Annotated in this window: 108 protein-coding genes, 1 tRNA gene and 1 pseudogene (1 of these 110 running past the window's edge); 35 read left to right on the forward strand and 75 right to left on the reverse strand. The window is 66.2% G+C overall.

The genetic code is table 11. The annotated features are described in order from the left end of the window. Positions 1-347: 347 nt before the first annotated feature. Positions 348-2,561 carry a TonB-dependent siderophore receptor gene (locus E4487_RS22095; protein ID WP_152487597.1) on the reverse strand — a complete coding sequence of 738 codons (2,214 nt, stop codon included), beginning with the start codon at positions 2,559-2,561 and terminating at the stop codon, positions 348-350. Between the two features lie 158 nt (positions 2,562-2,719). Between E4487_RS22095 and E4487_RS22100 the strand changes: the two genes are divergently transcribed. Further along, positions 2,720-3,688, forward strand: a complete 969-nt coding sequence (locus tag E4487_RS22100; RefSeq protein ID WP_175254409.1) for an AraC family transcriptional regulator — start codon at positions 2,720-2,722, stop codon at positions 3,686-3,688. A gap of 85 nt (positions 3,689-3,773) precedes the next feature. Here E4487_RS22100 and ppk1 read toward each other — a convergent pair whose 3' ends face one another. Both ppk1 and hemB read right to left on the reverse strand, forming a co-directional pair. Then, positions 3,774-5,960, reverse strand: a complete 2,187-nt coding sequence (ppk1, locus tag E4487_RS22105) for a polyphosphate kinase 1 (protein WP_175254410.1) — start codon at positions 5,958-5,960, stop codon at positions 3,774-3,776. A gap of 19 nt (positions 5,961-5,979) precedes the next feature. Further along, entirely contained in the window at positions 5,980-6,993 is a 1,014-nt protein-coding gene (hemB, locus tag E4487_RS22110) for a porphobilinogen synthase (RefSeq protein WP_037052854.1), read from the reverse strand. A 195-nt stretch (positions 6,994-7,188) separates the two neighbouring features. Here hemB and E4487_RS22115 point away from each other — a divergent pair, with 195 nt between their 5' ends. Beyond that, the gene (locus tag E4487_RS22115; RefSeq protein ID WP_037052851.1) at positions 7,189-7,743 is read left to right on the forward strand and encodes a DedA family protein; all 555 of its coding nucleotides are present in this window, start codon (positions 7,189-7,191) and stop codon (positions 7,741-7,743) included. On the opposite strand, the gene E4487_RS22120 is transcribed toward E4487_RS22115, so the two are convergent. Next, positions 7,711-8,955 carry a sterol desaturase family protein gene (locus E4487_RS22120; protein ID WP_175254411.1) on the reverse strand — a complete coding sequence of 415 codons (1,245 nt, stop codon included), beginning with the start codon at positions 8,953-8,955 and terminating at the stop codon, positions 7,711-7,713. The two genes, E4487_RS22115 and E4487_RS22120, sit on opposite strands and share 33 nt — an antisense overlap. 174 nt (positions 8,956-9,129) lie before the next feature. Between E4487_RS22120 and elbB the strand changes: the two genes are divergently transcribed. Both elbB and E4487_RS22130 read left to right on the forward strand, forming a co-directional pair. Then, a complete protein-coding gene (gene elbB, locus E4487_RS22125) occupies positions 9,130-9,789 on the forward strand; it encodes an isoprenoid biosynthesis glyoxalase ElbB (protein WP_037052845.1) in 660 nt (219 codons plus the stop codon). Positions 9,790-9,907: 118 nt separating this feature from the next. Beyond that, positions 9,908-10,375, forward strand: a complete 468-nt coding sequence (locus tag E4487_RS22130; protein WP_175254412.1) for a thioesterase family protein — start codon at positions 9,908-9,910, stop codon at positions 10,373-10,375. A gap of 43 nt (positions 10,376-10,418) precedes the next feature. On the opposite strand, the gene E4487_RS22135 is transcribed toward E4487_RS22130, so the two are convergent. The 6 genes from E4487_RS22135 to E4487_RS22160 form a co-directional block, all read right to left on the reverse strand. After that, positions 10,419-10,868, reverse strand: coding sequence for a YaiI/YqxD family protein (locus E4487_RS22135; protein ID WP_004373364.1), 450 nt, complete (start codon positions 10,866-10,868; stop codon positions 10,419-10,421). 52 nt (positions 10,869-10,920) lie between these two features. After that, entirely contained in the window at positions 10,921-11,256 is a 336-nt protein-coding gene (locus E4487_RS22140) for an enhanced serine sensitivity protein SseB C-terminal domain-containing protein (RefSeq protein WP_037052839.1), read from the reverse strand. A 122-nt stretch (positions 11,257-11,378) separates the two neighbouring features. Next, complete coding sequence (locus tag E4487_RS22145; RefSeq protein WP_175254413.1) at positions 11,379-13,268, reverse strand: cytochrome c/FTR1 family iron permease; 1,890 nt, start codon at positions 13,266-13,268, stop codon at positions 11,379-11,381. A 128-nt stretch (positions 13,269-13,396) separates the two neighbouring features. After that, a complete protein-coding gene (locus E4487_RS22150) occupies positions 13,397-14,029 on the reverse strand; it encodes a LysE family transporter (protein ID WP_037052835.1) in 633 nt (210 codons plus the stop codon). A 75-nt stretch (positions 14,030-14,104) separates the two neighbouring features. After that, positions 14,105-14,644: a mechanosensitive ion channel family protein gene (locus tag E4487_RS22155; protein ID WP_037052833.1), complete on the reverse strand. Its 540-nt coding sequence runs from the start codon at positions 14,642-14,644 to the stop codon at positions 14,105-14,107. After that, positions 14,644-16,554 (reverse strand): ATP-binding cassette domain-containing protein, encoded by a 1,911-nt coding sequence (locus tag E4487_RS22160; protein WP_175254414.1) that lies wholly within the window; start codon positions 16,552-16,554, stop codon positions 14,644-14,646. Before E4487_RS22160 ends, E4487_RS22155 begins: the two co-directional genes overlap by 1 nt. Positions 16,555-16,592: 38 nt before the next feature. Between E4487_RS22160 and E4487_RS22165 the strand changes: the two genes are divergently transcribed. Beyond that, entirely contained in the window at positions 16,593-17,036 is a 444-nt protein-coding gene (locus E4487_RS22165) for a TIGR02444 family protein (RefSeq protein ID WP_175254415.1), read from the forward strand. Here the strand turns inward: E4487_RS22165 and E4487_RS22170 are convergent. Beyond that, complete coding sequence (locus tag E4487_RS22170) at positions 17,033-18,028, reverse strand: AlgP family protein (RefSeq protein WP_175254416.1); 996 nt, start codon at positions 18,026-18,028, stop codon at positions 17,033-17,035. The two genes, E4487_RS22165 and E4487_RS22170, sit on opposite strands and share 4 nt — an antisense overlap. 184 nt (positions 18,029-18,212) lie before the next feature. Between E4487_RS22170 and E4487_RS22175 the strand changes: the two genes are divergently transcribed. Next, a complete protein-coding gene (locus E4487_RS22175; protein ID WP_150607549.1) occupies positions 18,213-18,860 on the forward strand; it encodes an FKBP-type peptidyl-prolyl cis-trans isomerase in 648 nt (215 codons plus the stop codon). Positions 18,861-18,908: 48 nt separating this feature from the next. Here the strand turns inward: E4487_RS22175 and E4487_RS22180 are convergent, their stop codons facing one another. From E4487_RS22180 to E4487_RS22220, 9 genes are all read right to left on the reverse strand, one after another. Further along, on the reverse strand, positions 18,909-19,382 hold the full coding sequence (locus tag E4487_RS22180) for an Rsd/AlgQ family anti-sigma factor (RefSeq protein WP_037052822.1): 474 nt from the start codon (positions 19,380-19,382) through the stop codon (positions 18,909-18,911). Positions 19,383-19,478: 96 nt separating this feature from the next. Next, positions 19,479-19,685 carry a hypothetical protein gene (locus E4487_RS22185; protein ID WP_134677865.1) on the reverse strand — a complete coding sequence of 69 codons (207 nt, stop codon included), beginning with the start codon at positions 19,683-19,685 and terminating at the stop codon, positions 19,479-19,481. Positions 19,686-19,687: 2 nt separating this feature from the next. Beyond that, positions 19,688-20,179, reverse strand: coding sequence for a disulfide bond formation protein B (locus E4487_RS22190; protein WP_037052820.1), 492 nt, complete (start codon positions 20,177-20,179; stop codon positions 19,688-19,690). Between the two features lie 151 nt (positions 20,180-20,330). Further along, complete coding sequence (locus tag E4487_RS22195) at positions 20,331-21,578, reverse strand: heme biosynthesis HemY N-terminal domain-containing protein (protein WP_037052818.1); 1,248 nt, start codon at positions 21,576-21,578, stop codon at positions 20,331-20,333. Continuing rightward, complete coding sequence (locus E4487_RS22200) at positions 21,575-22,705, reverse strand: uroporphyrinogen-III C-methyltransferase (RefSeq protein ID WP_037052816.1); 1,131 nt, start codon at positions 22,703-22,705, stop codon at positions 21,575-21,577. The genes E4487_RS22195 and E4487_RS22200 overlap by 4 nt, the downstream gene beginning before the upstream one ends. A gap of 12 nt (positions 22,706-22,717) precedes the next feature. Next, positions 22,718-23,491 carry a uroporphyrinogen-III synthase gene (locus tag E4487_RS22205; RefSeq protein ID WP_175254417.1) on the reverse strand — a complete coding sequence of 258 codons (774 nt, stop codon included), beginning with the start codon at positions 23,489-23,491 and terminating at the stop codon, positions 22,718-22,720. Next, complete coding sequence (gene hemC, locus E4487_RS22210) at positions 23,488-24,426, reverse strand: hydroxymethylbilane synthase (protein WP_037052811.1); 939 nt, start codon at positions 24,424-24,426, stop codon at positions 23,488-23,490. Before hemC ends, E4487_RS22205 begins: the two co-directional genes overlap by 4 nt. Before the next feature lie 93 nt (positions 24,427-24,519). Continuing rightward, complete coding sequence (locus E4487_RS22215) at positions 24,520-25,266, reverse strand: LytTR family DNA-binding domain-containing protein (RefSeq protein ID WP_037052808.1); 747 nt, start codon at positions 25,264-25,266, stop codon at positions 24,520-24,522. Beyond that, complete coding sequence (locus tag E4487_RS22220) at positions 25,263-26,345, reverse strand: sensor histidine kinase (RefSeq protein ID WP_037052805.1); 1,083 nt, start codon at positions 26,343-26,345, stop codon at positions 25,263-25,265. Before E4487_RS22220 ends, E4487_RS22215 begins: the two co-directional genes overlap by 4 nt. Before the next feature lie 233 nt (positions 26,346-26,578). Here E4487_RS22220 and argH point away from each other — a divergent pair, with 233 nt between their 5' ends. From argH to E4487_RS22265, 9 genes are all read left to right on the forward strand, one after another. Further along, positions 26,579-27,973 (forward strand): argininosuccinate lyase, encoded by a 1,395-nt coding sequence (gene argH / locus E4487_RS22225; protein WP_175254418.1) that lies wholly within the window; start codon positions 26,579-26,581, stop codon positions 27,971-27,973. A 27-nt stretch (positions 27,974-28,000) separates the two neighbouring features. Continuing rightward, entirely contained in the window at positions 28,001-28,243 is a 243-nt protein-coding gene (locus E4487_RS22230) for a hypothetical protein (protein ID WP_150607545.1), read from the forward strand. Positions 28,244-28,304: 61 nt separating this feature from the next. Beyond that, positions 28,305-28,832 (forward strand): shikimate kinase, encoded by a 528-nt coding sequence (locus tag E4487_RS22235; RefSeq protein WP_277699708.1) that lies wholly within the window; start codon positions 28,305-28,307, stop codon positions 28,830-28,832. 11 nt (positions 28,833-28,843) lie between these two features. Next, complete coding sequence (locus E4487_RS22240) at positions 28,844-29,323, forward strand: GNAT family N-acetyltransferase (protein ID WP_037052794.1); 480 nt, start codon at positions 28,844-28,846, stop codon at positions 29,321-29,323. Between the two features lie 73 nt (positions 29,324-29,396). After that, positions 29,397-30,149 (forward strand): endo alpha-1,4 polygalactosaminidase, encoded by a 753-nt coding sequence (locus E4487_RS22245; protein ID WP_206596757.1) that lies wholly within the window; start codon positions 29,397-29,399, stop codon positions 30,147-30,149. 27 nt (positions 30,150-30,176) lie between these two features. Beyond that, the gene (locus E4487_RS22250) at positions 30,177-30,452 is read left to right on the forward strand and encodes a hypothetical protein (RefSeq protein WP_037052791.1); all 276 of its coding nucleotides are present in this window, start codon (positions 30,177-30,179) and stop codon (positions 30,450-30,452) included. 98 nt (positions 30,453-30,550) lie between these two features. Further along, entirely contained in the window at positions 30,551-31,357 is an 807-nt protein-coding gene (locus tag E4487_RS22255; protein ID WP_244230067.1) for an ABC transporter substrate-binding protein, read from the forward strand. After that, positions 31,354-31,608: a TIGR02647 family protein gene (locus E4487_RS22260; protein ID WP_037052786.1), complete on the forward strand. Its 255-nt coding sequence runs from the start codon at positions 31,354-31,356 to the stop codon at positions 31,606-31,608. Before E4487_RS22255 ends, E4487_RS22260 begins: the two co-directional genes overlap by 4 nt. 175 nt (positions 31,609-31,783) lie before the next feature. After that, positions 31,784-34,642, forward strand: a complete 2,859-nt coding sequence (locus tag E4487_RS22265; protein WP_134677869.1) for a class I adenylate cyclase — start codon at positions 31,784-31,786, stop codon at positions 34,640-34,642. Here E4487_RS22265 and E4487_RS22270 read toward each other — a convergent pair. The 5 genes from E4487_RS22270 to E4487_RS22290 all read right to left on the reverse strand — a co-directional run bounded on the left by E4487_RS22270 (position 34,639) and on the right by E4487_RS22290 (position 37,649). After that, positions 34,639-35,439: a lipase family protein gene (locus E4487_RS22270; protein WP_175254420.1), complete on the reverse strand. Its 801-nt coding sequence runs from the start codon at positions 35,437-35,439 to the stop codon at positions 34,639-34,641. The two genes, E4487_RS22265 and E4487_RS22270, sit on opposite strands and share 4 nt — an antisense overlap. A gap of 58 nt (positions 35,440-35,497) precedes the next feature. Further along, a complete protein-coding gene (rnk, locus tag E4487_RS22275) occupies positions 35,498-35,905 on the reverse strand; it encodes a nucleoside diphosphate kinase regulator (RefSeq protein WP_037052780.1) in 408 nt (135 codons plus the stop codon). A gap of 119 nt (positions 35,906-36,024) precedes the next feature. After that, complete coding sequence (locus E4487_RS22280) at positions 36,025-36,222, reverse strand: DUF1289 domain-containing protein (protein ID WP_037052778.1); 198 nt, start codon at positions 36,220-36,222, stop codon at positions 36,025-36,027. Continuing rightward, positions 36,212-36,544, reverse strand: a complete 333-nt coding sequence (gene cyaY / locus E4487_RS22285) for an iron donor protein CyaY (RefSeq protein ID WP_037052776.1) — start codon at positions 36,542-36,544, stop codon at positions 36,212-36,214. The genes E4487_RS22280 and cyaY overlap by 11 nt, the downstream gene beginning before the upstream one ends. Before the next feature lie 67 nt (positions 36,545-36,611). Further along, positions 36,612-37,649, reverse strand: a complete 1,038-nt coding sequence (locus E4487_RS22290) for an AraC family transcriptional regulator (RefSeq protein ID WP_175254421.1) — start codon at positions 37,647-37,649, stop codon at positions 36,612-36,614. 181 nt (positions 37,650-37,830) lie between these two features. Here E4487_RS22290 and E4487_RS22295 point away from each other — a divergent pair, with 181 nt between their 5' ends. The 6 genes from E4487_RS22295 to E4487_RS22320 all read left to right on the forward strand — a co-directional run bounded on the left by E4487_RS22295 (position 37,831) and on the right by E4487_RS22320 (position 42,423). Then, positions 37,831-37,956, forward strand: coding sequence for a lipoprotein (locus E4487_RS22295; protein WP_017361215.1), 126 nt, complete (start codon positions 37,831-37,833; stop codon positions 37,954-37,956). Between the two features lie 12 nt (positions 37,957-37,968). Then, positions 37,969-39,216 carry a diaminopimelate decarboxylase gene (gene lysA, locus E4487_RS22300; protein ID WP_134677871.1) on the forward strand — a complete coding sequence of 416 codons (1,248 nt, stop codon included), beginning with the start codon at positions 37,969-37,971 and terminating at the stop codon, positions 39,214-39,216. Between the two features lie 10 nt (positions 39,217-39,226). Beyond that, entirely contained in the window at positions 39,227-40,057 is an 831-nt protein-coding gene (dapF, locus tag E4487_RS22305; protein WP_037052768.1) for a diaminopimelate epimerase, read from the forward strand. After that, positions 40,054-40,752, forward strand: coding sequence for a DUF484 family protein (locus E4487_RS22310; protein ID WP_037052764.1), 699 nt, complete (start codon positions 40,054-40,056; stop codon positions 40,750-40,752). Before dapF ends, E4487_RS22310 begins: the two co-directional genes overlap by 4 nt. A gap of 73 nt (positions 40,753-40,825) precedes the next feature. Further along, positions 40,826-41,728, forward strand: coding sequence for a tyrosine recombinase XerC (gene xerC, locus E4487_RS22315; RefSeq protein ID WP_152487578.1), 903 nt, complete (start codon positions 40,826-40,828; stop codon positions 41,726-41,728). Beyond that, complete coding sequence (locus E4487_RS22320; RefSeq protein WP_037052760.1) at positions 41,725-42,423, forward strand: HAD family hydrolase; 699 nt, start codon at positions 41,725-41,727, stop codon at positions 42,421-42,423. The genes xerC and E4487_RS22320 overlap by 4 nt, the downstream gene beginning before the upstream one ends. A gap of 52 nt (positions 42,424-42,475) precedes the next feature. On the opposite strand, the gene sutA is transcribed toward E4487_RS22320, so the two are convergent. The 4 genes from sutA to glnK all read right to left on the reverse strand — a co-directional run bounded on the left by sutA (position 42,476) and on the right by glnK (position 45,331). Next, positions 42,476-42,802, reverse strand: coding sequence for a transcriptional regulator SutA (gene sutA, locus E4487_RS22325; RefSeq protein ID WP_037052757.1), 327 nt, complete (start codon positions 42,800-42,802; stop codon positions 42,476-42,478). 77 nt (positions 42,803-42,879) lie between these two features. Next, on the reverse strand, positions 42,880-43,305 hold the full coding sequence (locus tag E4487_RS22330) for a secondary thiamine-phosphate synthase enzyme YjbQ (RefSeq protein ID WP_150607534.1): 426 nt from the start codon (positions 43,303-43,305) through the stop codon (positions 42,880-42,882). 98 nt (positions 43,306-43,403) lie between these two features. Beyond that, entirely contained in the window at positions 43,404-44,657 is a 1,254-nt protein-coding gene (locus tag E4487_RS22335) for an ammonium transporter (RefSeq protein WP_037052751.1), read from the reverse strand. Between the two features lie 335 nt (positions 44,658-44,992). Further along, positions 44,993-45,331: a P-II family nitrogen regulator gene (glnK, locus tag E4487_RS22340; RefSeq protein ID WP_003096476.1), complete on the reverse strand. Its 339-nt coding sequence runs from the start codon at positions 45,329-45,331 to the stop codon at positions 44,993-44,995. A 409-nt stretch (positions 45,332-45,740) separates the two neighbouring features. On the opposite strand from glnK, the gene E4487_RS22345 reads away from it, so the two are divergent. Next, entirely contained in the window at positions 45,741-46,001 is a 261-nt protein-coding gene (locus tag E4487_RS22345; RefSeq protein ID WP_037052746.1) for an accessory factor UbiK family protein, read from the forward strand. 70 nt (positions 46,002-46,071) lie between these two features. Then, positions 46,072-47,565, forward strand: coding sequence for a YifB family Mg chelatase-like AAA ATPase (locus E4487_RS22350; RefSeq protein ID WP_175254422.1), 1,494 nt, complete (start codon positions 46,072-46,074; stop codon positions 47,563-47,565). Positions 47,566-47,572: 7 nt separating this feature from the next. Here the strand turns inward: E4487_RS22350 and E4487_RS25020 are convergent, their stop codons facing one another. The 3 genes and pseudogenes from E4487_RS25020 to E4487_RS22360 all read right to left on the reverse strand — a co-directional run bounded on the left by E4487_RS25020 (position 47,573) and on the right by E4487_RS22360 (position 50,636). Continuing rightward, complete coding sequence (locus E4487_RS25020; RefSeq protein WP_373921563.1) at positions 47,573-48,433, reverse strand: methyl-accepting chemotaxis protein; 861 nt, start codon at positions 48,431-48,433, stop codon at positions 47,573-47,575. Continuing rightward, positions 48,431-49,549: pseudogene (locus E4487_RS25025) on the reverse strand (Cache 3/Cache 2 fusion domain-containing protein); the annotation flags it as partial. The gene E4487_RS25020 and the pseudogene E4487_RS25025, both read right to left, overlap by 3 nt. 166 nt (positions 49,550-49,715) lie before the next feature. Further along, the gene (locus E4487_RS22360; protein ID WP_037052738.1) at positions 49,716-50,636 is read right to left on the reverse strand and encodes a LysR substrate-binding domain-containing protein; all 921 of its coding nucleotides are present in this window, start codon (positions 50,634-50,636) and stop codon (positions 49,716-49,718) included. 139 nt (positions 50,637-50,775) lie between these two features. On the opposite strand from E4487_RS22360, the gene E4487_RS22365 reads away from it, so the two are divergent. Next, positions 50,776-52,173: a NorM family multidrug efflux MATE transporter gene (locus E4487_RS22365; RefSeq protein WP_175254423.1), complete on the forward strand. Its 1,398-nt coding sequence runs from the start codon at positions 50,776-50,778 to the stop codon at positions 52,171-52,173. Here the strand turns inward: E4487_RS22365 and E4487_RS22370 are convergent. After that, on the reverse strand, positions 52,170-53,843 hold the full coding sequence (locus E4487_RS22370) for a bifunctional diguanylate cyclase/phosphodiesterase (RefSeq protein WP_150607528.1): 1,674 nt from the start codon (positions 53,841-53,843) through the stop codon (positions 52,170-52,172). The genes E4487_RS22365 and E4487_RS22370 overlap by 4 nt on opposite strands. 271 nt (positions 53,844-54,114) lie before the next feature. Here E4487_RS22370 and rep point away from each other — a divergent pair, with 271 nt between their 5' ends. Together rep and E4487_RS22380 are read left to right on the forward strand one after the other, a co-directional pair. Then, positions 54,115-56,124, forward strand: a complete 2,010-nt coding sequence (gene rep, locus E4487_RS22375) for a DNA helicase Rep (RefSeq protein ID WP_047586067.1) — start codon at positions 54,115-54,117, stop codon at positions 56,122-56,124. Between the two features lie 143 nt (positions 56,125-56,267). Next, positions 56,268-56,840, forward strand: coding sequence for a xanthine phosphoribosyltransferase (locus tag E4487_RS22380; protein ID WP_037052729.1), 573 nt, complete (start codon positions 56,268-56,270; stop codon positions 56,838-56,840). On the opposite strand, the gene E4487_RS22385 is transcribed toward E4487_RS22380, so the two are convergent. The 6 genes from E4487_RS22385 to dadA all read right to left on the reverse strand — a co-directional run bounded on the left by E4487_RS22385 (position 56,837) and on the right by dadA (position 63,305). After that, positions 56,837-58,990 (reverse strand): acetyl-CoA hydrolase/transferase family protein, encoded by a 2,154-nt coding sequence (locus E4487_RS22385; RefSeq protein ID WP_175254424.1) that lies wholly within the window; start codon positions 58,988-58,990, stop codon positions 56,837-56,839. The two genes, E4487_RS22380 and E4487_RS22385, sit on opposite strands and share 4 nt — an antisense overlap. A gap of 126 nt (positions 58,991-59,116) precedes the next feature. Further along, positions 59,117-59,539, reverse strand: coding sequence for a cytochrome c5 family protein (locus E4487_RS22390; protein ID WP_037052724.1), 423 nt, complete (start codon positions 59,537-59,539; stop codon positions 59,117-59,119). Positions 59,540-59,652: 113 nt separating this feature from the next. Further along, positions 59,653-60,201, reverse strand: a complete 549-nt coding sequence (locus tag E4487_RS22395; protein ID WP_037052720.1) for a cupin domain-containing protein — start codon at positions 60,199-60,201, stop codon at positions 59,653-59,655. Between the two features lie 159 nt (positions 60,202-60,360). Further along, positions 60,361-61,434 (reverse strand): alanine racemase, encoded by a 1,074-nt coding sequence (alr, locus tag E4487_RS22400; RefSeq protein WP_175254425.1) that lies wholly within the window; start codon positions 61,432-61,434, stop codon positions 60,361-60,363. A 185-nt stretch (positions 61,435-61,619) separates the two neighbouring features. Continuing rightward, a complete protein-coding gene (locus E4487_RS22405) occupies positions 61,620-61,967 on the reverse strand; it encodes a RidA family protein (protein WP_017361197.1) in 348 nt (115 codons plus the stop codon). A gap of 39 nt (positions 61,968-62,006) precedes the next feature. Then, the gene (dadA, locus tag E4487_RS22410) at positions 62,007-63,305 is read right to left on the reverse strand and encodes a D-amino acid dehydrogenase (RefSeq protein ID WP_037052717.1); all 1,299 of its coding nucleotides are present in this window, start codon (positions 63,303-63,305) and stop codon (positions 62,007-62,009) included. Between the two features lie 157 nt (positions 63,306-63,462). On the opposite strand from dadA, the gene dadR reads away from it, so the two are divergent. Continuing rightward, positions 63,463-63,951, forward strand: coding sequence for a transcriptional regulator DadR (dadR, locus tag E4487_RS22415; protein ID WP_037052716.1), 489 nt, complete (start codon positions 63,463-63,465; stop codon positions 63,949-63,951). A 57-nt stretch (positions 63,952-64,008) separates the two neighbouring features. Here dadR and E4487_RS22420 read toward each other — a convergent pair whose 3' ends face one another. Continuing rightward, on the reverse strand, positions 64,009-64,608 hold the full coding sequence (locus E4487_RS22420) for a LysE family translocator (protein ID WP_175254426.1): 600 nt from the start codon (positions 64,606-64,608) through the stop codon (positions 64,009-64,011). 109 nt (positions 64,609-64,717) lie between these two features. Here E4487_RS22420 and gcvA point away from each other — a divergent pair, with 109 nt between their 5' ends. Further along, a complete protein-coding gene (gene gcvA / locus E4487_RS22425; RefSeq protein ID WP_175254427.1) occupies positions 64,718-65,635 on the forward strand; it encodes a transcriptional regulator GcvA in 918 nt (305 codons plus the stop codon). A gap of 194 nt (positions 65,636-65,829) precedes the next feature. Here the strand turns inward: gcvA and E4487_RS22430 are convergent, their stop codons facing one another. Further along, positions 65,830-66,183, reverse strand: a complete 354-nt coding sequence (locus E4487_RS22430) for a YkgJ family cysteine cluster protein (protein ID WP_047588342.1) — start codon at positions 66,181-66,183, stop codon at positions 65,830-65,832. 148 nt (positions 66,184-66,331) lie between these two features. On the opposite strand from E4487_RS22430, the gene E4487_RS22435 reads away from it, so the two are divergent. Beyond that, complete coding sequence (locus tag E4487_RS22435; RefSeq protein WP_175254428.1) at positions 66,332-67,645, forward strand: FAD-binding oxidoreductase; 1,314 nt, start codon at positions 66,332-66,334, stop codon at positions 67,643-67,645. A 32-nt stretch (positions 67,646-67,677) separates the two neighbouring features. Here the strand turns inward: E4487_RS22435 and E4487_RS22440 are convergent, their stop codons facing one another. Then, on the reverse strand, positions 67,678-67,902 hold the full coding sequence (locus E4487_RS22440) for a DUF1127 domain-containing protein (RefSeq protein ID WP_037052706.1): 225 nt from the start codon (positions 67,900-67,902) through the stop codon (positions 67,678-67,680). Between the two features lie 181 nt (positions 67,903-68,083). Here E4487_RS22440 and E4487_RS22445 point away from each other — a divergent pair, with 181 nt between their 5' ends. Then, positions 68,084-69,508 carry a PLP-dependent aminotransferase family protein gene (locus tag E4487_RS22445; protein ID WP_134677606.1) on the forward strand — a complete coding sequence of 475 codons (1,425 nt, stop codon included), beginning with the start codon at positions 68,084-68,086 and terminating at the stop codon, positions 69,506-69,508. A gap of 63 nt (positions 69,509-69,571) precedes the next feature. Here E4487_RS22445 and E4487_RS22450 read toward each other — a convergent pair whose 3' ends face one another. Both E4487_RS22450 and E4487_RS22455 read right to left on the reverse strand, forming a co-directional pair. Continuing rightward, entirely contained in the window at positions 69,572-70,723 is a 1,152-nt protein-coding gene (locus E4487_RS22450; protein WP_037052701.1) for an MFS transporter, read from the reverse strand. A 253-nt stretch (positions 70,724-70,976) separates the two neighbouring features. Further along, positions 70,977-72,470, reverse strand: a complete 1,494-nt coding sequence (locus E4487_RS22455) for an aldehyde dehydrogenase (RefSeq protein WP_037052700.1) — start codon at positions 72,468-72,470, stop codon at positions 70,977-70,979. Between the two features lie 255 nt (positions 72,471-72,725). On the opposite strand from E4487_RS22455, the gene E4487_RS22460 reads away from it, so the two are divergent. Then, positions 72,726-73,085 (forward strand): cupin domain-containing protein, encoded by a 360-nt coding sequence (locus tag E4487_RS22460; protein WP_037052698.1) that lies wholly within the window; start codon positions 72,726-72,728, stop codon positions 73,083-73,085. Positions 73,086-73,234: 149 nt separating this feature from the next. Here E4487_RS22460 and gabT read toward each other — a convergent pair whose 3' ends face one another. Together gabT and gabD are read right to left on the reverse strand one after the other, a co-directional pair. Beyond that, a complete protein-coding gene (gene gabT / locus E4487_RS22465) occupies positions 73,235-74,515 on the reverse strand; it encodes a 4-aminobutyrate--2-oxoglutarate transaminase (protein WP_037052697.1) in 1,281 nt (426 codons plus the stop codon). A 188-nt stretch (positions 74,516-74,703) separates the two neighbouring features. Next, positions 74,704-76,155 carry an NADP-dependent succinate-semialdehyde dehydrogenase gene (gene gabD / locus E4487_RS22470; protein ID WP_037052695.1) on the reverse strand — a complete coding sequence of 484 codons (1,452 nt, stop codon included), beginning with the start codon at positions 76,153-76,155 and terminating at the stop codon, positions 74,704-74,706. A gap of 339 nt (positions 76,156-76,494) precedes the next feature. Here gabD and E4487_RS22475 point away from each other — a divergent pair. Next, a tRNA-Arg gene (locus E4487_RS22475) sits at positions 76,495-76,571 on the forward strand. Positions 76,572-77,200: 629 nt separating this feature from the next. After that, positions 77,201-77,377, forward strand: a complete 177-nt coding sequence (locus tag E4487_RS22485; protein WP_167494373.1) for a hypothetical protein — start codon at positions 77,201-77,203, stop codon at positions 77,375-77,377. A 96-nt stretch (positions 77,378-77,473) separates the two neighbouring features. Here E4487_RS22485 and E4487_RS22490 read toward each other — a convergent pair whose 3' ends face one another. The 11 genes from E4487_RS22490 to E4487_RS22540 all read right to left on the reverse strand — a co-directional run bounded on the left by E4487_RS22490 (position 77,474) and on the right by E4487_RS22540 (position 93,361). Next, positions 77,474-77,749, reverse strand: coding sequence for a hypothetical protein (locus tag E4487_RS22490; protein WP_134677605.1), 276 nt, complete (start codon positions 77,747-77,749; stop codon positions 77,474-77,476). Next, positions 77,746-78,045, reverse strand: coding sequence for a YceK/YidQ family lipoprotein (locus tag E4487_RS22495; RefSeq protein WP_134677604.1), 300 nt, complete (start codon positions 78,043-78,045; stop codon positions 77,746-77,748). Before E4487_RS22495 ends, E4487_RS22490 begins: the two co-directional genes overlap by 4 nt. A gap of 255 nt (positions 78,046-78,300) precedes the next feature. Then, a complete protein-coding gene (locus tag E4487_RS22500) occupies positions 78,301-79,884 on the reverse strand; it encodes an aldehyde dehydrogenase (NADP(+)) (RefSeq protein ID WP_175254429.1) in 1,584 nt (527 codons plus the stop codon). A gap of 292 nt (positions 79,885-80,176) precedes the next feature. Further along, on the reverse strand, positions 80,177-81,547 hold the full coding sequence (pelG, locus tag E4487_RS22505) for an exopolysaccharide Pel transporter PelG (RefSeq protein ID WP_175254430.1): 1,371 nt from the start codon (positions 81,545-81,547) through the stop codon (positions 80,177-80,179). After that, positions 81,548-83,074, reverse strand: coding sequence for a GT4 family glycosyltransferase PelF (gene pelF / locus E4487_RS22510; RefSeq protein ID WP_051800661.1), 1,527 nt, complete (start codon positions 83,072-83,074; stop codon positions 81,548-81,550). Further along, a complete protein-coding gene (locus E4487_RS22515; RefSeq protein WP_037056857.1) occupies positions 83,071-84,060 on the reverse strand; it encodes a HEAT repeat domain-containing protein in 990 nt (329 codons plus the stop codon). Before E4487_RS22515 ends, pelF begins: the two co-directional genes overlap by 4 nt. After that, entirely contained in the window at positions 84,038-85,405 is a 1,368-nt protein-coding gene (locus E4487_RS22520; protein ID WP_175254431.1) for a PelD GGDEF domain-containing protein, read from the reverse strand. Before E4487_RS22520 ends, E4487_RS22515 begins: the two co-directional genes overlap by 23 nt. Positions 85,406-85,410: 5 nt before the next feature. After that, the gene (locus E4487_RS22525; RefSeq protein ID WP_037056873.1) at positions 85,411-85,929 is read right to left on the reverse strand and encodes a hypothetical protein; all 519 of its coding nucleotides are present in this window, start codon (positions 85,927-85,929) and stop codon (positions 85,411-85,413) included. Between the two features lie 27 nt (positions 85,930-85,956). Further along, positions 85,957-89,559, reverse strand: a complete 3,603-nt coding sequence (locus E4487_RS22530) for a tetratricopeptide repeat protein (protein WP_175254432.1) — start codon at positions 89,557-89,559, stop codon at positions 85,957-85,959. Further along, complete coding sequence (locus tag E4487_RS22535; RefSeq protein ID WP_175254433.1) at positions 89,537-92,308, reverse strand: bifunctional glycoside hydrolase 114/ polysaccharide deacetylase family protein; 2,772 nt, start codon at positions 92,306-92,308, stop codon at positions 89,537-89,539. Before E4487_RS22535 ends, E4487_RS22530 begins: the two co-directional genes overlap by 23 nt. Positions 92,309-92,755: 447 nt before the next feature. Further along, positions 92,756-93,361, reverse strand: coding sequence for a glutathione S-transferase (locus E4487_RS22540; RefSeq protein ID WP_134677599.1), 606 nt, complete (start codon positions 93,359-93,361; stop codon positions 92,756-92,758). An 80-nt stretch (positions 93,362-93,441) separates the two neighbouring features. Here E4487_RS22540 and E4487_RS22545 point away from each other — a divergent pair, with 80 nt between their 5' ends. Further along, entirely contained in the window at positions 93,442-93,909 is a 468-nt protein-coding gene (locus tag E4487_RS22545) for a MarR family winged helix-turn-helix transcriptional regulator (RefSeq protein ID WP_037056849.1), read from the forward strand. A gap of 6 nt (positions 93,910-93,915) precedes the next feature. Here the strand turns inward: E4487_RS22545 and E4487_RS22550 are convergent, their stop codons facing one another. Both E4487_RS22550 and E4487_RS22555 read right to left on the reverse strand, forming a co-directional pair. Beyond that, positions 93,916-94,932, reverse strand: a complete 1,017-nt coding sequence (locus tag E4487_RS22550; RefSeq protein WP_175254434.1) for a zinc-binding dehydrogenase — start codon at positions 94,930-94,932, stop codon at positions 93,916-93,918. Next, on the reverse strand, positions 94,929-95,381 hold the full coding sequence (locus E4487_RS22555; protein ID WP_037056845.1) for a PaaI family thioesterase: 453 nt from the start codon (positions 95,379-95,381) through the stop codon (positions 94,929-94,931). Before E4487_RS22555 ends, E4487_RS22550 begins: the two co-directional genes overlap by 4 nt. Positions 95,382-95,606: 225 nt before the next feature. Here E4487_RS22555 and E4487_RS22560 point away from each other — a divergent pair, with 225 nt between their 5' ends. Continuing rightward, positions 95,607-96,518, forward strand: coding sequence for a LysR substrate-binding domain-containing protein (locus E4487_RS22560; protein WP_037056840.1), 912 nt, complete (start codon positions 95,607-95,609; stop codon positions 96,516-96,518). Between the two features lie 79 nt (positions 96,519-96,597). Here the strand turns inward: E4487_RS22560 and madM are convergent, their stop codons facing one another. The 16 genes from madM to E4487_RS22640 form a co-directional block, all read right to left on the reverse strand. Further along, positions 96,598-97,362, reverse strand: a complete 765-nt coding sequence (gene madM, locus E4487_RS22565; RefSeq protein ID WP_037056837.1) for a malonate transporter subunit MadM — start codon at positions 97,360-97,362, stop codon at positions 96,598-96,600. Positions 97,363-97,367: 5 nt separating this feature from the next. Beyond that, entirely contained in the window at positions 97,368-97,769 is a 402-nt protein-coding gene (gene madL / locus E4487_RS22570) for a malonate transporter subunit MadL (RefSeq protein ID WP_175254435.1), read from the reverse strand. Between the two features lie 62 nt (positions 97,770-97,831). Further along, positions 97,832-98,758 carry a malonate decarboxylase subunit epsilon gene (gene mdcH, locus E4487_RS22575; RefSeq protein WP_175254436.1) on the reverse strand — a complete coding sequence of 309 codons (927 nt, stop codon included), beginning with the start codon at positions 98,756-98,758 and terminating at the stop codon, positions 97,832-97,834. Then, positions 98,755-99,390 carry a malonate decarboxylase holo-ACP synthase gene (locus E4487_RS22580; RefSeq protein ID WP_175254437.1) on the reverse strand — a complete coding sequence of 212 codons (636 nt, stop codon included), beginning with the start codon at positions 99,388-99,390 and terminating at the stop codon, positions 98,755-98,757. The genes mdcH and E4487_RS22580 overlap by 4 nt, the downstream gene beginning before the upstream one ends. Positions 99,391-99,467: 77 nt before the next feature. Next, on the reverse strand, positions 99,468-100,274 hold the full coding sequence (gene mdcE / locus E4487_RS22585; RefSeq protein WP_175254438.1) for a biotin-independent malonate decarboxylase subunit gamma: 807 nt from the start codon (positions 100,272-100,274) through the stop codon (positions 99,468-99,470). Between the two features lie 2 nt (positions 100,275-100,276). Further along, positions 100,277-101,128: a biotin-independent malonate decarboxylase subunit beta gene (locus tag E4487_RS22590; RefSeq protein WP_037056826.1), complete on the reverse strand. Its 852-nt coding sequence runs from the start codon at positions 101,126-101,128 to the stop codon at positions 100,277-100,279. Continuing rightward, the gene (locus E4487_RS22595) at positions 101,121-101,420 is read right to left on the reverse strand and encodes a malonate decarboxylase subunit delta (protein ID WP_037056823.1); all 300 of its coding nucleotides are present in this window, start codon (positions 101,418-101,420) and stop codon (positions 101,121-101,123) included. The genes E4487_RS22590 and E4487_RS22595 overlap by 8 nt, the downstream gene beginning before the upstream one ends. Position 101,421: 1 nt before the next feature. Beyond that, positions 101,422-102,306, reverse strand: coding sequence for a triphosphoribosyl-dephospho-CoA synthase (locus E4487_RS22600; protein ID WP_134677594.1), 885 nt, complete (start codon positions 102,304-102,306; stop codon positions 101,422-101,424). After that, positions 102,306-103,958 (reverse strand): malonate decarboxylase subunit alpha, encoded by a 1,653-nt coding sequence (mdcA, locus tag E4487_RS22605; RefSeq protein WP_037056819.1) that lies wholly within the window; start codon positions 103,956-103,958, stop codon positions 102,306-102,308. Before mdcA ends, E4487_RS22600 begins: the two co-directional genes overlap by 1 nt. Positions 103,959-104,063: 105 nt before the next feature. Continuing rightward, positions 104,064-105,035, reverse strand: coding sequence for a sensor domain-containing diguanylate cyclase (locus E4487_RS22610; RefSeq protein WP_175254439.1), 972 nt, complete (start codon positions 105,033-105,035; stop codon positions 104,064-104,066). Positions 105,036-105,113: 78 nt separating this feature from the next. After that, positions 105,114-105,896, reverse strand: coding sequence for a type IV pili methyl-accepting chemotaxis transducer N-terminal domain-containing protein (locus E4487_RS22615; RefSeq protein ID WP_134677592.1), 783 nt, complete (start codon positions 105,894-105,896; stop codon positions 105,114-105,116). 323 nt (positions 105,897-106,219) lie between these two features. Continuing rightward, on the reverse strand, positions 106,220-107,245 hold the full coding sequence (locus E4487_RS22620; protein ID WP_175254477.1) for a hypothetical protein: 1,026 nt from the start codon (positions 107,243-107,245) through the stop codon (positions 106,220-106,222). A gap of 15 nt (positions 107,246-107,260) precedes the next feature. Continuing rightward, positions 107,261-108,175 carry a flagellar hook-associated protein FlgL gene (gene flgL, locus E4487_RS22625; RefSeq protein ID WP_175254478.1) on the reverse strand — a complete coding sequence of 305 codons (915 nt, stop codon included), beginning with the start codon at positions 108,173-108,175 and terminating at the stop codon, positions 107,261-107,263. Between the two features lie 27 nt (positions 108,176-108,202). Beyond that, complete coding sequence (flgK, locus tag E4487_RS22630; RefSeq protein ID WP_175254440.1) at positions 108,203-109,570, reverse strand: flagellar hook-associated protein FlgK; 1,368 nt, start codon at positions 109,568-109,570, stop codon at positions 108,203-108,205. Positions 109,571-109,573: 3 nt separating this feature from the next. After that, on the reverse strand, positions 109,574-110,692 hold the full coding sequence (locus tag E4487_RS22635) for a lytic transglycosylase domain-containing protein (protein ID WP_175254441.1): 1,119 nt from the start codon (positions 110,690-110,692) through the stop codon (positions 109,574-109,576). A 3-nt stretch (positions 110,693-110,695) separates the two neighbouring features. Further along, positions 110,696-111,719 carry the 3' portion of a flagellar basal body P-ring protein FlgI gene (locus tag E4487_RS22640; RefSeq protein ID WP_037057087.1) on the reverse strand. Its footprint extends 71 nt past the window's final position, so the window shows 1,024 of its 1,095 coding nt (coding positions 72-1,095); its start codon lies off the right edge, out of view; its stop codon occupies positions 110,696-110,698.

The following is a 111,719-nucleotide window of genomic DNA, read 5'->3' on the forward strand; positions in this document are numbered from 1 at the left end:
CGTGTTGCAACCGTAGGGTGGATGACGCTCTTCTCATCCACCATCGCGTACAGCAAACGGTGGACGGGTGAAGCGTCGTCCACCCTACGTGAGACCACATGTTGCAACCGTAGGGGGGATGACGCCTCTTCTCATCCACCATCGCGTACAGCAAACGGTGGACGGGTGAAGCGTCGTCCACCCTACGTGAGACCGCGTGCTGCAGCCGTGGGGGGATGACGCTCTTTTCATCCACCACCGCGTATACCGAACGGTGGACGGGTGAAGCGTCGTCCACCCTACGTGAGACCACGTGTTGCAACCGTAGGGTGGATGACGCTCTTTTCATCCACCATTGGGCAAGGCTGTCAGAAGTTGGTGCTGAGGCTGGCGTAGAAGGTGCGCCCCGGCTCGTTGTAGGTGTATGCGCCGGCCTCGCGGCTGTTGCCCTCGCGGTACAGGCGCTTGTCGAACAGGTTGCTGACGCCCGCGCCGATGCTCCAGTTCTTGTCGATGGCATAGGTGCCGCCGACCCCGACCAGCGCATAGGGGGCGATCTCCCGCCGTGCATCGCCACTCAGCACGTTGCCCTGGTAGTCGTACTTGCCCGGCGTCTGCCGGCCGTACCAGGTCACCGTGGTCTGCAGCGACAGCGGGTCGGTCACCTGCCAGTCGAGGGTGGAGTTGACGGTGAACTCGGGGATGATCGACAACGGCTCGCCGGTCTCCTTGTTCTTCGATTGCAGCATCCAGGTGAAGTTGGTGTTCCAGCTCAGGCTGCTGGCCAGCGGCATCTTCAGGTTGCCCTCGAAGCCTTCGACCACCGCACGCGGAATGTTGGTCCACTGGAACACGTTGGCCACGCGCGTGCTGCTGCCCTGGGTGAAGTTGACCGAACCCACCGGTGTACGGCCCGCTTCGACCTTGTCGCGGTAATCGTTGCGGAACCAGGTCAGGCTGGCATGGTAGTCGGCGGATTCGAACTCGATGCCCAGCTCCTTGTTGACGCTGGTTTCCGCTTCGAGATTCTCGTTACCCACCAGGAAGCAGCCCGGCCCGCCTGTGACGAAGTCCCAGCAGCCAAGGCCGTTGCTGTACAGCGCGTAGGACGCGTTGCTCTGGTACAGGTTGGGCACCTTGTAGGCCCGTGCGATACCGGCCTTGAGGGTGAAGTGGTCGTCCAGGCGATGCGACAGGTTGAGCGACGGGCTCCAGTTGCCGCCGCTCAGGCTGTTGTGGTCGTAACGCAATCCGGGCGTGAGAACGGTGCCGGGACGCAACTCGATGTTGTCCTCGACGAACAGCGATGCGGTGCGCATGGCGATGTCGCCATCGAAGCGAGTCGGGTAACCGACGCTCTGGATCGCGGCGAGATCGGAGACGCCATCTTCCATGCGCTGCTCGTTCCACTCCGCCCCCAGCGTCACCACCTGCTCGAACACGGCCGAGATCGGCAGGCTCACTTCACTGTGCGCGGTCAGGCTCTCCAGCTCGATGGTGCCGAACTGGTCACTGTAGATCGCCCCCTCCGGCCCACCGGCCAGGCCTTCCTTGAGCCGGTTGTTGCGCGTGCGCTCGTACTGCAGGTAGTTCATCGTGGTACCGAAATCCCAGTCGCCGTGGTGCGTGACGCCGTAGGTGTTGCGGTACATGCGGTTGGTTTCGCGGCCGATCCAGGCGCTGCGGTAGTTGTCGACCACGGCACTGCTGGACAGGTTGTTCATGCTGTCGCCGGTGTAGATGTTGCCCTGGCGACTGAAGCCGGCCTGCAGCTCGAGGGTCTGCGACTCGTCGAGGCGCCAGGTCAGGGTGCCGTCCACGTCACGGTTGCGCACCCCTTCACGACCGGCCAGGGCAGCATTGGAGGCGCTGACGGCACGGCCTTCGTTGATGTCCTCGTCGTCAGAATCGGTCTTGTTCAGGTTGCCGTACACGCGATACGAGAGGGTATCGGTCAACGGGCCGCTGAGCCCGAAGTTGAGGCGGCGGGTGGCGCCCTCCTCGCTGTGCTCGGGCATGTTGGCGTACAGGCTGAGGTTGCCGTGGTGCTCCAGGCCGGCCTTCTTGGTGATGATGTTGACCACGCCACCGGCGGCGCCGCTGCCATAGCGCGCGGCGGCGGGGCCACGCAGCACTTCGATGCGCTCGATCTGCTCGGCCGGCACCCAGTTGGTGTCGCCGCGCGTGTCGCGGTCACCGCGCCAGCCATAACGCACGGCATTGCGCGAGCTGACCGGCTTGCCGTCGATCAGGATCAGGGTGTTCTCCGGGCCCATGCCACGGATATCGATCTGCCGATTGTTGCCGCGCGCACCCGAACCGCTGTTGCCGGTCAGGTTGACCCCCGGCTGCTTGCGGATGATCTCGGCGACATCGTTCATCGGCGGCGCCTTCTGGATGTCCTCGGCGGTGATCACCGACACCCCGAGCGCCTGCTTGAGTTCTTCCTGGGCCGTACCGAGCACCTCGGTAGGCTGCAGCTCAAGCGGCTCTTCGGCGGCCATGGCGAACCCTGGCAGCGCCAGCAGCACGGCGATGGCCAATGGATTGAACGAGTGTTCACGACACGATTGCAGGTACATAACCCCTCCCCGGCGTGCCACCCAATCGGGCGGCACAACAACTAATGCGAATGATTTGCATCAATAAATGGCGAGGCGTAGTCTGCCACCCTGTTTGCAGCAAGAGGTTTGCGCGCCGAGATTTGTTCTTTGCGCCAGAAGCACGCAGAGGTGCCCCGATGACCAGCAGTACCCCCATCGTCCGCGCCGGAGAGCTGGCCCAGTTGTCCGGTGACGCCATCCGCCTGGTCGGTGGCGAGAGCCGTGCCGACCGCCTGTTCCAGGGCCACCTGAGCTGGCGCCGTCTGCGCAGCGGGCTGTCGCTGCACTGCTCCGACTGCCTGGAACTGCAGGACTTCGCCACCCAGGCCGAGGCCCGTCCGCACCTGAACTTCATCCTCTTCCTGCAGGGGCGCAGCGAGGTCAGCTACGACGGCAAGCCATTCACCTTCGGCACCCCGCGCACGGGCTGCGAGGGAGTGACCATTGCCCTCAACGAACCGATGCTGTTCGCCCGCCGCGCGCGCCGTGGCCAGCACATCCGCAAGGTGTCGGTCAGCCTGACCCCGGAATGGTTCGAAGCGAGCGGTTTCGAGGCCCAGGCGGAGCTCAAGGCCTTGCTGCAGGGGGACTATCGGCCGCTCAACGTGCTGCGCTGGCAACCCTCGGCACGCCTGCTGACCCTGGCCGAGCAGGTGCTCCACCCGGGGTGCGGCAATCACCTGCTGGAGAACCTGTACCTGGAAAGCCGCGCCCTGGAGATCGCCGGCGAGGCCCTGAGCCTGCTGACAGGGCAGTCGGCCAGTGCACCGAGCAACCTGCGTCCGCACGAGCATCAACGCATTCGCCGCACCCTGGAACTGCTGCACAGCGGCACGGCCGATGGCTGGTCACTGGAAGACATCGCCCAGGAGGTAGGTTGCTGCGCCAGCACCCTGCAACGGCAGTTCCAGGCAGCCAAGGGTACGTCGCTGTTCGAGTATCAGCGCCAGCGCAAGCTGCAGCAGGCGCGTGAAGCGCTGGAACAGCAAGGGGTGAGCGTCAGTCAGGCGGCCTGGATCGCCGGCTACGGCAGCGCCGCCAACTTCTCCACGGCGTTCAAGCGCGCCTTCGGCATCAGCCCCAAGCAGGTCCGCGCGCGACTGTAGCGATCACCCGCCAAGCCGCGCCCGGCGCGGGCGAGAGGCCTACGCCCCTCCCGCAAGCGGGAGAGGGTGTTGCGCGCAGCCGCTGTTACCGGGCGCTGATCACGGGGGCGGTGAGCTTTTCCAGCAGGCCGGCCTGCGCATTGCGCGGGTTCTGGTTGCCGGTGGGCTGCTGGCGCACGTAGCGACCGTCGGACTGCAGCACCCAGGCCTGGGTGTTGTCGGTCAGGTAGCTTTCCAGCTCCTTCTTGACCCGGGTGATGAGCTTCTTGCCCTCGACCGGGAAGCAGGTCTCCACGCGCTTGTCGAGGTTGCGCTCCATCCAGTCGGCACTGGACAGGTAGATCAGCTCGTCGCCGCCGTTGAGGAAGTAGTACACGCGGGTGTGTTCGAGGAAGCGACCGATGATCGAGCGCACCTGGATGTTGTGCGACACGCCCGGCACGCCCGGACGCAGGCAGCACATGCCACGCACCACCAGGTCGATCTTCACCCCGGTCTGGCTGGCCTTGTACAGCGCGCGGATGACCTTCGGATCGGTCAGCGAGTTGAACTTGGCGATGATGTGCGCCGGCTTGCCCTCGGCCGCCGCCGCGGTTTCCTTGGCAATCAGGTCGAGCAGGGTCTTCTTCAGGGTGAAGGGCGCGTGCAGCAGCTTCTTCATGCGCAGGGTCTTGCCCATGCCGATCAGCTGACTGAACAGCTTGGAGACGTCCTCGCCGAGCGCCACGTCGGCGGTCAGCAGGCTGTAGTCGGTGTACAGACGAGCGTTGCCGGCATGGTAGTTGCCGGTACCCAGGTGCGCATAGCGACGAATCTCGCCGTTCTCGCGACGCAGGATCAGCATCATCTTGGAGTGGGTCTTGAAGCCGACCACCCCGTAGATCACCACCGCGCCAGCGGCCTGCAGACGGCTGGCGAGCTGCAGGTTGGACTCTTCGTCGAAACGCGCACGCAGCTCGATCACCGCCGTGACTTCCTTGCCGTTGCGCGCCGCCTCGACCAGTGCGTCGACGATCTCCGAATTGGCGCCGGAGCGGTACAGCGTCTGCTTGATGGCCAGCACGTGCGGGTCCTTGGCGGCCTGGCGCAGCAGGTCGACCACCGGGGTGAAGGACTCGAACGGGTGCAGCAGGAGGATGTCCTGCTTGCTGACCACGTTGAAGATGTTCTCCGAGTTCTGCAGCGGCTTGGGGATCACCGGGGTGAACGGTGCGTACTGCAGGTCCGGGTGGTTATCCAGGCCGGTGATGCTGAACAGGCGCGTCAGGTTGACCGGGCCGTTGACCTGGTACAGCTCGCCCTCGGTCAGGCCGAACTGCTTGAGCAGGTGATCGCGCAGGTGTTTCGGGCAGGTGTCGACCACCTCCAGGCGCACCGCATCGCCGTAACGACGGCTGAACAGCTCGCCGCGCAGGGCGCGGGCCAGATCTTCGACGTCCTCGGTGTCCACCGACAGGTCGGCGTTACGGGTCAGGCGGAACTGGTAGCAGCCCTTGACCTTCATGCCCTGGAACAGGTCGTCGGCATGGGCGTGGATCATCGACGAGAGGAACACGTAGTTGTCGCCGGGGCCACCGACCTCTTCCGGCACGCGGATGATCCGTGGCAGCAGGCGTGGCGCCGGGATGATGGCCAGACCGGAATCGCGACCGAAGGCATCGACGCCCTCCAGCTCGACGATGAAGTTCAGGCTCTTGTTCACCAGCAGCGGGAAGGGGTGCGTCGGGTCGAGCCCGATGGGCGTGATGATCGGCGCGATCTCGTCGCGGAAATAGCGGCGTACCCAGGTCTTGAGCTTGGCCGTCCAGTAGCGCCGACGAATGAAGTTGATGCCTTGCTTGGCCAGGGCCGGAAACAGCGTGTCGTTGAGGATCGCGTACTGACGCTCGACCTGCTCGTGCACCAGCTCGCTGATGCGCGACAGCGCCTGATGCGGCTGCAGGCCGTCGGCGCCGGCCTGTTCGCGGGCGAAGTTGATCTGCTTTTTCAGGCCGGCGACGCGAATCTCGAAGAACTCGTCGAGGTTGCTGGAGAAGATCAGCAGGAACTTCAGGCGTTCCAGCAAGGGATAGGACTCATCCAGGGCCTGCTCCAGCACGCGGATATTGAACTGCAACTGGGACAGTTCACGGTGGATGTACAGGCTGCTGTCATCCAGGCTGGGGGGCGGCGGTGGCGGTGTTTCCACCACCGGTTGCTCAGCCACCACCTCGACCTGGGGTTGCGGCTGGGAGCCTTCGAGCGCTTCGCTGGTGAGTCCTTCGGTGTTCATCGCTGGGTTCCTGGGGGCGTCATTGCCCCTGTTTTAGCAGTTCTGCCGCACGTACGGCGAAATAGGTGAGGATGCCATCGGCACCGGCGCGTTTGAATGCGGTGAGCGACTCCATCATCGCTGCCTCGGTCAGCCAGCCGTTCTGGATCGCCGCCATGTGCATGGCGTACTCACCGCTGACCTGGTAGACGAAGGTCGGCACCTTGAAGGTGTCCTTCACGCGCCACAGCACATCCAGGTACGGCATACCCGGCTTGACCATGACCATGTCGGCGCCCTCGGCGAGGTCGGCGGCGACTTCATGCAGCGCCTCGTCACCATTGGCCGGGTCCATCTGGTAGGTGAACTTGTTGCCCTTGCCCAGGTTGCCGGACGAGCCGATGGCATCGCGGAACGGCCCGTAGTAGGCGCTGGCGTACTTGGCCGAGTAGGCCATGATGCGGGTGTTGACGTGATCGCCCAGCTCCAGCGCCTCGCGGATCGCCTGCACCCGGCCGTCCATCATGTCCGACGGCGAGATGATGTGCGCGCCGGCCTCGGCGTGCGACAGCGACTGACGGACCAGCGCGTCGATGGTGATGTCGTTGAGCACGTAGCCATCGTCATCGATGATGCCGTCCTGGCCGTGCGTGGTGTAGGGGTCCAGCGCGACGTCGGTCATCACCCCGAGCTCCGGGAAGCGCTCGCGCAGCGCGCGGATGGCGCGCTGGATCAGCCCGTCCGGGTTCCACGCCTCGGCGGCGTCGAGCGACTTGCGCTCGGTCGGGATGTACGGGAACAGGTCGATCAGCGGAATACCCAGCTCCACCCAGCGTTCGGCCTCGACCAGCAGCTGATCGATCGACAGGCGCTCGACGCCCGGCATCGACGCGATCGCCTCGCGACGGTTCTCGCCGTCGAGAATGAATACCGGCAGGATCAGGTCATCGACGCTCAGGCGGTTCTCGCGTACCAGCCGACGGGAGAAATCGTCGCGACGGTTGCGGCGCAGGCGGGTGGCGGGGAACAGGCGGTTGGCGGGGGTAACGCTCACGGCAGACTCCAGAGCCCGCAAGAACGGGCCAGTGTGACGGTTATAAGCGACCATTATGACCAAATGATGACGGTCGCATTACTTCGTGCGACTGCGCGTCGCACAGGCAGTCGCACATTGTGGCACGGCCTGCCACCTTCCGGGCCTTTCGCGGTCGGAGTAGTCTTCACCCCCCATGATCCACGAGCGCAGCACATGCTCCAAGAGCTGATCCGCCAGTTCGGTTATCCGGCCCTGATTCTCGGTACCTTCCTCGAAGGCGAGGTGTCGCTGCTGCTGGCCGCCTACATGGCCGTGCGCGACGTGCTGCAGATCGAATGGGTGGCGCTGTGCGCCTTTCTCGGCACCTTCGCCAGCGACCAGCTGTGGTACTACCTCGGCCGTCGCCACGGCCGCGCCCTGCTGGCGCGCAAGCCGCGCTGGCAACCGCTGGGCGAGCGCGCCAGCGGGCTGATCAGGCGCTACCCGGATCTGTGGGTACTGTGCTTTCGCTTCCTCTACGGCCTGCGCACGGTGATGCCGCTGACCATCGGCCTGTCCGGCTATTCATGGCCGCGCTACCTGCTGCTCGACGCCATCGGCGCCGGCGTCTGGGCCGGAGGCATCAGCCTGCTGGCCTACAGCCTGGGCAACGCCATGGGCGGCCTGCTCGACGAGCTGCGCCACTACCAGATCCTGCTGCTCGCCGGCGTGGTGCTGCTGCTTGCGTTCGCCTGGCTATACCGGTGGAGTCAGCGCCGGCGCGGCTGAGCCACGCGCCAGCCAGATACCCAGCAGGCTGGCCAGGCTGTAGGCGACAAGCCAGCCCCAGGCGCCGCCATCCAGGCTCAGCGCACCCAGCGCACCCGCCAGCCACAAGGCCGGGACGTTGAGCAGCAGGCGCAGGTACTCGAGCCTGGCGGCGCCAGGGCGATTCTCCAGCCACAGGCCGATGCTGCACAGGCCCAGGGCGACCCACAGGCAGGCCAGCAGCAGCGCCGCCAGGGCCAGCGACTCACCTTGCGCGAGCAGCCAGACACCGGCCAGCAGGTAACAGACGAACTGCAGCAGGGCATAGCATTGCGCACCGCGCCCCAGGGCGACGTCGAACTTGCGGAAGTTGCCCAGGTCCGGCTTGGCCTGCGGATAGCGCGCCGCCACATCGGCCGGGCGCCAGCCGGTGGGCATGAACCAGATGCGCAGCCGATCCCACCAGGAGGCGGCCCGCCGCGCATCGTTCCACAACCCGGCATAGACCTGCAGGTTGGCCCACAGCGGGTTCCAGCTGGCGAGCGGTACGGTGACGCCGAAGATCACCGGCTCCTCATCCAGCTCTTCCTGGAAGGTGCCGAAAATTCGATCCCAGACGATGAACACACCGCCGTAATTGCGATCCATGTAGATAGGATTCTGTGCATGGTGCACCCGATGGTTGGAGGGCGTGATGAACAGCCACTCGAACCAGCCCAGCTTGGGAATGTGCCGGGTGTGCACCCAGAACTGATAGAGCAGGTTCAGCGCCGCCACCGTGAGAAACACCAGCGGCGGCACACCGGCGATGGCCATCGGCAGGTAGAAGATCCAGCCGAAGATGAAACCGGTGCTGGTCTGCCGTAACGCCGTGGAGAGATTGTAGTCTTCACTTTGATGGTGCACCGCATGCGCGGCCCAGAGCACGTTGCGCTCATGGCCCAGGCGGTGGTTCCAGTAGTAGCAGAAGTCATAGAAGACGAAGGCGCCCACCCACACCCAGAGGCTGCTTGCGGATAGTTCGAACAACGCCAGGTGCTCCCAGGCGAAGGTGTAAGTCAGCAGGCCCACCACCTTGGTCAGCAGGCCGGTGGCCTGCGACAGCACGCCGGCGCTGAGGCTGTTCAGGGCGTCGGCCAGGCGGTAGGTGCGCATGCCGCGCCAGCGGTCGGCGAGCAGTTCCAGGCCGATCAGCAGGAAGAAGAAGGGCACTGCATAGAGAACGTAATTCATGACTGCGCCATAGCGTTGTACTTGTGCCGGGATTGGGCTGATGTTCATCCTATGCGCAGCCTCGCCAGGCTTCGCGGCGGCAGATGACAGTCCAAGCGGCATATGGCGACAGACCAACGATTGCCAACACCCACGTCCGCGCTGCGGGCGTGTTTTCCTCACCAGGAGTCGAGCATGAACAAGAAAGTGGCTGTGATTCTGTCCGGCTGTGGCGTCTACGACGGTGCCGAGATCCATGAAAGCGTGATCACCCTGTTGCGCCTCGACCAGCGCGGCGCCGAGGTGCAGTGCTTCGCCCCCGACGTGGCGCAGTTGCACGTGGTGGATCACTACAGCGGCGACGAGATGAACGAGACGCGCAACGTGCTGGTGGAGTCCGCACGCATCGCCCGTGGCCAGATCAAGGACGTCAGGGCGCTGCACGCGGCGGACTTCGATGCGCTGATCATGCCGGGCGGCTTCGGTGTGGCGAAGAACCTGTCCGACTTCGCCACCAGTGGTGCGGGCTGCAGCGTGCAGCCGGACGTGCTGGCCGCGTGCAAGGCGTTCGCCGATGCCGGCAAGCCGGTCGGCATGATGTGCATCGCCCCGGCGCTGGCGGCCAAGATCTTCGGCGCCGGCGTGGCCTGCACCATCGGCACCGACCACGACACCGCCGCCGCCCTCACCCAGATGGGCGCCGAGCACCATGAGTGCGAGGTCAGCGAGATCATCGAGGACCGCCAGCGCAAGCTGGTGACCACCCCGGCCTACATGCTCGCCCAGTCCATCGCCGAAGCGGCCTCGGGCATCAACAAGATGGTCGACCGGGTGCTGGAGCTGGCCCACCACTGAGGGCCGGCGAGCGCCCATCGCAGGGCGCTTCGGTCATAGGCCAGGGCAGTCTGGCCGCCGCGCTGTTCAAGTCCATCGGGCTGCGGCAGCGTGGCGGCATGTCTTCATGGAGCGCCCCATGTCCCAGCCCTTCGTCCTCGACGCCGCCCTGCAGCAGGCGGTCGCCAGTTTCTTTCAACGCATCCCCTTCAACCAGGTGCTCGGCATCGAGCTGGATGAGCTGAGCCCCGAGCGGGTCACCATGCACCTGCCGATGAAGCCCGAGCTGATCGGCAACTTCGTCCACGGCATCCTGCATGGCGGGGTGATCTCGTCCCTGCTCGACGTCTGCGGCGGCGCCATGGCATTGATCGGCGCCTCCGCCAACCACCAGCACCTGCCAGCTGCCGAACGCATGAGCAAGCTGTCCAAGCTCGGCACCATCGACCTGCGCATCGACTACCTGCGCCCTGGCCGTGGCCAGCGCTTCAACGCCACCGCCACGCCGCTGCGCGCCGGCAACAAGGTCGCGGTGATCCGCATGGAGCTGCACAACGACGAAGGCGTACTGGTGGCAGTGGGCACCGGCACCTATCTGTGCGGCTAGGCCAGGAGAACCCTGGCTCGTAGCCGGGGGCAATCCGTGACGACTAGCGGCTCAAGCGCGTGAGAATCCGATCCAGCGCATTGGCGAACGCCTGGCGGTCCTTCTCCGAGTAGGGTGCCTGGCCACCGCCGACCTGGCCCTGTTCGCGCAGGTCGGTGAACAGGTTGCGCACCGCCAGGCGCTCGCCCATGTTGCGCTCGTCGAACTCTCGGCCACGCGGGTCGAGTGCCGCGACGCCCTTCTTCACCAGGCGGTCGGCCAGGGGCACGTCGCTGCAGATCACCAGTTCGCCAGGCACCGCGTGCTCGACCAGATGATCGTCGGCCGCGTCCGGGCCACTGGGCACCACGATCAGTTTCACGCAGGCGAAATTCGGCCGGGCGACGGCCTGGCCGGCCACCAGCACCACCTCGAAGCCTCGCTTGAGGGCGAACTTGACCACCTGATCCCGCGCCGCCCGAGGGCAGGCGTCGGCGTCGATCCATACACGCATGCAGCAACTTCCGCAGAGAAAACTGCGCCCAGTATGCCAGCAGGCGGGCGGCTCAGGTGTTGTAGAACGGCTCGCAGCGTTCGCGCACGGCACGCGACAGGTTGTCGTCCGCCAGTTCGATCAGATCCAGTTCGACCTCGTCCGGCAGCAACTCGGCGACCAGCGCCGCCAGGCGCCGCTGGCCACGGATATCGGCACCGGACACCGCCAGCAGCAGGCGCGGCTGCGGGCCGATGGCCGGATCGCGCAACGCCGCCAGGAAGGCTTCGCGCACGGCGAGCTGGGCACAGGCAGCGGACAGCGCCTGTTCCAGCGGGGGATGACGCAGCGCGGCCAGCGCCAGATCCGGGCTGTCGGCGTAATGGGTGGAATGGATCGAGGAGGACATGCGTGCACTCGGCAAAGGAATTGGAACCAGCCTAGGTGCACTGAGACTCGCTGTCGTGGCAGCGGTTCACGCTATGAGGCAAAGAGGGCGAGCAAAGCCGCCCTCGTTCACGCCGCGTCCGTTCAGGCCTGCTCGGCCGTGCGCCGACGCTCGCCGAGCAGGCTGCGCCCATACAGCAGGGCGATGCCGGCCAGCGCCAGCGCTTGTGCCGAGAGGCTCCAGGCATCGGGGTGAATGCCCAGCCAGTCGAACTCGAAGAACGCCACCGGGCGCGTGCCCAGCACCCCGGCCTCCTGCAGCGCCGCCACGCCATGGCCGGCGAACACCACGGAGAGAATGCACAGCAGCACCGCGTTGACGCCGAAGAAGGTCGCCAGTGGCAGCTTGCGCGAACCGCGCAGAATCACCCAGGCCAGGCCGAGCAGCACCACCAGGGCGGCACCGGCGCCGGCCAGCACGGCGCCATGTCCGGCCGGGCCGGCCTGCAGCCAGAGGGTTTCGTAGAACAGGATGACTTCGAACAGCTCGCGGTACACCGAGAAGAACGCCAGCACGGCGAAGCCGAAACGGCCACCGCCACCGACCAGGCTGCTCTTGATGTAGTCCTGCCATGCGGCGGCGTGACGACGGTCGTGCATCCACACGCCGACCCACAGCAGCACCACGCTGGCGAACAGTGCGGTCGCCCCTTCGAGCAGTTCGCGCTGGGCGCCACTGACGTCGATGACGTAGGCAGCCACCGCCCAGGTCGCGACGCCGGCGAGCAGGGCCAGGCCCCAGCCGACGTGCACGCTGCGCGCGGCCTGCTGCTGACCGGTGTTGTTGAGGAAGGCGAGGATCGCCGCCAGCACCAGAATCGCTTCCAGGCCTTCACGCAGCAGGATCAGCATGCTGGAGAAGAAGCTCAGCGAGGCGTTCATCGCACCGCCCTCGAGCAAGGCGGCCGACTTGTCCAGTTCGACCTTGGCCAGCTCCAGCGCCTGGGCGGCCTGGGCGACACTGGCGCCGTCCTGAACCGCCTGGCGGTAGGCCATCAGCGCCCTCTCGGTGGTCTTGCGCTGCACCGCATCGAGGTTGTCCAGCGCGCTCTCGACCAGCTCGAAACCCTCCAGGTAGGCACCCACCGAGAGGTCGTAGGCCTGTTCGACATGGCCATCGCGGTAGGCCTGCAGGCTGCGCTCCAGGGTACTGCGAGTATGCCCGATCAGCTGCTGCGGGCCGCGCTTCTCCACGGTCGGATGAGCACGCTGGGCGCGGAACGCGGCGCCATCGCCCCCCTCCGCGACGATCTCCGCAGGCGTGCGTCCGGCCAGGTCGGCCATGCGGAACTGCGCGCCACCCTGCGCCGGAGCGGCGCTGAAGCCGGCGATATAGCTGGCCAGGTCCCAGCGCTGGCGATCATCGAGCTGATCGGCGAAGGCCGGCATGTCGGTGCCCTCGATGCCCAGGCCGAGCGTGTTGTAGAGGTCGTAGAGGCTCAGCCGGTCCAGCCGCGCGGCATCGCGCAGATTGGCCGGTGGCGGCTCCAGGCCGATGCCCGCCGGGCCGTCGCCGGCGCCGGCATCGCCGTGGCAGACCGAGCAATGCTGCGCGTACAGCGGCGCACCGCGCTCGGGGTCGGGGGTGATGGCCGGAGTCTGCGCCACCTGATACAGCTCGGCCAGGCGGGCACTGAGCTGACGCGCCTGATGCGCAACGTCTGCACCGGGCTGACGCTGCTCGACGGCGTGCTTCAGCGCAGCGATGCCCTGTTCCAGTTCAGCGCGTTCGGCCTTGGCCGGCAGTGCGACCACCAGCCCCTGCAGGACCCCGATGAATTCCAGCTGCTCGCGGTACTCGCCCGCGTCGACCACCTGGCCGTCGGCCACCGTGGCCGGGTAGTCGGCGCCAATGTAGCCGAGCATGTGCAGGGCCTGGGCGGCGCCATCGAGTGGCTCGGCCAGGGCAGCGAGGCTGCCGAGTGCCAGCAGCGGCAGCATCAGCCAGGAGAACAGGGAACGATAACGACTCATCAATGCATTCCGAAACGCGAATGGATGGCATTAAATTGTTGCCGGCCTGCCCTGCGCAGACAAGGAAAATATGAAATATTTGGTAACAACCCGCCGAGTGGCCGCCCGCAGGCGGCCGGGCATGGGCTTCAGACGGCCGCGCGCTTGACCGTGGCCAGCAGGCCCGCCGCTGCGGCGAACAGGGCGGCGAAGCTGCGATTCATCACCCGCTGCTGGCGGGGCGTACGCAGCGCGCGCAGCACGCGCGAGGCCAGGCCGGTGTAACCGGCCATGACGATCAGGTCGACCACGATCATGGTCGCGCCCATGATCAGGTACTGGGCCAGCAGCGGCGCATGCGGGTCGAGGAACTGCGGCAGCACCGCCAGCATGAAGACGATGGCCTTGGGATTGCTGGCGTTGACCAGGAAACCACGCAGCACCAGGGTCAGCGGCCGGCCAATCGGCCGCTCGACGGCGCCGCTATCCAGGTCACTGGGCAGGGCCACCCATTGCTTGTAGGCGAGGAACACCAGGTAGGCGACGCCGAACCATTTGATCACGCTGAAGGCCAGGGCTGAGGCGGCCAGAATGGCACCGACCCCGGCGGCGACGATGGCGATCTGCATCGCCAGGCCGAGCTGCAGGCCCAGCGCGTTCCAGTAGCCACGCCAGAAGCCATACTGCAGGCCAGCGGACATCGAGGCCACGGCGCCGGCACCTGGCGACAGGCTGATCACCCAGCAGGCAACGAAGAAGGCGAGCCAGGTTTCCAGTGCCATGATGCGTACCTCGAAAAGCTGAAATCAGGAGAAGGGGCTACAGCCTACTCCTGCGCCAGCGCCCAGACCAGCGGGTCAGCGCCAGCGGCGCACCGACTTCTGGAAGAACAGGCTGTTGGGCACCTGCAACAGGGCACCGGCGGCATCCTCGCTGAGGTCCTGCAGGGTGGTGTAGAACAGGTTGATGGCGATGACCCGGCCCTTGACGCCCGGCTTGTCGGCGCTCTCGATGACCTCCACGGTGTCGCCCATGCGAAACGGGCCCATGGTGAAGATCAGCAGTGCGCAGAACATGTTCGACAGCACGCTCCAGATGGCGAAGAAGGCCACTGCGGCAACGGCGGTGAAGCCGGTCAGCGCCGTCCACAGTACCGTCGCCGACACGCCCAGGCGCTCCAGCACCATAAGCAGGGCACTGCCCATGATCACCCAGCGCACCAGGCCTCGCAGGGGCTGCAACACCTCCGGCGGCAGCAGGCTGTAGCGTGCGCCGAGACGGCTGATGGCGCGGGTCAGAATGCGCTGGGCGAGCCAGGCCAGCAGGATGATCAGCAACACCTGACCGGCACGCAGCAAGGGCTCGCGCCACGCCATCAGCAGTTCCAGCTGCTCCATCACTCCGCCTCCTCCAGTTGCTGTTGCAGGGCCTCCAGGGTTTCCAGCGCCAGCAACCAGGCCTCTTCCAGCTCCGCCTCGCGGGCCTTGAGCCGGGCCTGCTCGGCCAGGCGCTCGCGCAACTCGTCCTTGCGCGCCGCTTCGTACAGCGTGCTATCGCCCAGTTGCTGCTCCACCCCGGCAAGCTGCCCCTGCACCTTGCCCAGCTCCTGCTCGAGCTTGTCGGCCTGCTTCTTGTGCGGCGCCAGTTGCTGGCGCAACGCGGCGGCGGCCTGGCGCTGGGCGCGCTTGTCGGTCTTCTCGCCGCCTGCCAGCGGTGCCCCCACTGGCAACTGGCGCGCGCGGAAGTCGACCAGCCAGCGCGCGTAGTCGTCGAGATCGCCCTCGAAGGGCTGAATGCGCCCGTCGGCCACCAGCAGGAACTCGTCGGTGGTGCTCTTCAGCAGGTGACGATCGTGGGACACCACCAGGACAGCACCGGCGAAGTCCTGCAGGGCCATGGTCAGCGCCAGGCGCATTTCCAGGTCGAGGTGGTTGGTCGGTTCGTCGAGCAACAGCAGGTTGGGCTTCTGCCAGGCGATCAGCGCCAGGGCCAGGCGCGCCTTCTCGCCACCGGAGAAATTGATCACCACTTCGTCGCAACGCTCGCCACGGAAGTCGAAACCGCCGAGGAAATCGCGCAGGCTCTGCTCGCGCTCGCCCGGGGCGATGCGCTGCAGGTGCAGCAGCGGGCTGGCCTTGGCATCCAGCGAATCGAGCTGGTGCTGGGCGAAGTAACCGATGGCCAGGTTCTCGCCACGCGCCAGCTCACCGCCGAGCACGGCGAGATCACCGGCCAGGGTCTTGATCAGGGTCGACTTGCCCGCGCCATTGGGGCCGAGCAGGCCGATGCGCGCACCGGGCGCCAGGCTCAGCTTGACCTTCTCCAGCACCACCTTGTCGCCATAACCCAGGCGCACCTCGGACAGGTTGAGCAGCGGGCTGGACACCTTGTCCGCCTCGCGGAAGGCGAAGTCGAAGGGCGAGTCGACATGCGCCGGTGCCAGTTCTTCCAGGCGCTCCAGCGCCTTGATGCGGCTCTGTGCCTGGCGCGCCTTGCTGGCCTTGGCCTTGAAGCGACGGATGAAGTCTTCCATGTGCGCACGCTGCGTCTGCTGCTTCTCGTACGCCTGCTGCTGCTGGGCCAGACGTTCGGCACGGGTGCGTTCGAAGGCCGAGTAGCCGCCCCGGTAGAGGGTCAGCTTCTGCTGCTCCAGGTGCGCCACGTGATCGACCACGGCATCGAGGAAATCGCGGTCGTGAGAGATCAGCAGCAGGGTGCCCGGGTAGCCCTTGAGCCACTCCTCCAGCCAGAGGATGGCATCGAGGTCGAGGTGGTTGGTCGGCTCGTCGAGCAGCAGCAACTCGGACGGGCACATCAGCGCCTGGGCCAGGTTCAGGCGCATGCGCCAGCCGCCGGAAAAGTCGCCGACGCGCTTGTCCATCTGCTCGCCGGTGAAACCCAGCCCCGCCAGCAGCTTGCGGGCGCGAGCATCGGCGGTGTAGCCCTGGGCGTTGTCCAGTTCGGTGTGCAGACGGGCGATGGCGGCGCCGTCATGCGCCTGCTCGGCACGCGCCAGTTCGGCCTGGATCGCCCGCAGGTGCAGGTCGCCATCGAGCACGTAGTCCACCGCCAGGCGTTCGAGGTTGTCGACCTCCTGGCGCATGTGGGCGATGCGCCAGTCGGCGGGCAAGCGGCAGTCCCCGGCATCGGGGCCGAGTTCGCCGCGCAGCAGCGCGAACAGGCTGGACTTGCCGGCGCCATTGGCACCGATCAGACCGACCTTCTGGCCGGCGTGCAGGGTCAGTTCCGCACCTTCGAGAAGGCGTTGCGGACCGCGCTGTAGAGTGAGGCTCTGGAGTCGGATCATAATGGCCGCGGAGTCTACCAAATCGCCCCGGAGGCCGCGTGCAGGATCTGTGGAATTTCGCGCTTGAACTCTACGCCAGACCCGGCGTGGAACACGCCTGCCTGGAGTTGCAGGAGGCAGGCTGCGATGTCTGCCTGCTCCTGACTGGTGCCTGGCTGCAAAGCCGTGGCGTGCGCTGCCTGGATGAACGCCTTTGTGCCCTGCGGGACGTGGCGGAGCCCTGGCAATGCGAGGTGGTCTCGCCCTTGCGCCAGCTACGCCGCGACTGGCGCAGCGCCGCCGGCCAGGATACAGCGCTGGCGAGCTTGCGCGAACAGGTCAAGCAACTGGAATTGCACAGCGAGCGCGTGCTGCTCGAGCGCTTGCAGGCACTTGCCGAACCCTGGCCGAGCGAAGCCGGCGACCATGACTGGCTGACGCACCTGGGAAGGCAGGACAGCGCCGCGCTGCATGTGCTGCGCGGCGCTATGGCTCAGCCTTAGGACGCGCTCGGCGTCTCTGCGGCACTGGCCCCAGTGCTCGCCGCTGGAGCGGCGGGCGCAACGGGTGCCGTCGGCGCTGCGGGCTTGGCGGCGGCCGGCTTGGCCGGAGCCTTCTTCACGGGCGCCTTGGCAGCTGCCGGCTTCTTCGCGACCGCAGGCTTGCTGACGGGCTTGGCTGCTGCTGGTTTGGCGGCCGGTTTCGCTGCGGCGGGCTTGGCTGCTGGCTTGGCTGCCGCCGGTTTGCTGGCCGCGGCAGGCTTGGCCGGGGCCTTGGCTGCGAGCGGCTTGGCAGCCGGTTTGGCAGCCGGTTTGGCGGCGGGCTTGGCTGCAGCGGGCTTGGCAGCCGCTTTCGGCGCTGCCGGCTTGGCTGCTGCAGGCTTGCGAGCGGTGGGCTTGGCCGCTGGCTTGCTGGCCGCTGCAGGTTTCGCTGCCGGCTTGCTGGCTGCCGCAGGCTTGGCAACGGGCTTGCTCACCGGTTTGGCGGCAGCCGCTTTGGCCGGAGCCTTCTTCACCGGTGCCTTGGCAACAGCGGGTTTCTTCGCCGCCGCCGGTTTGCTGGCCGGCTTGGCGGCCGGCGCGGCAGCCTTGGCGTCGCGCACGTCGAGCGCCTTGCCCGCGGCTTCTTTCACCTTGCCTACGCCCTGGGCCAGTTTCAGGCTCTCCTGAGCGTCACGCTTGAGCTGGCCGATGTAGTTGCGGGTTTCGCTCTGCCGGGTCTTGAGCGAGTCGAGCAGCTCTTCCAGCTCGGCCACCGCGTCCTTGGCCTTGGCCTGAGCCTTGGCTTTTCCAGCGACGGCGGCGTCCTGCAGCTTGCTGCGCGCCTTGTGCAGTTTTTCCTGGGCCTTGCCGCGCTGTTTCTCCAGCTTGGCGAGGAGTTTCTCGGCATCGATCAGTGCTTGCGAGCAGGCATTTTCCAGGTGCTCGAGCAGACTGGCAGACAACTGGTGAAGCAGGTGCAACGGAGTGGTTACGGACTTCTTCTTGGCCGACATGGCACGCCTCCTGGCGGATGTGGATCCGCCCATACTAGACGCACGAGCGAGGCGTCGCCATAGGCCTTTCGGCGAGCACAGCAGATACACGCAGGCACTGGCATAATCGCCGGGATCCTGTGTCGCCTCCGCGCGAGCCACAGGAAATGCACACCAGCCCGCATCCTGATCCGGAGACATCGCCATGCGCCGCGCCGCACTCGCCACCCTTGCGCTCTGCTGCAGCCTGACCGTACAGGCCGACCAGCACCAGCAAGACCTGGCCTACAGCCTCGGAGCAAGGCTCGGCGAGCGACTGCATGCAGAGGTACCGGACCTGCCTCTGGACGCGCTGGTCGAGGGTTTGCGCCAGGCCTACGACGGCAAGCCGCTGCGCCTGGACAGCGCCCGTATCGAACAGCTGCTCGATGAGCACGAAGCGCGCATCGCGGCCTCGCCGCAACGCCATGCCAAGGCTATCGAAGCAGAACAGCGCTTTCTCGCCGAGCAGCGCCAGCGCCCCGGCACCCGGGTGCTGGAGAACGGCGTGCTGGTGAGCGAGCTGGGCAGCGGCAGTGGCCCGACGCCCTCGGCACGTAGCCGGGTGCAGGTGAGCTATCGCGGTTCGCTGGCAGACGGCAGTGTCTTCGACGAGAGTGAGACGCCACAGTGGTTTCGCCTGGACAGCCTGATCGCCGGCTGGCGCAGCGCACTGCTGCAGATGCCCAAGGGCGCGCACTGGCGCCTGGTGATTCCGTCGAGTCAGGCCTATGGCGAGGAAGGTGCGGGTGATCTGATCCCCCCCTACGCGCCGCTGGTGTTCGACCTGCGCCTGCTCGACGTCGCCGACTGAGCGGCAACGTGCGGCCCGGAATCTCCGGGCGCTATCGGCACCCGAGGTTCAGAGCGCTTCGGCGGCCTGTTCCTGGTGGGCGGTGTGCAGCACCTCGATCAGGCAGTCTTCCAGCTCGAAGCGCTCATGCAGCAGCTGACCCAGACGCTCGAGCTCTGCCACCAGCGAGGCGCTGTCGCGGCAGTCACCGTTGTCACAGCGATCATTGAAGGCCAGCGCCACGGCGGTGATCGCCTCGAGACGCGGGTAGATGCGCTTGGCCAGCTCCAGGCCGCGCTGATCGTTGAAGGCCTTGGCCTCGCTGGTCAGCTGTTCGTAGACCTCGAAATGGCCTGCCGACACATAGTCCACCAGCAGCTCGCAGAAGCCCTGCAGAGACTCACCATTGATGGCCGGCGCCTGCGGTGCCTTGGTCAGGGCAGCGTAGGCCTGCACCAGTTCGCGCCGCTCACCCAGCCAGCGATCGATCAGCTGGTGAACCCCGCCCCAACGTTCCTGTGCGTTCCGACAACTCTCAAGCATGATGAACCTCGCTTCCCTTATCGATAAGGCCTGTTATACGTCCACTCCGGGACGTTCTTATGACCTGCGACCCTGGCGGCCACCCTTCGGGCGTCGCTACGCGACGTTGAAAATCATTCCCGACGATTTTTTGTCAATCGGTGCTTGTTCTTGGGAAGGCAACCGCAGAATGGCGTTTTTCCGACGATGCGTGCGAGCCAGATTATGCTCGTGGGCAGACACCATCAAGGCACTGCCACGAGAAATTTCATACGAGCGTTTGAGCAGCAAGCCACAGGCCTCGCGGCCTGCAGCAATACGCATTCTCAATCGCGACGCAGAAGCTGCAGCAGGCAGAAACCGATCATGCCGATGAAGCCGAGCAGGCTCCACTCGGGAATGCTCATGCCGAACAGCGTCCAGTTCACTTCGGCGCAATCGGCACTGCCCTGGAACACCAGGCGCACGATGTCCTGCAGCGGCAGCGCTTCCATCATGAACTCGAGGCTCGGCAGGCAGGCTTCGAGCTGGTCGGCCGGCACGCTCTGCAGCCAGATCTGCCGACCTGCGGTGGCGGCACCGGCGACGGCGAACAGCAGCGCCAGCACGGCATAGACACGCCGACCCAGGCGGCCCGGACCATGGAGCGAGGCGATCAGGCAGACCACACCGAACAGCACCACGCAGATACGTTGCAGGATGCACATCGGGCAGGGCTCGAGGCCGACGACATGTTCCAGATAGAGCGCAGCCGCCATCAGCAGTACGCAGCCGATGAATGCCAGGAAAAACAGGGGACGCGGACTGGCCAAGTGCATGGTGGCTCCGGGAAGGAAATCGAGGGCAGTACGGTAGAGGAAAGCGAGGGCGCCTTTCAAGGCGCCCGGCAACACGCGGCAGGCTATTCATCGCGCGGAAACGCCCCTCCGTCAGGGCGGCGCGCCTGCCGCGGCAATCGGCCGCAGCCGATCAGGCATTGGCCCCCTGCGGTTGCGGCAGCGGCGGCAGGCCCTGATGCAACAGGCCGAGACTTTCCAGCAACAGCTGATTGCTGCGCTCCAGCTCACCCAGTTGTGCCAGCAGGCGCGCCAGTTCGGCGCAGGTTTCCGGGTGCCGCTCCAGCTTCAGGCTGCTCTCGAAATAATCGCGGGCCTTGCCCCAGAGCTGGTTCTGCAGACACAGCCGGCCCAGGGTCAGCAGCAGGGCCGGATCCTGCGGATGCTGCTTGAGCCAGAGTTCGGCCGTCTGCAGCTGACGCGCCGGATCAGCGCCACGCAGCACGCCATAGAAACGCGCCAGACGGCTGTCGTAGCCACGTTTGAGGGCACTGCGCAGGACTTCTTCGGCCTCTTCCTGAGCGCCGAGACGACGCAGTTGCTCGACGTAGGCGGCAATCAGCTCAGGCTCCTGGCGCAACGGTGCAGACAGCTGCTGCCAGGCCTGGGTCAGCGGTTGCAGCGCCGTTTCGCCCTGCCCCTGCCCGGCAAGCCCGGCTTCGCCCAGGCGCCCGCGCCAGGTTTCGCGCTCCAGTTCATCCAGCTCGGCGGCCGGCAGGGCTTTCTCCTTGCGCAGCTCCGGCAGCAGACCGAGCAGCGCCGACCAGTCCTGACGCTGCAGGTACAGACGCTGCAACTGGCGCAACACCAGGTGATGCCCCGGGTGACGCTCGTGCATCGCCTGCAGCGTGTCCAGCGCAGCGTCCATGTCGCCACGGCTGCGCTGCAGCTCGGCGTGGGTCAGGGCGATGGCCAGCTCGGCCTGCGGCTGCCGGTTCAGGGCCTGCTCGAGCAGCGCATCGCTCTGTTCGTGCTGGCCGAGCTTGTTCGCCGCTCGCGCGGCGCCGAGGTAGAACATCAGCGGCTGGCTGTCGGCCTCGGCGGCGCGGGTCAGCTGACGTTGCGCACGCGCCCAGCGACCCTCCGCCAGGTCGAGCATGCCCTGCTCGGAAGCCAGGCGTACGCGCCGGTTGCGATGCAGGCGCGACCAGGGGTTGGCCAGGCGCGTCGAGCTGAGCAGCAGACGCAGCAGCCATTTGCCCAGGTAGTAGACCAGCACCACGGCCAGCAGCAGGCCGAGAAACGCCCACAGGCCGGACTGGTAGCGGAACCCCTTGTAGGCGAACAGCACGTAGCCGCGGTCGGCCTCGATGGCCAGACTCAGCAGGTACAGCCCCACCGCGACGGCCAGCAACAGCAGGAGCCAGATCAGGCGTTTCATTGCGCCTCCCCGGCCGCTGCGGCCCCCTGCCGACGCTGCGCGTGCTTGCGCTGCAAGTAGGCTTGCAGGGCGTCGAGCGACTCGCTCAGGTCGGGCACCTTGACCTCGACGCGGGCATCGGCCAGTTCGCTGAAACGCTGGCGCAGCGCGCGGCTGTCGGGGTTATCCAGGTTGAAGTGCGCGTCAAGGATGTCCTCTGCCTGCTTCAGCGACTGCCGGTACACGCCGGCCTGGCCATGCAGGGCCGCCCATTGCGCCTGCTCCAGTGCCAGCGAGAGGCTCAGGCGTACCTGCGACAGGCTTTGCCCCGAGAGCAGTGGCCGCACGTTGCGGTCCGCGTCGAACTCGATACGGAAGTACTGCGACAGGTCTTTCAGCCAGTCACTCCACCAGGCGCTGCCGTCGTTCTCGGCAGCCAGTTCGGAGAGCACGTCGCCCTGCCCGTCGAGGCTTGGCGCCAGTGGGTTGAGCGTGGCCGCCTGCTCACGCAGGGCGCCCAGCTGCAGGAACAGGCCGACACGATCGGGGCGCTCGGTGGTACGCAGGGCTTCCAGGCTGCGACTGAGCTGTTCGCGGGCACCGAAGGCCGCGGGGTCATCCTGATCGCGGAGAATCTCGTCGGCGGTCTGCACCAGCGCTTCGGCGCTGGCGACATCCTGCAGGGCGGACAGACGCAGGGTGGCAAGGCGCAGCAGGTGCTCGGCCTCGTCCAGGCGCCAGTCCTGCCGGGTGCCGTCGAGCACCGACTCCAGGCGCTGGCTCATGCGCTGCTGATCGGACTGCACATTGGCCAGAAGACGGCGACGCTCATCCAGTTCGGCCGCGCTGGGCAGGGCCGACAGGCGCGAGTCGAGGCGCTGGGCGAGCTCGTCGACCTTCTTCGCGCTGTCGTCTCGGGTGCGCTGCAGGTCCGCGGATTGCTGCTGTTCCCGGCCCTGTATCTGTTGCAGCTGCCAGAGGCTCCAGCCGCCGGCACCGGCGCCAGCCAGGCCGACCAGCAGGGCGAAGGCCGCGAGGCCGGTGCCACCGCCTTTGCCTGGGGTCTTCGCGGGGGGAGTGGCTGTGCTGTTCACGGCTGCGCTGGCCGGTTTTTCTTCTGGCGTATTCGGGGTGGATGCTTCGCTCACGTATCCGTCCTTTTAGAGGGCGGCAGCCGGAAACTGCTCCAGAGCTGCCTGCAAGGCCGCGGCACTGGCGCCACGACAGTCCACAACGATCTCCGCGCCCGCACGGCGTGCCTGCTCGGCGACACGCGGGCTGGGTACGAACAAGGGTAGCCGAGCCAAGCTCGGCCAGTCACCGCCGGCCAGCTGCAGCAGATGCTCGAACCCCTGCCCACTGCTGACCACCAGGCCGTTCAGGCGTTCCGCCCGCACCCTGCGGCCCAGCTCATCCGGCGCGTACTGCGGCAACGCGCGGCGGTACAGTGGCAGATAGTCGACTGTCACACCTTGGCCGCGCAAGCATTCGGCAAGAAATTCTCGGCCACCCTCGCCACGCAGGATAAGCACGCGCGGCGTGGCGGCGGCGGCGATGGCCTGCTGCAGCGCCGGCAACGCGAGCAGCGCCTCGCTGTCGTCGCCGGCCGGCGGGTAATGGCTGTCCAGGCCCGCTTCAACGAGCAGCGCGGCGGTCGCGGCGCCCACGGCGAACCAGGATTGCGCCGGCGCAGGCTGCGGCCCATGCCGCTGCAGCAGGGCCAGGCCCAGGCGCGCCGCCGGCTTGCTGACCACGATCACCGCGCAGTAGCGCTGCAGATCGCGGAAGGTCTGTTGCTGCTCGACGCTCTCGGCCAGCGCCTCGATCGTCAGCAACGGCATGCAATGCCCGTACACGCCATGCGCTGCAAGCGTCCGCGCCAACGCGGCACAGTCATCGGCCGGACGCGTCAGCAGCAGGCGCCAGGCGCTCACGGGTGGCCGGCCTCACCGTACACGGCCTTGAGAATCGCATCGGCGCCCTGTGCCAGCAGGGCCTCGGCGACGCGCACGCCCAGCGCCTCGGCATCGCTGCTGGCGGCGCGCTCCTCGGCACGCAGCAGCAGACCGCCATCGGGCTGGCCGACCAGGCCACGCAGCCACAGCTGGTCACCTTCCAGCAGCGCATAACAGGCGATCGGCACCTGGCAACCGCCATTGAGGTGCTTGTTCAGCGCCCGCTCGGCCGTCACGCGCAGCGCCGTTTCAGGGTGATGCAGCGGTGCCAGCAGGGCATGCAGGTCGCTGTCGGCCGTGCGGCACTCGATGCCGACAGCGCCCTGGCCACCGGCGGGCAGGCTGTCTTCGGCACTGAGCGAACTGCGGATACGGGCTTCGAAACCCAGGCGGATCAGGCCGGCTGCGGCGAGGATGATGGCGTCGTACTCGCCGGCATCGAGCTTGGCCAGGCGGGTATTGACGTTGCCGCGCAGGAACTGGATCTTCAGATCGGGACGCCGCGCCAGCAGCTGGGCCTGGCGCCGCAGGCTGGAGGTGCCGACCACGCTGCCGGCGGGCAGCGCATCGAGGCTCGCGTAGGTGTTGGAGACGAAGGCGTCACGCGGGTCTTCCCGCTCGCAGATGCAGTACAGGCCCAGACCTGCCGGGAAGTCCATCGGCACGTCCTTCATCGAGTGCACGGCGATATCGGCCTCGTTCTCCAGCAGCGCGGTTTCCAGTTCCTTGACGAACAGCCCCTTGCCGCCGATCTTCGCCAGTGGTGCGTCGAGCAGCTTGTCGCCACGACTGACCATCGGCACCAGGCTGACCTTGAGGCCGGGGTGGGCCTGCTCCAGGCGGGCTTTGACATATTCGGCCTGCCACAGGGCCAGGGCGCTCTTACGGGTGGCGATGCGAATTTCGCGGGACATGGGGGCAATTCCAGAAAACGGATTGCCGCGAATCATAACAGGCTCGCCCAGTGCCGGCTGGAGGAGGCGGCCATCGGCCGCAGCCGGCGCCCGCTACAGCGACTGCATCAGCTTGCGCACACCGGCCACGTGGCGGCGACTGACCACCAGCGAATCACCGTCGAGCCCCTTGAGGTAGAGCTGGAAGTGTCCCAGCGGGGTGCGCTGCAGGCGCTCGATGCGCTCGCGGGCAACCAGTGCATTGCGGTGGATGCGCACGAAGCGGTCACCGAATTCGTCTTCCAGCGCCTTGAGCGGCTCGTCCAGCAGCACCTCGCCGCCCTCGTGGCGCAGCGTCACGTACTTGTGATCGGCGATGAAATAGACCACGTCATCCAGCGGGATCAGCTCGATGCCTTTGCGTGTGCGGGCACTGATATGGGTGCGCGGGCCGCCACCGGTTTCTGCCGCTGGGCGGGTCAGCGCCGCCAGTTGCACGCGGTTGGGCCGCTCCGCCTTCTTCAAGGCTTCGCTGAGATTCTCGGCGCGCACCGGTTTCACCAGGTAGCCGACGGCACTGACCTGGAACGCCTCCAGGGCGAACTCGTCATGGGCCGTGCAGAAGATCACCGCTGGCGGCGCTTCGCGCTCGCACAGCCTGGCGGCCACCTGCAGGCCATCGAGGCCGGGCATGCGGATATCGAGCAGGACCACGTCCGGCTTCAGGCTATCGATCAGGGTCAGGGCTTCCTCACCGTTGCTCGCGGTGGGCTCCAGGACCCGATAACCCTCGAGCTCACCGACCATGCGGCTGAGGCGCTCGCGGGCAAGGGGTTCGTCATCGACGATCAGGACATTCATATTGCTCTGGCTTCCTGCGTGAGTCTCGCACAAGGATAGCGTAGACAGCTGTAATGACGGCCGTCACGGCGCTCCACGCTGAGACTCGCGCGCGACCCAAAAAGTGCCGCTAGACGCGCATCGATATTGCTCAGCGCCTGATGCGTTCCCCGTGACGGTTGCTGCTCGCCCCGCTCTTCATACGGATTGCTGACACACAAGCTGAACACACCATCCTGGTAATCCGCCTCGACCCGCACCAGCCCGCCTTCGATTCGTGGCTGGATGCCATAGATCAGCGCATTCTCCAACAGAGGCTGCAGGGTCAGCTGGGGAATCGGCAGATCCTCCGGCACGCCTTCGACCTCCCACTGCAACTGTAGACGCTCGCCGAGCCGATAGTGCTCGATCGACAGATATCGTTTTGCCAGTTCCAGTTCCTCCTTCCACGACACCAGGCTGCCGGGCTTGGCCAGACTGGCGCGAAACAGATCGGACAGATCCAGCACCGCCTGCTCGGCCTTGTGCGGATCGAGCGTGACCAGGCTGGCGATGCTGTTGAGGCTGTTGAACAGGAAGTGCGGACGGATCCGCGCCTGCAAGGACTCGATGCGGGCACGCAACTCGGCCTGTTCCTGACGACGCCATTGGCTCTGCAGATAGAAATAGCGTAGCAGCAGTGCGGACATGATCAGGCTGATCAGGGCATGACGCAGGTACAGGTTCACCTCGCCATTGCGTGGCAGCGGTCCGCCCAGGTCGTAATAGTCGGCGACCGCCGTGCAGCTGAGGGTCAGCAGCACCACCAGCATGCAGCACAGGCTGCCCGCCAGCGCCGGGCGCAGGCGCGCCAGCAGCGGCCGCAGGCGGCACATGACGGCGGCCGACAGCAGGACGATCCACTGCACGAACAGCGAGGTCAGCGCCAGGCGTACCCAGTCGAAGCCCGGCGTCATGGGTTCGGCCAGCACCAGGACCAGTACCAGCAGCTCGGCCAGCAGCACCATGCTCAGCAGCGCTTCCGGCTGGCACAGTTCGGGGACGAAGAAGTCGTCGACCGTGGCGTTGTGATTGTTCTTGGCAAACGATTGAGTGTGCATCGACGCAGTTTCCGTGTCGCCTCGCGGGCCGGCAAGACGGGCGGCTCCAGCCGGGCAAAATAAAGCACCGAAATGCCGTCTTCGGAACAAATTTGTGAAGCAGCCGACACCGCCGCTTCCTCGCCAAAGACGAACGTGGCCCGGCGAAACGCGCGCCGACCCTGTTATTATCGACGGACTTTGTCCGCCATGCTGGCCGTCGAAAGCGGCTTGCCCGATCCAGAGCCCGAACCATGAGCAGCGAAAAAACCAACCAATCCTGGGGCGGCCGCTTCAGCGAGCCCGTCGACGCCTTCGTCGCCCGTTTCACCGCCTCGGTCGAATTCGACAAGCGCCTCTATCGCCACGACATCATGGGCTCCGTTGCCCACGCCACAATGCTGGCCAAGGTCGGCGTGCTCAGCGCCGACGAGCGTGACGCCATCATCGACGGCCTCAAGCAGATCCAGGCCGAGATCGAAGCGGGTCAGTTCGACTGGCGCGTCGACCTGGAAGACGTGCACATGAACATCGAGGCGCGCCTGACCGATCGCATCGGCGTGACCGGCAAGAAGCTGCACACCGGCCGTTCGCGCAACGATCAGGTGGCCACCGACATCCGCCTGTGGCTGCGTGACGAAATCGACAGCATCCTGGCCGAGATCACCCGCCTGCAGCAGGGCCTGCTGGGCCTGGCCGAAGCCGAAGCGGACACCATCATGCCCGGGTTCACCCACCTACAGACCGCCCAGCCGGTAACCTTCGGCCACCATCTGCTGGCCTGGTTCGAGATGCTTTCGCGCGACTACGAGCGCCTGGTCGACTGCCGCAAGCGCACCAACCGCATGCCGCTGGGCAGCGCCGCACTGGCCGGCACCACCTACCCGATCGCCCGCGAGATCACCGCCGAGCTGCTGGGCTTCGACGCCGTGGGCGGCAACTCGCTGGACGGCGTATCCGATCGCGACTTCGCCATCGAATTCTGCGCCGCCGCGTCGCTGGCGATGATGCACCTGTCGCGCTTCTCCGAAGAGCTGGTGCTGTGGACCTCCGCGCAATTCCAGTTCATCGACCTGCCGGATCGCTTCTGCACCGGTTCCTCGATCATGCCGCAGAAGAAGAACCCGGACGTCCCCGAGCTGGTGCGCGGCAAGACCGGCCGCGTGTTCGGTGCCCTGACCGGCCTGCTGACCCTGATGAAGGGCCAGCCGCTGGCTTACAACAAGGACAACCAGGAAGACAAGGAACCGCTGTTCGACGCCGCCGACACGCTGCGTGACAGCCTGCGCGCCTTCGCCGACATGGTCCCGGCGATCAAGCCGAAGAAGGACATGATGCGCGAAGCGGCGCTGCGCGGTTTCTCCACCGCCACCGACCTGGCCGACTACCTGGTACGCAAGGGCCTGCCGTTCCGTGACTGCCACGAGATCGTCGGCCACGCCGTGAAATACGGTGTGCAGACCGGCAAGGACCTGGCCGAAATGAGCCTGGACGAGCTGCGCCAGTTCAGCGACCAGATTGGCGACGACGTATTCGCCGTCCTGACTCTGGAAGGCTCGGTCGGCGCCCGCGACCATATTGGCGGCACCGCACCGAACCAGGTACACGCTGCCGTGGTACGTGGCCGGGAACTGCTGGCGAACCGCTAGACGTTTCCCAGGGAAAAGGACTTCCCCATGATCGAGCTGCTGCTACGCGGCCTGCAGGTGTTGGTCGAGCTGATAGCCGAAGTCATTGTCGACTACGTCCTCTATGGCACCGGCTGGCTGGTCCTGCGATTACTGACCCTGGGCCGCTACCCCGATCTACCGCTGCGTGTGGCCGACCCGATGGGCTCACGCAGCGCCTGGATCGCGGCGTTCGGTTTCCTCTGCCTGGTGGGCGCAGCGCTTGCCTGGCTGACACTCAGCCATGGTTGACCCCGTGCCACCGACTACCTGCCCGACAGGGCCTATCGCACCCGGTCGCCGAATCTCGGTGGTGGGTTGTTCGGGCGCCGGGAAGACCACGCTTTCCCGGCGCCTGGCTCGGCACCTGGGCTATCGCCACGTCGAACTCGACGCGCTGTACCACCAGCCCGACTGGCAGCCGCTCCCCGACGAGGAATTTCAGCGGGCCACGCACAAGGCGCTGCAAGGTGACGGCTGGGTGGTCGAAGGCAACTACTCGCTTGTGCGCCCGCAGGTGCTCGAACGCTCGGACATGGTGATCTGGCTGGACCTGCCCCGGCGCAAGGTGATGCGCCAGGTGATCTGGCGTACCCTGCGCCGCCTGGCAACGCGAGAAACGCTGTGGAATGGCAACCGCGAGCGCTGGAGCAACCTGTTCAAGCTGAACCCGCGCGCCTCCATCCTGGCCTGGGCCTGGACCCGCCATCCCGTCTACCGCCAGCGCTATGCCGAGGAAATGCGCAACGCACCGCCGTCGTGTCAGTATCTGCGCCTGGACTCCCGCCAGGCCATCAACCGCTTCCTGGCGAGTCTGCCGCCAGCCGAAGACCGCCCCTGAGAGTATTCGCCATGCCCCTGACCATCCGCCCCGCCACCCCTGACGACGCCGAGCTGATCCTGCGTTTCATCACCGACCTGGCCATCTACGAGAAGGCCGAGCAGGAGGTGAAGACCGATGCCGCCGGCATCCGCGACAGCCTGTTCGCCGAGGGCAGCACCGCCCATGGTCTGATCTGCGAGAACGCTGGCCAGCCGATCGGCTATGCCGTGTACTTCTTCAACTACTCCACCTGGCTGGGCAAGCACGGCCTGTACCTGGAAGACCTCTACGTCAGCCCCGAGGCCCGTGGCCTGGGCGCCGGCAAGGCCTTGCTGCGCCACCTCGCGCAACTGGCCGTGGCACGCGACTGCGGTCGTTTCGAATGGTCGGTGCTGGACTGGAACACCCCGGCCATCGATTTCTACGAATCCTTCGGCGCCCGTCCGCAGAGCGAATGGACCACTTATCGCCTGACCGGCCAGGCCCTGCTGGATTTCGCTGCCGGCTGACGGCAGCCCGCTGGCCGCGTCCCGCCCCCTGACCTATGGTGATTACATCTTCCGCCACCGAGTGCAGAGCATCATGCGTACCCTACTCGCTCTGATCAGCGTCCTCGCCCCTGCACTGTCCCCGGCGAGCCCCATTCCCATTCCGGCCGATGCATCCTGGCACATGCAGCTCGACGGCAAGCTGCAGACGCCGGATCGGCAGGTCTATGACATCGACCTGTACGACACGCCGACGCAGACCATCACCGCACTCAAGGGTGGTGGTCGCATCGTGATCTGCTACTTCAGCGCCGGCACCTGGGAAGACTGGCGCAGCGATGCCGCCAGCTATCCGCAGGAAGCCCTCGGCAACGAGCTGGCGGACTGGCCGGGCGAACGCTGGCTGGACCATCGCCGCGACGACGTGCGCCAGTTGCTGGCCAAGCGCCTGGACCTGGCCGCGGCCAAGGGCTGCGACGGCGTCGACCCGGACAACGTGGATGGCTACAGCAACGATAACGGTCTCGACCTGACCGAAGAGCAGCAGATCGACTTCAATCGCTGGCTGGCCGAGCAGGCGCGCAGTCGCAACATGAACGTCGGGCTGAAGAATGCCGTGGAGCTGCTTCCCGTGCTCGGCGAGCATTTCGACTTCGCCATCAACGAGAGCTGCTACCGCTACAAGGAGTGCGACGGCTACGACCACATGCGCAGCCAGGGCAAGGCCATCTTCATCGCCGAGTACCGCACCTTCAACGACAACCTTTGCAGCAAGGCCGCCACCTCGGGTTTCCGCCTGCAATACTTCAAGCGCAGCCTCAAGACCGTCGGCATACCCTGCGACTGAGCCTGCCCACCCACACCAAGAGGCACCATGAGCGACAACATCGAGCAAGAAGACGAAGCCTTCGCCGAGGCCACGCTGGTCCAGGCCATCGAGAACCAGCTGGAGAACGGTGAGCCGGCGGCCGCCCAGGCGGTCTACAACAAGCTGACCCTGGTCGGCTACGAGCGCGAGGAGATTCTCGAGCTCATGGCCCTGGTGCTCGCCCATGAAGTCGACGCCATGCTGCGTGACGACCGCCCCTTCGATGGCGCCTGGTACGAGCAGGCCCTGCGCGCCCTGCCGACGCTGCCGGAAGAAAACTGAAGGCGGATTGATCCAGGCCACTGGTCGGGTTGGCAGGTAGATTGCTACTTTCACAGCCATTCCCGACCAGAAAGGCGCGCCCCGCGATGGTCTGCTCCTTGCCACGACTCGTCACCCTGCTTGTCCTGTCGCTCTGGCTGAGCGCCAGCGGCATCGCGCGCGCCGAAGTGGTGCGTATCGGCGCCGAAGATGACTGGTACCCCTACACCGCCTGGCGCGACGGCAAGATCGAGGGCATGTCCGCTGACATCGTCCGCGCCGCGTTCGCGGTCAGCGAGACGCCCATCGAACTGATGCCCTACCCCTACTCGCGCTGCATGGAGCTGACCCGCACCGGCGCCCTGCCCGCCTGCTTCAACACCACGCCGGACCCCGGCATCCGCGCCGCCTACCTGCTGCCACAGCAGGCGCTGTTCAGCGACAACATCCTGCTCTGGGGCCCCGTCGGAGAGGCGCCCGTCGAGGACCTGTCGGCGCTGGTCGGCAAGCGCGTGGCCGTCACCATCGGCTACACCTACGGCGAGCACTTCGACAGTTACCCGGGCATCCGCCGCATCGCGGTGCGACGCGACATCAATGGCTTCCTGATGCTGCAGCGTGGCCGGGTGGACTATGTCATCGCCTTTCGCGGCACCACCCAGGCACTGCTGCGAGAGCGTCCGGAACTGGCCGGGCAGTTCGCGGCCCTGGCGACCGTCCATCGCCCGCAGCTGTACCTGACCTTCTCGCGCCACAACGCCCAGGCCGCCAGCCTGCTGCAGCGATTCGACGAGGGCATGCTGCGCATCAGGCAGGACGGCACCTACCAGCGCATCCTGGAGAAATGGCAACTGGCCGACGGGCAGACCGGGCCGCAGGGCTCTACACTGCACGAACGCCATAACAACAAGACGGAGTCACCATGAAGTCATTCGACGCTGACCTGATCGACGAGCTGGAAATCCTTGCCCTGTACAACCTGGACAATCACCAGGAAGGGCTCAAGGTGCACAACAATGCTTCATTCAAGGCGCAGGGGGCGATCACCCGCCTGCATGAGAAAGGCCTGGTCAGCCAGGCCGATGGCGGCTACCTGACCAGCCTCGGCATCGACGCCGCCGAACACGCCCAAGCCCTGCTCACCATCCTCGCGAAGCGCCAGACGACCGCGGCCTGAGACGCACCCCGGCAGTCTCGCGGGTAGCCTGCTGCGCCCCACGACACGCCCCTCAGCTGGACCTGCCCGCCGGCCGCCCTCAAGAGGCATGCCCGGCGGGCGATATAGCGTCACAGGCACTGCACTGGCGAGCACGCCGCTGATAGGCTTGCACCATCTCCAGTAGAGTTCGAGCATGACGCGCACGCAGGAAATCCGCCCCGACATCGACGATGGCATCGACCGCAAGGTGCTGGCACAGCTGCGCGCGCGCTTCCTGCGGATCAACCAGGGCCGCCTGCAGCGCGCCATGGAGGCCCTGTCGACGCGCCAGCAACTGGTGCTCAAGCTGCTGCCGCTGCTGCTGCACGTCAATCACCCGCTGTTACCCGGCTATGTCTCGGCCAGCACGCCTGCCGGCCTGAGCGGCTTCGAGCCGGATGACGGCAGCCTGGCCGAAGTCCAGCGCCTGACCCGCTCCTTCGTCTACAAGCCACGCCGTGGCCAGGGCTCAGCGCCGCTGCATGGCCTGTTCCTGATGGGCAGCCTGGGCACCGTGGCGCAGGCCGAACAGAGCGACATGGACCTGTGGCTGTGTCACGCGCCGAACCTGACGGCGCAGCAGCTGCAGGAACTGCGCAGGAAATGCGACCAGCTGGAGAGCTGGGCCGCCACCCAGGGCGCCGAGGTGCATGTCTTTCTGGTCGACCCGCAGCGCTTCACCCAGGGCGACCGCGAAGCGCAGCTGACCTCCGACGACTGCGGCACCACGCAGCATTACCTGCTGCTCGACGAGTTCTACCGCACGGCGATCTGGCTCGGTGGGCGCACGCCGATCTGGTGGCTGGTGCCGGTGTACGAGGAAGCGCGCTACCACGACTACTGCCGCACGCTGCTGAACAAGCGCTTCGTCCGCGCCGAGGACGTGCTCGACCTCGGCCACCTGGCGCGCATCCCGCCGGAGGAGTTCATCGGCGCTGGCATGTGGCAGCTGTTCAAGGGCATCGAGTCGCCGTACAAGTCCGCGCTCAAGCTGTTGCTCACCGAGGTCTACGCCAGCGAGCACCCGCAGGTCGAATGCCTGGCGCTGCGTTTCAAGCAGGCGGTCTTCGAAGGACGCCTGGACCTGGACGAGCTCGACCCGTACATCGTCGTCTATCGCCGCCTGGAGGAATACCTGATCGCCCGGGCCGATCAGGAGCGCCTCGAACTGATCCGCCGCTGCCTGTACCTCAAGGTGAACAAGAAGATCAGCCGCCCGCCCACCCGTGGCCGCGCCAAGAGCTGGCAACGCCTGCTGCTCGAACGCCTCACCGGCGAATGGGGCTGGCAGACGCGCCAGCTCGCGGTGCTCGACAGTCGCAGCCAGTGGAAGGTGCGCCAGGTCGCCGCCGAGCGCCGCGTCCTGGTCAACGAGCTGACCTACAGCTATCGCTTCCTCTCGCAGTTCGCGCGCAGCGCGCAGGCGGGCAGCTCACTCAACAACCGCGACCTCAACGTGCTGGGGCGGCGCCTCTACGCTGCCTTCGAACGCAAGGCCGGCAAGGTCGAGTTCATCAACCCCGGCATCGCCCCGGACCTGGCAGAAGACACCCTGACGCTGGTGCAGCATTCCACGGCCGAGGCGCCGAACGAGCATCAGTGGGCGCTGTTCCCCGGCAGCCTGAACGCTCAGGAGTGGCCCGACTTCGCCCCGCTGAAGCGCTCCCGTGAGCTGATCGAACTGCTCGCCTGGTGCCATCGCAACAGTGTGATCGACAGCAGCACACGGCTGTCCCTGCACCCGGGCAGCAGCGACCTGAGCGACTTCGAGCTGTCCAACCTGATCGGCAGCCTGCAGCAGGCCTTCCCTCTGCCCCTGCCTGGCGTCGAGGAGCTGGCCCTGCTGCGCGCCAGCGTGCCCAGCCAGGTCCTGCTGCTGGTCAACGTCGGCGTCGACCCCTTGCCCCAGCACAGCCAGATGAACGTGCACATGACCTCAGGCCGCACCGACGCACTGGGCTACTCCGGAGTGCGCGAGAACCTGGTGCTGACCCTCGATCAGGTGGTGCTCAACAGCTGGAACGAACTGCAGGTCAGCCGCTATGACGGCAGCGACGCCCTGCTCGACTGCCTGCGCGACCTGCTCAACAGCCTGCCCACGGGCGGCCCGCAGCCCAGGGTGCAGGTGCGCTGCTACTGCCGCAACCGTGCGCCGGCGATTGCCGAACGCGTCGAAGAGCTGCTCAACGACCTGCTCGCCACCTACGCCGAAGGCCGCCAGTCGCGCTATCTGGTACAGATTCGCCAGCACTATCACGTGCTCCAGCTGACCCCCGGACAGGTCAGCCATGCCGCGCTGGGCGACCTGCCGGCGCTGCTGGACCACCTGGGCAGCGAGCAGGCGCGCTACAGCCCCCTGCACCTGGACCGCCACGCCCTCGACGGCGACGACCTGGCGCTGATCCTGCCAATGGGACGGCCGCAGTGCATCCAGCTGTTCTACCGCCTGCACGAAAGCAACGGCGAAGCCGAGCTGACCCTGCTCGACGAGCACAACGCGCTATGGCGCAGGCGCCTGCCGTTCCGCGACGAACAGAGCCTGCTGACGCCCCTGCAACGCTTCCTGCAGTCGTTGCTGTATCGGCGCAACGCCATGCTGCCGCTGGATGGCAGCGACAACCCGGCGCCGCTGGAGATGCTCTACTACGAGCTGCTGCCGGCGGCGCCGCTGCGCGCCCAGCGCCTCGAGCGCCGGACGGCCCCCGAGTCGCAGGTCAGCCACCCGTTCTACGACGTGCAGGCCATCGTCGAGCCCGGTGACGGGCGCCAGCACCACGTCACGCTGTACTGCAACCACCGCGAGTTCTCCGAGCTGGAGTACGGGCGCGAGCTGTACCGCGCCGTCGCCCAGCACATCCTCGCGCAACGCGCCGGTGGCGAGCGCTACCCCTGCTACATCACCGACCTCGACCTGTCCGCCGTGCTGGCCGGCCAGCAGGCGCAGACCGTGCATTACCTGCGCTACAAGAGCGAGCTGGAAGACGCCCTGAACGCCGCCCTGCAGCAGGCCTAGTCGCGCATCGGCGCCTGTGGGTGGTTCAAGGCGTAGAGGTAGCAGCCAGCCATGCTGTGATTGTCGGCGACCCCGTCATAGCTGGCGGTAAAGGTCACCGGCAGACCGAGGTGCTGGTACAGCCAGCGGTCGCTGTCCGCCGGCGGCACCTCGGGGACCAGGTCACTGTCGTTGACCAGGCGATAGGTCGGCACCCCCAGCGCGTTGTAGTAGCTGGCGAAGGCTGGGGACGCCAGGCGCGGGCTGGCGAAGTTGTAGTGCTGCAACGGTCGCGACGGCCAGCGTTCGCGCAGGTCCGCCACGGCCAGACTGCTCAGGGCGCAGCCCAGGCTGTGCCCGCACACCCAGAGCGGCCCCTGTGGCTGCAGATCATCCAGCGCCAGCAGAGCCTGATCACGCAGCGACGCATAGAGTTTGAGGAAACCGTCGTGAACCAGCCCAGCGCCGGCCTGCCAGGGGTAGTCGCGCTGGTCCAGGTCGAGGTCGTCGAGCCAGTCCTGCACCGACTCGGTACCGCGAAACACCAGGTAACAATCACCCTGCGGATCACGCGCGGCAAAACCGAACGGCTCCGATTCGTTGAACAGGTGCCACTCGCTGAGCACACTCCAGATCGGCGCTGACAGCGTCCAGCCCTCGAGTTGCGGCGCCTGCCAGTGAAAGTGCTGCGGCTTGCGCGGGCGCTGCTGCGCCAGCCACTGCTCGTACTGATCGTAGGCAGTCATCACCAGCTCGGCGCAGAGCAGGGCGCGCGAGAGCTGGTAGGTAGGCGGAAAATACAGGGGCAGGCTGGACATGGCGGGGCCTCCTTGCCGTTAGCGGGAAACCTCACTCTAGACCAGCCAGGGCGGAGCGTCAGCGATCGTATTCGCCAGCCGCTTCGGGTTGATACTCGACCGCCAGCAGGGTCAGCTTGAGTACCTTGCCACCCGGCGCCGGCCAGTCGATGTGCTGACCGGCGGACAAGCCGAGCAACGCGCTGCCAACGGGCGCGAGAATGCTGACCTTGCCCTCGCCGCCGGCATCCTCCGGGTAGACCAGGGTCAGGTGATAGTCCTTGCCGCTGCTCTCCTCGCGGCAATGCACCCGCGAATTCATGGTCACCACGCCTGCCGGCACTTCGTCGTGCCCCACCACTTCGGCACGATCCAGCTCGGCCTGCAACGCAGCAGCGCCAGGCCCGAACTCATCCAGACTGTCGAGCAAACGCTCCAGACGCTGCAGATCGAGGCGGGTAACGGTGATGGTAGGTGTGCTGTTCATGATGCCGGGCGGTCTCCTTACGTAGGCCATAAAAAAGCAAAACCCCGCCCGAAGGCGGGGTTTAAGCTGACTGTCTGGTCGACCCTAACACAGCCGGGCAAATAAACAAGAGTGCCGGGTCAACGGGCCTGTCGACGCTGTTGCAGGCGTTGTTCGGCTGCCTGGCAGATCAGCCTGCGCCTGGCATTGTCGGCCGTTCCCCAGTCGAGAATTTCCTGCAGGGTGCGGCCACAGCCCAGGCACTGGTCATGCTCGTCGAGGCAGCACTGGCGCCGACACGGCGACTGCGGCGGCCTTTCCGTGGGCTCAGAGCTCATCGAACTCCAGCTCGGTGCCCGACTGCTCGAGCGTGATGCGTACCAGCATCTCGCCGAGCTGCTCGTCGCTGGTGTCGCAGATCCAGCGCCCGTCGGCCTCGTCGTAGTCGAAGTGGAAACCACCGGAACGCGCCGCCAGCCACAGCTGACGAATCGGCTCCTGGCGACTGAAGATCAGCTGGCTACCGTTATCGAAGCGCACGGTCAGCACGCCGCCGCTGTTCTCCAGATCGACGTCCAGGCCGCTGTCGTCGAAGATGTCTTCCACCGCCTGCTGGGTGGCATCGACCAGGTCGTGAAAGCGGGCTTCGCTCAGGCTCATCGGGGTATCCTCACAAGGTGCAGCACGTGCAAAAAATAGGCGAAAACCTCAGGCCGCAACAGCCAGCCTAGGCGCAAAGGTGGCGACGGTACTCGCCCGGACTCTGTCCCGTCCAGCGGCGAAACGCTCGCGCCAGCGAACCCGGCTCGCTGAAGCCGACCAGAAAGGCGACCTCGGCCAGCTCCAGCGCCGGATCTCGCAGGTAGTGCAGCACCAGCTGCTGCCGCGTCTCGTCGACCAGCTGGCTGAACGATAGCCCGCCTTCGCGCAGGCGCCGCTGCAGGGTCCTCGGGCTCAGCGCCAGGGCAGCGGCGATGCCCTCGAGATCCGGCCCGCGTTCGGGCAACTGACGCGCCAGTTCGACCCGCGCGCGGTCGAGCACGCTGTTGCCCTGGTTGAGTTCGCTCAGCAGGCGATCGGCATAGGCGTCGAGCATCCCGCGCACCTGCGCGTCGGCCTGGCCCAGGGGCACGGCGAGCAGGCGCTTGGGAAAGACCAGCGCGTTGTCGGCCTGATCGAACAGCACCGGGCAACGAAAGATGCGCTCATGCTCGCGGGTATCGGCCGGCGCCGAATGCTGGAAACGGACCTCGGTCGGGGCGATGTCCAGACCGCTGATCCAGCGCCCGAAGCTGACCCAGCCGGCCAGGGTCTCCTCGCTCAGCTGACGCTGCTGTTGCGCCAGCAGGGGCTGCCAGCTGTGTGCGACCAGCGGTTCGCAGCCCGCTCGCGGCGGCTCGTCCTCGAGCAGCACCAGGCCCAGGTTACCCACCAGCGAGGCGTAGCGCGCCTGCCGGTGCAGGGCATCGGCAAGGGTCGCGCAGCTCATGATCAGGTAGCCGAGCACGCCGTAGTAGCCGGGGCGCACCGACTCCCCCAGATGCAGGCCCAGGCAGGGGTCATCGCTCAGCCGCATGCCCTCGCCCAGCAGGGTGAGATAGGCGCTGGCGGCGATACGCTGATCGCGCTGGTTGAGCGCCTCCGGACCGAGCTGGGCATACGCGAGCAGCACCTCGGGGGCGATGCCCAGGCGCTGCAGGTGTTCGACCAGACCTTGCAGGTAGGCCACGGAGACCGAGCCGGCCAGAATTGCGGGATTGTCCATCGAGCCTCCTCGTTACTTGGCGCATGCTAACCCACGCGGCCGCGAAAGCCCTCCAGACCGGCGTCAGGCGGGCAGGCCGATTGGGCCAGCGCCCCGCCAGGCGGGCGCCTGGCGCATAGGCAAGGTGGCGGGGGGTCGGTATACTCCGGCGCAATTCACGCTTATTTTCAAGGACTGCCCCATGAAGCGACTGACCCTCGCGCTCCTCGCCGCCGTTTGCCTGCTGGCCGGCTGCGGTCAGAAAGGCCCGCTGTACCTGCCGGGCGACGACAACGCCGGTAACAGCCGAGACCGTTTCGAACTCTGACAGGAGCCTGCCATGGAAGCCTTCAACTACCGCGACGGTGAGCTGTTCGCGGAAGGCGTCGCCTTGTCCGCGCTGGCCCAGCGCTTCGGCACGCCCACCTACGTCTACTCGCGCGCCCATATCGAAGGGCAGTACCGCGCCTATGCCGACGCCCTGAGCGGCATGCCGCACCTGGTCTGCTTTGCGGTCAAGGCCAACTCCAACATCGGCGTGCTGAACGTGCTGGCCCGCCTTGGCGCCGGCTTCGACATCGTCTCCAGCGGCGAGCTGGAGCGTGTACTGGCCGCCGGTGGCGACCCCAGCCGCATCGTCTTCTCCGGCGTCGGCAAGAGCCGTGACGACATGCGTCGCGCCCTGGAAGTCGGCGTGCACTGCTTCAACGTCGAGTCCAGCGTCGAGCTGGAGCGCCTGCAGAAGGTCGCCGCCGAGCTGGACGTCAAGGCGCCGGTTTCGCTGCGGGTCAACCCGGACGTGGACGCCGGTACCCACCCGTACATTTCCACCGGCCTCAAGGAAAACAAGTTCGGCATCGACATCGAGCAGGCCGAGGCGGTCTACGCCCGTGCTGCCGAGCTGCCGAACCTGGAAGTGATCGGCGTCGATTGCCACATCGGCTCGCAGCTGACCACCCTCGAACCCTTCCTCGACGCCCTGGACCGTCTGCTGCTGCTGGTCGACAGGCTGGCCGCACGCGGCATCACCATCAGGCACCTGGATCTCGGGGGCGGCCTCGGCGTGCAGTATCGCGACGAACAGCCACCGCTGGCCGGCGACTACATCGCCGCCGTGCGCAAGCGCCTGACAGGGCGTGACCTGTCGCTGGTGTTCGAGCCGGGCCGCTTCATCGTGGCCAACGCCGGCGTGCTGCTGACCCAGGTCGAGTACCTCAAGCACACCGAGCACAAGGACTTCGCGATCATCGACGCGGCGATGAACGACCTGATCCGCCCGGCGCTGTACCAGGCCTGGATGGATGTCTCGGCAGTGCAGCCACGCGCAGGCGAGGCGCGCAACTACGACCTGGTCGGGCCGATCTGCGAGACCGGCGACTTCCTCGCCAAGGACCGCCAGCTGGTGCTGGCCGAGGGCGACCTGCTGGCCGTGCGCTCGGCAGGTGCCTATGGCTTCGTCATGAGCTCCAACTACAACACCCGCGGCCGTGCCGCCGAGGTGCTGGTGGATGGCGAGCAGGCATTCGAAGTGCGCCGCCGCGAAACCGTCCAAGAGCTCTACGCCGGCGAAAGCCTGCTGCCGGCCTGAGGGCGACGCCATGCTATTGCGCTTTACCAAGATGCACGGTCTGGGCAATGACTTCATGGTCCTCGACCTGATCAGCCAGCACGCCCACGTGCAACCCAAGCATGCCAAGCAGTGGGGCGATCGCCACACCGGCGTCGGTTTCGATCAGCTGCTGATCGTCGAGCCGCCGAGTCATCCGGACGTCGACTTCCGCTACCGCATCTTCAACGCCGACGGCTCCGAGGTGGAGCAGTGCGGCAACGGTGCGCGCTGCTTCGCCCGCTTCGTGCTGGACAAGCGCCTGACCACCAAGAAGGTCATTCGCGTCGAGACCAAGAGCGGCGTGATCGAGCTGCGCGTGCAGAACGACGGCCAGGTCTGCGTGAACATGGGCGCACCGCGCCTGCAGCCCGAGCAGGTGCCCTTCCAGGCCGAGCAGGCCGCGCTCAGCTATCGCGTCGATGTCGACGGCCAGAGCGTCGAGCTGGCAGCCCTGTCGATGGGCAACCCGCACGCCGTGCTGCGCGTCGACAGCGTCGACGATGCCCCGGTGCACGCACTCGGGCCGAAGCTGGAACACCATGCGCGCTTCCCGCAGCGGGTCAACGTCGGCTTCCTGCAGGTGCAGAACCGCAGGCAGGCGCGCCTGCGCGTGTGGGAGCGCGGCGCGGGTGAGACCCAGGCCTGCGGCACCGGCGCCTGCGCCGCAGCGGTCGCGGCCATTCGCCAGGGCTGGATGGATTCGCCCGTGCAACTGGAACTGCCAGGCGGCAAACTGTCCATCGAATGGGCAGGCGAAGGTCAGCCGGTTATGATGACCGGACCCGCTGCCCGCGTATACGAAGGACAGGTTCGCCTATGACCGACCAGCAGGATTCGCCCAAACCGCTCGACTCGGAAACGGTCGCCGCCTACCTGCGCCTGCACCCGGAGTTCTTCATCGACCATGAAGAACTGATTCCCGAACTGCGCATTCCGCACCAGCCCGGCAACGCCGTGTCGCTGGTGGAGCGCCAGGTCAAGCTGCTGCGCGAGCGCAACATCGAGATGCGCCACCGCCTCGGCCAGCTGATGGACGTGGCCCGCGACAACGATCGTCTGTTCGACAAGACCCGCCGTCTGGTGCTCGACCTGCTCGACGCCGGCAGCCTGGAAGAAGTGGTCGGCATCGTCGAGGACAGCCTGCGCCACGAGTTCCAGGTGCCGTTCGTGGGCCTGATCCTGTTCAGCGACAACAAGCTGCCGGTGGGCCGCTCGGTCAGCTCGGCCGAGGCCCATCAGCAGATCGGCGGCCTGCTCAGCGGCGGCAAGACCATCTGCGGCGTGCTGCGCCCGCATGAACTGGAGTTCCTCTTCGGCAAGGAGGACGCTGCCCAGGTCGGCTCCGCCGCCGTGGTCGGCCTCACCCACCAGGGCCTGCATGGCGTATTGGCCATCGGCAGTGTCGATCCACAGCACTACAAGAGCTCGCTGGGCACCCTGTTCCTGGGCTACATCGCCGAAGTCCTGGCGCGCGTGCTGCCCAGCTTCTCGACGCCGCTGCGCTCGGTCCGCTAGAAGCAGCCATAAGCCGCACGCTTCAAGCTGCACGAGACAGGCAGACCGAACGCTTTCACTTGGAGCTTGCAGCTTGAAGCTTGAAGCCCACCTCGACGCCTACCTCGAACACCTGCGCCGCGAGCGCCAGGTGTCGGCGCACACCCTCGACGGCTATCGTCGCGACCTCGGCAAGCTGCAGGCCTTCTGTGAAGCCGAAGGCCTGCACGCCTGGAGCGAGCTGGACACGCGCAACCTGCGTCGCCTGATCGCCCGCCTGCATCAGCAGGGGCTCTCCAGCCGCAGCCTGGCGCGCCTGCTCTCGGCCACGCGCGGCCTCTATCAATACCTGCTGCGCGAAGGCCTGTGTCGCCATGACCCGGCCACCGGCCTGAGCCCGCCCAAGCGCGAACGGCGCCTGCCACGCACCCTGGATGCCGACCGCAGTGCACAGCTGCTCGACGGCGCGGTGGAGGACGATTTCATCGCCCGCCGCGACCAGGCGATGCTCGAACTGTTCTATTCCTCCGGCCTGCGCCTGTCCGAGCTGGTCGGCCTCGATCTCGACGGCCTCGACCTGAACGCCGGCCTGGTGCGCGTACGCGGCAAGGGCAACAAGGTGCGCGAGCTGCCAGTGGGCAGCCTGGCACGCCAGGCACTGGAGCAGTGGCTGGCACTGCGCGCGCTGGCCAGGCCGAGCGACGGCGCGGTCTTCATCAGCCAGCAGGGGCGTCGTCTCGGCGCGCGCGCGGTGCAGCTGCGGGTCCGCCAGGCCGGCGTCCGCGAGCTGGGCCAGCACCTGCACCCGCATATGCTGCGTCACAGCTTCGCCAGCCACATGCTGGAGTCCTCGCAGGACCTGCGAGCGGTGCAGGAGCTGCTGGGCCATGCCGACATCGCCACCACGCAGATCTACACCCATCTGGACTTCCAGCACCTGGCCAGCGTCTACGACCAGGCCCATCCACGCGCCAAGCGCAAAGGCGGTTGCGAATGAGCATTGAACTGATCACTTTCGACCTCGACGACACCCTGTGGGACGTCACGCCGGTCATGCAGGACGCCGAGGCGGCCCTGCGCAACTGGCTGGCCCTGCACGCGCCACGCCTCGGCGCGGTGCCAGTCGAACACCTGTGGGCGGTGCGCAGCCGCCTGCTCGATGCCGAGCCGATGCTCAGGCACCGCCTCAGCGAGCTGCGCCGGCGCATCCTGTTCCACGCGCTGGAGGATGCCGGCTACGCTCACGGCGAGGCGCAGACGCTGGCCGAGGCCGGCTTTCAGGTCTTTCTCAGTGCGCGTCACCAGGTCGAGCTGTTCACCGATGTGCATCCGACCCTGGAGGCACTGGCCGAGCGCTTCCGTCTCGCGGTGATCACCAACGGCAATGCCGACGTGCGCCGCCTCGGCCTGTCCGAGTACTTCCAGTTCGCGCTCTGCGCCGAGGAGCTGGGGGTCGGCAAGCCCGACCCGAAACCCTTCCTCGAAGCCCTCGGGCGGGCCGGCGTGGCTGCCGAGCGCGCGGTGCACATCGGCGATCACCCGAGCGACGATATCGCCGGGGCCAAGGCCGCCGGCCTGCGCGCCATCTGGTTCAACCCGCAGGGGCGGGCGTGGGAGGGCGAAACCACGCCGGACGCACAGATCGCCAGCCTGGCCGAACTGCCGGCGCTGCTGGGCAGCTGGACGCGCTAGACGCCGGGCACAAAAAACCGCCACGAGGGCGGTTTCTTGTTACGCAGCGTCGTCAGATAGGACGGCTACCGTACTTGCTGTCGGGCTTCTTGGGCGGATCGGCGACCACATTGGGCTCGACTTCCTGCACCTTGCCGCCACGCGCCAGGAATTCCTCCATGGCCTGGGCCAGCGCGTCGCGCTCTTTCTGCTTGGCCTCGACGCTGGGCATTTCGTCGACTTCAACGGCTTTGGCCTTGCTCTTCTTGCTGCTGCTGGCTACGACCTCGCCGTCGCCATCATCGCCGCTGTCACCGTCATCGGCCGCAGCAGCCAGCTCCTCACCGTCGTCCTCGTCAGCCCCGTCCAGATCGTCTTGTTCCAGGTCTTCGTCGCTCATGTTCAACCTCATGACTTGCGAAAAGCAGGTTAGTTATAGCCCAGTCGTGCGGCGCGTACCGCCCGACCGGAAAAAATTCAAATGACCTCGCCGTGCAGGGTCGCCACCAGTCGCCGAGCCCCACCATGATCGCGATGCTCGCCCAGGTAGATGCCCTGCCAGGTCCCCAGCGCCAGCTGTCCATCCTGTATCGGCAGCTGGAGCTGAAAGCCCAGCAGACTGCCCTTGAAGTGCGCCGGCAGATCATCCGGCCCTTCGTAATCGTGCTCGTAGCCCGTCTCGCCCTGCGGCACCAGACGGTTGAAGAAACGCTCGAAATCGCGGCGCACCGCGGGGTCGGCGTTCTCGTTGACCGTCAGAGAAGCCGAGGTGTGCTGCAGCCACAGGTGCAACAGACCGACACGCATCCGCGCCAGTTCCGGCAGTGCCGCCAGTACGTCTTCCGTCACCAGATGAAAACCGCGCTCACGCGGACGCAGGCTGATGATGCGTTGCTGCCACATGCCGTTCTCGCTCTCGATGGCTCCAGCGCGCGCATTCTAGCGTGCTGCCAGAAAAAACAAAGGGCGCCAAAAGGCGCCCTTGTCATTTCCACCGACGCTTACTTCTTGCCGGTGAACTCTGGGTAGGCTTCCATACCGCACTCGGCGATATCCACACCCTCGTACTCTTCTTCTTCGCTGACGCGCAGGCCGATCACCGCCTTGATGACGCCCCAGACGATCAGGCTGGCGATGAACACCCAGGCGAAGATGCTGGCGATACCCAGCAGCTGCGCACCCAGGGAAGCGTCGCTGTTGGTCAGGCAGACGGCCAGCAGGCCCCAGATGCCGACCACGCCGTGCACGGAGATGGCACCGACCGGATCGTCGATCTTGATCTTGTCCAGGCCGAGGATGGAGAACACCACCAGCACGCCACCGACGCCGCCGATCAGGGTGGCCTGCAGGGCGCTCGGGGTCAGCGGTTCAGCGGTGATGGCAACCAGGCCAGCCAGGGCACCGTTCAGCGCCATGGTCAGGTCGGCCTTGCCGAACAGGATGCGGGCGACGATCAGTGCGGCGATCAGACCACCGGCGGCGGCCATGTTGGTGTTGGTGAAAACCTGGGCAACGGCGTTGGCGTCTTCGATGGTGCTCATCTTCAGCTGCGAGCCGCCGTTGAAGCCGAACCAGCCCATCCACAGGATGAAGGTACCCAGGGTCGCCAGCGGCAGGTTGCAGCCCGGAATGGCGTTGACCTGGCCATTGGCGCCGTACTTGCCCTTGCGAGCACCCAGCAGCAGCACGCCAGCCAGAGCAGCGGCAGCACCGGCCATGTGCACGACACCGGAACCGGCGAAGTCCAGGAAGCCGGCTTCGTTGAGGAAGCCCGAACCCCATTTCCAGAAGCCCTGTACCGGGTAGATGAAGCCGGTCATGACCACGGCGAAGGCCAGGAAGGCCCACAGCTTCATGCGCTCGGCAACGGCACCGGAGACGATCGACATGCAGGTCGCGGCGAACACCACCTGGAAGAAGAAGTCCGAACGGGCCGAGTAGTACGGCGCGTCGTCGCCACCCGCGAGAACGGCTTCGGCGGTGTTCTCGTCACCGATCAGGAAGCCCAGGCTCGGGAAGATGCCGCCTTCCGGGCTGGAGTACATGATGTGGTAACCGATCACCAGGTACATGACGCTGGCAACGGCATACAGGGCGACGTTCTTGGTCAGGATCTCGGTGGTGTTCTTGGCGCGGACCAGGCCGGATTCGAGCATGGCGAAACCAGCCGCCATCCACATCACCAGGGCACCACAGATCAGAAAGTAGAAGGTATCGAAGCCGTACTGCAATGCAGTCAATGCTGTGTTATCCATGTTTCACCTCTTGCCGGCGCTTTCGTTGTGCGCTGTTCGGTTAGAACGTCCAGGTTGGCGCCGGACGCGTTCCGTATGCTTTACAAGTCTTTGTCACGCTTGCCCTGGATGACCGGGCCCCCTTGCACCGCAAGGCGATCAGGCATTCCCATCACTAGGCAGCGCGCAAGACCCGAGAGGGTCTGGCACGGCAGAGCGGCGAGGACCTCGCCAGCTCCGGCATTCGCCCTCGAAATCGGCGCAAGAGCAGAATTCGAGGACAAAAGGGCTCCTAGCCCTGCGAAAGTTCGCAGAGTCATGGGTTTCACTCCTGGGGCGTGGGGTTCGGAGGCGGTTTAGATCGCGTCGGTATCGGTTTCGCCGGTACGGATGCGAATCGCCTGTTCCAGGTTGACTACGAAAATCTTGCCGTCACCGATCTTGCCGGTGTTGGCCGCCTTGGTGATGGCTTCGATCACGCGGTCCAGCTGGTCGTCAGCGATGGCCACGTCGATCTTCACCTTGGGCAGGAAGTCGACCACGTACTCGGCACCGCGATACAGCTCGGTATGGCCTTTCTGGCGGCCGAAGCCCTTGACCTCGGTGACGGTAATGCCCTGCACGCCGATCTCCGACAGCGACTCGCGCACGTCGTCGAGCTTGAACGGCTTGATGATGGCAGTGACTAGCTTCATGAAACTCTCTCCCGTGTAAGGTGGACTTGCCCCAGGAATTACGAACCCGGTTCAAGTCTAAGCGCAGTGTCTGGCTTTTGTAATGCATCGACCGCCCCAGCCTGGCGTGGTCGATACCCACCAACCGCTCCCGACGAAACACTCCCCCGCTTCGTCCGACACACCGGTACTGCATCGGTGCATGCGTCGCTGGGGTCTAAGCAGAAAGCTTGCCATCTCCATAAAATCGCCATCTTTCAGGGCCTTACCGTCACCTTGGGGCCACGAGCCATGACCCAGGCGGAAGCGGACGCACAAAATTGGTGCAGAGACGCGCCTGGCGGCGCTCTCAAATCGTGCAGCCGCTCGCCAAACGCCCTGCCAGCACCTGCGTGGTACACTGCCGGCCAACTGCACCCGGAACCTGACCATGCTGCCGCCCAAAGCCCTGCTCGACACTCTCAGTAGCCACGCCTCGCGCCTGTTCAGCGGCGACAGCCCGCTGCCGCGCGCAGAACTGGAAGCGCAGTTCAAGGCCCTGCTGCAAAGCGGCTTCAGCAAGCTGGAACTGGTCAGCCGGGAAGAGTTCGATAGCCAGATGGTGGTTCTGGCCCGCACCCGCGCACGCCTGGAGGCGCTGGAAGCCAAGGTCGCCGAGCTGGAAGCCAAGCTGAACCCACCCGCCGATTGAGCCGCCGGGCAGCGAAGACGCAGGTCGTTTTCAATGCCCCTGCCAGGTGGGTCCTGATCAAGGAGAGATCATGTCCCTGGCCATCGTTCATAGCCGTGCCCAGATCGGCGTCGAAGCGCCCGCCGTGACCATCGAGGCCCATCTGGCCAATGGTCTGCCCGCCCTGACTCTGGTCGGCCTGCCGGAAGCCGCGGTCAAGGAAAGCAAGGACCGCGTGCGCAGCGCCATTCTCAACTCGGCCTTCGACTACCCGAACAGGCGCATCACCCTCAACCTGGCACCCGCCGACCTGCCGAAGGATGGCGGTCGCTTCGACCTGGCCATCGCGCTGGGCATTCTCGCCGCCAGCGGCCAGGTACCCTGCGCGTCCGTCGCCGACTACGAATGCCTCGGCGAGCTGGCGCTGTCCGGCGCCGTGCGCCCCGTCCAGGGCGTGCTGCCTGCGGCGCTGGCCGCGCGCGACGCCGGGCGCACCCTGCTGGTGCCACAGGCCAACGCCGAAGAGGCCAGCCTGGCGTCGGGCCTCAAGGTGATTGCCGTCGAGCACCTGCTGCAGGTCGCCGCGCACCTGAATGGCAGCGCCCCGCTGCAACCCTACGTGGCGCAGGGCCTGCTGCGGCAGACCCTGCCCTACCCGGACCTGGCGGAGGTCCAGGGCCAGCTGGCTGCCAAGCGCGCCCTGCTGGTGGCGGCAGCCGGCTCGCACAACCTGCTGCTCAGCGGCCCGCCCGGTACCGGCAAGACCCTGCTGGCCAGCCGCCTACCCGGGCTGCTGCCCCCGCTGGACGAAAGCGAAGCGCTGCAGGTCGCCGCGATCCATTCGGTGGCCAGCCATGCGCCGCTGCAGCACTGGCCGCAGCGCCCCTTCCGCACCCCGCACCACAGCGCTTCCGCGCCGGCGCTGGTGGGCGGTGGCAGTCGCCCGCAACCGGGCGAGATCACCCTGGCGCACATGGGCGTGCTGTTCCTCGATGAATTGCCGGAGTTCGACAGGAAGGTGCTCGAAGTCCTGCGCGAGCCGCTGGAGAGTGGCCATATCGTCATCGCCCGGGCGCGGGACAAGGTGCGCTTCCCCGCACGTTTCCAGCTCGTCGCCGCCATGAACCCGTGCCCCTGTGGCTATCTCGGCGACCCGAGCAACCGTTGCCGCTGCACCCCGGAACAGATTCAGCGCTATCGCGGCAGGCTCTCCGGGCCGCTGCTGGACCGCATCGACCTGCACCTCACGGTCGCCCGTGAAAGCACCGCGCTGGAGGTGGCCCCGCAGGACGGCGAGAGCACGGCGCAGGCTGCCGCCAAGGTGGCCATGGCCCGTGACCGGCAACTGCAGCGCCAGGGCGTGGCCAACGCCTTTCTCGATCTGCCGGGCCTGCGCCAGCACTGCGCGCTGCAGGCAACGGACCGCCAGTGGCTGGAAAACGCCTGCGAGCGCCTGGGCCTGTCCCTGCGCGCGGCCCACCGCGTGCTGAAGGTGGCCCGCACCCTGGCCGACCTGGCCCAGGAACCGCAGATCAGCCGCGCCCACCTGGCCGAAGCGCTGCAGTATCGGCCCGGCGTCGGCTAGCTAACGGTCAGCGAAAGCGCTCGACTTCCTGGCGCAGCTGCGCTGCCAGGCGGTCCAGCTCGCGCGCGGTGTCCGCCAGGTTGGCGACCACTTCGCGCTGCTCGCCGTTGGCCTGGGCGATGCTCTGCAGGTTGCTGCTGAGCACGTTGGCGGTGCTGCTCTGCTCGCTGGTCGCCGTGGTGATGGCGGCGAACTGCTCACCCGCCGCCTCGCTCTGCTCGCTGATCTGCGCCAACGCCGCCGCTACCTTGGCATTGCGCTCGAGACCGTCCTGCATCAACTGGCGGCCCTGCTCCATGGTGGCGATGGCGCTGTTGGTCTCGCTCTGGATGCTGCCGATCATCGTCGAGATTTCATTGGTCGCTTCGCGGGTACGTCCGGCCAGGCTGCGCACCTCGTCGGCGACCACGGCGAAGCCCCGCCCCTGCTCGCCGGCGCGGGCCGCCTCGATGGCGGCGTTGAGCGCCAGCAGGTTGGTCTGGTCGGCAATCGCGGTGATCACGCTGACGATGCCGCCGATCTCCTGCGAACGCTGGCCAAGGCCGTTGATGACCGTCGAGGTCTGCTCCAGGGCTTCGGCGATCTGCACCAGCGCTTCCGATGCCTGATCCATCGAGGTGCGACCGATACGCGTCTGTTGCGCATTCTCGCTGGCCAGACGCTCGGTGTTGCGCATGTTATCGGCGATGTTCTGCGAGGTGGCGCTGAACTCCTCGACCGCACCGGCCATGCTGCTGATCTCGCCGGATTGCTGATCGATCCCCTGGTAGGCGTCGCGCGAGAGCGTCGACAGCGCCTGGGAACGCGAACTGACGTCCTGAGCCGCGACGCGGATACCCGCCACCATGGTCGCCAGTGCCTCGCCCATGCGGTTGAAGCTGCGCGCCAGCTCGCCGATTTCGTCCTCGCTGGACTGCGTCATCCGCGCACCGAGGTCGCCGGCACCGAGGGCCTGGGCCTGCTGGACCAGGTCGCCGAGCGGGCGCAGCTTGCGCCGCAGCAACAGGACCACGGCAATCACCGCCAGCAGCAGGGTGAGCGCGCTGCCGATGGCCAGCTGCGTGCCGACACGCCAGGTCACGGCCTGGATCTCCTCGCGCGGCATGCTCGCCAGCACCGTCCAGGGTCCCCCAGCGAACGGCATCGCGACGCTGTAGAACTCGTCCTGGCCGTCACTCCAGAAACCACCCGTACCGGTGTTGGCAACGCGCTCGCTGAGCCCTGCCGGCAGGCTGCTCATGGCCGCGGCACCGGCGGGCGCCACCAGCCACTTGCCCTGCTCGTCGAGAATCGCCAGCGAGCCGGTGCTGCCGATACGGAAGTCGGTGAGGTTGCGCATCTGCAGCTTCTGCGCATCGGTGTAGTCGAAGCCGACGAAGAGCACCGCGATGACCCGCCCGCCGGCATCGCGAACCGGGGTGTACTGGGTCATGTAGAAACGGTCGAACAGCAACGCACGTCCGACATAGCCCTGGCCGGCCAGCAGCTTCTGGTAGGCCGGATGCTGATGGTCGAGCACGGTGCCCAGCGCCCGCGTACCGTCCTGCTTGGTGAGGGAGGTGGTGATGCGCACGAACTCATCGCCATCACGCACGAATACCGTCGCCACACCGGCGGTCATGCGGGTGAAGTCATCGACCTCGGTGAACTCGTTGTTGAGCCGGGTCGCGCCGAGATAGAGCGCTGGCGCCTGCAGGCTGCCGACCGTCACGCGCTCGTCGCTGCGCAGTTGCACACCGCCGCTGAAACGCTGCTCGAACAGACCGGCAAGGCGTTGCGTGCTGTCACGCAGGCTGCCGTGAAAGGTGGCCAGCTGATCCGCCAGCAGGCGGGCTTCACTGCCCAGGTGCTCGGCGCGGGTGACCAGGTTGGCGTTGTCCAGCGAACGCAGCGCGAACACCGTGCTGAGGCTGATCAACAGGACCAGCATCGACGCCAGGGCGACGGCCAACTGCAGTGCGATACGAGAGCGTGGAGGGGTCATGGAGGCCTCTCTGAGCCTGGCGCGAGGTGGCAGGCGACAAGAAATGAACAGGCAAGGTCATCGTACGACCTCGTGGAGGGCGCAGGAGCATACCCGAGTATTATGCTTGGTCAATCGACAGGTTGCCGAATGGCCATCATTTGTTATCAAAACCCTGTATCGGCCGCTAAAGCATTCTCTCCACCTGCGGCAGCTGCATCGCCGCCACCTCCGCCAGCAGGTAGTCGCGCAAGCGCTGCAAACGCGCCTGGGCGCGATGCTCACGCGGCCACACCAGATAATAGCTGTCGCCACTGAACACCGCCGTCGGCCAGGGCAAGCCGAGGCGCCCCGCGTTGACGTCTTCGGCCACCATCAGCAGGTCACCGATGGAGACGCCATAGCCGCGTGCCGCCGCGACGATGCCCAGTTCGAGCATGTCGAACAGCTGGCCGGTCTTCAGCGGCACCTGCTCGCCGAGGCCGGTGGCCTGCAGCCAGCGCCGCCAGTCGCGGCGGTCCGGTGTCGGGTGCAGCTGCTCGGCCGCCTGCAGGCGCGCCAGCGGCCAGCCGCCGGCCTCGCTGTCCGCAGCGGCGCAGACCGGGATCAGCCACTCCTCGAACAGCAGGACGCTGTCCCACTCCTCGGGGAACTGGCCGTCGGACAGCAGCACGGCGCAGTCGAAGGGCTCATGGCGGAAATCGACCTTGTCGACATCCATCCAGGCACTGGTCAGTTGCACCTCACTGTCCGGGTTGGCCAGGCGAAAGTGCGACAGCCGCGCCAGCAGCCAGCGCATGGTCAGGGTCGACGGCGCCTTCAGGCGCAGTACCTGGTCATCGACGCGCAAGGCGCCACTGGCACGCTCCAGGGCATCGAAGCCCTCGCTCAGGCCGGGTAGCAGGGCTCGCGCAGGGTCGGTCAGCTGCAGGCTGCGCCCGCGCCGCTCGAACAGCCGACAGCTGAAGTAGCCCTCGAGCGTACGGATATGACGGCTCACCGCGCTCTGGGTGATGGCCAGTTCCTCGGCGGCGCGGGTGAAGGAGGCGTGACGCGCAGCGGCCTCGAAGGCACGCAGCGCATAGAGCGGAGGCAGGCGCCGGCTCACGGTATCGATCCATGAGTTTGAGTCATGTCATTCATGGCTATTTTCCTTTTGCTGGCCATGGGGCGAAACCACAGAATAGCTGTCATTGCGACTCTCCAGACAGCCTGGAGGGGCTTATCCTGCCGAAGTTTTACTCATCATGAAGAATGTTCTTGGCCATGAGCTGGGCGCCCTGCTGCGCCTGGCCGGCCCACTGGTCTCCGCCCAACTGGCACACGCGCTGATGATCTTCACCGACACGCTGATGATGGCGATGCTCGGCCCTCAGCAACTGGCCGGCGGTGCGCTGGGCGCCACCTGCTATTTCATTTTCTCGATCTTCTGCACCGGGGTGGTCGCCGCCGTCGGCAGCCTGGTCGCCATTCGCCATGGCGCAGGTGATCCCGAGGGCGTCACCCGCCTGACCCAGAACGGCCTGTGGCTGGCCGTGGCCCTGGCCGTCGCCAGCGCGCTGTGCCTGAATGCACTGGGGCCGCTGCTGCCCCACCTGGGCCAGGACCCCGCCGCCGCCAGCCAGGCCATGGCCTTTCTCCACCCGCTGTCGCTGGCCCTGCCCAGCTACCTGTGCTTCATGGTCCTGCGCGGTTTCACCAGCGCCATCGGCCATCCCGGCCCGGTGATGACCATCAGCGTGATCGGCACGGCAGCCAACTTCGTCATCAACTATGCGCTGATCAAGGGCTGGTTCGGCTTGCCCGACCTCGGCCTGGGCGGCATCGGCATGACCACCGCGCTGGTCAGCAGCGGCATGGCGCTGGCCCTGGCGCTGTACATCAAGCTCGCCCCGACTTACCGCCCCTACCCGCTACGCGCCGGCCTCGGCCGCCCGCAGCGCGGGGAGATGCGTGCCCTGCTGCGCCTGGGCCTGCCCATTGGCGGCACCTACGCCGCCGAGCAAGGGCTGTTCACCTTCGCCACGCTGTGCATGGGTGCCCTTGGCAGCGTGCAACTGGCGGCCCACCAGATCGCCATGCAGACGGTGGCGCTGGCTTTCATCGTGCCGCAGGGGCTGTCCTACGCAGTGACCTTCCGCGTCGGCCTGCACTACGGCGCCGAACGCCTGCACCTGTCACGCCTGAGCGGCCATCTGGGCATGGCCCTCGGCGCCGTGCTGATGCTGATGTTCGCCCTGCTGTTCTGGTTCTTGCCGGAATGGATCATCGGCCTGTTCCTCGATCGCCACGACCCGGCGTTCGCCGAGATCGTCACCCTGGCCGTGAGCCTGCTGGCGATCGCCGCCTGGTTCGAACTGTTCGACGGCCTGCAGAGCATCGCCATGGGCGCGATACGCGGGCTGAACGACGGCAGGACCACGCTGCTGATCGGCCTGGCCGGTTACTGGTGCGTGGGCGCACCGCTGGCCTGGCTGCTCGCCTTCCCGCTGGGTTGGGGGGCATCCGGGGTCTGGTGGGGGCTGGCGGCAGGCCTGGCGGTCACGGCGAGCGGTCTGGTGCTGGGCTTCCAGTGGAAAACGGCGCGGCTGCAGCGACCCTGCACGGTTGGCGGCGAAGCCTGCCTTAGCGCGACGCGGGGCTAGGCGCCCCCGCCGCCGAGCAACGGCTGGCGCATACCGAACACGAGAAAGCGCGCCAGTTCGGCCAGCGGTACCGCCTTGCTGATCAGATAGCCCTGCACCTGGTCGCAGCCGAACTGGCGCAGCATGTCGAGCTGCTCGATGTTCTCCACCCCTTCGGCGACCACTTCGAGATTGAGGTTGTGCGCCAGGTTGATCATCGCCCGCACCAGCTGGCGGTTCTCGGCACGCTCGCCCATGCCGGCGACGAAGCTGCGGTCGATCTTCAGCAGGGTGATCGGCAGGTTGTTGAGGTGGACGAAGGAGGAGAACCCGGTGCCGAAGTCATCCAGGGAGAAGCGCACGCCCAGGCGTCCCAGTTCCAGCATGGTCTGCTGCACCTGATCGCTGCGGCGCATCACCGCCGTTTCGGTCAGCTCGAATTCGAGCCACTGCGCTTCGACGCCACGCTCCTCGATCAGGCGGCTCAGGGTCGCCAGCAACTGGCTGTCCTGGAACTGACGGAACGACAGGTTGACCGCCATGTGCAACGACGGCAGGCCGCGCCCGCGCAACCACTGCATGTCGCGTAGCGCGCGGGAGATCACCCAGTAGCCCAGCGGCACGATCAGCCCGGTTTCCTCGGCCAGAGGCACGAACTCGTTGGGCGAGAGCAGGCCGCGTTCGCTGTGCTGCCAGCGCACCAGCGCCTCGAGCCCGACGATGCGCCCGCTCTTCAGGCAGAGGCGCGGCTGGTAATGCAGTTCCAGCTCATCGCGGCGCAGGGCGCGGCGCAATTCGCTTTCGAGATCCGCCTGGCTGCGCGCACTGCGGTTCAGGCGCTCGTCATAGACGTGGAACACGCAGCCCTGCTGGTTCTTCGCCTGCTGCATGGCGATATGTGCGTGCCACAGCAGCGGGTCGGCGCCCTCCCCGGCACGGGCATGCGCGAGGCCGAGGCTGCAGCCGATCAGCAGGCTCTCGCCATCGACCCAGTAGGGTTCACCGAGCACCTCGGTGACGCGCTCGGCCAGTCGCTCGACGCGCTGCGGGTCGCGCCGCACATCGAGCAGCAGGGCGAACTCGTCGCTGCCCAGCCGAGCCAGCTGGTCGCAGGGCTGCAGCAGGCCCTTCAGACGCGCCACCACCTGCAGGATCAGGCGGTCGCCGGCCTGGTAGCCAAGGGCATCGTTGGCGTGGCGGAAGTTGTCCAGATCGAGATGCCCCAGCACCAGGCCACGCCCGTTGCATTCACTGAGGCGCGCCGCGAGCAGCGTCTGGAAACCCTGGCGATTGGCGATACCGGTCAGCGGGTCCTGCTCGGCCAGGCGTTGCAGGGTCTGCTTGAGACTGCCCTGCTCGCGCACGTAGCGCAGGCAGCGACGCAGCACATCGAGGCTGAGCGTACCGCGCACCAGCCAGTCGCTGACGCCGGATGGCTCCTCTACGGGTTCCTCTTCGAGCAGCAGGACGATCGGCAAGGGGCATTGATGAGCGGCTGGCAGACGCTCGGGGGTGGCCAGCACCAGGCCACTGGCATGGTCGTCGAACAGGCTGCTGGCAGCGTCCCAGGAGGGCGCGGTAATAAGCGGGGAAGCACTCCCGAGAGCGCCCAACTGCTCGCGCAACAATTCCGCCCAGTCTGGCGATTCCGACAGCAGAACCAACCGCAAGGGTTCGACGAGCGTGGACAAGCAACCTCCCCCAATGACACAAAGATGATGGCGAATTGCATCGCCTGAACGCGCCGTTATCGACGTCTAATCAATCACATCCGTGCGAAAGGTGGTGCACATCCTGAGGTATAGCTAATAAACCGGCAAGTGAAACGAGAGTACTGCAATCCACCGATTAACCAAGCGCGCCGTCAGTCAATTCCGTGCTCCAGAGCACAGTTCCGGACGGTCGCGGCAGAACGCGCCAGGCCTGTTAAAATGCGCGGCCATTTTTCCTGCGAACGATCCCATGTCCCGACTGAATCCCCGGCAACAAGAGGCCGTGAACTATGTCGGCGGCCCACTATTGGTGCTCGCCGGTGCAGGTTCCGGCAAGACCAGCGTGATCACCCGCAAGATCGCCCACCTGGTGCAGAACTGCGGCATCCGTGCCCAGCACATCGTCGCCATGACCTTCACCAACAAGGCCGCGCGCGAGATGAAGGAGCGCGTCGGCACCCTGCTCAAGGGCAGCGAGGCGCGCGGCCTGACCGTGTCCACCTTCCACAACCTGGGCATGAACATCATCCGCAAGGAATACGCGCGCCTGGGCTACAAGCCCGGCTTCTCGATCTTCGACGACGGCGACATCAAGGCGCTGCTCACCGACATCATGCAGAAGGAGTATGCCGGCGACGACGGTGCCGACGAGATCAAGAACCTCATCGACAGCTGGAAGAACGACCTGATCCTGCCCGACGAGGCGCTGGCCAACGCGCGCGGGCCCAAGGAGCAGACCGCCGCCATCGTCTACCTGCACTACCAGCGCACGCTCAAGGCGTACAACGCGGTGGACTTCAACGACCTGATCCTGCTGCCGGTGACGCTGTTCCAGGAGCACGCCGACATCCTCGAGAAGTGGCAGAACCGCATCCGCTACCTGCTGGTCGACGAATACCAGGACACCAACGCCAGCCAGTACCTGCTGGTGAAGATGCTGGTGGGCATGCGCAACCAGTTCACCGTGGTCGGCGACGATGACCAGTCGATCTACGCCTGGCGCGGCGCGCGCCCGGAAAACCTGATGCTGCTGAAAGAGGACTACCCGTCGCTGAAAGTGGTGATGCTGGAGCAGAACTACCGCTCCACCAGCCGTATCCTCAAGTGCGCCAACATCCTCATCGCCAACAACCCGCACGTGTTCGAGAAGCAGCTGTGGTCGGAGATGGGCCATGGCGACGAGATCCGCGTGATCCGCACGCGCAACGAGGATGCCGAGTGCGAGCGGGTGGCCCTGGAGATCCTCACCGAGCACCTGCGCACCCAGCGCCCGTACAGCGACTTCGCCATCCTCTACCGGGGCAACTACCAGGCCAAGCTGATGGAGCTGAAGCTGCAGCACCACCAGATTCCCTATCGCCTCTCCGGTGGCACCAGCTTCTTCGCCCGCCAGGAGGTGAAGGACCTGATGAGCTACTTCCGCCTGCTGGTCAACCCGGATGACGACAACGCCTTCCTGCGGGTGATCAACGTGCCGCGCCGCGAGATCGGCTCGACCACCCTGGAGAAGCTCGGCAACTACGCCAGCCAGCGCAACATTTCGATGTACGCCGCCAGCGACGAGATCGGCCTCGGCGAACACCTGGACAGCCGCTTCACCGAGCGCCTGGCACGCTTCAAGCGCTGGATGGACGGCGTGCGCCAGCAATGCGCGCAGAACGACCCGATCGCCGCGATCCGCAGCATGGTGATGGACATCGACTACGAGAACTGGCTGCGGCAGAACGCCTCCAGCGACAAGGTGGCCGATGCGCGCATGGGCAACGTGTGGTTCCTCGTCGATGCGCTGAAGAACACCCTGGAGAAGGACGAGGACGGCGACATGACCGTCGAGGACGCCATCGGCAAGCTGGTGCTGCGCGACATGCTCGAGCGCCAGCAGGAAGAGGAAGAAGGCGCCGAGGGTGTGCAGATGATGACCATGCACGCCTCCAAGGGCCTGGAATTCCCCTCGGTGTACATCATCGGCTTCGAGGAGGAGATTCTCCCCCACCGCTCCAGCATCGAGGCCGACACCATCGAGGAAGAGCGGCGCCTGGCCTATGTCGGCATCACCCGCGCCAAGCGCAACCTGGCACTGACCTTCGCCGCCAAGCGCAAGCAGTACGGCGAGATCATCGACTGCACGCCAAGCCGCTTCCTCGACGAACTGCCCCCGGAGGACCTGGTCTGGGAAGGCCAGGAAGAAGCCCCCGTGGAAGCCAAGGCCGCGCGCGGCAACGATGCCCTAGCCAACATGCGCGCGATGCTGAAAAAATAGCCGGGAGCTAGTTTCACCATCGCGCAGCGATGGCCCGCCGATTCCGGCAGGCGACAAAAAACAGGTTTATTCCGTAGCCCGGATGCAATCCGGGGACATCGTTCCGATTGCATCCGGGCTACGTTCATCTGAGAGGAAACCGCGTGGAAGCGCTGAAACAGAAGATTCGCGAAGAAGGCATCGTACTGTCGGAGCAGGTGCTCAAGGTCGATGCCTTTCTCAACCACCAGATCGACCCGCTGCTGATGAAGCAGGTCGGCCACGAGTTCGCCGAGCGCTTCAAGGGCCAGGGCATCACCAAGATCGTCACCATCGAGGCGTCGGGGATCGCCCCGGCGGTGATGGCCGGCCTGGAGCTGGGCATCCCGGTGATCTTCGCTCGCAAGTTCCAGTCGCTGACGCTCAAGGACGACCTGCTGATCTCCAAGGTGTTTTCCTTCACCAAGCAGACCGAGAGCACCATCGCCATTTCCGCACGTCACCTGACCGCGGCCGACAAGGTGCTGGTGATCGACGACTTCCTCGCCAACGGCCACGCCGCCAAGGCGCTGATCGACCTGATCCAGCAGGCCGGCGCCCAGGTCGCGGGCATCGGCATCGTCATCGAGAAGTCCTTCCAGGAAGGCCGCAACCTGCTGCAGAGCGAAGGCTATCGCGTCGAGTCGCTGGCCCGCGTCGCCGCGCTGGAGAACGGCCAGGTGCGCTTCCTCGACTAGGTCGAACGCGGCCCGGCCTCGCCGGCGCCGCTCGCCTGCAGGCCCGCCAGCAGCAAACGCTGATACAGGGCCTCGCGCACGCCATCCGGCGCCTCCAGCCCCATGCGCCGCAGGTGCTCGGGGTAGGCCTCCGGCTCCGGCGCATCGAGCGTCGCCTTACCCAGCTCCAGCACCTCGCTCAGGCGCAGTGTGCGCTTGAGCCAGTTCAGGGCGCGCAGCAGGTCCTGCTCCACCTCGCTGAAGTCGCTGCCCAGCGGGTATTCGGCGAACAGCGCGGCGTGCTGCTCGCGGAGCGCCTCCAGGCGCTCGGGCAGGTTGCGGGTGAAACGCTCGTCCAGGCGAAAGTCCTCGGGCAGCTTGCCGGCCTGCTGCGCCTGCTCGATCAACTGCGGCTGGAAGCGTGAGTCGCTGATCTTCAGCAGTGCCTCGATCACCTGGGAGTCGGTCTTGCCGCGCAGGTCGGCGATGCCGTACTCGGTCACCACCATGTCGCGCAGGTGCCGGGGGATGGTGGCATGGCCATATTCCCAGACCAGATTGGAGCTGAGTTCGCCACCCGACTCGCGCCAGCTGCGCAGCAGCAGGATCGAGCGCGCGTCTTCCAGCGCATGTGCCTGGGCGACGAAGTTGTATTGCCCGCCCACGCCACTGAGCACTCGGCCATCCTCCAGCTGGTCGGCGACGCCGGCACCCAGCAGGGTCATGGTGAACACCGTGTTGATGAAGCGCGCATCGCGGCGCTGCAGGCGCTTCAGCGCCTCCTGACCGTACAGTTCGTTGATGTAGCGAATGCCGGTCATGGCGAAGCGTTGCCGCCCGACGTCGTCCAGCTCGCGCAGGCGCCGGTAGAAGCTGCCGGGGCCGAGAAAGAAGCCGCCATGCAGCACCACGCCGCCGCTGGCACGGCCCAGATAGGGGTGCAGGCAAGCGCGGGTGTGCGGATCGTCCAGGTCGGCCGCCACCCAGCTGCCGTCGGGCAGGTGCAGGCGCCCGGCCTGCCAACGCACCTCGCCCTGCAGCAGACCGCAGGCGAGCAGCCAGTCCAGATCGGCCGCGCCCAGCTGCGCCGGCAGCCCGCCAGCGAGCAGCGCCTGGACACTGTGCGGGCGGCCCTGCTCGTCCAGCGCGGCGTTGTCGGCGAGACGCTGCAGGCGCAGATCCGGGTAGACCGGACGCCTGACCAGGCCGGCTTCGGCCAGCGCCAGCAGGCCGTTGACGAACATTTCGCTGCAGCCGTAGAGGCCCTGCTCGAGCGGCTCCAGGCCGCCGTTGGCGGCGATCTCCGCCGCCCACGTAGCGCCGCCCAGCGCCTGCAGCAGCGCCCGGTAGCCGGCGTTGTCGTCCTGCCGCGTCATCAGCGCCGCCGTCAGGGCATCGCCCATCGAGCCGATGCCGATCTGCAGGGTGCCGCCATCGCGCACCAGGCTGCTGGCCAGCAGCCCGATGCAGTGATCCTGCAGCGATACCGGCATGTTCGGCGTGGAGAACAGCGTCGTGCGCTCGTCTTCGGCGACATGGATGTCGAAGGTGTCACGCGGCACCAGGGCGTCACCGCTCATGAACGGCAGGTCGACATGCACTTGGGCCACGCTGAGCACCGTCTCGCCAGCGGCGCGGCGCCGCTCTAGCAGCGGCAGCAGGTCGAGGGTCACGTCCGGGTTGCAGCTCAGGCTGAAGTGCTCGGGCTGCCCGGCGTCGGCGGCGACCAGCTGGGCGACCACGTTCAGCCCCTTGGCATTGAGGTCACGGGCGACGTGGCTGTAGTTGCTGCTGATGTAGTCCTGCTGCGCCGGCTCGCATTCGAGCAGGCTGCCCGGCTGGAAGAAGAACTGCTCGACCCTGACATTGGCGGGCAGGCTGCCGCCGTGCAGGTCGGCCAGGAACTCCAGCTCGGGATAGTCGCCGAAGACCCGCGCCACGAACGGCTCGAGAAAGCGCTGCTGCAACGCCTGCCCGGCACGCGGGCGCGCCAGACACAGTGCGGTGTAGATGGTCAGCTGGCGCTCGGGCATCTGCCGCACCCGCGCATAGAGTGCATTGACCCAGCGATTGGGCTTGCCCAGCCCCAGCGGCAGGCCGAGATGGATGGGGCCATCGATCGCGTTCAGTACACGGTCGACGGCTTGCTCGAGGGTACAGCTGTGCGGCATCTGGCGCTCCTCACGACATCCATGGCGAATGCAGCTTGGACTCTGTCGTCGCCGGCATGGTTGCATCGCGCCGGCAGAAACGAAAAAACCGCCCTGAAGGCGGTTTTTTCATGGAAGAAGCGAGTCTTACAGACCGGACATCTTCTGGATCGCAGCACGCAGCTCGTCGTCCGAGCAGTCGGCGCAGGTGCCCTTCGGCGGCATGGCGTTGATGCCGGAAATGGCCTTGGCCAGGATGCCGTCGAGACCACCCTGGTGGTCGGCACGCTCTTTCCAGGCAGCGCTATCGCCGATCTTCGGCGCGCCCAGCACGCCAGTGCCATGGCAGGCATTGCAGTGCTTGGCGATGATGTCGTCAGCAGTGCGCGCACCACCGCCGGCGGAGGCCGCCACGGTTTCGACGCCCTTGCACTCTTCACCCATGATGCACACTTCGCCCACCGGCTTCAGGCGCTCGGCGATAGCTTCATCGGTCGTGGCCTGAGCAGTCACTGCCCACAGGGCCAATACGGCAGCCGGTACTGCCAGCATTTTCTTCATCAGATTCACGGTACACCCTCTTCGTGGCTAGTCACGCCCGCGGCCACGGTTTCGCGAGCGGGCGACAGTATAACGGCAAGCAGCCCAGGCCGAAACAACCCAGATTGTCGCAGTGTCGTCGATCAGAAGTTCGCCGGGGACGTGGCGCTGATCAGCCGTGCCGGCTGGTCGAACGGGTTGCGGAAGCGATGCGGCTTGCTGCTTTCGAAGTAATAGCTGTCACCGGCTTCGAGCACGAACACCTCGTTGCCGACGGTCAGTTCCAGCTTGCCCTCTACCAGCATGCCGGCCTCTTCACCCTCGTGGGCGTACATCTCGTCACCGGTGTCGGTGCCCGCCGGGTAGGTTTCGTCCAGGAAGGCGATGGCGCGGCCGGGGTGGGCCTTGCCGATCAGCTTCATGGTGATGGCGCCGCTGCAGATGTCGGTCAGCTCGGATGCCCGGTAGACCACCTGGGTCTGGTTCTCCTGCTCGAGGTCGAGCGAGAAGAACTCCACGAGCGACATGGGAATGCCGCCAAGCACCTTCTTCAGCGAGCTGATGGAAGGGCTCACACTGTTCTTCTCGATCATCGAGATGGTGCTGTTGGTGACCCCCGCCCGCTTGGCGAGTTCACGCTGGGAAAGGCCTTTGAGCTTACGAATCGATTGCAGTCGAACGCCGACGTCCAATGCTGGAGTCCCCCCTTGGGTATGGTGCGAAAAAGTGTCCGTATCATGGCATAGCGTTCGGAATTTACAACACTTGCGTTCATCCTCGCCCACACCACTCATCCGCACTCGCCCCGAGGCCCATCAGCCAGCGCCTTGCTCGGGCGCGGCGCCTGCCGCTCAGCGCCCGCTGTAGAGCAGGGGAACCCGTCGCAGGTTGCAGAAGATCTGGTAGGGAATGCTGTCCGCCGCCAGCGCCACGTCGCTGGCCAGCACCTGCTTGCCCCACAGTTCGACGCGGCTGCCCAGGCCGGCCTGAGGCAGGTCGGTGAGGTCCACGGTCAGCATGTCCATCGACACGCGCCCGATCAGGCGCGTCAGCTGGCCGTCCACCGCCACCGGCGTACCGCTCGGCGCATGGCGCGGGTAGCCGTCGGCATAGCCCATGGCGACCACACCGACGCGCGTCGGCCGCTCGGCGACGAAGCGCGCACCGTAGCCCACCGGCTCGCCGGCCGGCAGTTCGCGCACGCTGATGACCTTCGACTCCAGGGTCATCACCGGCTGCAACCGCGCCGCCTGCTCCTGGGCGTCCTCGAACGGCGTCGCGCCGTACAGCATGATGCCCGGACGCACCCAGTCGCTTGGCACCTGCGGCCAGCCGAGCACGGCCGGCGAGTTGCGCAGGCTGACTTCCGCCGCGAGACCTTCGCGGGCCTGCTGGAAGGTTGCCAGCTGCTCGGTCGTGCGCGGGCACGCCGGCTCGTCGGCACGGGCGAAGTGGCTCATCAGCACGATCTTGCTGACCTTGCCGCTGGCCAGCAGGCGACGGTAGGCGGCCTGGTACTCGGCCGGGTGCAGGCCGACGCGGTGCATGCCGCTGTCGAGCTTGAGCCAGACGGTCAGCGGCTGGCTCAGGCGCGCCTGCTCGATGGCTTCGAGCTGCCATTGCGCGTGGACGACGCACCACAGCTGATGCTGATCGATCAGCGCCAGCTCGTCGGCCTCGAAGAAGCCTTCGAGCAGCAGGATCGGCGCACGCACGCCGGCTTCGCGCAGCACCAGCGCCTCCTCGATGCAGGCCACGGCAAAGCCGTCGGCCAGATCCCCCAGCGCTTCAGCGCAACGCACCGCGCCATGCCCGTAGGCATCGGCCTTGACCACGGCAAGGGCCTGGGCGCCACTCAACTCACGGGCCAGTTGGTAGTTGTGACGCAGGGCGTCGAGGTCGATCAGGGCACGGGCAGGGCGCATGGTTGCTTGTCTCTCAGTCGTTCGCCGAGGCGATAGGGGACGCGCAGCCCCGGCAATGCGAGGCGCGCATCGTCATTCAACGCGACCGGGAGCGTCGTTGCTCTCGCCGCGCCGGTCGCAAAAAAAACCCGGCAGGGGAGCCGGGTGAAAAGCCAACACAAATCGGGGTCCGCAGAGCGGCTGCCTCAGACGGCAGCCACCACGCACATTTCCACCAGCACTTCGGGCTTGTACATCTTCGCCTCGACGCAGGCGCGCGCCGGCGCGTGGCCGTCCGCGACCCAGGCGTCGTACTCGGCGTTGAGGCCGTCATAGTCGGCCATGTCCTTGATGAAGATGGTCAGCGAGAGGATCTTGCTCTTGTCGCTGCCACCCTCGGCCAGCATCTTGTCGATGTTGGCCAGGGTCTGCCGGGTCTGCTCGCGGATGTCGCCATCGAAGTCGTCAGCCAGTTGGCCAGCGAGGTAGATGGTGCCGTTGTGGATCACCACTTCGCTGTAGCGTTTGGCCACGTGCAGGCGCTGGATCGACATAAGGGTAGAACTCCTTGGATTGCAAAAACGCAGAGGCTATCAGGTCCGCAGCGGCTGCGGCTCACCGTGCACTTCGCGGGCCTTGCGCGAATAACGCGAGATATCCAGGCCGTCGGCGCTGATCTGCGGGCGCTTGTTGGCCATCAGGTCGGCGAGCAGGCGACCGGAGCCGCAGGCCATGGTCCAGCCCAGGGTGCCGTGCCCGGTGTTGAGGAACAGGTTGCGGTAGGCCGTGGCCCCGACGATGGGCGTGCCGTCCGGGGTCGCCGGGCGCAGGCCGGTCCAGAAGTCGGCACGCTGCAGGTCGCCGCCTTCCGGGTACAGATCGGCGGTGATCATCTCCAGGGTTTCACGGCGACGCGGGTTGAGCGACAGGTCAAAGCCGGCGATCTCGGCCATGCCGCCGACACGGATACGGTTGTCGAAACGGGTGATGGCGACCTTGTAGGTCTCGTCAAGAATGGTCGACTTCGGCGCCATGTCCGCGTTGACGATCGGCACGGTCAGCGAATAGCCCTTGAGCGGGTAGACCGGCGCACGCACGCCCAGCGGCTTGAGCAGCTGCGGGCTGTAGCTGCCGAGAGCCAGCACGTAGCGGTCGGCGGTTTCCAGCTTGCCGTCGATCCATACGCCGTTGATGCGGTCGCCCACGGCGTCCAGGCGCTGGATGTTCTGGCCGAAGCGGAACTCGACGCCGAGCGCCTTGGCCATGTCCGCCAGTTTGTTGGTGAACATCTGGCAGTCGCCGGTCTGGTCGTTGGGCAGGCGCAGGGCACCGGCCAGCTTGTGCTTGACGCCAGCCAGCGCCGGTTCGACGCGAGCGATGGCATCACGGTCGAGCAGTTCGTAAGGCACGCCGGAGGCTTCCAGCACGGCGATGTCCTTGGCGGCGGCATCGACCTGGGCCTGGGTGCGGAACAGCTGGGTGGTGCCGAACTGACGGCCTTCGTAGGCGATGCCGGTCTCGGCACGCAGCTCGTCGAGGCAGTCGCGGCTGTACTCGGACAGACGCACCATGCGCTCCTTGTTCACCGCATAGCGGCTGGCGGTGCAGTTGCGCAGCATCTGCGCCATCCACAGGTACTGGTCGACGTCGCCGGTGGCCTTGATCGCCAGCGGCGCGTGTTTCTGCAGCAGCCACTTGATGGCTTTCAGCGGTACGCCCGGGGCCGCCCAGGGCGAGGCATAGCCGGGAGACACCTGGCCAGCGTTGGCGAAGCTGGTCTCCAGCGCCGGGCCGTCCTGGCGATCGACCACTACCACCTCGAAGCCCTGACGGGCCAGGTAGTATGCACTGGCGGTACCAATCACACCGCTGCCGAGAACCAGAACACGCATGCTTTTCTCCCCGCCGCACCTTGAGATACGGACGTAACGGACCAGAGTTGTCGATGGGCGCAGTATAGGAAGAGCCGTGCAGTGCTTTTCACCATATACACAGCTATATTTGGCGAGAATTCTTGGCAAAAAGCCGTTTTACAGAGGCGGATTCCCCATGAGAACCCAGCATCAAAGCCGTCGTGAACTGGACAAGATCGACCGCAACATCCTGCGCATCCTGCAGGAGGATGGGCGCATCAGTTTCACCGAACTGGGCGAGCGCGTGGGGCTGTCGACCACTCCCTGCACCGAGCGCGTACGCCGCCTGGAGCGCGAAGGCATCATCATGGGCTACCACGCCCGCCTCAACCCGCAGAACCTCAAGGCCAGCCTGCTGGTATTCGTCGAGATCAGCCTGGACTACAAGTCCGGCGACACCTTCGAGGAGTTCCGCCGCGCGGTGCTCAAGCTGCCGCACGTGCTGGAGTGCCACCTGGTTTCCGGCGACTTCGACTACCTGGTGAAGGCACGCATCAACGAGATGGCCAGCTACCGCAAGCTGCTCGGCGACATCCTGCTCAAGTTGCCGCACGTGCGCGAATCGAAGAGCTATATCGTCATGGAAGAGGTGAAAGAGTCGCTGCAGCTGCCCGTACCGGAATAGCCCTGCGGGACAGGGCCCCGCAGGCGACGGGAGCGACGCTGAACGGCCAGGCGTCGCTCAGACCCAGAGCATATGCACCGCCACCGCGACCATCAGGCCGCCGAAGACCCGCCCCTGTATCCTTAATGCCTGGTCCGAGGTGAAGCGCCCCAGAATCAGTTGCCCACCGTAGATCCACGGGAAGTGGCAGACGATGCCCACCAGCAGAAAGGCGCCCGTCAGCAGCAGCACCTGAGGCGCCAGTGCCCGATCCGGCTGCAGGAACTGGGCGAACATGACCGCCACCATCGAGTGGATCTTGACGTTCAGCAGCACGGCGACGATGCCGCTGACCAGCCCCATGCGCTCCACCGTCTGGGGCTTGGCGCCAGGTGCTGCGGAACGGAAGAAGCCCCAGGCCAGATACAGCACGTAGGCCGCCCCCGCCCACAGCATCAGCGTATGGCTCTGCGGGTACTCCAGGAGCAGGGCTCCGAAACCCAGGCCGTAGAGCAGGCACAGCAGCACATTGCCGATCTCGAACCCCAACCAGAACAGCCCGGTACCCCGCACCCCGAAACGAGCACCGGACAGGGCCAGCACCGTGTTCCCCGGCCCCGGACTGATGACCATCGGTACCGCAAACCCGAGAAACACCGCAACCAGCTCAAGTGCCATGACACCCTCTCATTTATCGAACGATTTCAGAGAGTTAACCGGCGTTTTCAGCGGCGGGGAAATGATCTAATCTCGGCCATTGGATAAATACAGCTAATGGAAGAGGCTCATGCGCCGTCTGCCGCCGCTGGGAGCAGTCCGCGCATTCGAAGCTGCCGCCCGCCACCTGCATTTCACCCGTGCCGCCGATGAACTGGCGGTGACCCAGGCCGCCATCAGCCATCAGGTACGCCTGCTGGAGGAATGGTTGGGCCAACCCCTGTTCGAACGGCGAGGCCGGGTGCTGGCCCTGACTCCTACAGGGGCCGCCTACCTGAACGACCTGACGCCGGCGCTGGACCGTATCGCCGCTGCCAGCGCCACGGCCCGGCGCCCAGCCAATGGCCCGGTGCGGATGAGCGTACTGCCGTCGCTGGCCTCACGCTGGCTGATGCCGCACCTTCCGGCGCTCCAGGCCGCCCACCCGGAGATCGACCTGCAACTGACCACCACCGCCGAGCTGTGGGATGGCAAGGACAACCGTTTCGACCTCGGTTTGAGGTCAGGCCCCGGCGGTTGGGCCGGCCTGAACAGTGCCTTGCTGGCCACGGAAACCCTGAGCCCGGTGTGCAGCCCGGCCCAGCGGCAGGCCCTGCCAACGCCCTGCACCCCCGCCGACCTGCTGGGTCATCGCCTGCTGCACGACACCCCGAAAGGAAACTGGAGCCGCTGGTTCAGCGCTGCCGGTCACCCTGACCTGGCGGTGCCCGCCGGATTAAACCTGAGCGATTCCGCCCTCGCCCTCCAGGCTGCCGCCGACGGACAGGGCATCGCGCTGGGGCGCCTGTTTCTGGCGGCGGGCGACTTGCGCGCCGGGCGTCTGCTCATGCCCTGCCCGCAGCTACGGATTCCCAACGACTACGCCTACTGGCTGGTCTGGCCAGCGCGCCATGACGCGAACCCGGCCATCACCGCGGTGAGGGAGTGGATATGCGCCACTGCGCAGGCGGAACGCGCAGCCCTGGAACAGGTTCTGGCCGAGCATTAACTGCCAGCGCCAGCGTACGCCAGGGAGCTGGCCTGGCGAGCCAGGCTTTGCACGAAAATGATGCTGCGTTGAGACGCGCTCAGAATGCTCGTTCACAGCACGCAGACTGCGCTTCCTCGGGCAATTGCGCGGGGCCGCCATCGCGATTGCCTGACTTTAGCTCGACGACTTTTCGCCCCGAGCCCAAGTGTTCCCTACAGCAGTCGCTGCCGCGTGCTGGCGATCAGGCGGTGTACCTGCTGCTCCATGGCCGGCTCGATGGGCTGCTCGGGGGCACGCCCATGCGGGCACGGCAGGTTCGGCGTGGTGCCGAACAGACGGCAGATCAGCGGGCGCTGGTCATACACTTCACAGCCATTGGGCCCCAGGTGTACGCAGTTGTACTCGGCCAGCGCCGCCTCATGTTCGGCATCGCTCTTCACCGGCAGGCGCGCCAGCTCCTGCGACGATGCGGTGACCGGCCCGCAGCAGTCGTGACAGCCCGGCACGCAGTCGAAGCGCGGAATCTGTCGGCGCAGGTAGTCTATCTTGCGGTCAGTGCAGCTCATGCCTGGGCATCCGGGGAACGAAGGGCACAGTCTACAGCGCCCGGCCCGCCGATAAATCCTGCTTTTTTCCGCTTGCCTCTTGGCGTCGGGCGGATCACGCGCTTATCCTGCGTTAAATTTTCCACACACCAAAATCAGGATTTCGCACATGAACGCCCGCGTTCAACAGCCCGTCCACAGCCCACAGCATGCCGCTTCCTACTACGCCGCCAGCGTCAATCGCCAGCAGGCCTACCCGCCCCTGGGCGGTGAGCTGCAGGTAGATGTGTGCATCGTCGGCGGCGGCTTCAGCGGCCTGAACACCGCCATCGAGCTGGCCCAGAAAGGCCTGTCGGTGGCACTGCTGGAGGCACGCAGGATCGGCTGGGGCGCCAGCGGGCGCAACGGCGGGCAACTGATTCGCGGCGTGGGCCATGACGTCGAGCAGTTCGAGTCGGTGGTGGGCAAGGAAGGCGTGCGCCAGTTCAAGCTGATGGGCCTGGAGGCGGTGGAGATCGTGCGCGAGCGTGTCGAGCGCTTCCAGATCGACTGCGACCTGACCTGGGGCTACTGCGACCTGGCCAACAAGCCGGCCCATCTCGACGGTTTCGCCGAGGACAAGGCCGAGCTGGAAAGCCTCGGCTACCGCCACGAGCTGCGCCTGGTCGCGCCGGAGCGCATCCATGAGGTGGTCGGCTCCCGCAACTACCACGGCGCCATGATCGACATGGGTTCAGGCCACCTGCACCCGCTCAACCTGGCGCTCGGCGAAGCCGCCGCGGCGCAGTCGCTGGGCGTGCAGCTGTTCGAGGAGTCGCCGGTCACCCGCATCGACTATGGCAACGAGGTGCGCGTGCACACCGCGCAGGGCCAGGTTCGCGCACGCTTCCTGGTGCTGGCCTGCAACGCCTACATCAACGGACTCAACCCGAGCCTCAGCGGCAAGGTGCTGCCGGCCGGCAGCTACATCATCGCCACCGAGCAGCTGTCCGAGGAGCAGGCCCGTGAGCTGATTCCGCAGAACATGGCGCTGTGCGACCAGCGCGTGACCGTGGACTACTACCGTCTCTCGGCCGACCGCCGCCTGCTGTTCGGTGGCGCCTGCCACTACTCCGGACGCGACCCGGCGGACATCGCCGGCTACATGCGGCCGAAGATGCTCAAGGTGTTCCCGCAACTGGCCAACGTGCGCATCGACTATCAGTGGGGCGGCATGATCGGCATCGGCGCCAATCGCCTGCCGCAGGTCGGTCGCCTCAAGGATCAGCCCAACGTGTTCCATGCTCAGGCCTATGCCGGCCACGGCGTCAACGCCACGCACCTGGCCGGCAAGCTGCTCGCCGAAGCCATCGCCGGCCAAGCCAGCCAGGGCTTCGACCTGTTCGCCCAGGTACCGCACATGACCTTCCCGGGTGGCAAGCATCTGCGTTCGCCACTCCTGGCCCTGGGCATGGCCTGGCACCGCCTGAAAGAGCTGCTGTAGGCACGGCGGCAGCCGCGCCTGCAGCGGTCGGGCTACAGCTTCCAGAACGGCAGGCAGACCTCGCGCTCGGCCTGCGCGCGAGTGAGGCCGATGTCGCGCAGTTGCTGGTCGTTGAGCTTGCGCAGCATGCCGCGGGTGTTCAGACGACGCCAGAAGGCCGGCCAGTTGCGCCCGAAGTAGCGGGTCGCGCGCGGCTCGGCCGCACTGCGAACGGGCCCGCTCGCAGCTGCGAGGTCTGTCTTGCTGAAACTGGTCATCGTCATGCTCCCGTTGCCTTCTGTCATGGGAGATCAGGATGCCGCTGTCAGAAAATACATGACAGATTCAAAAAACTCTTATTAACTCCATACAGATTCCGCTCGATTCCGGCTGAATTGGATTTTCTGCGCGAATCTGTACTGGTCAAACCACACAGTCTGAGTTTTCCGGGTAACTGTCATGACGCTGTACATGAACCTGGCCCAACTGCTGGGCACACGCATCGAACAGGGCCTCTACCGCCCCGGTGACCGCCTGCCCTCGGTGCGCAGCCTGAGCCAGGAACACGGCGTCAGCCTCAGCACGGTGCAGCAGGCCTACCGCCACCTGGAAGACATGGGCCTGGCCGCGCCACGGCCGAAGTCCGGTTATTTCGTGCCGCTGGAACGCCAGGTGCCGGCGCTGCCACAGATCATCCGTGCGGCGCAGCGGCCGGTGGAGGTCTCGCAGTGGGACCACGTGCTGGAGCTGATCAGCAGCTCCCCGCAGCACGACATCCTGCAGCTCGGTCGCGGCCGGCCCGACATCAGCAGCCCGACACTGAAACCGCTACTGCGCAACCTGTCCCGCCAGGCCCGTCGCCAGGACCCGGACATCCTCACCTACGGCGGCATACGCGGTGACAACCGCCTGCGTGAGCAGGTCGCCCGGCTGATGCTCGACTCCGGCTGCCAGGTGGCGGCGGAGGACCTGGTGATCACCACCGGCTGCCATGAAGCGCTCTCGGCGGCGGTGCGTGCCATCTGCCAGCCCGGCGATATCGTCGCCGTCGACTCGCCGAGCTTCCACGGCGTGATGCAGGCCCTCAAGGGCTTCGGCATGAAGGCGCTGGAGCTGCCCACCGACCCGCTGACCGGGATCAACCTGGAAGCTCTGGAAATGGCGCTCGAGCAGTGGCCGATCAAGGCCATCCAGCTCACGCCGAACTGCAACAACCCGCTCGGCTACATCATGCCCGAGGCCAACAAGCGTGCCCTGGTCGCCCTGGCGCAACGCTTCGACGTGGCCATCATCGAGGACGATGTCTACGCCGACCTCGCTTACAGTTATCCGCGCCCGCGCAGCATCAAGTCCTACGACGAGGACGGCCGCGTGCTGTTCTGCAGTTCCTTCTCCAAGACCCTGGCACCCGGCCTGCGGGTCGGCTGGATCGCCCCGGGACGCTACCTGGAGCAGGTGGTGCACATGAAGTATCTGGGCACCGGCAGCACCGCCCAGCTGCCGCAGGTGGCCGTCGCCGAGTACCTGCGTGACGGCCACTACGAGCCCCACCTGCGGCGCATGCGCGCGCAGTATTTGCGCAGCCGCGACCTGATGGTGGATTGGGTCAGCCGCTATTTCCCGGCCGGCACGCGGGTCAGCCGCCCCCAGGGCAGCTTCATGCTCTGGGTGGAGATGCCGCAGGGCTTCGACAGCCAGAAGCTCAACCGCGCCCTGCTGCCGCACAAGATCCAGATCGCGCCGGGCAGCATCTTTTCCGCAGCCGGCAAGTACCGCAACTGCATCCGCCTGAACTACGCCGAACCACCCAGCGAGGCCATCGAGGCGGCGGTGCGGCAGATCGGCGCGACCATCAGCGAGTTGCTGAGCGAACTGAGCGACTGAGCCTTGGCCTGCAAAGGCCGGCGTGCGCCCGTTGCGTCTGCGTGCCCTGCTGCTGGCTGCGCGCTAGGAGTGCCCTTCGGCCGGCGCGGCCGACAAGCCCTCGTCGCGCCAGGCCAGGACGACGAAGACGGCTGCGCCGGTCGCCATCAGCAAGGGCAAGGCATGGCCACTGATCCACTGGCTGACCGCGCCGGTGGTCAGCGGCCCGATCAGGCAGCCGATGCCCCACAGCTGCGCGACATGGGCGTTGGCCCGTACCAGTTCGTCATCACGGTAGCGCTCGCCGATCAGGATCAGCGACAGGGTGAACAGGCCGCCGGCGCTGGCGCCGAACGCCACCAGCAACGGCCAGATCAGCGCGGTATGCAGCAGGGCCGGAATCGCCAGGCTGGACACCAGCAGCACCAGGCCGCAGCAGCGGAACAGCAACTGCCGCGAAATGCGATCGGCCAGCCAGCCGATCGGCAACTGCAGCACCGCGTCACCGACCACCACCACGCTGACCATGAACAGGGCCACTTCCTGGGTGAAGCCCTGGCGCAGGCCGTAGACCGGCAGCAGGGTCAGCATCATCGCCTCGAACGCGGCGAACAGCATCACCGCCCAGGCGATCGCCGGCATCTTCCGGCAGAACACCGCCAGGCCGCGCCCCGAGGCGCTGTGTGCATCCACTCGCGGCGCCCCGCTGCGGCCCAGCAGGATCAGCGAGCCGCCGATGAGCAGGCCGACGCCGGTCCAGAAGCCGCTATCGGTATCCGTGCCCAGGGCCGTGAGCAGCAGCGGGCCGCTGAGCTGGCTGAGGGCATAGCCGGTGCCATACAGGGCCACCAGGCGCCCGCGCCACTTCTCCACGGCGAGCTGGTTGATCCAGCTCTCGCCCAGGATGAACACCACGGTCAGCGCCACGCCGATGAACAGGCGCAGCGCCACCCATACCGCGTAGCTCTGCACCAGCGCCAGCAGGGCCACCGACAGCGCACCGAGCAGCAGGCACGCCTGCATCAGTGCGGTGGTGCCGAAGCGCGCGGCCAGGCGCCCGGCCAGCGAAGCACCGAGCAGAACGCCGACCGCCGGTGTCGCGGCCATCACGCCGATGGCGAAGGAATCGTAGCCCCAGCTCTCCAGGCGCAGCGAGACCAGAGGCATGGTCACGCCCAGTGCCAGGCCGATGCTGATGACCGCCGAACAGACGGCGAAATAGGTGCCCCAACGCATGACTCACTTCCTTGGTTGCCGAGCCGTTGCAAAGACAACGGCCGGACTCCGCAGGGAGTCCGGCCGCAGGTTTCAGAGCGCGGTCGCCGGCCGTCTCGCTGAACGCCCGGCCCTCTCCCCCTTGCCCATGAATGGAAGAGGGGAGCCGATCACCGGGTCACGGAGTGAGCAGTGATCGCAGTGCATCGCCGAACGCAGGCAGCGCCTGCCGACCATCTTCCGGGTCAACGCCGGAGAAGACGCCCCGCTGCCCTTACAGCTTGATCCAGGTCGCTTTCAGTTCGGTGTACTTGTCGAACGCATGCAGCGACTTGTCACGGCCGTTGCCGGACTGCTTGAAGCCACCGAACGGTGCGGTCATGTCACCGCCATCGTACTGGTTGATCCACACGCTACCGGCACGCAGCGCCTTGCCGACCAGGTGGGCACGCGACAGGTTGCTGGTCCATACAGCGGCGGCCAGGCCGTAGATGGTGTCGTTGGCGATGGCCACCGCTTCTTCCTGGGTATCGAAACCGATCACCGACAGCACCGGGCCGAAGATTTCTTCCTTGGCGATGCGCATGGCATTGCTCACGCCGTCGAAGATGGTCGGCTCGACGTAGGTACCGCCGGTCTCTTCCATCACCCGGCTACCGCCAGCCACCAGCTTGGCGCCGTCCTCGTGGCCGGCCTGGATGTAGGCCAGCACGTTGTTCATCTGCGTGGTGTCGACCAGCGCGCCGACATTGGTGGCCGGGTCCAGCGGGTTGCCCGGTTTCCAGGCCTTGATGGCCTCGACCACCATGGGCACGAACTTGTCCTTGATGGCGTTCTCCACCAGCAGACGCGAACCGGCGGTGCACACCTCGCCCTGGTTGAAGGCGATGGCACTGGCGGCGGACTCGGCAGCGGCCTGCAGGTCCGGCGCGTCGGCGAAGACGATGTTCGGGCTCTTGCCGCCGGCCTCCAGCCAGACGCGCTTCATGTTCGACTCACCGGCGTAGATCATCAGTTGCTTGGCGATCTTGGTCGAGCCGGTGAATACCAGGGTGTCGACATCCATGTGCAGGGCCAGCGCCTTGCCAACGGTGTGGCCGAAGCCCGGCAGCACGTTGAACACACCGGCCGGGATACCGGCCTCGATGGCCAGCTGGGCGATGCGGATACCGGTCAGCGGCGACTTCTCGGAGGGTTTGAGGATGATCGAGTTGCCGGTCGACAGCGCCGGGCCGAGCTTCCAGCAGGTCATCAGCAGCGGGAAGTTCCACGGCACGATGGCCGCGACCACACCGACCGGCTCGCGCGTCACCAGGCCCAGCTCGTCATGCGCGGTGGCGGCGACTTCGTCGTAGATCTTGTCGATGGCCTCGCCGCTCCAGCGGATGGCATTGGCCGCGCTGCTAACGTCGATGTTCAGCGAGTCGCTGATCGGCTTGCCCATATCGAGGGTTTCCAGCAGCGCCAGCTCCTCGCCATGCGCCTCGATCAGTTCGGCGAAGCGGATCATCACCTTCTTGCGCTTGGCCGGCGCCAGGCGCGACCAGACGCCGGAGTCGAAGGTGGCACGGGCGTTCTTGACCGCCACCTCGGCGTCGGCCTGGTCACAGCTGGCCACCAGGCCGAGCAGGCGGCCATCGACCGGGCTGATGCACTCGAAGGTGGCACCCGACTCCGCATCGCGGTACTCGCCCTGCACGAACGCGCGGGTTTCGATGGTCAGGTTCTGGGCACGCTGTTCCCAGTCGGCACGAGTCAGGCTAGTCATTCCGGCATCCTCATAAGGTGGAAGTGGCGCCTTGTTCAGGCGCGCACTGTCAATAATTCTGCAAGGCCAGTTAGCTGGCCAAATCCTGTGCGCCACACTAAACCACTGGGCTGGGGCTTTTCAATATTTTTGACAAAGTCGTGCAAAAAGCCTTGTCATGTTCGTTTTATTAAACATAGACTGCCGCCACGCTACTCCCGTCGCGGCCCCTCCAGGCCGTGCGCTCGTCGCCACCGATCACCATGGATACGCCAGATGAACATCGAGCAGATCGTCGACTTCGCCCAGGCCAACACCGCCCCCGAACACTATCGTCCAGCCCAGGAGAAAGTGCTCAAGGGTGACCCCGAGCAGAGCGTGCGCAACCACTACAGCAGCCCCTGCGGCCAGTTCAGCACCGGCATCTGGGAAGGCGCTGTCGGCCAGTGGACGGTGAGCTACACCGAGCACGAGTACTGCGAGATCCTCCAGGGCGTTTCCGTACTGCGTGATGCCGATGGCAACGCCAAGACCGTGCGCGCCGGCGACCGCTTCGTGATTCCTGCCGGCTTCTCCGGCACCTGGGAAGTCCTGGAAACCTGCCGCAAGGTCTATGTGATCTTCGAGCCCAGTTAAGCGCCCCGGTTCCTGTTGCTTGTCACCCTTTGGCCCGCCTTGTGCGGGCCTTTTTCTGCCCGCCGTACCGGCAAAAAAAGACCCGCACAAGGCGGGTCTCAGGGGCGCCCGGCCTGGCGAGCCGCGGGCGCAGGTATGACAGACGCGGCTCAGGCCAGCTCGTCGAAGCACTCGGCGACGATGGCGATGCCCTTTTCCAGCTGCGCGTCAGGGATGGTGACGGGCATCAGGAAGCGGATGACGTTGTAGTAGGTGCCGCAGGACAGCAGGATCAGGCCCTTCTCGCGTGCACGGGCGACGATCTTGCCGACCAGCTCGGCCGCCGGCTTGTCGTGGTCACCGCCTTCGAACAGCTCGATGGCGACCATCGAACCGAGGCCACGTACGTCACCGATCACCTTGTGCTTGGCGGCGATGGCATTGAGGCCGGCCTTGAGCATCTCGCCCACGGCGTTGGAACGCTGCAGCAGGTTCTCTTCGTCGAAGACCTTCAGCACGGCCAGGGCCGCGGCGCAGGCGATGGGGCTGCCGGCGTAGGTGCCGCCCAGGCCGCCGGGGGCGATCTTGTCCATGATCTCGGCCTTGCCGCACACGCCGGAGATCGGGAAACCGCCGCCAACGGACTTGGCGAAAGTGGTCAGGTCCGGGATCACGCCCAGTTGTTCGGTGGCGAAGAAGGTGCCGGTACGGCCTGCACCGGTCTGCACTTCGTCAGCGATCAGGAGGATGCCGTGCTGGTCGCACAGGGCACGCAGGCGCTGCATGAACGGCTTGGAGTTGACGTAGAAACCACCCTCGCCCTGGACCGGCTCGATGATGATCGCGGCAATGTCCTGCGGCTGCGCGTCGTTCTTGAAGATGCGCTCGATGCTGGCGATGGACTCGTCCTCGCTCACGCCATGCAGCGGGCACGGCGCCTGGGCGCGGTACACACCGGCGGGCATCAGGCCCATGCCGGCGGAGTACGGTACCACCTTGCCGGTCAGCGACAGGGTCATCATGGTGCGGCCGTGGTAGGCGCCGGTGAAGGCGATCACACCGGCGCGGCCGGTGGCGGCACGGGCGATCTTCACCGCGTTCTCGACGGCTTCGGAGCCGGAGGTGACCAGCAGGGTCTTCTTGGCGAAGTCGCCCGGCACACGCTTGGCGATCTCTTCGCACAGCTCGATGTAGGGCTCGTACGCCAGCACCTGGAAGCAGGTGTGGCTCAGCTTGCCCAGCTGCTCCTGAACGGCGGCGATCACCTTCGGATGCAGGTGGCCGGTGTTCAGCACGGCGATACCGCCGGCGAAATCGATGTATTCGCGACCCTCGACGTCCCAGACGGTGGCGTTCTCGGCGCGCTCGGCGACGATCGGGTGGATCTGGCCGACGCCACGCGGTACGGCGGCTTGGCGGCGTTGCAACAGGGATTCGTTAGTCTTGCTCATGGTGTCCTCATGGCCGTCATCGGGCGGCTCGGTGAAAGGATGAATGCCCCCGGCGGGTGGTCGGCGCAGCATACGATGATCGACTGCGCCGGGCCGGCGGGGACGCAACAGGTTCTACTCGGTACAACCGGGGGCGCCGCGCGCTCTTTCGCACCTTGCCCCCATCTGGAAACCATCAGGTTCCCGAATCAGATGCCGCCCAGGCACATGTACTTGATCTCGAGGTAATCCTCGATCCCGTACTTAGAACCCTCGCGGCCCAGGCCGGACGCCTTCACGCCGCCGAACGGCGCCACTTCGTTGGAGATCAGGCCGGTGTTGATCCCCACCATGCCGTACTCCAGCGCCTCGGCCACGCGGAACACGCGGCCCAGATCACGGGCGTAGAAATACGAGGCCAGGCCGAACTCGGTGTCGTTGGCCATGGCGATCACTTCGGCGTCGTCCTTGAAGCGGAACAGCGGCGCCAGCGGGCCGAAGGTCTCTTCCTTGGCCACGGCGGCGTTCTTCGGCACGTCGACCAGGATGGTCGGCTCGAAGAAGGTGCCACCGAGGGCATGCGGCTTGCCACCGAGGGCCAGCTTGGCGCCCTTGGCCAGCGCGTCCTCGATGTGCTCCTGGACCTTGGCTACCGCTTTCTCGTCGATCAGCGGGCCGGTGGTGGTGCCATCTTCCAGGCCGTTGCCGATCTTCAGCTTGGCCACGGCTGCCTTGAGCTTGTCGGCAAAGGCGTCGTACACGCCATCCTGCACGTAGATGCGGTTGGCGCACACGCAGGTCTGGCCGTTGTTGCGATACTTGGAGATCAGCGCGCCTTCCACGGCGGCATCCAGGTCGGCGTCGTCGAAGACGATGAACGGCGCGTTGCCGCCCAGCTCCAGCGATACCTTCTTGATGTCCTGGGCGCACTCGGCCATCAGCTGGCGACCGATTTCGGTCGAACCGGTGAAGGACAGCTTGCGCACGATCGGGTTGCCGGTCAGCTCGCCACCCACTTCACCGGCGCTGCCGGTGACCACGCTCAGCACGCCTTGCGGAATACCGGCGCGTTCGGCCAGTTCGACCAGGGCCAGGGCGGAGAACGGCGTCTGCGACGCCGGCTTGATGACCATGGTGCAACCGGCGGCCAGCGCCGGGCCGGCCTTGCGGGTGATCATCGCGGCCGGGAAGTTCCACGGGGTGATCGCAGCGGTGACACCGATCGGCTGCTTGATCACGATCAGGCGCTTGTCCGGCTGGTGGCCCGGAATCACGTCACCGTAGACACGCTTGGCTTCCTCGGCAAACCACTCGATGAAGGAGGCGGCGTAGGCGATCTCGCCCTTGGCCTCGGCCAGCGGCTTGCCCTGCTCCAGGGTCATCAGGCGACCGAGGTCGTCCTGGTTCTCCATCAGCAACTCGAACCAGCGACGCAACTTGCCCGCACGTTCCTTGGCGGTCAGCGCGCGCCAGGCCGGCAGCGCCTTCTCGGCGGCCTCGATGGCACGACGGGTTTCCGCGCGGCCCATCTTCGGTACATGACCGATGATCTCGCCGGTCGCCGGGTTGTTCACGGCGATGGTCTGGCCGCTGTCGGCATCCAGCCACTGGCCATCGATATAGGCCTGCTGGCGGAACAGTTGGGCGTCTTGCAGTTGCATGGCAGTCTCCTTCAGATGCCGACGCCAGGCGTCGGGGGTGGAGTCATTGAGCAGGGTCCACGCAACGTACAGCGCTACGTGGGCCAGGTAATGGATTCAGAGTGGCGGATTGGCGAAGGGTTCGAAATAGCTGAACACTGCGTTTGAAATCTCAAACGAATCCTAGGATCGGCACGGGTAAAGGGCAATACCCGGAGGGGCTAAATCGACGAAAGAATGACAAAAAACTTGTGACAGGGGCCCTCGGCAGGGCAAAAAGTGTAAAGCTCGTTTGAAATAACGAACACTCATGCACAATGGACGCTAACCGCCGACATGCGTATGATTGCGCCCCGCAACGCATCCGTAGCTCAGCTGGATAGAGTACTGCCCTCCGAAGGCAGGGGTCGTGGGTTCGAATCCCGCCGGATGCGCCAGATAATGAAAAGCCCCAGGTGAAAACCTGGGGCCTTTTTGTTTCTGCAGGTGCGACTCAGTTGTGAACCTGCTTGATGCCATATGGCAGCGCAACGGTATCGACGACGATATCCGCCGGCAGCGAGTACAGAGTGAGAATGCGACAGGCAATAGATGCCTAGCACCAGAGCGTGTCAGGGAAGTAGCCGCGCTTGAGATCCCCTGAGCAGAACCGCAGGCCAACATCACGGGCCGTACCCGAAGGCGTTGCTGCTGGTACGTTCGAAGAGCGTGCCACAAGCGGCGAGCGCACCGCCCAGAACACCAGCGCCGGACTTCGATGAAGGCGTTTGAGCATGAGCAATCCCTTTCTGCCAGAGCCTTCCTGGCCGATGTCGCAGGATGCGTATCGCAAACTCCGCGAACAACTTGATAGCTGGATGCGCATCACATCGTGACGTCAGGGCATATGAAGGCCTGGAAACGCGATAGAACCCAGGCAGTAGAGCGGACTCATAGATCAGAGACGAGCCACATCTCGTTACGCGCCCTAGGGTTTACCGTTCATGGTGCATACATCGCGACGGCAATGGCCTTATCAGGCGTTCGTAGGTGCTCGAGATGAGCAGCAGAGGATGGAGGAAAGCGCATGGAAATTCTGACGCTGATCGTGACCGCCTTCGTGGTGCTCTCGATTTATTCCTGGCAACGCTCGAGGCCCAAATTACCTCAGCAGCGGCGCAAGCGCAGCGGTCTGAACGGGCAGGATTCCAACCCTGACCTCGGGGGCGGAGGCTTCGGCGATGGTGGTGGAGGCGGAGACTAGGCCACAAAGTACAAGGCCCAGGTGTCGAACCCTAGCCTTGTGCCTTATCGACACTATCAGTTGCTGCCCATCAGCACCGGGGCATTCGCAGGCAGGCTAGAGCTCTCTGGGTTGATCATCCTCGCGTTGATCCTTTCCAGACTTGCGACGCAGCCAGCGGCGAATATCACCGATGATCATCACGACGGCACCAATGACGGTGAGCGCAACGAAGGCAAACACGAATTTGGCCAGCAGATCAATTGCGCTGGCGGCAAGACGCTGATTGCCATATGAGAAACTGGCCAGCGCCAGGTCGTTAAACCCCAGCGTCAGCAGTACGGGAAGAGCGACCCTGAATACTCGCAGGCATTTCAAAGCGACAGAGTTCATCGTCTTGCCTCGTAGATATCACGGGGCAGCATGGCAGTATCGACGACGAAATCCACCGGCATCGAATAAACCGTCAACACCGGGCAGGCTATCGATGCCCAGCACCAGAGCGTGGCCGGGAAGTAGCCGCGATTGAGTTCATCGGAGCCAAACAGCAGGCCAAAGTTGTAGGCAGTGCCGGAGTAATAATCGGGCCCGAAATGGCTGCTAGATGATCGGCCGAACAGTGTGCCGCAGCCAGACAATGCGCTCACTAGAATAGCCAGCGCGGAGATTCGATAAATGCGTTTGAGCATGAAATCCTTTTCCATTCGAGGCCATCATGGCCGCAAAGCAGGGTACGCATCTGCCCGCCAGGCCACAACCTCGACTACCGCTTCCGGCCTGAAGATGTGGCTTAGATCACTCCCAGCGTTGGCGCCCAGGCGATGTCGCCAAGGTAATCATCCAGGCGGTGGAGAAAACTCAGGCAGCCGCCAAGTAAGACTGCAACCGCCTGAACGAACAATGCCGCACCCAAGGGTGCGGCATTGTTCGTTACAGCGCTCGAATCAGCTCAGCGCGTCGCGGCTGTGCACGCCGTCGACCAGGCGCTGGATACCCAGCGGGTTGGCGTTCTGCAGGGCCTCTGGCAGGACATCGTCCGGGTAGTTCTGGTAGCACACCGGACGCAGAAAGCGGTGGATCGCCAGGGTGCCGACGGACGTGCCACGGGCGTCGGAGGTCGCCGGGTACGGGCCGCCATGGACCATGGCATCACAGACTTCCACGCCGGTCGGGTAGCCGTTGAGCAGCACGCGGCCGGCTTTGACTTCCAGCAGCGGCAGCAGGTCGCGGAAGGCGTCGAGGTCGTCGCGTTCGGCAATCAGGGTCGCGGTCAGCTGGCCGTGCATGCTCTGCAGGGCGCGGGTCAGCTCGGCGCTGTCGGCGACTTCGATGACGATGGTGGTCGGGCCGAAGACTTCTTCCTGCAGCAGGTGGTCACCTTCCAGCAGCATGCTGACGTCGGCCTTGAACAGTTGCGGCTGGGCCTGGTTGCCGGCCTGCTCGTTGCCTGCCAGGCGGCTGACCCGGGCATGCCCGCTGAGCTGCGCCACACCGTTGGCATAGCTGCGCAGGGTGCCGGCGTTGAGCATGGTCTGCGCCGGTTGTGCGCCGATGGCATCGGCCAGCCCGGCGACGAACTCGCTGAACTCGGCACTGCGAATGCCGATGACCAGGCCCGGGTTGGTGCAGAACTGACCGCAACCCAGGACCACGGAGCCGGCCAGTTCCTTGGCCACGGTGGCGCCACGCGCCTTCAGTGCACCCGGCAGGACGATCACCGGGTTGACGCTGGACATCTCGGCGAACACCGGGATCGGCTGCGGACGGGCAGCGGCCATGTCGCACAGGGCACGACCGCCTTTCAGCGAACCGGTGAAGCCTACGGCCTGAATGGCCGGGTGCTTGACCAGGATCTCGCCGACGCCGCCGCCGAAGATCATGTTGAACACGCCCTTGGGCATGCCGGTCTTCTCCGCGGCGCGGATCAGCGCATCGGCCACGCACTCGGCGGTCGCCATGTGGCCGCTGTGCGCCTTGAACACCACCGGACAGCCGGCCGCCAGGGCCGACGCGGTATCGCCACCGGCGGTGGAGAAGGCCAGCGGGAAGTTGCTGGCACCGAAGACCGCGACCGGGCCGACGCCGATCTGGTACTGGCGCAGGTCCGGACGCGGCAGCGGCTGGCGCTCCGGCAGGGCGCGGTCGATGCGTGCACCATAGAAGTCGCCGCGACGCAGGACCTTGGCGAACAGGCGCATCTGGCCGCTTGTACGGCCACGCTCGCCCTGGATGCGGGCAGCCGGCAGCGCCGTCTCGCGGGTGACCAGCGCGACGAAGTCGTCGCCGAGGGCGTCGATCTCGTCGGCGATGGCCTCGAGGAACTCGGCGCGGCGCACGGCCGACAGGTTGCGATAGAGCGGATAGGCGGCGGCAGCGGCCTGGGCAGCGGCGTCGACTTCTTTCGGCGTGGCCTGGATGAAGGTGTAGGGCAGCGCTTCACCGCTGCTGGCGTCGAGGCTCTTGTGCTCCACGGTGCCCGCAGCACGGCGCTCACCGCCGATGTAATTGTGGCCAGTCAGACTCAGCATGGCGTTCTCCTGTCAGATGATGGCGAACGGGGCGCCATCGGGACACTGTATGAGCCCGGCAGCAATGCCGGGATTCGCAACCGTCTGCACAGTTGTAGGACGTATGATAAGTGATGACTTAGGTATTTGTCCTCCCCCGGCAGTCTCGCGACTTTCCTGCAGGCGATCGGGCACGACAGCCTGCCCAGTGGCGGCGGTGAGTTCCGCAGCATGGAGGAACGTCGCTGCAGCACGGCAGCGAGGGGTGCGCCGGCCCTCTGGCGGGCCGGCAGGTCTTGCAGCTGCTGCGCAGTCAGCGACTGAGCATGAAGGTCTCGAACTCCAGGTCTTCCAGCGCGTCATTGAGCCGGTACAGGCCCAGCAGTACGCACAGCAGCAGCGACAGGGTGAAGCCGTAGCCGAAGAAGGTCGGGCCGAGCATCTGGCTGAACAGGGTCAACGCACCGTTGGCCAGTACGAACAGCACGCACAGTTCGAGCACGATGGCGCGCTTGTCCAGATAGAAGAACACGTTGAGCAGGGCCATGAACACGACCTGGATGCTCACGCCTATCACGTCGATGTAGAACAGCGGCAGGTAGTAGTGGGAGATGCCCAGCCACGACAGCAGCTGCGGCGCCAGCAGGAACAGCAGCACCAGTGTCAGGCCCTGCACCTTGCAGATTTCCATCAGGCCCTGACGGATCGCCAGGATCATCTGCTCCTTCAGCCAGCCGATGTGCTGCAGGGTTTCACCTCCCCGGATCGCGTCGTAGACGCGCTCGTACCATTCGGCGAAGTCCGTCTCGATGCGCACCAGGAACACGGCCATGCCGGGGATGATCGACAGGTAGGCGAGGAAGATCGGCAGGTCGTAGAGAATCGAGGCGCGCAACGGGCCGATCACCGCTTCCGAGGTCGTCGGGTTGAACCAGAAGATGAACTTGTCGATCCAGATGCCCAGGTTGTAACAGAGCCCGGTCAGCAGCAGGCTGATGAACACCTGGCGGCGCTTGAGGAAGTCGAAGGCGACCAGGCGCTCGGCCGGATACTCACGGAGGATGTCGAAGAGGAAGATGAACAGCAGGCTGGAGTGGCCGATCAGCAGGCCCAGCAGCAGGCCGTCGATGTTCAGGAAGCGCAGCAGGTAGGCCGACGCCACCATCAGCGAATAGCCGAGGAACATCACCCCGAGGATGCGGTTGTACGCCTTCATCCCCGACAGGAAGATGATCACCAGCCACAGGTTGCAGAGCACGACGAAGTTGGCCATCACCAGCAGGCGGTAGGAGAAGGACTGGTCGAACAGCAGGCTCAGCACGATGATCGCCAGCAGCCCGGAAAACACCGTGACCAGCAGCAGGATGCCCACCAGGTTGGGCAGGATCATGTCCAGGCGGCGCTCGAACAGGCGATCGGAGACGAAGCGGGTGAAGAACAGCTGCAGGCCGCCGGTCAGGATCAGCGACGTGGCCATCAGGTAGGTCACCGTGACCAGGAACTGGCCGATCAGCGTTTCCGGCAGCACCGCCCCCAGGCTCAGCACACCGATGAGCATCACGCTGATGATCGACAGCACCCAGGGGCCGGAGCTGATCAGGCCGGCATACAGGTAGGCGCGCATCGTCGAGGTGTAGGAATCCTTGGAGAGGATCTTCCTCAGTTCAAAACCTATGCCGGCCATCTACGCGCTCTCCGTGCCTTCGCGGTACAGCTCGCGGTAACGGGCGAGCATCAGTTCTTCGGTGTAGTAGCGCCGCACACGTTCGAGGCCGACCGCCTGGGCGGCATGCCAGCGCTGCGGATCGCGTAGCAGGGAGAGGATTGCCCGCGAGGTGGCCTGGGGGTCGGCGATCGCCACCACCTCGCCAGCCGTGCCGAGCTGGCGATCCTCCTCGCTAAAGCCCTCGACCAGCTCGCGACAGGAGCCGACGTCGCTGGTCACCACCGGCGTACCGGCCGCCCAGGCCTCCAGCACCACCAGCGGCTGCGCCTCGCTGATCGAGGTCAGGACCATCACGCCCAGCTGCGGGACGACCTCGCGCACCTGGCGGAAACCGAGAAAACGCACCTTGTCCTGCAGGCCGAGACTCGCCACCAGGCTGTGGCATTCGGCGGCGTAGTCGGGGTCTTCCTCTTCCGGGCCGACGATCCAGCCCTCGGCCTCCGGAATGACACTGACCACGCCACGGATGGCGCGGATGAAGGTCTTGACGTCCTTGATCGGCACCACGCGCCCGACCAGCCCCGCCACCGCCGGTACGCCCTCGGGACGGCTGGCCAGCGCCTGGTCCCAGCTGTCGAGGTCGATACCGTTGGGAATCACCCGGGTACGCTCGGCAGGCGCCCCATCGCTGACCTGGCGCAGGCGATTGCCTTCGTACAGGGCGATGATCGAATGCGCCGAGCGATAGGTGATCAGGCCGATGCGCTCGAAGAAGCGGATCCACAGGCGGCGGATGTAGCTGACTTCCGCATCCAGGCCGGTGCTCAGGCGCTCGTCCGGGCTCTCGGCGATCCAGCCCGCCTGGGCCAGGTCGATCTTGCGCTCCTTGGTGTAGATGCCGTGCTCGCTGAGCAGGTAGTGGCAACCCCAGCGGCGCTGCAGCACGCTACCGAGCAGGCCGGCGTAGCCGGTCGAGATGGAGTGCAGCATGCGCGCCCGCGGCAGGCTCCGGGACACCTCGGCGAGCATGAACAGCGGCGCCTGCATCGAGCGCAGCGTCCAGAAATAGTTGACGAACGAGGGGTCGGCGCAGTGCTGGGTGTAGCCATCGACCATGGCGTCCCAGCTGGCGCGGCTCTGCATGAACGCCTCACGGCCGATGCGCCCCACCGCCAGGGTGTCGACGAAGGCATCGCCCTGCTCGCTGCCCGGTTCTTCCGGGTAATGCAGGAAGCGGTGCACGTCCATCATCAGCTCGGCGAGCTCCGGCGTCGCCCGCGAGCTGGTAGCGGGCATGGCGCTCCAGGCGTCCTCGAGGAAGTGTTCCTGGATGTGCACGACATTGTCCGGAATCGCGTAGTGCCGCTTGCCGTAGGCCTCCTTCTGGCCGCCGATGAACAGCACCGAGAAGGTCAGCTCGGGCAGGCCCAGGATCAGTTGGTTGATCCAGCTGGAGACACCGCCGCGCACGTACGGCCAGGTACCCTCGAGCAGCAGGCAGATATCGACGTTCTGCACGTCGGGAACGGTGGTTTTCTCACTCATAGCCAGTATTTTGCCAATGCCGCGAAGGGGGGGCGTTGCAACATGTCAGCCGGCATGCTGGCCAGCATCTGCGGGATTTCGTCGTAGCGTTGCCGGCGGAAGGCGATCTCGGCCTGGTAGGGCGCCAGCTGCGCCGCGCCCGTGCCGGTCTGCGCCGCCTGCTCGAACTGGGACGAGGCCTCGTCCAGGTTGCCCAGTTCCATGGCGATACGCCCGGCCAGCAGATGCAGCTCGCCACTCGGCTCACCCTGCAGCGCCGTGCCGACATGGCTCCAGGCCTGCTGCAGCACGTGTTCGAGCACGCTGCCCTGGGCCAGGCCGACGTAGGCCAGCTCCCAGTACCAGCGCGCCAGCTGGCCATGCAGGGCGAACTTGCGCTCGGCCTTGGTCTTTTCCATGCTCGCCAGCGCCTGTTCGATGCGCTGGTTGATGCGGCTTTCGCGCTGGTCGAGCATCGAGTAGGCCAGCAGGCGCACGTCATCGGAGGGGTCGCGCAGGGCCAGCTTGAGAATCGGGATGGCTTCCTTGCTGCGCATGCGCCGCGTGGCGAAGATCGCCGTCAGGCGCTGGTCCGGGTCCGGCGCGTGGCGCAGCACGTCCTGCAGGCCGCCGTCGCTGAACATCAGTTCGCGCGTGCGCTCCCGTGGGCGGAACGGCAGCTCGGGCACCGCCGTCGCTTCCCAGGGCTGGACCTTGCGCTTGCGCGGCAGGTAGAGCGCGGGGAACAGCGCCAGGGCGACGCCGATCATGCCGATCAGCGGAATGAAGAACGACAGGCTGAAGATGAACAGCGGGCTCCACGGCAGCGGAAAGCGATAACGGCGTGGCAGCAGCAGCCAGATGCCGGCGGTCAGCATGGCGCTGCCCAGGCCATGCGCGGAGGCATACAGCAACGCTGCCTGGTGTGCCGGCAGGTCGCTGACCGCACTGGCCCAGCTGCCCAGTTCGAGCAGCGCGGCGCCGCTAAACAGCCACTTGCTGATCATTCAGGGCACACTCGTTGAACAGGAAGTGCCGCAGCGCATCGCGCTCGTCGCCACCTTCGAAGAGGAATCGATGGGTCTGCACACCCAGTGATTCCAGCTCGCGACCCTGGCCGAAGCGCTCGGCGAAGAGTTGCTTCAGACGCACCAGATAGCCCTTGGAGCCCTCGCCCGACGTCAGCGGCAGGAGGACCAGCACCAGGCGGCTGCCGCGCCCGTTGATGACCTTCAGTTGCACGTCCAGACCACGCTGGCTGCTCTCCAGCAGGCGCTGGACCTCCTCGCCGTTGTCCTCCGCCAGCTCGAAGGCGAAGAGGCTGGCCGGCAGGCCGTGATCGCGCGCATCGCTGAGCGAACGCTTGAGCAGCTGCGAGTACTGCTGGGCGTCGGCATCCGGCAGCTGCAGGGCCTGCGCATCGCTCATCAGCAGGTCGGCGATGTGCCCGGCGAGGATGGCCAGCAGGCTGAAGCTGCGCTCATGGAACATGAAGAACGGCATCTGCTGAATGGCCAGCACGGCCAGGATGCGCTCCTCGGTGTCGATCAGCGGCACACAGGCCTGCAACATCGAATGGCGCCCGCCCTCTCCACGATCGAGCACGTCGGAACGCACGCTGACCAGCTCGCCACGCTCCAGGCACTGCTTCAGCAGGATGTCGGCGCCCTTGAGCTCGCCCATCTCCCCCAGCACGGCCAGCGGCTGCTGGGCGATACGCTGGTTGTCGATGACCCGGTACAGTCCCGCGACCCGCAGCGAGCCGTACTGGCCGAGCAGCGACAGCACCGAATCGGCCAGCGTCTTCAGCGCATCGTGATCCCCCGGCAGCGCACGCAGTTGCTGGCGCAGGCTGAGCAGCGAGCTGCGCAGGCTCTGGTCGTTGCCGGCCACCCGCTGTTCCAGGCGGTCGTGGGAAATGCGCAGGATGTGGTGGGAACGGGTGAACTCGTCGAGGCGCAGCTGGCGGTATTCGTTGGCCAGGCTCAGGCGCTCCAGACGGCGTTCCCAGATGTCGCGGAATTCGCCGACCAGCATGCTGCACAGCAGCATGCCGACGATGAAGGAGGCTGGCGTATCCGCGTACAGCTCGTGCCCCGCGATGCGCAGCACGAACAGCGCCGCGATCAGCAGCGCCGCACTGAACAGCCCCTGGAGGAATCCGTAGCGAACGCCGAGCAGTATCGGCACCAGGATCATCCAGGGGAACGACGCTGCCACGAGCAGCGGGTCCGCCGGCGACAGCCAGTAGCCGAAACCGAGGGCCAGGAGCGTCAGCAGGCAGCTTTCCCACCAGGAAACGCGGCCGCTGGCCCTTGGCGCTAGAGTGAAATCCTTGTGGGCAGACTGCATCGTGATTACTCGAAGTCGAGGTTACCTACCAGTTTGCGCAGCACTTTCTGGGCAGCACCTGCAACGCTCTCACGGGACCAGCCGGCGCGTGCGCCACTGGAACTCCAGACCACACGACCGCTGGCCGGTTCGAGAATCTGCAGGCTGATGCCGACTGCCGGCTCGCCGTCCAGGCCGTTCTTGTACTGCCACTCTTCCACGCTACCAGTGATCACGTAGGCCAGCTTCTGCTCACGCGCCCAGGCCAGCGCCTGGCTCTGACGCTCACGGTCGTCCTGCAGCAGCAGGTCCTTCTGCGGTTGCTGCGGGTACATCAGCGGGGTCACACCCTCCTCAGCCAGGATGCTGATCAGGATCTGCTCGGCGCGCTCGCCGGCCTGCGGCGCCTGGGCATAGTTGACCAGCGGGGCGACGCCCCACGAGGCATCGCGCGGCAGCGTCTGGTTGCCGCCGCCGCTGAAACTGGAGCAACCCGTGACGAACAGTGCAATGGCCACCAGGGCCAGGCAACGTATGCTTTGCATCTTCATTCCTCCTTTGAGAATCCTTGCTTAGCGCCCGAAACGGGTGCTGTAGGTAATACCGAGCGAACCACCGGGATCACCCTCCCCCCCTCTGGGGGCAGACTGATAACCGAGGGTCATGGCCAGCTCGTCGTCGCCGAACAGCTCGACGCCGATGCCGACGTTGATGCCGTAGTTGAATTGCCGCTCCGTCCACTGCCAGCCGGCGAGGGTATCGATCATCCAGGTGAACTGCGGACGTGTCCTGTTCAGGGCGCCCGGGAAGCCTCGCCGCCAGGTGCTGGCGACATAGAGCTGACCATAGCGGCTCTGCATCAGCTCGGTGCCTTCGATCGTGGCGCCCGGCTCGTTGTCGAACGGAATGTAGGCACCGCCATTGGCGTTGAGCAGGTCAGTGGCGACCTCGCTCTCCACACTGTTGTTCTGATAGTCCACGCCCGAACGCAGCAACCAGGACGGGTCGTCGAAGAACACCGTGTGGCCCCACTCCAGCGACACGCCCTGGCCGCTGCCGATGGCATCGCCCTGCCGGGAACTGTAGCGGTTGTGCGTCAGCGACCAGCTCAACTGGTCACGCGCGGAGAAGCCGTGCTGGCCCCGGAGACGCACGCCGTCGCGCATGCCCAGGGCGCGCAGCAGGCCGGTGTCCTCGGCCTCGCGGTGCCAGTCGAACGCCAGCCCCAGCTCATCACGCGAGCTCAGGCGCCAGCTGCGTTCGATGCCCAGGCCATGGCGGTCATCGTCGTCGCGCAGGCTGCTGTCGAGAATCAGGCGCAGGTCACCGTCGTCCAGCGTGCGGCGCGCCTCCAGCTTGAGGTTGCGCTCGTTGCCGAGTACCGCGCTGTCCAGATTCGGGCTGTTGTAGCGGCCCTGCTCGAGCTGCAGGTCGGCATACCAGTCATCGCCGAGGTAGCGGGCCACCTGCAGACGCGGCCCCTTGATGTCCAGGTCGCCGAAGTCTGTATTCTGCCACCCCAGCTGCAAGCCCTGCGGGGAGCGCTCGAGCATGCCGGTGGTCTGCGAGAGCAGCTGCTGGCGAATCGAATCCGGTTGTCCATCGCCCAGGGCGCTGAGTCCCGAGGCCAGCGCCTCGCCCTCATGGCCGAGACGCGAGAGCACTTCCACCGTATTCGCGGCATCGAGCCCACCGTGTTCGAGCAGACGCTGCATCTGCGCATGGTTGTCGTTGCGCAGCGCCTGCTGAATCTCGTCGTAGCTGCCGGCCTTCAGCCCGCGCGCCGCCCCCCAGGCCAGCCAGTCGTCCTTCAGCGCCGACTGGTTGCTGGCATCGAGGCGCTCGAGGAAATGCTCGAACCACAGCTGCAGCGTCGCCTGCTCGCCGTTCCACAGACGCTTCGCCTGCGCCAGCGACGTCAGCGTGCCCTGCGACCCGGCCAGCAGGCGCAGGTACATGGCATAGCCTTCGGGCGTCGCGGTGACGCGTTGCAGATTGAGGTCGCGCAGCAGCTGGCGGCGCAGACGCCAGGCCAGGTCTGCGTAGCCGGCGGCCTCGGCCGCGTCGGCGTAGGCCGCGAGCACCAGACGGTCCGATGGATTCGACTTGAGGTACTGACGGAACCAGCGCAAGGCTTCCCGGGTGTTGTTGAGCAACATATAGCCGGTGGCATAGGGCAACCACAGCCGGCTGTCCGTCACGGCCAGGGCACGCCACTCCGGCAGCAGTTGCGCCAGCGAGTCGCGCTGGGCGTTGTCGATGTAGAACCACAGGATGCGCTGGCGCACCAGATTGTCACTGGGGAACAGCGCCAGCGCCTGCTGGTAGTAGGCCTGGGCCTGGTCGAAGTTGCCGTCCTGGGCAGCCAGCGCGGCACGGGCAACCCAGTACTGCGAGTTGTCGCGTCCATTGGGCGACTGTTCCGCGCCGGCCAGCAGCATTCTCAGGGCATTCCAGTCACCCAGTCGCTCCGCCAACTCCAGCGCGACGATCAGACGCGTCACCCGGCCCGTGCGTTGCCAGCTATCGATGAGAATCTGCAGGGATCGCTTGGGGTCGCTATCCCAGTACAGACGAATCAGGCGATCCTCATCCTCCAGCTCCAGGGGCACCTTCAGGCTCAGCAGGCGATCGTACGAGGCGCGCACTTCCCCATCACGCTCGAGTTCCCAGGCCAGATTGGCGCGCAGCTGCCAGAACTCGGGATCGTCGACCTCGGGTGAATCGGCTGCGGTCAGAACCTGCCAGGCCAGATCCGGCTCGAACAGGTTCCAGTGCACCTTGGCCCAGCGGATGCGCTCCTTGATCGTCAGCGGCTTGAGCGCTGCCAGGAGCTGCCACTGCTGCACTTCCTTCCTGAACTGCTGGGTGTTCTCCATCAGCATGCGCAGGCGCTGCCGCGCGAACAGGTGGTTGGGGTAGCGCTGCAGGTAGGCCACCAGCCAGGCCTCGGCATCCTCGGGGGTGCCGCGGGTTTCGTGGCTGTAGACCAGGGTGTCGATCTCCACATCGGTCATCTGCCGGTGGGCGTCGATGGTGGACAGCGTCGCGATCACCTGGTCGAAATCGAACAGCTGCAGGGCATAGCGCCAGACCCGCTCACGCAGCTCCGGGTCTTCGCGCTGCGCCAGCATCTGTACCCAGTAGCTCAGCGCCTGCTGGGTGTGTCCGGTCCACTCGGCCAGGCGCGCCACTTCGGCCACCATGTCGTAGTCGTCGGGTGTCAGCGCCAGCAACTCGGGGGCCAGCTGCCAGGCCCGGTCGACCGCACCGGATGCCAGGCTCAGGTGGAAATCGGCAGTCAGTGCGCGCGGGTCGTCCCTCTTCAGGCTCAGCCAGCGCTGAATGAAGCTTTCCTCCAGGTCATAGCGGCGCCCGCCCTGGGCGGCATCGACACCGGCTGCCAGCCAGTCGAGGGAAGCCTGTTGCGCGTCGAGTTCGTCCAGGTGCAGGGCCAGCAGTTGCGCCGCCTGCTCGGGATGATTCGCCGCGAGCAGGGCATCGAACGCTTCTCGCAGGTGTTCCATGCGCACCTGCGGATCGCTGTCTTCCGCCGCCAGCTGCTCATAGAGCTGCGCCGCGCCACTCTGGTCGTTGTTGGCCAGGCTCCAGATCGCCGCCTCGCCCAGCCAGTGCGTGCGCTTCTCGCTGTCGCGCTCGGCCAGCTCGCGGTAGGCCAGCACGGCGACGTCCAGTCCGCCGATCTCCAGCGAGTAGCGCGCCAGGCGCTCCAGCATGGCATTGTCCAGGTCGGCGATCTTCAGGCTGCGCAGTTCGTCGATCAGCGCCGCCCGCTGTGCATCGCTGATACCGTCCGGCTGGGCCTGGGCACGCAGCACGTCGAGCATCGCCGAGTAGAACGGCGTCGCGGACAGCAGACGGCCCTGCAACTGCTCCAGGTACTCGCGGGCACGGGTGAAGTCACCGACCTGAATCAGCTGATCGATCAGGCGCAGCTTGAGCTTGTCGTCTTCCGGGTGGGCCTTGATCAGCAGTTCGGTGTAACTGATGGCGACGGCGTCCGGCCGGTCGTCCGCGTCCGGCAGGAACACGTCCTCGCTCTTGTACGACAGCGCCAGCAACGCCACCACGAACCCGGCAACCAGCAGGATCATCCAGGGGTTGAGCAGGCGTGTGCGCGGCACCTTTTTCTTAGTTACAGATGAGTTGCGCATCGCTCACCTGCTTCATCGGCAATTCGAAGTGCCATACGCCATCGTCGTGCGTGCCGCTGAACCGGCCGCCCCCTGCCTTCACATGGCACGAACCGGCCGAGCGCACGCTGAAACTGAGCGGAAACTCGCCCTGGAAGGAAAACGTCACGCGCTTGTCGTCCAGGTAACGCCAGGCGGTCAGCGGAATGTTCGCCTCTTCCAGTGCCGGGCGCGGGTCACGGGTGTCGCGCAGGGCCAGCAGCGCATCGGCGCCGCTCAGGTGCACGTAGCGCCCCTGCGGCAGATCACGCACCCCGGCGACGCCCCTGGAGCGGGCCAGGTCCGGCCAGCCCAGGGCCGGATCCAGGCGCAGCGTGCGCATGCCTACCAGGCCCTTCACCTGCCAGCTGCCGTCGCTGCGCCTGGCCAGGCTGGCGCGGTACAGTCCCTCGACCCGCTTGATGTAGTCGCTCATCCACAGCGACAGCGGCTGGCCATCGAGAATGGTCTGGTAGGTCTGGCGCATGGCCCGGATGGAGGCCTGCTTGGTCCCCGAGTAGAAATGGTAATAGAGGTGGAAGCCGCGCAGGCGGCGCGGACTGTCGGTCAGCGCGAAGGTGTCCTGGACGTCGCGGAAGCCGTAGTAGGGTCCCGTCCACAGGTTGGTGTAGACGTTCTCGTTGATCACCGGGGCGTAGAAGTGCAGCCCGCCGGAGGTCGGCCGGATCAGCGGATAGAGACCGGTCAGCGAGGGGTAGGCCTTGGTCAGCACGGTGTTGCCGCCGTTGACGTTCGGCAGACCACTGTCATACGCCAGCTTGATGGTTTCGGCGCTGGGCATGGCATCACCGGACCAGAAGATCATCTTCACCGGCTTCTTCGGAGTGGTCAGGCGCTGGTTGATGTAGTCCCGCGTGCCGACGACCTCACGCGTGAGGTCCAGCGTCTTGTAGCCCGGAATGGCCATCATGTAGCCGTATTCCGCCTCGAAGTTCTCGCGCTGCGAGGCCTTTTCCGGCTGCCAGAAGAACGGGTGGCTGAAGGTATGGCTGGCGACTTCGACCTTGGGATTGGCGAAGATCTTGCGGGCGATGGGCTCCAGCTCACGCGCCAGGTGCGGGTACATGCCTCGCGGACCGACTTCACCCTCGATCACCGACACCGAGGTCAGCAGCGGGTAGGGATTGATGAAATCCTCCAGCACCTGGATACCCGAGTAAGGCGAACCGGGGACCTCGGCACGGGACACGAAACCATCGCCGTCCAGGTGCACGGTGGCGATGCGCCGGCCGTTCTCCGTGGTGCTGTCGGGGCGTGGCAACGCCGGCAGCTTGAAGGCACGGGCGATGAAGGCGAACGGGTCGAGCATCCAGCGCCGATGATCGAGCCCCTCCTCGAATACATAGGGCGCCATCGCGTAGCCGCCCCAGTCCCCGGTGGCCACCGGCACGTAGACACGGTCTTCGTTCTGCAGGGACAACGCTGCCTGGGTGCGCTCGGGCGCGGTCACGGTCAGCGGCGGAACTTCCCGCGTGCGCACACGCAGCGGTGCTTCGAAGCCGCCAACCAGCGTGGCGTCGTGGGACAGCAGCACGGCATCCTTGCCGACCGGCTGCGAGCGCGTGCGGATGCCCAGGCGATCCAGCAGGCTGTCGTTCTCGGTGGGCATCCCGGCGAGAAAGGCAATCGGCACCTGCTCGTCGAGACGCTGGCCCAGCCAGTTCTCGAAGTAATCGCGGTCCACCGGCGAGCCACTGGTCATCCACACCACGATGCCCGTGTAGAGCCCTTTCAGCGGGCGCTGCGGCAGCGTGGTATCGGCCGGCCAGTAGTCGACCCGGTACCCCAGGTATTCGAGCAGGCCGCCAAGGTGCACGTGCCCCGGATTGTCTTCGAGCTCGCCCTCGCGCGCATCGTAGACCAGGGCGATACGCCGGGGCTGGACCTCCACGCCGCTGATGCCCATGGCATTCAGCGCAGGGGAGGTCACGTAGGGGATGAAGCCTTCCTCGGTCAGCCGCGCAGCCAGCTGGCGCGCCTGTTCGCGCTGCTCTGGCGGCAGATACTCGATCGCCACCACAGGAATGCCCTGGGCCCGCACCTTGTCGAGGTGCAGCTGCAACCAGTCACGATCGCTCTGCGACACCGACTTGTAACCACCGCCCGCATCCCACCCGGCATAGAGGGACTCGACGGCGACTGCGGCGGCAACGCCCGGCAGCTCTGGCAGCACGTCGAAACCACGGTTGAAGAACAACTTGAGCGTCGGTTCACGCCGGTGCAGTTCGTTCAGCAGGCTCTTCAGCGCCTCGCGCTGACCGTCCTGGAGCGCCTGCGCCTGCAGATGGAAGCTGTCCAGGGTGTCGAGGAACAGGCCGGCGTACCCCTGCTGACGCAGCGCGCTGGCGCGCTCGAAGAGGTATTCGCGCCAGGCCGGAGAGTCCAGGTCCATCACCTGGCTGTTCCAGGCAGCGTTGCGCACAGCACTGGTCGCCTCGCTCAACCCCGCCTGGGTGACATCGCCAGCGAATTCGCCGACGGACAGGTAGGCGAAGACCTCACTGCCCTGGGCCTTGAGGTAATCCAGATCCTTCGACGCGGCATGACCGGGCTCGACCACCACCCACTCGAACTGCGACAACTCGGGCAGGGGCAACTGATCGGCGTACCAGAAGGCTACGCTGGCAGGCTGAGCAAATGTCGTGGAAGCGAAAAATGCGACCGCCAGGCCGAAAAGCCGGGCAATTCCCTTGGAGGACTTCACCTGCATGACCTACTGCACTGGAAAGAGCGCTTGTGCGCTTACTGCTCGACAAAAGCCTCTGACGAGACTTCCCCCATAAACGTCAGGAAACCGGCTCCACCCCACGGAAACCGAGCGAAACTTGACATCAAAAAGCTGGCATATTGAATCAGCCCAACCAAGGATATGTCAATTTTTTGATCAGACAATGACCAAAAAAACGAACAGCCCTCAAGTTAGTCAAATTACCGTCGAGCACTAACGTGAAATCCGTCACACGGGAAACAACCCTTTAATATCAGGGACAAAGGCGTGTCGAGGCGGAGCGCCAAAAACCTGTCAAGACGCGGATTCGCGAATGCCGCCGCCCATTCCACCGACAGACGGTCACGAAGCCGTTGCGCGGCGCCACCTCAATCCAGACCAGCAGCCCGTCGCTGCGCTATCCGCCAGGACGCCAGCGAGCCAGCGGATTCACACCGGCGCGCTGGCCTGCATGGAGGCACGAGCGGAGAACGCCAGCTGGAAGTCACGCAGCAGCGGATGCGTGGCACGCCAGTCGAGGTCGGCGAAGCGAAAATCCAGATAGCCCAGGGCACAGGCCACGCCGATCTGCGCCAGATCGAGCGGCCCCTGCAGCTGTGCGGCCTGACGTTCCAGCTCGGCCAACGCCCGCCACACCTTGCCCAGCTGGCCATCGAGCCAGGCCTGCGACTGTTGCTCAGGCTCGCGCACGGCCTTTTCGTAACGTGCGAGCAAGGCGGCCTCCATCAGGCCGTCGGCCAGGGCCGCCAGGCGCAACACCTGCCAGCGTCCGGCATCGACCGGCAACAGCCTGGACCCCTGATGCAAGGTGTCGAGGTACTCACAGATCACCCGGCTGTCGTACAGCGCCTGCCCATCATCGAGCAGCAGCACCGGTATCTTGCCCAGCGGGTTGGCCCGGTTGACCCGCTCGTTGAGCGTGGTCGGCAACACGGCAGTGTCGAGCAGCTCGATGTCCGCCAGCAAGCCGGCCTCGGCGGCCAGCACACGAACCTTGCGGGCGAAAGGTGAAGCAGCGGCGTAGATCAGTTGCATGAGGATGTTCCTGTGTCGTGTTGTGAGGAGGCTGGTGGAGGCCTTAGGCTGTACGTCACGTCAAACCGCGCGAACACCCCATGGTCATCGAGAAAAAGATCAATACGGCATCCGTGAACCTGAAAGCGCTGGACCCGCTCGACCATAGCCTGGAACTGCTGCATTTCGGCTTCCGTGGTCTCACCGTGGAGGCCGACCGCTTTCTCGACGCGCGCGGCCTGTCCCGTGTACACCACCGCATTCTGTATGTGATCGCCCGCGCCGACGCAATCAGCATCGGCGAACTGGCGAGCACACTGGGCGTCAGCAACCAGGCGCTGCATCGCCCGCTGTCGCACCTGTTCGAGCAGGACCTGGTGCAGTACCGCCGTGAACCAGGCAGACACCGCTTCAAGCTGCTGGCGCTGAGCGAGACCGGTACGACGCTGGAGGCCGAGGCCACCGAACTGGAGCGGCGCACCCTGCGTGACGCCCTGGCCAACACCGACATCGAGGGCCAGGATGCCTGGCGCCGTGTGATGCGGGCCCTGGCCGAGCAGCTCAACTGAGCAGACTCAGGTGATGCGCTCGCGCACCATGATGCACTTGGTCAGCGGCTGAATCAGCGCCTGCGGCGCCTCCTCCCAGCCCACCACCTGCGGGTCGAGCAGCAGCGGATCGCAACAGCCATCGTGCACCAGGTCCAGGACCTTGGGGATGTGCTGCTGCACGCTGCAGGCGCCGACCGAGAAGGTGACGTCGCGCAGGTACATGTCGAACAATGGAATCTTCGGATCGTCGAAGATGATGCCGATGCACGAGCAATGCCCGCCAGGAGCCAGCGCCAGCAGGCCACGCCGCAGGGCCTGATGATCGCGCGTGGCGGAGATCACCAGATCGTAGCTGCGATCGAGATCGCGCCCTGCCAGATCGACTCCGGCACCGCTCTTCGCTGCGAGCTGCTGGCGCAGTGGATGCTCGTCGAGGTAATCCACGCAGGCCGCGCCGGCGGCCTGCGCCATCTGTACGGCAAGCACGCCCAGGCTCTCCGTACCACCGACCACCAGCACACGGGCATCCTGCCGTGTGGACAGCGGTCGGCTGGCGGCCACCCAGGCATCGGTCAGGTTATCGCTGGCACTGGCGACCGCCACGGGGTCGAGCCCTTCCGGCAAGGGCACCAGCATGGCGTCGGCGAACGGCACCAGCACCTGCTCGGAGAACAGCCCACCCCAGTGACCGCCTGCCGGCACGCCATAGGCAGCCATGCGCGGCACCGCCGTGCAGGCGCTGGAGCGTCCGGCCAGACATTGCGCACAGGCACCACAGGCGATCTTCCATGGCACCGAAACCAGGTCACCACGGCGAAGGTTACGCACCGCCGAGCCCACGTCCAGCACCTCGGCCACGCATTCATGGCCCAGCGCGAACGGTGGTTTGAAGGGCGTGGTGCCAGCGATCAGGCGCCGATCCAGATCACAGGAAGCCGAGGCGATGGGCCTGACCAGCGCACTGGCCGACGCAGTGAGTTGCAGCTCGGGGCTCTCGACCCAGGCCAACTGGCCGGGCCCTTGAACGATGAGTTCCTTCATGCCCTGGGCACTCCGATGACGAAGGTGGTGGTGGCCTTGGCGCACAACTTGCCCTGCCCATCGAGGATATGCGCATCACAGATCGCCAGGCTGCGGGTGCGTTCGACGACCCAGCCGCGCACCCGATAGACCTCGCCGGGGCGCAGCGGGCGCACGTACTTGACGTTGAGGTCCACCGTCGAATGCGGCATGTCCGCCTCCAGGGTGGAGAACAGCGCCAGCGCCGCGGCACCGTCCAGGCAGGTGGCCGCAAAGCCGCCATGTACGGCGCCGGCCGGATTGAGATGACGCTGATCCGGGCGCCCCTCCAGGGTGATGCTGCCCGCCTCCACCTGTATCGCACGCAGCCCCATGGTCTCGCCGATGGGCGGAGCGGGCAGCTCGCCGCGGATCAATGCGTGCAGGACCCGCAGGCCGGAGGCTGCGGGCGGCGAAGTGACGTCGTTCATGCTGATACTCCTCAAGCGGTGCGGAGCATGGCGCAGGCGCGGACCTGTACCGATGCAGGACTGCTCGCAAGGTAACCCTTGCCCCTCATTCATATCAACACTGTTTAAATGACAAATGACGGGGCATTCCAGACATCGCCACCCGCCACCAAAGTCGCACCGGCCAATCACCGCTGGACCTCATGGATACGGCACAATCGGGCATCGCAGGAAAAGGACAGGCCGATGCTCATCGACGAAGAACTCACCCTGAAGAAGCTGGAGGTCTTTCTCGCCTTCATGCGCAGCGGCAACCTGGCGCGCGCGGCCAGCGAACTGCAGACCAGCAACGTCAGCGTGCATCGCGCCATCCACTCTCTGGAGAGTGCCCTGCGCTGCCCGCTGTTCAAGCACGAGGGGCGCAACCTGATCCCGCTGGAAAGCGCCTACTGCCTGGAAGAAAAGGCGCAGAAGCTGATCCAGGACGCCCAGGAGATGGTGCGCCTGACCCGCGAGGCAGCTGGCTTCGGCGCCGAGCGCTTCAAGCTGGGCGCCCTCTACTCGCTGACGGTGAAGACCGTGCCGCAACTGATCATGGGCCTGAAGCTGCGGCGCAGCGAGCTGAACATCGACCTGGTCCTCGGCTCCAACGTCGACCTGCTGTACAAGCTGAAGAACATGGAGCTGGACGCGATCCTGATCGCGCTCGACGACAGTATCAGCGACCCGGACTGCGAACAGCTGGCGCTGTTCTCCGACGACATCTTCCTCGCCGCACCGAACGACTCGCCCTTCGCCGAACAGCCCGAGGTGGACCTGGCCGACCTGCGCAACGACACCTTCATCACCCTGACCCAGGGCTATGCCACCTTCCGCGATGGCGAGCGGGTGTTCCAGCAGGCCGGCTTCGAACCGCAGGTGGCGATGCAGGTGAAGGACATCTTCACCCTGCTCAGCATGGTCAGCTCCGGCGTCGGCTATGCCCTGCTGCCGGGGCGGGTGGCGGCGGTGTACGAGAACCGGGTGAAGCTGATCCCGCTGCAGGCCAAGTACCACCTGCAGCAGCATATCGGCGTGGTCTTCCTCAAGGCCAAGGAACGCGACCCCAACCTGCTGGCGCTGCTCGCCGAATGCCGGATGTACAGCCGCCAGGCGTAGAGGCATCTCGACGCCCTCGCGACTGAACGCATGCCTGAACGGGGCCATAAAAAAGCCCGCCATGACGGCGGGCGAAAGGTCAGCCCAGAAGGCCTCGCATCAGAAAGTAGAGCAACGATGGGCCAAGCAGGCAGCCCAGCGCGGTGTAGAAGGCGGCGGTCAGGCAGCCATAGGGCACCAGCTTGGGATCGGTCGCCGCCAGGCCGCCGGCGACACCGCTGGAGGTGCCCATCAGGCCACCGAAGATCACCGCGCTGCGCGGATTGTCCAGGCCGATATAGGGCGCGACGAAAGGCGTGGCCACCATCACCAGGATCGCCTTGATCAAGCCGGCGGCAATCGACAGCGCCATCACGTCGGAGCTGGCGCCCAGCGCCGCACCGGTCACCGGGCCGACGATGTAGGTCACCGCGCCGGTGCCGATGGTGGTCAGGCTGACCACGTCGGTGTAGCCGAACGCCATGGCCACCGCGACACCCGCGACGAAGGACGACAGCACGCCGACGAACAGCGCCAGCACCCCGGCGAACCCGGCGCGCTTGAGTTCCTCGACACTGACCCCGAAGCCGGTGGCGACGATGGCGAAGTCACGCAGCATGGCGCCGCCCAGCAGGCCAATGCCGGCGAACAGGGGAATGTCCACCAGGCCTTTCTGGCCACCTGTGTAGGCGCCGCCGATATAGGACAGCAACAGGCCGAGGAGGATGGCGATGGCCGAGCCATGCAGGCGGCCCTTGGTGAACTTGTCGGAGATCCAGTACGACACCCACATGGTGATGCCGATGATGGCGAAACCGCTGAGCATGCCGTAGCTGGTGACAACCTTGAGCAGAGATTCGTACATGGCGATCACCGTGGTGCTTTGGTCAGGGAGGAGGTGACATCGGTTTCAGGCTTCTTTTGCCCGATCCGGCTGAGCACGGGGACCAGGGCGAAGCCGGCGACGACGGCGGCGATACCCGCCAGGATCGCCATCGGCCCACCGCTTAGGGCACCGTAGACGTTCTGCTGGGCGGCCATGGCGACCACGATGGGGATGTAGATGGCACTCCAGAACTCCACGCCCTGTTCCGACTTGTCGGTGAACAGCCCGCGGTTCTTCAGGTAACTACCCAGGAATATCAGCAGCAGCATGGCGATGCCGACACCGCCGACGTTGGCGGGCACGCCGATGAGTTGCCCCAGCAGCGAGCCGATGAAGATGCCTGCCAGGGTGCAGAACGCCAGAAAGGCGACACCGTAGATGATCATTGTTGTTGTCCTCGTTTCACATATCGAAGTTGTTGTTCTTGTGCTTCGGTAAACGCTACGGCTCAGCGGTCGAGGCTTACCTCCTGACGCAACATGGCGTCGAGTGTATCCAGACGTGCGCCGGCAAAGGCGACAGCCTGTCCGGGATCGAATACGCGCCGGGCCAGACCGGTGAGCACGCCGCCTGGAGGCAGTTCCAGGTGCAGGCGCACACCGCGCTCGTAGGCAGTGACGAGCGTGGCCTGCCAGTCGACGCGGCGGCTCATGTTGAACGCCAGGTCATCGCGCAGACGCTGTGGCTCGCGAATCACCCGTGCCGAGCTGCTGCTCAGGTAACGCGCCCGTGGCACATGCAGCGCAACCCCGGCGAAGGCCGCCGCCAGCTCGCGCGCCGGTGCATCGAGCAGCTCGCAGTGCGACGGCACGCTCATGGCCAGGCGCCTGGTCGCAGCGGCGCCGAGGGCGCGGGCCCGCTCGGCGACCTGCGCCATGGCCGCATCGCTGCCGGCGATCACCAGCTGGTTTTCCGCATTGATATTGGCCAGGTACAGCGGCCCTTCGGCGTCGTCCAACAGGCGTTCGACACAGGCCTGATCGAGGCCGAGGATGGCGGTCATGCCGTAGCCGGCGGGATAGGCGCGCTGCATCAACTCGCCGCGCAGGGCGACCAGGCGCAGCGCATCGGCGAAATCCAGGGCCTCGGCCACCACCGCAGCGGCGTAGGCACCGATGGACAGCCCGGCGACATACTCAGGTCGATGGCCGCGTTCGATGAGCAGGCGCGAGGCGGCGACGCCGGCGATCAGCAGGCACAGCTGCACGGCGCGGGTGCCCTGCAGCGCCTCGGCCGAATCCAGCAGGCGCACATCCTCGCCCAAGGTGGCGCTGGCCTGTTCCAGGCAATCGTGGACGACCGCAGCATCCGGCAAGGCCTGGAGCATGCCGGGCTGCTGCGCGCCCTGGCCGGGAAAGGCCCAGAGCGTGCTCATGCCGCCACCTGCTGCAGGAGCCAGGGATCGTCGACCAGCTGCGGGCCGCGTTGCGTTTTCAGCAGTACGCGCGCCGCGTCACCCGCCCATTCGCGCAGCGCCACGGCGCCGTGCGGGGTTTCCAGTTGCAGGTCGATGCGGCCTGGCGCGGCGTCCAGCACGGCACACAGCATGCGGGCCGAGGCGCGGTCGAGGGCGTGCGGCGCCAGCAGCGTCAGGTCGAGATCGCTCTGCGGGTGCGCCGCACGGATGCCGCTGGCCAATTCGAAACCCAGGCTGCCGGTCACGCCCCAGGCCAGGCCGAAGCCATCCAGGTGCGGCGCGACATATTCGAGGGCACGTAACGCCGGCCAGTGCCGCTGAGCATGCGCACGCCAGCGCCCTGCCCTGGCCACGGACTGGGGGTTGACCAGCCGGCTGATATCGCTCAGGCGCATCCAGCTTGCATAGCGCTGTTCACGCGCGGCGCCACGGATACCGACCGCCACCCAGCCGGGTTCGGCGGGAGCGCGACGCACCACCACCGGCACATGCCCGCCCAGGGCGGCACGAGCCCAGACCGGCGCCTCCTGCGGCAGGTGCTCGGGGCGCAGGCCCCAGAGCAGATCATGTGGACGGGGTGTCGGGTGCATCGCTGGTTCTCCGCAGGGCGGGGGCAACCCGCCGTTTCGTGTCATTCAGGAGCGGCGGGGTTCACCCGCCCTGAGCCTCACCACTGCGCACGCAAGGCCTCGCGCACCCGCGTGGAGGCGGCACGATTGGCCGCGCCCAGGCGGTTGCGCAGGTCTCGCGGGCTGCCGGCGATAGTCACCAGCGCCTGACTCAGCGCCTCACGCACATGGGCCAGGTCGGCCGCTGTCGGCTGCGCCACCTGCTCCACGTCGAGCACCTGCGCGAGCAGGCCGAGCGAGGCGTAGCTGTCCAGGTCATAGGCCATCGGCGGCACGCTGGCGGCCAGCGCCTCCAGCTCGTCGACACTGCGCAGGGTGATGCGCGCAGCGGCGGCCTTGCCCATGGCATGCACCATCACCCCGGCGTCGCGCAGGGCGATCAGGCGGTTGGCCTGGTAGCCATGGGCGAGGAAGGCACCGGACATCGCCTTGCCCACCAGCAGGCCAACAACCGCATGCCCGGCCAGGCGCGCACGGGCATAGGCATCCACCGCACCGGCCAGCGCCTGATGAATGCCGTAGGCCTCCTCGCGGCGGCCGTAGGCCTGGCTCGGCACGTCGACGATGGCGATCAGCGCACGCTTGTGCGGGTTGTCGCGATCCGCCTCGATGGCCTCGTCCACCGCCTGCGCCAGGCCCCAGCCTTCGAGCAGGCCGACCTCGCCGTTGCGGGCGCGGGGGAAGGCATTGTCGGCATCGGCGACCACCGCCAGATAACGCACCGCCTGGCCGGCCAGTTCGCCATCGGCCACCCGCAGCGAAGCGGGCAAACCGGCCAGCGGCCGGGCATTGCCACTCAACGCCCGGAACCAGTGCAGGCCACGTTGTTCTTGGACTGTACTCATGTTCATGCTCCCTGATAGGCGCTGCGCACGGCAGCGGCATCGGCCTGGATCGAAGTGTCGACGGCGCGCAGTCGCTGCAGGAACCAGGCGTGGCGCCGACTGCGCTCCAGCTCGGGCTTGCCCTTGGCGAACAGCCCATGCAGTTCGCTGCGGATGGCCTCGACGTCATCGCTCACATAGCCGTCGACCAGGCCACTGGCATGGCGCTGCTCGCCGCCGGTCAGGCTCCAGATGAACGGGCGGTCGCGTGAGTCGTACTCGTCCAGCCCGGCCTCCTGCTCGATCACCTGCGGGCCGTTGAGCCCCAGGCGTGCCTCGCGGGTCACCAGCAGGTAGCTGCACAGCCCGGCGGCGATGGACATGCCACCGAAGCAGCCGACCGGGCCGGCGACCAGGCCGATCACCGGCTGGTACTGACGCAGCTCGACGATGGCGGCCTGGATCTCGGCAATCGCCGCCAGCCCCAGGTTGGCCTCCTGCAGGCGCACGCCGCCGGTCTCCAGCAGCAGCACGGCGCGCGTCGGCGTACCTGCCCGGTTGTCCTCGGCGGCCAGCTCCAGGGCGCCGGCGATCTTCGCCCCGCCCACTTCACCCAGACTGCCCCCCTGGAAGGCACCTTCGATGGCGATCACCACGGCAGGCGCACCGTCGAGCAGCCCCTTGGCCACCACCACGCCGTCGTCGGCCTGCGGCACGATGCCCTGCTGCGGCAGCCAGGGCGACATCAGCCGGGCGAAGGGATCGAGCAGCTCGCGGAAGCTGCCGTCGTCGAGCAGGGCGCGGGCACGCTGACGTGCGCCGAGTTCGGTGAAGCTGCGCTGCGCCAGCAGGCGCTGGATGTCCTGTTCAGCCATGGCTCAGCTCCTCCAGACCTTGTTCCAGGCGCAGGCGCACCACGCCGGGGGTCGCGCCGAAATCGTGGATGGCGATGTTCAGTGCCGGCAACTGCTGCTCGCGGAACATGCGTTCGAACAACTGCTGCCAGCGCGGCGCACTACCGTTCACCGAGGTCACCACTTCGATGGCCAGGGTGCCGGCCTGGCCGGGTTCGAGCAGCACTTCCAGGTCACCGGAGCCGACACAACCGACCAGCGCACGGCCCTGGGCCGGCTGCCCGGCGGGGAATTGAAAAGACAGGGTTTCCATTTCACAGACTCCCAAGCTGCGCCGGCAGGCCATGCTGCAGGCGGTCGAGGAACAGGGTGGCGGCGAGCAGATCGGCAGCGCCGCCAGGCGAGGCGCGCAGGCGCAGCATGTCGCGCTCCAGTTCGCGCAACAGGCGCCGGCCATCGAGGCTGGCGCAGCCACCGGCAGCGAGTACCGCGCGGGCGCCACTCTGCATGCAGGTCAGCCCGGCCATGCCGGCGCGGTACAGCACGCAGGTGTCGGCCAGCTGGGTCATGATCGCCAGCAGCGCGTCGAGGCGAGCGTTCTGCTCCCCGACGCCAGCCGCCCGGCTGCGCGCCAGTTGCGGCAACGCCTGCTGCACGACCGCCGGAAAGCCCAGCTGCGCCTCTTCGCGGGCACCGTGCACGCCATACAGGCGGCACACCTGAGCGCCATGGCTGTCAGCGGCTACCGGCGCGGCGCGGTCGTTGAACAGCGCCAGGCGCGCCGCGCGCAGCGCCACCTGCGCCGGTGCCAGAGCGTCGGTGTCCAGCGCCGCGGCGGCGCTGAGCAGGCCCAGGGCCCAGATCGCCCCGCGATGGGTGTTGACCCCGTCGGTGACGCGCAGCATCTCCGCCTCGCCATCACGGCCCAGGCGGCCCACCTCGTCACGCAGTTGCTGGTCGACCTCGCCACGCTGCTGCGCCGCCTCGGCCATGGCCTTGAAGCTCGGCCACAGGGCCAGCGCCGACGCGTGCATCAGGCCCAGGTGCAGGTCGGTGTGCGCGCCGCTGCCGCGACGGTCGACCAGCCCCGGTTTGGGCGACAGGTCGGCCTCGTCGATCAGCGCGTCCACGGCCAGGTCGGCCAGCCAGTCCGCCAGGGACAGCGACAGCTGCGGCTGCAATGCCGTAAGTGCATTCATCACCAGCTCCTGAACTTGGCGGGCGGGTTGTACAGGCCGCCGGACCAGTCGACCAGTTCGGCGATGCTCTTGGCCGCGAGCAGTTCACGGCTGGCATCGGTACGGCGGATGCCGAGGTCTTCGGGCAGGGCAATCAGCCCTTCGCGGCGCATGCGCTCGGTGTCCTTCGGGTCATGGCGCAGACCGATGGCGGTGACCCCGGCCACGGCGGCGATCATCGCCTGGCGTTCTTCCAGCGAGCGCGCCTTGTACAGGTAGGCGATGCCTTCCTCGGTGAGCAGGTGGGTGACGTCGTCGCCGTAGATCATCACCGGTGCCAGCGGCATGCCGGCCTTCTTCGCCACGTCGACGGCATCCAGGCGCTCGACGAAGGTGGGCTTGCCGCCCTCCTGGTAGGTCTCGACCATCTGCACCACCAGCTTCTTGCCACGCTCGAGCAGGGTCTCCGGGGTGGTCATGTCGAGCCAGGCCGGGGTGGCATGGCGACGGCCGCGCGGGTCATGGCCCATGTTCGGCGCGCCACCGAAACCGGCCAGGCGGCCGCGGGTCACGGTGGAGGAATGGCCATCACCGTCGACCTGCAGGGTGGCGCCGATGAACAGGTCCACCGCGTACTGCCCGGCCAGCTGGCACATCATGCGATTGGAGCGCATCGAACCGTCGCGGCCGGTGAAGAACACGTCCGGGCGCTGGGCAATGTAGTCCTCCATGCCCAGTTCGGTGCCGAAGCAGTGCACGCTCTGCACCCAGCCGGTCTCGATGGCCGGGATCAGCGTCGGGTGCGGATTGAGCGTCCAGTTGCGGCAGATCTTGCCCTTCAGGCCGAGGGATTCGCCGTAGGTGGGCAGGATCAGCTCGATGGCGGCGGTGTTGAAACCGATGCCGTGGTTGAGCGACTGCACGTTGTGTTTCTCGTAGATGCCGCGAATCGCCATCATCGCCATCAGCACGTGCACCGGCTTGATGTGGCGCGGGTCGCGGGTGAACAGCGGTTCGATGTAGAACGGCTTGTCCGCCACCACCACGAAGTCGACCCAGGACGCCGGGATGTCCACCCGTGGCAGCTCGTCGACTATCTCGTTGACCTGGAAGATGACGATGCCGTCGCTGAAGGCGGTGGGCTCGACCAGCGCCGGGGTGTCCTCGGTGCTCGGCCCGGTGTAGATGTTGCCGTGGCGGTCGGCCTGGAAGCCGGCGACCAGCGCGACATTGGGGATCAGGTCCACCAGCAGGCGCGAGTACAGCTCGATGTAGGTGTGGATGGCGCCGACTTCCATCTGCCCGTCTTCGAGCAACTGGCCGATGCGCAGGCTCTGCGGCCCGGCGAAGGAGAAGTCGAGCTTGCGCGCGATGCCCTGTTCGAACAGGTCGAGGTGCTCGGCACGGCTGACGCTGGGCATGATCATGTGCAGGTCATGCAGGCGGGCCGGGTCGACCTTGGCCAGCGAGCGCGAGAGGAAATCCGCCTGCTTCTGGTTGTTGCCTTCGAGCACCACGCGATCGCCGGGGGCGATCAGCGCCTCGAGGGCCGTGACGATTCTGTCACTGGGCAGTACCACGCCATCGGCGAGGTCGCGCACCTGATCGAGGCGCCGCGCTTTCTCCGCGCGACGACGCGACCACTGCGGCGGTGGGGATATTGTTGTTGTCATTGAAGACTCCACGAGTTCCGCTGTCGTGGAGGCACATTAGGAGCGCGACCTGGTGGTCATCAATCAAGCAGGCGGAGCAATCATTACGCTCAGGTTAACGATTGCTCAAGCGCGGGCATCGGCTGCGTCGTCCAGCTCGGAGCGGGACGCCGTCCGGGCCATCTCCAGGCGGTCGCGCCCGCGTTGCTTGGCCTGGTAGAGCAGCTTGTCCACCGCATTGAGGAAGTCCAGCGCCCGGTCCTGCGCGCCCGGCACGATGGTGCTCACCCCCAGGCTGATGGTGAGCATGGGCGACGCGCTGGAGCGTTCATGGGGGATGCGCTGCTGGCGCACCTGCTGGCGGCAGCGCTCGGCGATGTGCCGGGCCGCGGCCTCATCGGTCTCCGGCAGGACCAGCACGAACTCCTCGCCGCCGAAGCGTCCGACGAAGTCCCGGGGCCGGCTGGCCGCACGGCTCAGGGCCTGCCCGACGTGCTTCAGGCAGTCGTCACCCTGAATGTGACCGTAATGATCGTTGTACTGCTTGAAGTGATCGATATCGAGGAGGATCAGCGACAGCGGCTGGCGGGTGCGCTGGGCATTGGCCCACTCCGAAGCCAGCACCGTGTCGAACATGCGCCGGTTGGCCACGCCCGTCAGGCCGTCCTTGTAGGAGTACTCCTCCAGCTGCTTCTGCAGGGTCAGCAGCTGCTCCTCGGTCTTCTTGCGTTCGCTGATGTCGAACATAAAGCCGATCAGCGATTCCACCTCGCCATTGTCGTCACGCACCACATGCACCACGTCGCGGATCCACACGTAGTCGCCAGCGGCGGTCAGCGCCCGGTAGTCGGCCTCGTGGTCGACACCGTTCTGCGACTGCGAGATGCACAGCTCGACCACCTTCTCGCGGTCTTCCGGGTGCATGCGCGTGGCCCAGTCCTCGGCGCTGACCCAACTGGCCTGCGCCCAGCCGAGCAGACTCTCGATCTGCGGGCCGATGTAGGCGAACGTCATGGTCTTCCAGTCGATCTTCCAGGGGATCGCCTGGGTGGACTCCAGCAGGGTCTTGTACACCGCCTGATCAGTTGTCTCGCTCATGCCTGCCACCTCCGCCGCGTCTGCGCTTGGTTATAACGCAAAAGCAGGCGGCCCAGGTGACAGGCTGGCGAAAGGCGATCAGGACTCGCTGGCTTTCAGGCCGGCGTACAGGCGGGTCAGCTCGTTGAGCTGGCGGAACAGCGAGTCGGTGCTGACGGTGATCACGGTCGGTACGAAGTCCTGCGAGGCATGCAGGTCGATGCCCTTGAGGGTGAAGCCCCAGTGGGCACGGGCGCGACGCTGGGCGGCGGCGATCTCTTCATTGGGCGTGCCGGCGGCTTCCAGCTCCTTGAGGATGGTCTCGAAATCGCTCACGGACTTGTCCAGCTTGGCATCGAGGTCCGGCATCTGCACGCGCCAGGACTTGGCCATGTAGAGCATGGCGATGCGCTGGGTCTGTACCCGCGCCCAGCCGCTGCGGTTGACCGTCGCGCCCATCGCGCCGACGTGCTTGGCCATCAGATCGGTCACGGTCTGGGTCTGCTGCAGCAGCTGCTCGCTGGCCGCCAGCACCTGCACGGCCTGGGCCTGGTCCGGCGTGGCCTCGACTTGCTGGCGATAGGTCGACCAGGTCGCACCGACCTGGGCCAGGGCGGCCTTGATCTCGGCGTTGGGCGCGTATTCCGAGAGGGCCCTGTGGCTGGCTTCGAAACGCTGGATGGTTTCCTGCAGCTGGCGCTGCGCGGTGTCCACGCGCACATCGGCGCCGAGCATCAGGTAGTCCTTGGCCATGCGCTGGCCGAGCGAACGCTGCAGGCCGGCCATGTTCATGGCCTCGGAATCGGTGAGCTGCGCCAGGCTGGGCATGCTGACCAGCGTGGTGCAGGCCAGCAGGATGAATGTCAGGTACTTCTTCAACACGTCGGTACTCCAATTCGAGAACAAGGCAATGCACCGCGGGCGACTGCCTGCGGTAACGGGTTGAACCCTTGAATGCGGGGTTTTTATTGGAATGCGAGGGGGCAGGGATGCCGGGCGCGTGACCCGGATGCCGAAAAAAAGGTGCCGATCATAGCTGGTAAAACGCCATCATTCTGTGCGACCAGTCATGAAGCGGACCGACGGTCGCATTTTACGGCAGGAATTCTGGCCGATCGGACAAAAAATTCCGCCGCCGCCCGGACAGGCGCGACGGCAGGTCGTAAAAAAGCCGTCAGTCGCCAGAAAACGGGGGACGAGGAATCTCAGGAGAGCAGGCTGACCACGCTGGAGCGGCTGATGTTGGCCTGCGCCACCACGGTCTGGGTCACGGCCGCGTAGCTGCTGGGGCTGCGGCTCATCAGGTTGAACACCTCACCGGCGAAATCGCGCGCCCACTCGCGCTCGTTCTGCTCGGCGTGGCGCGCCAGGAATTCGCGGATTTCCTCCTGGCGATGACTGAGCTGTTCGCGCAGCGAGCCGATCCTGTCCAGCGCCTCGACCACTTCGTCCAGCGCCCGGCGCAGCTCGCGGGCACCGTCCAGGCGCGCGGCATCGGGCAGGCGCAGCAGTTGCTCGTCGTGACTGGGCAAGGCCGTCGCGGCCTTGGCCGCGAGCTTGCCCTCGCCCTGCACGCGCAGCTCACCCTTGAGCTGCTGCCATTCGCTTTCCCGCGCACTGAAACGCAGCGCGCCACCGCTGTCGAGCTCGGCACGAATGCCCGCCGGGCCGAGGCCGACATTGAAGCGGCGCAGGATCTGCTGCTCGCTCAGGCCCTCGTCGAGCACCACGGCCAGGGGTTCCGCCAGCTTGCGTCCGGCGCTGAACAGCAGGGTTTCCCGGCCGGCCTGTTGCACCGCCGCAACGGAGTCCAGCCCCTGCAGGGTGAAGCGGCTGCGTACCGGCTCGTTGAGGCGCAGCTTGAAGCTGGCATCCAGTGCCTCGCCGGAGCGCTGGCCGCGCTCGGCCAGCAACGTGCGTACCTGCTCCAGTTCGCGTTTGAGGGCTTCGCGCTCTCCCGCCTGGGCATTGCCGATCTCGCGGCTGAGGCTGAGCTTGAGCTGACCGAGGCGCCCGGCCAGCTCGCCCAGGTAGCTGTCGGCCGCCTGCATCGAGGTGAGCTGCTGGTTGAGCTGCAGGTTGAAGCTGGTGCTCTTGCCACGCGGCGTGGCCGCAGGCTCGGCAGCCGGCGCCGCCTTGCGCGTGCGCAGCGTGGTCTGTTCGCCCTGCACCGGGCGACGCGCCTGTGGATCGAGCGCCGTGACGACCGGGAGCTGCTTATCGACCTTGATCACCGGCGCGGCTCCTTACAGCAGGCTGAACAACGACATTCCGTTGATCTTCAGGTAGGTCTTCTGGGTCGCGCCCAGCGCCAGCTGGTAGTTGTTCAGGTCGATGGTGGCGCCGGCATAGTCGAGCTGCGACAGCTCGCCCTCGATCTTCTGGTTGACCAGCGAGACGTCCTCGTTGCTGTCGGTCAGCAGGGTCAGGGCATTCTGCCGGCCACCCAGGTCGGTGATCGAACCCAGTACCCGGCCATGCGCATCGTCCAGTGCCGCCATGGTATCGACGATCTGCTGGCGCACGGCCGGGTCGGTGGCATCCAGCGCCGGGTCCTGCAGGGTGTTGATCAGGCCGCGCAGCTCGTTGAGCATGCCCACGCCCGTGCCGTACACGCTGGCAGCGGTGACGTTCTCGTCGACCAGCACGCCGTTGGCCACGGCCGCCTGGCGGTGCTTGTCGTTGCCGGTGAGGCTGTAGGTCTGGGTCGCGGCATCGAAGGTCAGCGCCTGGGTGTCGCTGAGGGTGCCGGAGAACAGGTAGCGGCCCTCCTCGTCACGCACGTTGGCGAAGCTGACGATGGTGTCCTCGATGATCGACAGCTCGCCGGCCATGGCCGCCAGGTCTTCGCTGGTGTTGGAGCCGTTGGCGGCCCACAGCAGCAGGTCGCGCACGTTGAGCATGGCGTCGGAGGTGGACTTGAGGTTGGCCTCCTGGGTCGACAGGCTGCCGGACACGTTGGCGATGTTCTTGCGAAACTGCTCCAGGCTCGCCTCTTCACGCTCCACGCGCAGCACCCGCACGCTGGCGATGGGGTCGTCGGACGGCAGCAGAATGCGCTTGCCGGTGGCCATCTGCTGCATCAACTTGCCCAACTCGGCGGAACTGACGTTCATCGAGTTGTGCATCATCGAGGTGATCTGCGAGTTGGTGATGCGCATCATCAGCGGGTCTCTCCAGAAAGCGCGTCAGAACGCGGAAAGCATGTCGTCGAACAACTGGTTGGCCGTGCTGATCACCTTCATGTTGGCCTGGTAGGCCTGCTGATAGGTCATCAGGTTGACCGCCTCCTCATCCAGGCTCACCGCGCTGACACTGTCGCGCTGGGCCTGGGCCTGCTGGGTCACGGCGGTGGCGGACTTGAGGTCGGCCTGGTTCTGCCGGCTGTCGCTGGCGACCTGGCCAAGCAGGCCGGCATAGGCGTCGTTGAGGGTGACCTGGCTGCCGTTCAGGGTGATGGTCTGGTTCTTCAGGCCGAGCAGGTCGAGCAGTACCTCGTTGTTGCCCGTCTCCCCCGCCGTCGAGGAAAACGCCAGTTGCTCGGCCGTCAGCGGCTCGATGCGCAGCAGCGCGGTGGTGCTGGCCGGGTCGTAGACGAACAGCGGCTGGCCCGGATTGCCATCGAGATCGAAGCCGGTGGCGAGCACATCGTTGACCATCTGCGCCAGCTGGCTGGCCATGTCGTGCAGGGCGTCGAGGTTCGGCCGCAGGCTGTCGTACTCGACGTCATGGAGACCGCCGAACGCGCCGCCGAAACCGTCCTGGCGCAGCGGGAAGCTGGTACCGGCGAAGGCCAGGCTGACCTCCTGCTCGCCGGTCGCGGTCATCGCCACGGCGAGCTGGCCGGCGGTCGGCCCGGCCACCAGCGGCTGACCGTTGGCCAGGGCGACGCTGAGCGAACCGTCCGGCACCTCGTGGATGCGCAGCTTGGCGAACTGGCTGAGCTGCCCCACCAGGCTCTCGCGGTGGTCGCGCAACGCCGTGCTGTCACCCTTGACCGACTCGGTCTCGACGATCTTCTTGTTGAGCAGGGCGATGTTCTCGGTGAGGCCGTTGATCTCGGTGGCCATGGCCGTGCGTTGTTCCTGCAGCGCCTTGACCTGGGCGTCGATGTTGCTGCTCAGGCCGTTGAAACGCTGGGACAGGTTGCTGGCCTCGCTGATGATCTGCTGGCGCAGGGCGATGGAGCCGGGCGTGGCACTGGCTTCGCTGAGCGCGGCGAAGAACTGGTCGAGGCCGGCGCTGATGCTCGACCCCGTGCCGGACATCAGTGCCTCCAGCGCGGTCAGGTACTGCTGCGATGCGCCGTAGAAGTTCTCTTCGGTGGTCGCGCGCCACAGTTGCTGGTTGTGAAAGTCGTTGGTCATGCGGCGGATGCTGATCACCTCGACACCGCCACCGACGCTCAGGCCACCCTGCCCGGCCAGCGAACCGGTGACGGTCTGCAGGCGGCTGAAGCCCGGCGTGTTGACGTTGGCGATGTTCTGCCCGGTGCTGGCCAGGGCCACCTGGCTGGCACGCACGCCACTGTAGGCGATCTGGTTGAGGATGCTCATGGCTTAGGACTCCTGACGCTCGAAGCGCATCGGCTGAGCGAAGGCCGCCAGACGCGGCGCACGGGCGTCGTCGGCAGCGCGTTGGGCTGTTACCGAAGACAGGGCGACGGAATCGGCGGTGGACTTAAATTCATCGCGCGCCAGCACCTGCTTGCCGGCGACGACGCCCAGCAGCAGGCCGCTGTCGGCGCTCAGGGCACTGGCCAGCTGCTGGCGGGTCTGGGCGCTGAGCGAGGTCTGCTGTGCGGCCTCCTGCAGCGGCGCCTCGCGGCTGGCCAGGTCGCCGAGGATCCTGCGCGTGTAGTCGCGGGTTTCCTGATAGGGAATGCGCTCGATCCAGGCGCCGGTACTGATCTCGCCGCTGCGCGGATCGCCGTTGACCTTGAGCCATTCGTCGACCCGCCCCGGCCCGGCGTTGTAGGCCGCCAGCGCCAGCGCCTGATGGCCATCGTAGCGTTGCAGCATCTTGTCCAGGTAGGCACTGCCGAGGCGTCTGTTGTAGTCGGCGTCACTGGTCAGGCGCGCTTCGCTGAACGGCAGGCCGAGTTCGGCGGCCACCTCGCGGGCGGTCTCCGGCATCAGCTGCATCAGGCCGCGCGCGCCCTTCGGCGACACGGCGTCGACGCGCCCGGCGGACTCCTGCTGGATGACCCCCTCGACCAGGGCGACGAAACCCGCCGAGCCCTTGTCCCAGACCTTGCCGAGGTTATCGACGCCGCGCTGCCAGGTTGCCCGCAGCGGCTCCAGCAGGCTGCTGCCAGTGCGCGCCGGCAGTTCGGCGGAGCGTGCGGCCAGCGCCGCGCCCTGCAGGTCAGGCGCGCCGCCGTTACCCGAGAGCTGCTTGACCAGCATGTCGGCGATGCCGGTCTGCTTGCGACCGGCCAGGGTCTCGGCCAGCACCTCGTCGTAGAAGTCGCGCATGGTGTCCATCTCGCGACTGCGCATCGGATTGCCTTCGGCCAGCACGTCGCTGGCCTTGCGCATCTGCTTGAGGATCTGTTGCAGGAACAGCGCCTCGAACTGCTCGGCCGCCGCCTGCAGCTGCTGTTCGCGGGCCGTGCCGATGCCATCGGCGCTGCCGCGATGGCTGTTCATGTGTTGCGCGAGGGAAACGATGCTCATGGTTCAGATCACGATCAGTTCGGCATTGAGGGCACCGGCCTGCTCCAGCGCCTGGAGGATGCTCATGACGTCGTCCGGGGTGGCGCCGAGGCTGTTCACGGTGTTGATGATGCTGTCCAGGCTGGCGCCTTCCGGCCACTTGAACATGGCGTTCTTGTCCTGGCTGACGGCCACGTCGGAGCGCGGCACCACGGCGGTCTGGCCGCCGGAGAAGGCATTCGGCTGGCTGACCTGAGGGTTCTCGCTGATGGTCACGGTGAGGGTGCCGTGGGCCACCGCCGCCGCCTTGACCCGCACACCCTGGCCCACCACCACGGTGCCGGTGCGACTGTTGAACACCACCTTCGGCCGCTCGCGTCCTTCCTCGACCTCCAGGCCTTCGAGCATGGCCATGAAGCCGATGCGCTGGGTGCTGGTGACTGGCGCGCGAATGGAGATCTTTGTGGAGTCCAGCGCGCTGGCGGTGCCGCTGCCGAAGCGTCCGTTGACCGCCTCGACCACCTTGGCGGCGGTCTGGAAGCTGGGCTGGCGCAGGTTCAGCATGACCTCTTCACGGGTGCTGAAATCGCTGGGAATGAGGCGCTCGACCGTCGCGCCATTGGGCACCCGGCCGCTGTTGGCCGAGTTGATCGCCACGCTGGAACCGCTCTGCCCGGTGGCGTTGAGGCCGCCGACGACGATGGCGCCCTGGGCCAGGGCGTAGATCTCGCCATCGACGCCATGCAGCGGGGTCATCAGCAACTGGCCGCCACGCAGGCTCTTGGCGTCGCCCAGCGAGGCGACGGTGACGTCGACGCTCTGCCCCGGACTGTAGGACGGCGGTATCTCCGCCGTGACGGTGACGGCGGCGACGTTCTTCAGCTTCGGGTCGACGTTCGGCGGCAGGTTGATGCCGAACTGCTTGATCATGTTGGTCACCGACTGGCTGGTGAACTTGACCTGGTTCTTGTCACCGGTGCCGTCGAGGCCGACCACCAGGCCGTAGCCGATCAGCTGGTTGCCCCGGATACCCTCGATGTCCACCAGG

This window comes from Pseudomonas sp. BMW13 (assembly GCF_013357275.1).
Lineage (GTDB): Bacteria > Pseudomonadota > Gammaproteobacteria > Pseudomonadales > Pseudomonadaceae > Aquipseudomonas > Aquipseudomonas khazarica.

What these genes read in the sequence shown, in the direction of transcription:
- E4487_RS22580 (WP_175254437.1), bottom strand. Translation starts at nt 99,390, where the DNA reads ATGCACCCGACACCCCGTCCACATGATCTGCTCTGGGGCCTGCGCCCC.
- E4487_RS22290 (WP_175254421.1), bottom strand. Translation starts at nt 37,649, where the DNA reads ATGGACAATCCCGCAATTCTGGCCGGCTCGGTCTCCGTGGCCTACCTG.
- madM (WP_037056837.1), bottom strand. Translation starts at nt 97,362, where the DNA reads ATGTACGAATCTCTGCTCAAGGTTGTCACCAGCTACGGCATGCTCAGC.
- E4487_RS22130 (WP_175254412.1), top strand. Translation starts at nt 9,908, where the DNA reads ATGTCCCAGCCCTTCGTCCTCGACGCCGCCCTGCAGCAGGCGGTCGCC.
- E4487_RS22405 (WP_017361197.1), bottom strand. Translation starts at nt 61,967, where the DNA reads ATGTCGATCCAGCGCCTGCACGTGGCCAAACGCTACAGCGAAGTGGTG.
- E4487_RS22160 (WP_175254414.1), bottom strand. Translation starts at nt 16,554, where the DNA reads ATGATCCGACTCCAGAGCCTCACTCTACAGCGCGGTCCGCAACGCCTT.
- E4487_RS22595 (WP_037056823.1), bottom strand. Translation starts at nt 101,420, where the DNA reads ATGGAAACCCTGTCTTTTCAATTCCCCGCCGGGCAGCCGGCCCAGGGC.
- E4487_RS22220 (WP_037052805.1), bottom strand. Translation starts at nt 26,345, where the DNA reads ATGCACACTCAATCGTTTGCCAAGAACAATCACAACGCCACGGTCGAC.
- flgL (WP_175254478.1), bottom strand. Translation starts at nt 108,175, where the DNA reads ATGCGCATCACCAACTCGCAGATCACCTCGATGATGCACAACTCGATG.
- hemC (WP_037052811.1), bottom strand. Translation starts at nt 24,426, where the DNA reads ATGTCCCGCGAAATTCGCATCGCCACCCGTAAGAGCGCCCTGGCCCTG.
- E4487_RS22515 (WP_037056857.1), bottom strand. Translation starts at nt 84,060, where the DNA reads ATGATCAGCAAGTGGCTGTTTAGCGGCGCCGCGCTGCTCGAACTGGGC.
- E4487_RS22345 (WP_037052746.1), top strand. Translation starts at nt 45,741, where the DNA reads ATGCTGCCGCCCAAAGCCCTGCTCGACACTCTCAGTAGCCACGCCTCG.
- elbB (WP_037052845.1), top strand. Translation starts at nt 9,130, where the DNA reads ATGAACAAGAAAGTGGCTGTGATTCTGTCCGGCTGTGGCGTCTACGAC.
- E4487_RS22270 (WP_175254420.1), bottom strand. Translation starts at nt 35,439, where the DNA reads ATGTCCAGCCTGCCCCTGTATTTTCCGCCTACCTACCAGCTCTCGCGC.
- E4487_RS22190 (WP_037052820.1), bottom strand. Translation starts at nt 20,179, where the DNA reads ATGCACTTGGCCAGTCCGCGTCCCCTGTTTTTCCTGGCATTCATCGGC.
- E4487_RS22330 (WP_150607534.1), bottom strand. Translation starts at nt 43,305, where the DNA reads ATGTGGCAGCAACGCATCATCAGCCTGCGTCCGCGTGAGCGCGGTTTT.
- rnk (WP_037052780.1), bottom strand. Translation starts at nt 35,905, where the DNA reads ATGAACAGCACACCTACCATCACCGTTACCCGCCTCGATCTGCAGCGT.
- gcvA (WP_175254427.1), top strand. Translation starts at nt 64,718, where the DNA reads ATGCGCCGTCTGCCGCCGCTGGGAGCAGTCCGCGCATTCGAAGCTGCC.
- E4487_RS22490 (WP_134677605.1), bottom strand. Translation starts at nt 77,749, where the DNA reads ATGAACTCTGTCGCTTTGAAATGCCTGCGAGTATTCAGGGTCGCTCTT.
- E4487_RS22430 (WP_047588342.1), bottom strand. Translation starts at nt 66,183, where the DNA reads ATGAGCTGCACTGACCGCAAGATAGACTACCTGCGCCGACAGATTCCG.
- E4487_RS22245 (WP_206596757.1), top strand. Translation starts at nt 29,397, where the DNA reads ATGCGTACCCTACTCGCTCTGATCAGCGTCCTCGCCCCTGCACTGTCC.
- E4487_RS22520 (WP_175254431.1), bottom strand. Translation starts at nt 85,405, where the DNA reads ATGCAGTCTGCCCACAAGGATTTCACTCTAGCGCCAAGGGCCAGCGGC.
- E4487_RS22545 (WP_037056849.1), top strand. Translation starts at nt 93,442, where the DNA reads ATGGTCATCGAGAAAAAGATCAATACGGCATCCGTGAACCTGAAAGCG.
- glnK (WP_003096476.1), bottom strand. Translation starts at nt 45,331, where the DNA reads ATGAAGCTAGTCACTGCCATCATCAAGCCGTTCAAGCTCGACGACGTG.
- dadA (WP_037052717.1), bottom strand. Translation starts at nt 63,305, where the DNA reads ATGCGTGTTCTGGTTCTCGGCAGCGGTGTGATTGGTACCGCCAGTGCA.
- E4487_RS22365 (WP_175254423.1), top strand. Translation starts at nt 50,776, where the DNA reads ATGAAGAATGTTCTTGGCCATGAGCTGGGCGCCCTGCTGCGCCTGGCC.
- E4487_RS22250 (WP_037052791.1), top strand. Translation starts at nt 30,177, where the DNA reads ATGAGCGACAACATCGAGCAAGAAGACGAAGCCTTCGCCGAGGCCACG.
- E4487_RS22635 (WP_175254441.1), bottom strand. Translation starts at nt 110,692, where the DNA reads ATGAGCATCGTTTCCCTCGCGCAACACATGAACAGCCATCGCGGCAGC.
- pelG (WP_175254430.1), bottom strand. Translation starts at nt 81,547, where the DNA reads ATGGCCGGCATAGGTTTTGAACTGAGGAAGATCCTCTCCAAGGATTCC.
- E4487_RS22445 (WP_134677606.1), top strand. Translation starts at nt 68,084, where the DNA reads ATGACGCTGTACATGAACCTGGCCCAACTGCTGGGCACACGCATCGAA.
- madL (WP_175254435.1), bottom strand. Translation starts at nt 97,769, where the DNA reads ATGATCATCTACGGTGTCGCCTTTCTGGCGTTCTGCACCCTGGCAGGC.
- E4487_RS22500 (WP_175254429.1), bottom strand. Translation starts at nt 79,884, where the DNA reads ATGCTGAGTCTGACTGGCCACAATTACATCGGCGGTGAGCGCCGTGCT.
- E4487_RS22215 (WP_037052808.1), bottom strand. Translation starts at nt 25,266, where the DNA reads ATGAATGTCCTGATCGTCGATGACGAACCCCTTGCCCGCGAGCGCCTC.
- E4487_RS22555 (WP_037056845.1), bottom strand. Translation starts at nt 95,381, where the DNA reads ATGAACGACGTCACTTCGCCGCCCGCAGCCTCCGGCCTGCGGGTCCTG.
- E4487_RS22540 (WP_134677599.1), bottom strand. Translation starts at nt 93,361, where the DNA reads ATGCAACTGATCTACGCCGCTGCTTCACCTTTCGCCCGCAAGGTTCGT.
- mdcA (WP_037056819.1), bottom strand. Translation starts at nt 103,958, where the DNA reads ATGACAACAACAATATCCCCACCGCCGCAGTGGTCGCGTCGTCGCGCG.
- sutA (WP_037052757.1), bottom strand. Translation starts at nt 42,802, where the DNA reads ATGAGCGACGAAGACCTGGAACAAGACGATCTGGACGGGGCTGACGAG.
- E4487_RS22495 (WP_134677604.1), bottom strand. Translation starts at nt 78,045, where the DNA reads ATGCTCAAACGCATTTATCGAATCTCCGCGCTGGCTATTCTAGTGAGC.
- E4487_RS22440 (WP_037052706.1), bottom strand. Translation starts at nt 67,902, where the DNA reads ATGACCAGTTTCAGCAAGACAGACCTCGCAGCTGCGAGCGGGCCCGTT.
- gabT (WP_037052697.1), bottom strand. Translation starts at nt 74,515, where the DNA reads ATGAGCAAGACTAACGAATCCCTGTTGCAACGCCGCCAAGCCGCCGTA.
- lysA (WP_134677871.1), top strand. Translation starts at nt 37,969, where the DNA reads ATGGAAGCCTTCAACTACCGCGACGGTGAGCTGTTCGCGGAAGGCGTC.
- E4487_RS22100 (WP_175254409.1), top strand. Translation starts at nt 2,720, where the DNA reads ATGACCAGCAGTACCCCCATCGTCCGCGCCGGAGAGCTGGCCCAGTTG.
- E4487_RS22530 (WP_175254432.1), bottom strand. Translation starts at nt 89,559, where the DNA reads ATGCGCAACTCATCTGTAACTAAGAAAAAGGTGCCGCGCACACGCCTG.
- argH (WP_175254418.1), top strand. Translation starts at nt 26,579, where the DNA reads ATGAGCAGCGAAAAAACCAACCAATCCTGGGGCGGCCGCTTCAGCGAG.
- E4487_RS22535 (WP_175254433.1), bottom strand. Translation starts at nt 92,308, where the DNA reads ATGCAGGTGAAGTCCTCCAAGGGAATTGCCCGGCTTTTCGGCCTGGCG.
- E4487_RS22455 (WP_037052700.1), bottom strand. Translation starts at nt 72,470, where the DNA reads ATGACTAGCCTGACTCGTGCCGACTGGGAACAGCGTGCCCAGAACCTG.
- E4487_RS22525 (WP_037056873.1), bottom strand. Translation starts at nt 85,929, where the DNA reads ATGCAAAGCATACGTTGCCTGGCCCTGGTGGCCATTGCACTGTTCGTC.
- E4487_RS22295 (WP_017361215.1), top strand. Translation starts at nt 37,831, where the DNA reads ATGAAGCGACTGACCCTCGCGCTCCTCGCCGCCGTTTGCCTGCTGGCC.
- E4487_RS22550 (WP_175254434.1), bottom strand. Translation starts at nt 94,932, where the DNA reads ATGAAGGAACTCATCGTTCAAGGGCCCGGCCAGTTGGCCTGGGTCGAG.
- ppk1 (WP_175254410.1), bottom strand. Translation starts at nt 5,960, where the DNA reads ATGAACACCGAAGGACTCACCAGCGAAGCGCTCGAAGGCTCCCAGCCG.
- E4487_RS22335 (WP_037052751.1), bottom strand. Translation starts at nt 44,657, where the DNA reads ATGGATAACACAGCATTGACTGCATTGCAGTACGGCTTCGATACCTTC.
- rep (WP_047586067.1), top strand. Translation starts at nt 54,115, where the DNA reads ATGTCCCGACTGAATCCCCGGCAACAAGAGGCCGTGAACTATGTCGGC.
- E4487_RS22240 (WP_037052794.1), top strand. Translation starts at nt 28,844, where the DNA reads ATGCCCCTGACCATCCGCCCCGCCACCCCTGACGACGCCGAGCTGATC.
- E4487_RS22280 (WP_037052778.1), bottom strand. Translation starts at nt 36,222, where the DNA reads ATGAGCTCTGAGCCCACGGAAAGGCCGCCGCAGTCGCCGTGTCGGCGC.
- E4487_RS22140 (WP_037052839.1), bottom strand. Translation starts at nt 11,256, where the DNA reads ATGTCCTCCTCGATCCATTCCACCCATTACGCCGACAGCCCGGATCTG.
- E4487_RS22135 (WP_004373364.1), bottom strand. Translation starts at nt 10,868, where the DNA reads ATGCGTGTATGGATCGACGCCGACGCCTGCCCTCGGGCGGCGCGGGAT.
- E4487_RS22170 (WP_175254416.1), bottom strand. Translation starts at nt 18,028, where the DNA reads ATGTCGGCCAAGAAGAAGTCCGTAACCACTCCGTTGCACCTGCTTCAC.
- E4487_RS22175 (WP_150607549.1), top strand. Translation starts at nt 18,213, where the DNA reads ATGCGCCGCGCCGCACTCGCCACCCTTGCGCTCTGCTGCAGCCTGACC.
- E4487_RS22310 (WP_037052764.1), top strand. Translation starts at nt 40,054, where the DNA reads ATGACCGACCAGCAGGATTCGCCCAAACCGCTCGACTCGGAAACGGTC.
- dapF (WP_037052768.1), top strand. Translation starts at nt 39,227, where the DNA reads ATGCTATTGCGCTTTACCAAGATGCACGGTCTGGGCAATGACTTCATG.
- E4487_RS22260 (WP_037052786.1), top strand. Translation starts at nt 31,354, where the DNA reads ATGAAGTCATTCGACGCTGACCTGATCGACGAGCTGGAAATCCTTGCC.
- E4487_RS22350 (WP_175254422.1), top strand. Translation starts at nt 46,072, where the DNA reads ATGTCCCTGGCCATCGTTCATAGCCGTGCCCAGATCGGCGTCGAAGCG.
- E4487_RS22485 (WP_167494373.1), top strand. Translation starts at nt 77,201, where the DNA reads ATGGAAATTCTGACGCTGATCGTGACCGCCTTCGTGGTGCTCTCGATT.
- E4487_RS22095 (WP_152487597.1), bottom strand. Translation starts at nt 2,561, where the DNA reads ATGTACCTGCAATCGTGTCGTGAACACTCGTTCAATCCATTGGCCATC.
- E4487_RS22435 (WP_175254428.1), top strand. Translation starts at nt 66,332, where the DNA reads ATGAACGCCCGCGTTCAACAGCCCGTCCACAGCCCACAGCATGCCGCT.
- E4487_RS22265 (WP_134677869.1), top strand. Translation starts at nt 31,784, where the DNA reads ATGACGCGCACGCAGGAAATCCGCCCCGACATCGACGATGGCATCGAC.
- dadR (WP_037052716.1), top strand. Translation starts at nt 63,463, where the DNA reads ATGAGAACCCAGCATCAAAGCCGTCGTGAACTGGACAAGATCGACCGC.
- flgK (WP_175254440.1), bottom strand. Translation starts at nt 109,570, where the DNA reads ATGAGCATCCTCAACCAGATCGCCTACAGTGGCGTGCGTGCCAGCCAG.
- E4487_RS22590 (WP_037056826.1), bottom strand. Translation starts at nt 101,128, where the DNA reads ATGGCTGAACAGGACATCCAGCGCCTGCTGGCGCAGCGCAGCTTCACC.
- E4487_RS22195 (WP_037052818.1), bottom strand. Translation starts at nt 21,578, where the DNA reads ATGAAACGCCTGATCTGGCTCCTGCTGTTGCTGGCCGTCGCGGTGGGG.
- pelF (WP_051800661.1), bottom strand. Translation starts at nt 83,074, where the DNA reads ATGAGTGAGAAAACCACCGTTCCCGACGTGCAGAACGTCGATATCTGC.
- mdcE (WP_175254438.1), bottom strand. Translation starts at nt 100,274, where the DNA reads ATGAGTACAGTCCAAGAACAACGTGGCCTGCACTGGTTCCGGGCGTTG.
- E4487_RS22560 (WP_037056840.1), top strand. Translation starts at nt 95,607, where the DNA reads ATGCTCATCGACGAAGAACTCACCCTGAAGAAGCTGGAGGTCTTTCTC.
- E4487_RS22180 (WP_037052822.1), bottom strand. Translation starts at nt 19,382, where the DNA reads ATGCTTGAGAGTTGTCGGAACGCACAGGAACGTTGGGGCGGGGTTCAC.
- E4487_RS22320 (WP_037052760.1), top strand. Translation starts at nt 41,725, where the DNA reads ATGAGCATTGAACTGATCACTTTCGACCTCGACGACACCCTGTGGGAC.
- E4487_RS22150 (WP_037052835.1), bottom strand. Translation starts at nt 14,029, where the DNA reads ATGGCACTGGAAACCTGGCTCGCCTTCTTCGTTGCCTGCTGGGTGATC.
- alr (WP_175254425.1), bottom strand. Translation starts at nt 61,434, where the DNA reads ATGCGCCCTGCCCGTGCCCTGATCGACCTCGACGCCCTGCGTCACAAC.
- E4487_RS22120 (WP_175254411.1), bottom strand. Translation starts at nt 8,955, where the DNA reads ATGAATTACGTTCTCTATGCAGTGCCCTTCTTCTTCCTGCTGATCGGC.
- cyaY (WP_037052776.1), bottom strand. Translation starts at nt 36,544, where the DNA reads ATGAGCCTGAGCGAAGCCCGCTTTCACGACCTGGTCGATGCCACCCAG.
- E4487_RS22450 (WP_037052701.1), bottom strand. Translation starts at nt 70,723, where the DNA reads ATGCGTTGGGGCACCTATTTCGCCGTCTGTTCGGCGGTCATCAGCATC.
- E4487_RS22385 (WP_175254424.1), bottom strand. Translation starts at nt 58,990, where the DNA reads ATGCCGCACAGCTGTACCCTCGAGCAAGCCGTCGACCGTGTACTGAAC.
- mdcH (WP_175254436.1), bottom strand. Translation starts at nt 98,758, where the DNA reads ATGAGCACGCTCTGGGCCTTTCCCGGCCAGGGCGCGCAGCAGCCCGGC.
- E4487_RS22145 (WP_175254413.1), bottom strand. Translation starts at nt 13,268, where the DNA reads ATGAGTCGTTATCGTTCCCTGTTCTCCTGGCTGATGCTGCCGCTGCTG.
- E4487_RS22115 (WP_037052851.1), top strand. Translation starts at nt 7,189, where the DNA reads ATGCTCCAAGAGCTGATCCGCCAGTTCGGTTATCCGGCCCTGATTCTC.
- E4487_RS22185 (WP_134677865.1), bottom strand. Translation starts at nt 19,685, where the DNA reads ATGCGTATTGCTGCAGGCCGCGAGGCCTGTGGCTTGCTGCTCAAACGC.
- E4487_RS22420 (WP_175254426.1), bottom strand. Translation starts at nt 64,608, where the DNA reads ATGGCACTTGAGCTGGTTGCGGTGTTTCTCGGGTTTGCGGTACCGATG.
- E4487_RS22155 (WP_037052833.1), bottom strand. Translation starts at nt 14,644, where the DNA reads ATGGAGCAGCTGGAACTGCTGATGGCGTGGCGCGAGCCCTTGCTGCGT.
- E4487_RS22460 (WP_037052698.1), top strand. Translation starts at nt 72,726, where the DNA reads ATGAACATCGAGCAGATCGTCGACTTCGCCCAGGCCAACACCGCCCCC.
- E4487_RS22230 (WP_150607545.1), top strand. Translation starts at nt 28,001, where the DNA reads ATGATCGAGCTGCTGCTACGCGGCCTGCAGGTGTTGGTCGAGCTGATA.
- gabD (WP_037052695.1), bottom strand. Translation starts at nt 76,155, where the DNA reads ATGCAACTGCAAGACGCCCAACTGTTCCGCCAGCAGGCCTATATCGAT.
- E4487_RS22610 (WP_175254439.1), bottom strand. Translation starts at nt 105,035, where the DNA reads ATGAGCGAGACAACTGATCAGGCGGTGTACAAGACCCTGCTGGAGTCC.
- E4487_RS25020 (WP_373921563.1), bottom strand. Translation starts at nt 48,433, where the DNA reads ATGGGCGAGGCACTGGCGACCATGGTGGCGGGTATCCGCGTCGCGGCT.
- E4487_RS22600 (WP_134677594.1), bottom strand. Translation starts at nt 102,306, where the DNA reads ATGAATGCACTTACGGCATTGCAGCCGCAGCTGTCGCTGTCCCTGGCG.